Raw genomic sequence first — 115,343 nt, forward strand, 5'->3', positions numbered from 1 at the left:
ATAACTTTATCAGCGACTTAGTACGCAAAGGGAAATCACCAGAGCTTATTCGTAAGCTAGTAGGCCACGCTGACACCAGCATGATTACTAAAAACTACATGAGAACGGACGATCACGACATGGAAGCATTAACCGCGCTTGCAGCCGATAGCTGGGGCAATCATACAACAAGCCCGGCTAAGGCCGTGGGGGGCGAATGATGAATAACGAGCAGTTAAAGGAAAGCCTTTTACAGTTAAATTTAGAAGAAGCAATAAAAATGCTGACCCAGTATGGCGATAAACAGCCCCTAATCGATATTGGTAAAACCGATATGCTGCGAATAGCCAGCCACGACAAAGGCCATGAGCTTTTAATGAGGGCTTTAGATGGTCAAAGGCTAGGTAAAGAGGGGCGCGGAGCAGCCAAACAGCAGCCAACAGAAATAAAGCACCTAGAAATACTTTGCTATTTGTATTTTCTCAAAGGGCAAGGCGTACCTATTAAGGGAGAGTACAAAAACGGGAAAGAAACAGCTTTTCAGTTAGCCGCAGACAAGTTCCATAAGTCTGAAAGCCAAATCGGGGCTATATGGAAAAAGCGCAAAGAAACACTGAAACATATCGCGTTATTCAACCGCGAAAACAATTAGGGGTTACTAATTAGCTTAATTGATAACCCCACGAATAAGGTAGCCAAATTGAAAAACTAGCCATGTAACAACCAGCAACTAGAGGTTAAACATGGCTACTACCAACCCCACACCAGCAAGCGATTTATTGCGGCCTGAACAGGCCGCTAACTTTCTGAATATGCACCGGGTAACGCTTCACCGATTAAGTGAACGTGATCCAACATTCCCACGAAAAATAAAAGCCAGTGCGCGCCTTTGCTATTACCGCAAAAGCGAATTAGAAGCATGGCTAGCAAGTCGGGAGGTGTAACATGGAATTTACCGTTCCCGATAGCTACGACCTACGCCCAAGTCGCCGCAAGTGGCTTAAAGAAGCAATGAAGCTTAAGAACGCAAATTCAGCACTTTTGAGTTTTATTGTTTGTCGTTTAAGTGCTGGAAATTTGACGCTTAAAACAATCCTCAAACTTTGTTCAAAGCAGGGCTTTACACCTAGCGAAGCCCGACACGCTCTAGGGCGCTTAATGGAAGCTGGCTTGATCGAATACAGCCATATTGAGCCTGATATTTTCGTGAGCTTTAACGAAGCTGGCAAGAAGTTCGCGCAGGAGGTGGGTAATGAGTAACAGCACCGTAAAAGCCTTTCTAAAGCGAATCAATACTACTGATCACTTCTGCGACACCAAAGCAGCGCAAAGCACCCTAGATGCGCTTCTGAAGGCTCAACAGTCTTTCTACTGTCACAGCAACAGCGGCAACGCAAAAGCCGCACATGATGCTTGGAAGAACGTAGAAATGCTGGCGTATGAAGTGGAACAGCTTGTTCTCGGTGGCGTGATCGAATTGTACGAGGGGGACGAATAATGTACACACAAAAAAAAGCCCCGGCGGCAACCGAGGCTCAATGCAAAGAGGTAAACTTTGATAGTTCAAATATTAACCTATGTTCGGGCTTTGGGCAATTCCACAGCACCAATAATAAGCGCGAGCCAAAGCCCTACGTAGGGATCACACTTGCACAGGTGGCCGATATGCTCGCGACCCCACCAAGTACGGCTAAAGAGCATGGCCAATGGGCTATTTTCTCGAACCTTGCGAGCCGTGACGTTATCGAGCAGCGCAATAGTGGCGAGTTTTACGCGCTATGGGCTGACATTGACGATCCAGACGGTAAACCTTTCAAAGATATGTTTAGCCTTGCTTGTAAGGTGCTAGGCGTTGATTTGATGGGCTACACCAGCCGCAGTGCTACCGAGGATAAGCAGAAATGCCGCTTCATTGTTCCGCTGGCGCACCCGGTGAACGGTAACGACTTTGAGATCATGCAAAAGATACTCAATGACAAGTTAGAAGCCGCTGGAATAGCACCAGACCGCAAAACTGAAACCGCTAACCAGATTTGCTACCTACCGAACAAAGGCGAGTTTTACGACTTTATGGAAAACCCATTTAGCGGCCTGTTATCGGTTGATAGCTGGGGCGATGAGTTCCACGCAGAGCTAGAAGCCCTAGAAGCTGCAGAGCGCGAACGTAAGCAACGCTTAGAGCAAAGCAAGCGTAAGGCATACGAGCGTATGCAAAGCGGCGTAAAAAGCCCGATAGAAGCCTTTAATGCGGCCTATAGCGCCGTAGATTTACTACCCGGCTATGGTGGCAAGGTTAAAGGCAATCGAGCCGTATCGCCCTTGTCTGAAAGCGGCAACTACCAAATTCAGATACAGCCGGACGGTAAGCTATTAAGCCACCACGGTAGCGACATGGAAGCCGGAATAGGGAAGCTCACCCAAAGCAACAAAGCCCGGCTAATTGATGCTTGGGATTTATTCAAGTTCTTTGAGCATGGCAACGATGAAGCCGCAGCACTTAAAGCCGCTGGCGCTATGTTCAAGGACGAAAACGGCGTAAGTATTACCAAGCAAAACCAGCGCGACTACATGGCAAACCAGAGCGCAAGCCCAGAAGCTATTGCAGCGGTTAAGGCTATGTTTGATAAGGCCGAGGACGAACCAAGCGAACAGTTAGAACCACCTAGCCCAGCTGATGTTGATATAGACAATCCCCCGGGGCTTGCTGGCGATATATGCCGCTTAATGCAACTCGAAGCGCGGCGGCTACGCCCAGAGCTTTACCCCCTTGCGGCGCTTCACTTAATGGCGCTAATGGGGCGCAAGCGCAAAAGCGTTTACACAAGCAAGCTAAACCTAATAACGCTAGGCATAGCTGAAACTGCAGCCGGAAAGGAAACGGCGCAGAACGTTATTAAAAAGCTGGCTAACGATATGTACGCTTCACGCTATATTCACGGCAACGCTGGCAGCTTTAAGGATTTAATCGAAAACCTTATTGAGGGCGAAGGCACTAGCCTTTATATCGTTGACGAAATCCACAGCTTTCTAGACTCAATGAAAAGCCAAAAGGCGGCAACCTATGAAACCAAAATGGAAGCCGAAATATTGGTAATGAGCAGCACCGAGCTTTACACGTTCCGAGGTATGGAAAAGCGCCAAATACTCAAAACCAAAAGCAAGGACGTAAGCGAACTAGAAAACAAGCTAGATAAGCTGGGCGACAATGACAGCGAAGAAAAGCGCAAGCTAGAACGTGCGCTAGAAAAGACTAAGCTAGTTATTGAGTACCTGAAAAATGGCTGGCCTGATCCGTTTTTCTCAATCATGGGGCATAGCGTACCAGATCGGCTAGATAGCTTTGCAAGCCTTGAAAACATAGCCAGCGGCTTCATTGGTCGAACCATAATAAGACGTTGCCCAGAACGCCGCGAGAAGCTACGCAGAACGCAATTAAACAGCGCAGAAGTGGCTAGATTGCATGGCGCAATAATCTGGGGCTTTGAGCAAATGCAAGCCAGCCACGGCGTGGTAGACGTTACACCAGAAGCCGAAGCCTACTTAAATGCTTGCGTGGATTGGTACGACGACGACGACCAGCTAAACCATTCAATAGTAGGCGGCGTTTACGCCAGAGCGCCAGAGCAGCTATTTAAGGTGGCAAGCATACTAGGGCTGGACGGTGGCACGATCACGCTAGAACACGCCAAATACGCCCACGCTTTGGTAAAAAACTCGGTTGATGATGTTAAGTACCTTATTCTTAAGTCATACGCCGAACGTGCCGAAGCTGGCGAGGTCGAAATAATGGCAGCCGCTAAGCAAACCGTTCTACGCAACTGTAAAGGGCAAGGCCTAGCACCTAGCAAACTTAGGGAAAAGGTAAGCAAGCCCAAAAGCTGGCAGCAATTACAACAAGCGAACCAAAAGCGCGACTATTTCCAAGAGCTAATAGAACGCTTGTTACAATCCGGTGAGCTTGAGCTAATAGAAAACGGTCGGCGGCAGCGATACGTTTCAAGGGCGGTAGTTTAATCAAAGGGGGCGTAAAGCCCCTTTTTTTGTGTTTAACGTTCTACCGTTCCCCAACTTTCTACCAACTCGGGGGAACGTACAGCCCTTATCTAGCCTAGCTTTGGGGCTAACTTTCTACTTTCTACCAAAAACCTAAGACAAATAAAAAAGCACAAATAATTGGAAGAAAAAAATAGGAATTATCTATATTGGTAGAAAATAAGGCTTTACCCCTTTATTTATAAGGCTTTGACGTTCCCCCAAGACGGTAGAACGTGGTAGAAAATAAGCCCTAAAGCCTTATATGGCGCGGCCTTGACGTTCCCCCAACCAAGCTGGGCTAAAACAGAGCAGAACACCGAGCGAGTAAAGGGGGAAAATATCCAGCCTCAGAACCCGACTACCCCCTAAAAATGACCCAAAACACCCTGTAACTAGCGCCCCCTGTCTGTAAATGGCAGTTTGTAACGCTTTCAACCTATTGTATTTATTGTTTTTGTTGTTTCTGTTTGTAGTCGTGTAGCCAATATGTAGCCAATTAGCGCTAAAATATAAGGCATATACCAACCAAATAGGCGGCAATTATGAGCAAAGCAGACCTAAAAGAAGTAGCACTTCATTCATTCTTTGGCCTTGTCATTGGCGCGTCATTCGTTGCAATCACGACTGCAGCCGTTGTGGTGTTCAGCGCATGAGCAAGACCCGCACCCCACCAGAGAAGTTTACCGCTAACTGGCTGCAGTCATTGGACAAGCGCACCGCCGTTGCACAAGAGCTACAACAGCGCCATAAGTTGCTAACCGATGACTTAGGCGGCATCGACCAGTTGAGCTACCAGCAACGCGCATTAGTTGAACGTGCCTTGTGGCTTGAATATCACTTGCAACAGGAAGAACAAAAACTAGCCAGCGGCCAAGAGTTCGACAGCGGCAAGTGGACGCAATCATGCAACGCCTTGCAAGGTATTCTCACCAAGCTAGGGCTAAACCGAGTAGCCAAGACGATCCCAGCGCTGCAGACCTACGTTAAAGGCGGTGGCAAATGAATATCATCGAAGCCATGCACGATGAGAACTTATTTGCTCACCAGTTCAGCGGTGAAAGCTGGCGTGCTTGGCGCGTTCTGCTTAGCGCGTTCTATGGCTTGCCGATTGCTGATGATGACCTAGCACTATATCAAGAGCTAACCGGCCGCCAGAAGCCACCAGAAGCCCCTCACAACGAGTTATGGCTACCAGTTGGAAGAAGGGGCGGAAAATCGAATACAGCGGCTTTAATCGCCGTTTATGAAGCCTTTTTTAATGACTATTCAGACAAGCTGGCTGCAGGTGAAGTAGCCACGGTGATGGTAATTGCCGCCGACCGCAAGCAAGCGCGTTCAGTGATGCGTTACATTCGCGGCCTTGTGGACGGTAGCCCGATGTTAAAGCAAATGGTGCTGCGCGAAACAACAGAATCCATCGAGTTGGTAAACCGTTGCGTTATCGAGATCACAACCGCGAGCATGAGAGCAACGCGAGGTTATACGGCCAGTTGCATTATTGCCGATGAAATAGCGTTTTGGTTGACCGATGGGGCGAACCCTGACAAGGAAATCATCAACGCTTTGCGCCCCTCGCTGGCCACCTTGAACGGCAAGTTGATTGCGCTTAGCTCACCGTATGCGCGGCGCGGTGTACTTTGGGAAAATTACCGCCGTTACTTTGGCAAGGACAACCAGCGCGTGCTAGTTGCTCAAGCGCCCACGTTGACGATGAACCCCACGCTATCGCCTGAAATAGTTGCAGCGGCCTATGAGGAAGACGCGCAAGCAGCATCGGCAGAATACGGCGCACAGTTCCGTAGTGACGTTGAAAGCTATATCAGCCGCGAAGCCGTGGAAGCGGTAACAATCCCAGACCGCTACGAGTTAGCGCCAGCGAGTTCAAATCATTACTTTGCATTCGTTGATGCGGCTGGCGGCAGTGGCAAAGACGCTATGACGTGCGCGATTGCTCACCAAGATAAAGAAATCATCATAGTTGACGTGCTGCGCGTGATGAAACCGCCGTTCAGCCCTGAATATGTGGTTGAGCAGTTCTGCGACCTACTCAAGATGTACCGCATTAACTATGTAGTTGGCGACCGTTGGGGCGGTGACTTTGTGCGCGAACAGTTCACCAAGCGCGGCATTTACTACGAGTTAAGCGAAAAGAACAAATCAGAGATTTACGGCGAGATGTTGCCGCTTATCAATTCCAAGCGCGTGGAGTTGCCAGATCACAAACAGTTATTTGATGAGCTAGTCGGACTTGAGCGCAAGACTAGTTCAACAGGTAAAGACCGCATCGACCATGCACCGGGCATGCACGATGACGCAGTGAACGCCGTTGCTGGTGTTTGCGTGGTAGCCAGTCAATACAGACCCTACTGCGCCGCACCTAGAATCGGCTTTTAATTTTTAATGCAAAATGAGGTTATAACCATGAACAAACGCACCAGAGTAAAAAGCCCTGTATTCAGTGGCGACATTTTCGAGCGTAATTTAGGCGACTTTGCACAGCGTGACGAAATGCGCGACATAAAGCGCCAGATTGAACGCTTTGGCCAGTTGGTTGAGGGACTTGCTGAAATGCGCGAGAAGCCCGATCCATTTAAGACACAGGCACAAATTAACGTGGAGTATGGCAAGCGCTACGAAGAAGCACTTAGCGCGGCTAAACGAAGCGTTGAAAAGAGCATTGAACGGTTAGTTGACGCACAAGACAAAGCGCGGCGTAACATGATCGTAAAAACCAAACTCGATAGAGTCGTGCCAGACGCGCAAGAGATACGCGCACACTTGCGAGGTATGACGGACAAGCAGCGCCGCGAGTTTATTGCAAAGTCGATTGATCACGGCCGCTTTGAGGTTATTTCAGCCATCGTGAACACTAGCCTACCTGAATTGGCTGGCTTAACGCCTGAATTGGTCACACAGTATCAAATGGCATACGTTGAAAAGGTAGCGCCTGAATACTTGGAAGAAGAAAAAGCAATTCAGACCGCCGAGCAAATGCTAGGCATGGCTTTCGATAGTTTCCGCAAGCAAGCCGAAGAAATGCGCGATCCACACTTAGAGGTTGAAGCGATCAAAATGAAAGAGCAAGCAGACGCGGCAGACGCAGCCTTTAAGCAAGCGCTAAATGCTGATGCAAGAGCCGAGTAATGCACCGATAACGAGTGCAGACGTGCTACCAGAGATGAAGCTGGTACGCGCTGCGCTCGACCTTTTCATAAAAGACGCTATCGACTACCTGACAGCTTGTGAACGGCCACCAGCGAAGTTTAACGAGCTATTCCATGACCAGCAGCAAGCCTTTAACGACTTGTGCCGTTGTGGGCGGATCACGAAGCGCCTTGCTCACCTGAACGACCTAGACCCGCACTATATCAGTGAGCGCTTTCGTCGTTATGTTCGGCGGTACTATTCAGAACAACAGCCCGGCTAGTATGTAACGTAAAACGGCTACATATCGGCTACACGTTATAAAAAAATATTCTAAGAAATAAAAAAGGGGCTTGAACAATCGCTCAAACCCCTGATTTATATTGATTTTTTGGTCGGCGTGACTGGATTTGAACCAGCGACCCCTGACACCCCATGACAGTGCGCTACCAAGCTGCGCCACACGCCGACCGAGGGCGCTATATTACTGAATCTTGCCGATTTGGCAAGGGGTAATCGAATCAACTGCTGGTTTATTCGTCAACTGGGTTGATTTCTCGCTCTTGGCTAAAGCGTTTTAACTTCCGGATGCCATCAACCAACACGGGGGTTGCCGGAGTGACGCCAGGTAAGGGTGTCAAACTGGTAGTATCAAACGAGTGAATCACCGCATCAGCATGAATCACTGAGGTGATTTGCTGATCGTACACCACCAAATCATCCCCATAACTGGTCATGACGGGAAGTCGGCGGGGTTTGCTCGTCAAGTCCACTCCAATTGAATACGCTTTCGCATCATCCACACAGTTTAAGTAGCTGGCGAGTACGGTTGGCATGATATCGGTTAACAGTGCCAAGGGATGAGCTTGGAGCGGGATATATTCGCTATACAGCAGGTTCACTTGCATTGCTTGTTGGGCGTAACCTTGTTCACCTTTCGCCTGGTGGGGGGTTAAACCAACGACGAAAATTTGGTTACCACGTTCCAGTTGTTGCTGGATGAGCTGCTGGAGCTCGGGCGACCATTGGCCCGTAGTGATGATTTCAATGGTCGCGCTTGGATTGGGTCGTTGCTGAGTATCAAAGTCAGTTAACGCGGCGGGTGAACGCTCGGTGGGCAACTGTTGCGTGAGAATCACATCAATTTGGTAATCGCGTAATGCCTCGATGTAGACTGGCGGTAACTGGGCGTTAGCAATGGCCGGTAAATAGAGGTCAGGCAAGGCGTAGAGCAACTCAAACAAGGCACTCTCAAGGTTACGATGGCCGAGGATTGGTTGTTGATACGCTGTCAGCGTCGCGAATTCTTGTTGCACCGCACGCGCTGTTTGGTCGTCAAACTGTGCCAAGCCGACAATGAGGGTATTCGGCGCTTGTGGTACACGGGCGCACTGTAATTCCCGGGCTGGGTAGGTGAGGTGAATGTCGGTGCCATGGCGAATCAGATTCTCGGTGGCTTCTTGCCGTTGTTCTTCCAGCAAGCCATGTTTACTCATGAGAGTTTTCGCGGTGGTTGGATAGCTGAGAGGGAACATATCATCTTGTTTGGTAATGGGCGTATAGAACACTGCATCGGCCCAAATATGTAGGCTATGACTGCCTAAGAAGCAGGCAACAAACACCGCACTTAAACTGGGCCCCCAATACTTCGCTTGCAGCCGATCCAAGCGTTTCCAAGCAATATTGGCAAGCCCGAGCTCAAAAATCAGCAGGACGACAAAAACTAATAATAACCCGATAAGAATCACAAAACTGGCACCGGCAAAGACGGTTTCAGCATCCATGGCCAGCTGGGAAAGGGAATAGGTGTTGAGGTGATAACCATACTGGCGATAAAACAGCGCATCGGCAACTAATGCGATTAAGCCAAAGGATGCGACCAGGGTGCCGATACCGCGTAAGACACGGGTGTAGGGCAACACTAAACAAAACGGGAAAATAAGGATAATAAAGAACACAAAGGGCAAAAAGGCGAAGTGTCCCAGCCAATTGATGATGAGGTAAAGCACCCCTAATGCCGAGCCGGGGGCTTCGGTTGCTTCAATGTAGAGCGTACCGATGGCGAGGACCAGTAGGATGTTAAAGAAGGTGAACCAGTGGCCCCAACTGATTAAGCGCGCAATTTTATCGCGACGTTGTTTTAGCTGTTTCATGAAGGAGGCTTACCTTTTTCCTTATTTTCCAACGATTGTAGCAGGACTTTATCCGTTTGTTCAGTGATTTACTGTAACTCAATGAAGGCCTGCGATGCCATTGTATTTTTTTTTGCAGCGCATGGATTTCAACGCCAGCGTGGTAAACTATCGGATTCATCGTATCACAGCGAATCAAAGAGGACACCGAGTGACTATGCAAGCCGATGTGAAACATAGCATTATCCATCAGTTTTATACCAATGACGGGCAAATTGGGCTGCGGTTAGCGCCTGCTACCTTGGCCAATGATGAGGACGTTCATTTGCTCTTGTCAGAATTAACCGATGTCTATCACGCCAAACCCAGTAAAGGTTATGCGCGTTTCATAAACCCTGAGCACGATGATGTGGATACCGAGCAACTCAGTGAGTTTCCGCCGTTGTTACAGGCATGGCGGAAGGGAGAGGATGAGTTTGTGACGTTTTCGCAGCGCACCGCCCAAATTTTACATCAGCAGCTACAGCACTACGGCTTTTTGGAAAGTGGCTTTTTATTGATTGCTAGCTATTTAGAGCGCGGTCATGATCATTTGGTGGTGGCATTTCTTCCCAATAAAGAGGGTGTTGCCATTGCTCCCGATTTATCCGTGGACCGTTCTTCTCTGTTAGATATTAATCGGGTTTTCTTAGCCGCAACGATTAATTTATCGGAATGGCAAGAAGAGCCCGAATCCACCAGCTATATTTCATTCTTAAAAGGGCGAGTTGGGCGTAAGATTGCTGATTTCTTCCTCGACTTTTTAGGGTGCACCGAAGGCTACAACGTTAAAAAACAAACCCAGCAATTGGTTGAAACCGTTCAAAATTACGTGCAAGAGCATGACTTAGAGCCGGCGCAAGCTCAAGCGGTGCGGCAGTCCGTGTATGAAATCTGTGATACTTCATGGAAGAATGATGAGCCAGTACGGGTTGCCGATTTGTCTGAGCAGTTGGCTCAAGCGGTTACCACGGGGCAAAGTTTTGCCGACTATACCGCAAATTTAGCGCAACCATTGCCCGAGGAACTCCGTACAGATCGGAGCACCGTTCGTAAATTAGTGAAGTTTCAAGGGCAAGGCGGCGGCCTGAGCGTGGGCTTTGACCAGCAACTCCTCGGTGAGCGAGTGGAGTATCACCCGGCCACAGACACCTTGACGATTCGGGGCACGCCACCCAATTTGCGAGATCAATTGCGCCGCTATTTTGGGATTGATAGTTAGCTCTTTAAATACAAAAACGCCGACCTAAGTCGGCGTTTTACTACAAGTGTACGATGGTCGTACTATTTGTCATTTTGTACTGGGATAATGTTTGTCGCGTGGAGACCTTTAGGGCCTTCTTCTAGTTGAAACTCAACATTTTGTCCCGCTTTTAAGGTCCGATAACCTTCCATTTCAATGGTTGAGTAGTGTGCGAAGATATCTCCTTCGCGATCTTCTGCCTCGATAAAGCCAAAACCTTTCGAGTTGTTAAACCATTTCACTTTACCGGTAGCCATACTTCTACTTCCTTATTTGTTCTGCATAAACTATATCGTTATTGTTAGAATGATGAAAACGAATTTGCCGCGTGATTTGAGAGACTTGATACGGTAAATTGTTAACACCATGTTTTACTTTAGGTAACTTCTGCAGATAGTCAAGCTCTATTTGTGTGAATAGTGAACAGTCGTTGTTTTTCTGTAACTAAAATTGATGTAAAGCAGACAGAGTTAGAAGCCTTTTTATAATTTCAGACTATATTTTAAGGGTAGGTTGTTGATGACAATGCCAAGTAATCACCAACACGGGCAAGAACAACTGCTCGATAATAAACAAAAATTACAGCCACCACCGATGTACAAAGTGATCATCATGAATGATGACTACACGCCGATGGACTTTGTGATTGAGGTGTTGATGCGTTATTTTCTGATGGATCAAGAACGAGCAACGGATACGATGCTGACGGTCCATTTTAAAGGCAGTGCTGTTTGTGGTGTATACTCATATGAAGTAGCCGAAACCAAAGTTAGCCACGTTAATCATTATGCTCGCACCCATGAACACCCCTTATTGTGTATTATGGAGCGAGCCTAAAGGCGAACACCGAGCAAGCAACAAACTAAGTAGCAAAGGAGTCGCTCATGTTAAATAAAGCGCTAGAAATTACTTTGAATGATGCGTTTCGGCTTGCCCGCGACCATCATCATGAGTTGATGACGGTTGAACACTTATTACTTGCGCTACTCGATAACCCCGAAGCCGCTCAAGCTTTGCATGCCTGTGGTCTGAACTTCAACCAATTGAAACATGAACTATTAAGTTACTTAGAACGCAGCACGCCGACCTTTGAAGACGAAAGTACCGATGCCGATACCCAACCAACTTTAGGTTTTCAGCGGGTGCTCCAGCGGGCGGTATTTCATGTGCAATCGTCCGGGACTACTGAAGTCACGGGGGCAAATGTGTTGGTCGCGATTTTCGGTGAACAAGAATCCCAAGCGGTTTATCTGCTGAATAAGCACGACATTACTCGACTCGATGTGGTGCATTATCTCTCTCATGGAATGACGAAAATTGAGGATGAATCCCAACATGATGAGGCGATAGATGAGGATGTGTTGTCGACAGAACAACACAACGAGTCGCCCAATTACTTAAAACGGTTTTGTACTAATTTGAATGAACGTGCTCGAGCAGGGCGCATTGATCCCTTAATTGGGCGTGAAGCGGAAGTTGAACGTTGCATTCAAGTGTTATGTCGCCGCCGCAAGAACAATCCGCTATTAGTAGGAGAAGCCGGGGTCGGTAAAACAGCGATCGCCGAAGGCTTAGCCTATCGTATTGTCCGCAACGAAGTGCCCGAAGTAATGGCAGCGGCTGTGATTTATTCCCTCGATATGGGGGGGCTATTAGCGGGCACCAAATATCGGGGTGATTTCGAAAAGCGCTTTAAGCAACTATTGAAAGAACTGTGTGAGCAACCTGACGCGATATTATTCATTGATGAAATTCATACAATTATAGGCGCAGGCGCGGCCAGTGGAGGTGTGCTGGATGCTTCCAACTTGCTGAAACCTTTGCTTAGCAATGGGGAACTCAAATGCATTGGCTCCACAACCTATACAGAATATAAAAATATTTTTGAAAAAGATCGTGCCTTAGTGCGTCGGTTTCAAAATATCGATATCAGCGAGCCGTCCGTGGAAGATACGGCGCGGATTCTCATGGGCTTAAAGGAATATTACGAAGAGCATCACGGCATTCGTTATACGCAGCCAGCCCTTCGTGCTGCCGCAGAACTGTCAGCACGCTATATTAATGACCGCCACTTACCCGATAAAGCCATTGATGTGTTAGATGAAGCGGGCGCTAGCCAGCGGCTGTTGCCACCGTCGAAACGGAAGAAAACCATTGGCGTGCAAGACATCGAAGCGGTGATTGCAAAAATTGCTCGGATCCCAGAGCAGTCGGTGTCTCGCAGCGATCAGCATATACTGAAAAACCTCGATCGGAACTTGAAGTTGGTGGTGTTTGGTCAAGATCACGCCATTGATCAACTCACGGCGGCGATCCGTTTATCGCGTTCGGGCTTAGGCCATGAACATAAGCCGATTGGCTCGTTCTTATTTGCCGGCCCCACTGGTGTTGGGAAAACAGAGATCACCCAGCAATTGGCAAAGGCATTGGGCATTGAATTTATCCGCTTTGATATGTCCGAATACATGGAGCGCCATGCGGTCAGTCGATTAATCGGGGCGCCACCGGGGTATGTGGGTTACGAGCAAGGTGGTTTACTCACTGAAGCTGTCATCAAATCGCCTCATTGTGTGTTGCTATTGGACGAAATTGAGAAAGCCCACAGCGACATCTATAACATTTTGTTGCAGGTGATGGACCACGGCAGTTTAACGGATAACAACGGGCGCAAAGCAGATTTCCGCAATGTGATTGTGGTGATGACCACCAACGCAGGGGTGCAAGAAACCGTGCGCCAATCCATTGGTTTCCAGCAACAAGATCATGCACCAGATGCCATGGTTGAGATAAATCGCACGTTCTCACCGGAGTTCCGTAACCGTTTGGATGCTATTGTTTGGTTTAATCACTTAGAGAAACCAGTCATTGAACGGGTGGTGGACAAGTTTATTACTGAGTTACAAGCTCAGTTAGACAAGAAAAATGTGGTGATTGAGCTTAGCCCAGCTGCGTTACAATGGCTCGCGGAGAAAGGTTATGACCGGGCAATGGGCGCACGGCCGATGGCGCGAATCATTCAAGCGCATTTGAAAAAGCCGTTAGCCAATGAGATCCTGTTTGGTCGACTGATGCAGGGAGGTAGCGTAACAGTTGGGGTAACGAAAGGGGAGCTAAACTTGACGATTCATGAGCGCGAGGCGCGCGGCTCAATCAGCGATTGAGCCGCAAGAACGGCTTGAATTAACGAGCACGGAAGACGATACGACCTTTCGTTAAATCATAGGGAGTCAGTTGTACCGTAACGTTGTCGCCGGTCAAAATGCGAATGTAGTGCTTACGCATTTTGCCAGAGATATGCGCGATCACCACGTGACCGTTCTCCAACTCAACGCGAAACATTGTATTAGGTAAGGTTTCAAGAACCGTGCCTTGCATTTCAATACTGTCTTCTTTTGCCATTCAAGCCCTCGATAAGTTATCAATTTTAATAAAGTTCAATTTAAATTTGGGTCAACAGACCCACGCGTGTATCACGCAAAAATAAAAGTGGCAGAATTTTAGCCGCTTTTAGCCGTAAATGCCAATGATTCTGTGTGTTACTTTGGCAAGCTGTCCAGATAACGCTCTGCGTCGAGCGCCGCCATACAGCCGGTTCCTGCCGATGTGATTGCTTGACGATAGCTGTGATCCATCACGTCGCCGGCAGCAAAAACACCTGGTACACTGGTTGCCGTAGCGTTGCCATTCAGGCCAGATTGCACAATGATGTAGCCATCTTGCATGTCCAGTTGACCGGCAAAGAGGTCAGTATTTGGCTGGTGACCAATGGCAATAAAGCAACCCATGACATCGAGTTCACTCAGTTGCTCGTTTTGAGTGTCTTTCAAGCGCACGCCTGTCACACCGGCATCATCCCCAAGAACTTCGTCCAAGGTTTTGTTCAGATGCAGCACCATATTGCCGTTATTTACTTTATCCATGAGTCGGTCCACCAGAATTTTTTCTGCGCGGAAGCTGTCGCGGCGATGGATTAAATGCACTTCACTGGCAATGTTGGACAAGTATAAAGCTTCTTCAACAGCGGTATTGCCACCGCCGACTACGGCTACTTTTTGATTGCGATAAAAGAAGCCATCACAGGTTGCGCAGGCGGAAACGCCGCGGCCCATAAATGCCTGTTCGGAATCCAATCCTAAATACTTAGCCGACGCGCCAGTCGCGATGATAACCGCATCTGCAGTGTAGTGACCCGAATCACCGAACAATTTGAATGGACGGCTGGAAAAATCGACCTGATTAATGTGGTCAAAAATAATTTCCGTATTAAATTTTTCGGCGTGCTTTTGCATGCGCACCATTAAATCTGGACCAGTGAGTCCTTCTGGGTCACCGGGCCAGTTTTCAACATCCGTGGTGGTGGTCAACTGACCGCCTTGTTGCATGCCGGTAACCAATACTGGGTTTAAGTTTGCGCGTGCGGCGTATACTGCAGCTGTGTAGCCAGCAGGTCCAGAACCTAGAATTAATAAGCGGCAATGTTTAGCTTCGGCCATGAGTTAGTACTCCGTTGTTCTGATTTGGGTCACAGATAAGATGTATATGGGGACGATGCACAGAATTACAAGTGATTGAAACAAAAGACCCGCATCGGTTTCACGCGGCGGGTCTTGGGTTCTGGACATCGTCCTGATCGGTTAGCTGTTGATGGCGGCTAATGGATCCATGTACTCAAGCCCTAGTTGAGCACCTAATACATCGTGAATTGCTTTAAAGGTGATTTTACCACGATGCATGTTCAAACCATTGAGCAAGTGCGGGTCATTCGCCATTGCTTGCAAGCCTTGGTTCGCAATCGCTAAACCGAAGGGCAGGGTTGCGTTATTCAAGGCAATGGTTGAGGTGCGAGCAACGCCACCTGGCATGTTCGCAACACAGTAGTGAATCACATCATCAATGACAAACGTTGGCTCTTGATGAGTGGTTGGTTTTGAGGTTTCAAAACAACCGCCTTGGTCAATGGCAACGTCGACAATGACTGAACCTGGCTTCATGTTCTTAAGGTGCTCACGGGTTAATAATTTTGGTGCGGCTGCGCCTGGAATTAACACAGCACCCACAATTAAATCTGCTTCGCGTGAGTAAGTATCAACCGCATCCACGGTGGAGTAAATGGTTTTAACCCGACCACCGAAAATATCGTCCAACTGACGTAAACGAGGCAGTGAACGGTCAAGAATGGTGACATCGGCACCTAAGCCGACTGCCATTTTGGCTGCTTGCGTACCCACCACGCCACCACCAAGGATTAATACTTTCGCAGGGGCAACGCCAGGTACACCACCCAATAACACACCGCTGCCGCCATTGGCTTTCAATAAATGGTGTGCACCGGCTTGAATCGACATCCGCCCAGCAACTTCACTCATTGGAGCAAGCAATGGTAAGGCACCGTTACGGTCTGTGACGGTTTCATAAGCAATGGCCGTGACTCCAGCTTTCGCCAGCAATTCTGTTTGCACAGGGTCTGGAGCTAAGTGCAGGTAGGTATAGACAATTTGACCTTCGCGGAGCTGCTCACACTCGTGTGGCTGCGGCTCTTTGACCTTAATAATCATGTCTGCCTTAGCAAAAATTTCTTTGGGATCAGCGACGATAGTGGCCCCAGCTTGTTCGTAATCTTCGTTAGTAAAACCGATGGCTAAGCCGCCATTATGCTCAACCATCACTTGATGACCATGAGCAACATATTCACGCACGGCTGTTGGAGTTAGACCAATGCGGTATTCATGGTTTTTTATTTCTTTTGGTACACCAATTAACATGGATAGGATTCTCCAATAAATAAAGACGTGACTTCGTGGCCGCAATTATAGTTGATTTGAAAAATCTTTTTCGCACTTTTTTTACCCAGCCCAATAGTGTATAACAAGGTATTCACGCTATTTTATAGAGAAAAACAATGTTTACATCTGCGCCGGAAGATGAAATCACTATTGATCGCACCGACCGTAAAATTCTTCGGCTGCTGCAGGATCATGGCCGCATGAGTAATGTGAAGCTTGCCCAACATATTGGCTTGAGCCCAACTGCTTGTAACGAGCGTGTGCGGCGGCTGGAGCGAGAAGGAGTTATTACTGGATATCGGGCAACCATTGATGCGAGCAAATTAGGCAGTCAGCTAGTGGTATTTGTGGAAATTACCTTGTCGCGCACGTCCCCCGATGCCTTTGCTGAGTTTGGTGAAGCGGTGAAAGCCACGCCTGAAATTCTTGAGTGCCATTTGGTTGCCGGGGATTTTGATTTTTTGATCAAGGCACGAGTTCCCGATATGCCGGCCTATCGTAAATTATTAGGGGAAACGATTTTAACCATGCCTGGGGTGAACGAATCACGGACCTACGTGGTGATGGAAGCCGTGAAAGATGACGCTAAGATACTGATTAAAGGTTAAGAAAAGGTGAGATAAATAGCTGAATAAGCGCGGCATTCAAGCTACAATGAAGGCCATAACTCGAATCAAAATAGCAATGCACCACAGAATAGGTGGCAAATAAACATGAACAGTCGAACAATATGCTGGAGTCTGCAATGAGCGGCGTGCAACGAGTCCTGGAGGTCGGATTAATCCTATGCGGGGCATTTGCGATTTTCTTATTTTTGGCACTTGCTAGTTTTCATCCAGCCGACCCAAGCTGGTCACAAACAGGCTTTGAAGGCACCATTCAAAACGCAGCCGGAGCTATTGGAGCTTGGTTTGCGGATGCGTTGTTGTTCGCGTTCGGCTTTGTTGCTTATTTAATTCCGTTTGGGCTGGCAGGGCTCGGCTACGTTCTATTTCGTAAAACTCACAAGCTGCTCGAACTCGACTACTTGGCGGTGGGGCTGCGGCTCATTGGTTTGGTGCTAACCCTCATTGGCGCCTCAGCACTGGCCGCCCTGAACTTTAATGACATTTATTCATTCTCAGCGGGGGGCGTGGTCGGTGACGTCATTAGCTCTTCGTTGCTGCCGTATTTTAATCGCATTGGCACCACGTTATTGTTGCTCACCTTTTTATGTACGGGCTTGACACTGGTTACGGGGATTTCGTGGGTTTGGTTGGCCGAGAAAATTGGCGAATGGGCCATTGCTGGAACCTTATGGGTGATGAAAGGTACCCAATCATTGGTGGGCTACTTGCGTGACAAAGAGTGGGGCCGTTCAACCGCTGAAATGCCGCCAGCCAGTCCGAGCGAGCAAACAGCACCTGCAACTCAAATTCGTCAGGAGCCCGGCTTGGATATCGATTCGGACTTGTCCATGACGGCCACCGATGAACCGGTGTTCGTTGACTTGGATGAGCCGGTTGCAGTGGACGACGCGGAAGCAACAGATGACTACAGTCGCTTTAAGCCAAAAAAAGAAGCGGCGCAAACGCGTCAACCCACGCCAGCGCCAAGCGTTGAAAGTGAGGTTACGACGACAGAGTCGAAGCAGTTGGATCCATTGCCTTCCATTGCACTATTGGATCGTCCCAATAAAACGGGGAACCCATTAACCCCGGCAGAGTTGCAACAAATTAGTGAAACGGTCGAAGCTGTGTTGCAAGACTTTGGGGTTGAAGTGAAAGTTGCCAACGTGCAACCTGGGCCTGTCATTACACGTTTCGAGTTGGATTTGGCACCAGGGGTGAAGGTCTCCAAAATTTCAAACTTGGATAAAGATATTGCCCGTTCATTGAGTGCGATTTCGGTGCGGGTGGTGGAAGTGATTCCTGGCAAATCCTACGTTGGATTAGAGTTACCAAACAAAACCCGTGAAATGGTATTTTTCAGTGAAGTGGTTGCCTGCGAAGCGTTTCAGCAAAGCACGGCACCGTTGACCATGGTGCTTGGTAAAGATATTGCGGGTTTGCCGGTCATTGTCGATTTGGCGCGGATGCCGCACTTGCTCGTTGCAGGTACCACCGGGTCGGGTAAATCCGTTGGGGTGAACGTGATGATTTTGAGCTTGCTCTATAAAAGCTCACCGGAAGACGTTCGCCTCATTATGATTGACCCGAAAATGCTGGAGTTATCGGTGTATGAGGGCATTCCGCACTTGTTAACCGAAGTGGTCACGGATATGAAAGATGCCGCCAATGCGTTGCGTTGGTGTGTGGGTGAAATGGAGCGTCGGTACAAGCTGATGTCGGCGCTTGGCGTGCGGAACTTAAAAGGCTACAACCAAAAAATTCTCGACGCGCAAGAAAGTGGCGAACCATTACGTGACCCACTGTGGAAACCGAGTGACTCCATGGATGAGTTGCCACCGTATTTAGAAAAGCTGCCCAGCATCGTGGTGGTGATTGATGAATTTGCTGACATGATGATGATTGTTGGCAAAAAAGTAGAAGAGCTGATTGCCCGGATTGCCCAAAAAGCGCGGGCTGCCGGCATTCACTTGATCCTCGCAACGCAGCGGCCATCGGTGGATGTGATTACGGGGTTAATTAAAGCGAACATACCGACCCGAATCGCGTTCCAAGTGCAGTCAAAAATTGACTCACGTACTATTTTGGATCAGCCCGGAGCAGACCAGTTATTGGGGCAGGGCGACATGCTTTACTTGCCACCGGGCAGTGGCGTGCCAACCCGTGTGCATGGGGCCTTTGTGGATGACCATGAAGTGCATGCGGTGGTTGCGGACTGGAAAAAACGCGGCAAGCCGAATTACTTGGATGAAATTTTGAACGGTAGCTTGGACGAAGACAACTTGCTGCCGGGTGAACAGTTAGACTTCGGTGATGAAGAAAGCGATCCGCTGTACGATGAAGCCGTGGCCTTTGTCACCGAAACACGTCGAGTTTCGGTTTCCAGTGTCCAGCGTAAATTCAGAATTGGTTACAACCGCGCCGCACGAATTGTGGAACAAATGGAAGCAAGTGGTGTCGTTACTAGTGCAGGGAATAATGGTCAGCGTGAAGTACTTGCGCCGCGACCTCCAAGAGATTAATCAGCGGTAGGAACAGCTATGCAATTCCATCATTTAATCAAACACACAGGAATGGGCCTGACCTTGTTGGTCGGACTTACCATTGCGACACCAAGTGCTGCCAATAATCAGGCAGAACGGCAGGTGCTGCTGGAGCGGTTAAACCAGCTCACCACCTTTGAAGCTGACTTTGCGCAGCAGGTAACCGATGCGCAGGGTGATGTGGTGCAACAGCTCCACGGTCATTTAGCCTTGGCTCGTCCAAATTTATTGCACTGGCAAACGGATGCGCCGGATGAAATGTTGATGATCGCCGATGGGCAAAATCTGTGGTATTACAACCCCTTTGTTGAGCAAGTCACTATTTACCAGCAAGACAATGCGGTGGCGCAAAGCCCCTTGTTATTATTGCTAGACGGCGCCAACGAAGCATGGGCTCATTATCAGGTGAAAGTTGAGGGCAATAGCTTTGCCTTGCAACCCTTACCGAGCGCTCCTAGTGCCCAGAGTTTGCAGTTGGTGTTTGCTGAGAACGGTTCTGCAGCGGAGTTAACTCGGATTTTATTGGATGATGGACAAGGGCAATTGAGCACCATAACCTTGGAAAATGTGACACTGAATCAACCGCTCGACCCCCAGCTCTTCACCTTCAAGGTGCCGGAAGGAGTTGATGTGGATGACCAACGCTAACTTAGGGCTGGCACTGGAGCCGGATTTTCGGCCGTTAGCCGCGCGGATGCGACCGCGACAATTGCACGAATATATTGGGCAATCGCATTTATTAGCACCGGGCAAGCCGCTTTATGAAGCCATTGCGCGCGGTGTGTTGCACTCCATGATTTTATGGGGGCCGCCGGGCACCGGTAAAACCACGCTAGCGGAAATGGTTGCCCAAAGTGCGAATGCCCAGCTCGAGCGCATTAGTGCAGTCACCTCTGGGGTAAAAGAAATCCGTAGCGCGATAGAACGCGCCCAGCAACATGCACTCAGTCGGCAACAGCAAACCGTGTTATTTGTGGATGAAGTGCATCGCTTTAATAAAAGCCAACAAGATGCCTTTTTGCCCTACATTGAAGACGGCACCGTTATTTTTGTTGGGGCCACCACCGAAAACCCTGCGTTTGAACTCAATCATGCATTGTTATCTCGTACCCGCGCCTACCGTTTACAGCACCTCACTGAAGCCGAGCTTGAACAAGTGGTGGCTACTGCGCTTACCGACTCGGAGCGGGGATTAGGGCAGCGGCAATTAACCTTAGCCCCGGATGCGCTGAAGTTTTTAATTTATGCGGCAGCAGGTGATGCCCGCCGTGCCCTTAATTTTTTAGAGATTTGCGCCGATGCCGTGACTGGCAACACCATTGAGGTGCAGCTGGTACAAGAGGCGGTTGGTCAACGTCATGCGGGCTTTGATAAGCAAGGTGACTGGTATTACGAACTGTTATCCGCCTTGCATAAGTCAGTCCGTGGTTCATCACCGGACGGAGCGCTTTATTGGTATGCTCGTATTCTGCATGGTGGGGGCGACCCTTTGGTGGTGGCTCGGCGACTACTGGCCATTGCCTCTGAGGACATTGGCAATGCGGACCCTCGGGCCATTCAATTGGCGATGAACGCGTGGGATACGTTTACTCGGCTTGGCCCGGCAGAAGGGGAACGAGCCATTGCACAAGCGTTAATTTACTGTGCCATGGCACCGAAAAGTAATGCAGTTTATCAAGCCTTTAATCAAGCCAAGCAATTGGCTCAACAGTATCCAGACTTACCGGTGCCGAAACACCTAACCAATGCGCCCACGGCGCTTCATCGGGCCGAAGGTTACGGCGCAGATTATCGCTATGCTCATGATTATCCTCATGCATTTGTGGCCGGCGAGCGTTACTTACCCAGCGCGATCGCTAATGTAACCTTGTACCAGCCCAATAACCGCGGGTTAGAGAAACAATTGCTCGATAAATTGAATTGGATGAACGAGCAACATCGCGCAAGCCCTTGGCAGCGAGAAGATGATGAGTCGTAGTAACCCCATGAATTAATCGTGGGATGTGATTCCTTTTCTTGCTGTGAATCGTTAACATAACAGGCATTGTTTTACTGGCACTTTCGTTAAAGTCATCACTTTTGATTTGGGATAAATATGTTAGACGCTAAGTTATTTCGTAGTGAACTCCAAGAAACTGCGGCTCGGTTACAGCAAACTCGTGGTTTTATTCTCGATGTAGCAGCCTTAGAGGCGCTAGAAACACAACGAAAAGAGTTGCAGGTACGCACCGAGTCCTTGCAAGCAGAGCGTAACGCCCGATCAAAAGAAATCGGTCAAGCCAAAGCAAAAGGGCAAGATATTGCTCCGTTGTTGGCTGAAATGGATGATATTGGTGACCAACTAGAAGCCGCGAAACAATCCTTGAACCAAATTCAGGACGAGCTTCATCAAATTGTTGCTGGCGTACCGAATATTCCGGACGAGAGTGTTCCGTTCGGTGCCGATGAAGACGAAAACCTTGAGGTCAGTCGTTGGGGTGAACCGCGTCAGTTCGACTTTGAACCGAAAGACCATGTGGATGTCGCAGCGGCGATTCACAACGGCATGGACTTTGAAAGCGGGGCTAAACTCGCCGGCGCACGGTTTGTGGTGTTGCAAGGACAAGTGGCACGTTTGCATCGCGCGTTAGCGCAATTTATGCTGGATTTGCATAGTACCGAGCACGGTTATGAAGAAGCTTATGTGCCGTATTTGGTGAATCATGAAACCTTATTTGGTACGGGCCAATTGCCTAAATTTGGGGAAGATTTATTCCATGTGAAAGGGGCAACGGAACACCAAGTGCCCTTGTCACTGATCCCGACCGCAGAAGTCCCCTTGACGAACCTGTGGCGCGACGAAATTGCTGAAGAAGCGGTCTTGCCATTGCGCTACGTGGCTCACACACCGTGTTTTCGTAGTGAAGCCGGTTCTCATGGTCGGGATACGCGCGGCCTGATCCGGCAGCACCAGTTCGACAAAGTCGAGCTGGTGATGTTGGTGAAGCCGGAAGATTCGATGGCCGCCCTCGAAGAGCTCACTGGCCATGCTGAAAAAGTCCTACAACTGTTAGAGCTACCGTATCGCAAAGTTTTATTGTGCACCGGTGATATGGGCTTTTCGTCAGCAAAAACGTACGATTTAGAAGTGTGGGTGCCGACCCAGAATAAATACCGTGAAATCAGCTCATGTTCTAATATGTGGGATTTCCAGACGCGCCGGATGCAGGCTCGATTCCGCCGTAAAGGAGCGAAAAAGCCTGAACTCATGCACAGTTTAAATGGCTCTGGATTGGCAGTAGGCCGTACTTTGGTGGCGTTACTGGAAAACAATCAGCAGGCCGATGGTTCGGTCACTATTCCGAAAGTCTTGCAACCTTACATGGGTGGCTTAACCGCCATCGGCTTGAAGTAACAGGTTCTTAGATGCACTTTGCGGGCTTGGGCAAGCCCGCAATACGCGTTGCTTGTTTCGCTGGTCCTTTCGGAAATAACTGATACAAATAAAGGCTATTTCCTTTGTCGGCGCCCATACTCTGCGCCACTGCTTTCACCAGAACCCGCATGGCAGGGCTGGTATCATAAGTTTCGTAAAACTCCCGCACAAAATAAATCACTTCCCAATGGGCAGGGGTTAACTCAATCTGTTCCAGGCTTGCAATGTGCTCAGCTAATGCAGGGCTCCAATCCCCATAGTGAGCCAAATACTCGTGCTCATCGGTCGCAAAGCTTTGTCCATCTACGATAAACATGTGTGATCCCATACTTGGTAAGTGGTTGCTGTTAAAGTTAACTCCACCCAACGAGCAGCGCCGAGTTGAATCACCCCAGCAGGTAATGTTTGCAGGCCCAGCAAGGCAACTTCTTGTTGCAACGCATAAGCCGGAAAGGGGAGCTGCGCGAGTCGTTCAGGCTCCTCGCAAACCGCTAACAGTGCTTGTTCACTGAGAATCAGGGTTACTGATTGCTCAAGCCAGGGCATTAGCCATTGCGGCTCGGGCCACTGGCGTACGAATAGCACATGTTGGCTTGACGGTGTGGTGGTTGTCGAAGCAGTGTCAATCATAGGTTTAATAGACCAATACTTGATGAAACGCGGCGATGCGTTGGGCCCACTCTTGGGGCTCAATGATTTCGATTGGTAAGATGAAGTCCTCAGCGGTTAATTGCTGGTGGACCAGTTCATCCCGACGGACCCAAGGCTTAGGGCAATCGAATAGCTCCAACAGCCCATACCGCTTATGCAATGAACGCTGTTGTTGCTGTGCATCATAGCCGTAACAACAGTGCCGCAAACCCATCCCAGTCAAAATTAACTGTGGATTGAGATCATGACTGGCCAGGGCCAGCAGCAGGTCTTGGCCGAGCCAGGTGGAAACTGAGTCTTCTGTCTGGGTTTGAATAATCGCGATGGTCATAACAGCTCGATTAAAATTGAATCACTCGGTCCACCCGAGCGACTGCTTGCGAAAACTCTGTGAGTCCCCCCGCGGTAAATAGCGGTGGCAATTGCTCTGTATCCAATTGATAGTGAGTTTCAGCATAGGTTGGGCACACCACCAATGGAATTTGGTGTTGTTGAGCAAGGTGTTGCCATTGCTCGATTAACGTCGCCGCTTCCGGTGACTCAGGGGCTGCAGCGTGTAATACGGCTTCCCCATAAAAGAAAATCATTTCAATGCGATGGCCCGATACAAGCGCAGCCTGCGCGTAGTGATACGCTAACAGGCTGCGATAATGGGCGGGGGCGTCAGCAGCAGGTGCTGCATGCAGTGCTAAAACAAGGGTCGCCACCATGGTTCCTTATGAATTACTCGTCACCACCAAAGGCCATCAAAATGTTCAGTAAGCTGACAAAGATGTTGTAGATGGACACATACAAGGTGACTGTTGCCAGAATGTAGTTGCGCTCTCCACCGTTAATGATGGCACTGGTTTGCATTAAGATTGCGCCCGCAGAGAACAGCATAAACAAGGCAGATAAGGTTAAGTTTAGCGCCGGAATGTTGAGGAATAGGTTGGCAACAAAAGCAACCAGAACCACCACAAACAAGGCCATCATCATGCCACCTAAAAAGGACATATCTTTTTTAGTGGTGAGAACATAGGCAGAGAGGGCAAAGAAAATAAGCGCCGTTCCGCCTAAGGCAGTCATAATGATCTCGTTACCGGCAGGACCGATAGCGCTAATCATGCCTAAGATTGGGCCTAAGGTGTATCCCATAAAGCCGGTAAGAGCAAACACCGACAGTAGACCTGAGCTGCTGTTGGCCGTTTTATGAACTAAAAACAGTAAGCCGTAAAAACCCACTAAAGTTAGAATGAGCCCAGGGTGAGGCAAATTCATGCTCGCTGCTAAGAATGCGGTAAGAGCACTGAATGCCAGTGTCATGCCGAGCAGCATATAGGTATTACGTAATACTTTATTGGTTTGTAATACCGATTCAGCCTGGTGCGTTCTCGAAAGGTGAGTTTGGTGACTCATATAATTCTCCATTGTGTTCTATTGAACGTTTGGTTTTACTAATTGCTACCTTCAAGTGTACCTTATAAATAAGGGGGAAGGGTATTGTTTTCAAGTGATACAAGCTATTGATTGTACAAATTGTCTAAAATGCCAGCAAACAAACTCAAGATTGAAAATTTTGCTTTACAAGCGCGATTTAGCTCATTATCATTCGCTTCGTTGTTAAGGGGCACCCCTTAAGACCACGGAGAGATGGCAGAGTTCGGTTGAATGCACCTGACTTGAAATCAGGCGTGGGCGCAAGCTCACCGGGGGTTCGAATCCCTCTCTCTCCGCCACTTATTCCAAGAACCCGCTCCCATGAGCGGGTTTTTTCGTTTTGGTCTCGCCACAGTCAATGCTATCATCTGGTCATACCTGTTGTGCTTGGTAACAAGCAACCGAATCATTCTAATAAAAAAGGTGTGCCATGACTTTATTTAGTGACGTCCTCGCTTCGATCACGTCTTCCCCTGACCAAACCATTCAACTGCCCACTGGCTGGGGGCAGGGCCGCGCGTTATTTGGTGGAATTACTGCCGCCATTGCTTGGCAACATGCCCAGTATGGTGTCGCGCCAGAACAACACTTGCATAGTTTTACGGTCTCTTTTGTTGCCCCCGTGCAAGCTGGACCGGTTCAATTGCAACGGCGTGTGCTGCGTGAGGGGAGCAACGTGACCCAAATTAGCGTTGAGTTCATCCAAGCAGGAGCCGTCGTGTTAGCCGCTCTGGCTACTTATGGTAAGGCGCGGCCTTCAGCAGTGCAGGTACAGAATACGCCATCACCTCAAATTCCGCCGGTGGAACAAGCCCTCAAATTTCCTCCAATTGCAGCTTCGTTACTTCCCGAGTTTACGCAATTCTTTGATTATGCGATCACGGTGGGTGGATTACCGTTTAGTGGCGTGAAAAGTAACGAATTTGGCGGTTGGATGCGCTTTAAGCACGAACAGCACCCCATCACCATTGGTCTGTTGCTCGGTTTGGTGGATGCGTGGCCTCCGGCAGTACTCATGCATTTAACCACGCCTTGTCCGGCCAGCTCATTAACCTGGACCATTGAGTTCCCAGCGCCGTTACCAGAGACCGCGTCAAGTCATGACTGGTGGCAATATCGAGCCATAATCGACCATGCTGCTGATGGTTACGGACATACTCAAGCGCATATCTGGGATGCGAAAAATCGTTTGGTAGCAATAAGTCGACAAACCGTCACAGTGTTTGGCTAATTACCTCCTTACTTTGTAAGCATTATCGTAACTTAATGTATTTACTGAATTTCTTGTTGAATTAATTCGAGGGATGGGTCATACAATAGGCACTTAGTGAATGGTTCGCTAAGTGCTGTATACAAAATAGTGCAAGAAAAAGGAGTCGATATGACTGACTTTATCATTGCAGTACCGGGTGACATTTTGCGTGCCGGAATGGAAGCAACAGTGAGCTCGTTGAATGATAGCTACCAAATCGTAGCAAGTGTTGCCACGTTAAATCAGTTACGTGATGCAGTTAAACAACATCCCTTTGCAACCGTTGTATTACACAGTCGACTTGCAGGTGATGGAACAATTGACGGGTGGCGCAGGTTGAATCAGCGCTACAATGACCTCCAAGTCATCCTCTGGTGTGAAAGTTTCCAAGATGTTTTAGATTTTCAATATAACACCTCTCAAGTGGATGGCTTCTTAATGGCAAATGCCAGTTACAGTGAACTGGAACAAGCCTGCCGCAATATCAGCAAAGGGCGGATGTATGTCGCCTCAGGTGTGGCCGAGTATTTGGCAAAAAATCCGCGTTCTCAAACGTTTCGAGATCTATTAGGTGCGTTGAGTAAACGGGAGTTACAGGTTGCTCAAATGATTGGCCGCGGCGTTCGGGTTGCTGATATTGCCAAGCACCTAAACATTAGTAGTAAAACCGTCAATACCTTCAGGTATCGAATTTTTTACAAGCTTGGGATTAGTGGAGATGTCGCTTTGGCGCATCTTGCGATAAAATCAGGGCTGGTAGAACTCGAAACTGAATATAGGCATGGTCAATAAATCCCACTTTAATCCAAAACACTTTACAAAGCATTTGACTCATCAACCCGGCGTATACCGAATGTATGACGAGACAGGTGAGGTGATTTATGTGGGGAAGGCGAAGGACTTGAAACGGCGTGTCAGTAGTTATTTTCGTAAAAATATTGACACGCCGAAAACTCAAGCCTTAGTGAAACAAATTGCTGCTATGGATGTAACGGTGACCAATACGGAAGCCGAAGCCCTCATTCTTGAAAATAACTTCATCAAGAAATACCGTCCGCGATACAACGTGTTACTGCGAGACGATAAATCGTACCCCTATTTATTGATCAGTGATCATCCCCATCCAAGAATTGCCTTCCACCGCGGTGCTCGCCGCGAAAAAGGGGAGTATTTTGGGCCATTCCCGAACGGTGTCGCCGTGCGTGAAAGCTTACGGCTGCTGCAAAAGCTATTTCCGGTTCGCCAGTGTGAAGATTCGTATTATCGAGCCCGTAGTCGACCCTGTTTGCAGTATCAGCTAAAACGCTGTTTAGCGCCATGTGTTGAAGGGTTCTGCACACCAGCCGAATATCAAGAGCAAGTGGACTTAGCCAAAGCCTTCTTGCGAGGCAAAAACCAACAAGTGATTGATCAGTTGGTGGAGCGCATGGAGCAGGCCAGTCAAGCGTTGGATTTTGAACGGGCAGCCCGCTTCCGTGATCAAATTATTGCCATGCGCAAGGTGCAAGAACGGAATGCCGTGACCGGTAATCAACAAGAGCTGGATGTGATCGGATTTGCCCGCCAAGGTGGTGTTGCCGTGGTGCATATGCTGTTTATTCGAGACGGTGGCGTGCAGGGCAGTCGAAGTTATTATCCGAAAGTGCCGCACAATACCGACGATGGCGAAATCTTACAGGCGTTTATTTTCCAATATTACTTGAATGATCAGGTAGAGCGGCGATTGCCGCCGGAAATTATTTTACCGGAGCTCAATGATTTGAGCTTGTTCGATGCGGATCATGAACTCGCCGTGTTAGAACAAGCACTGGCGCAAAAAGTCCGCCTCACCAATCAAGTTCGAGGGGAACGCAAGCAATACCAAATATTGGCGCAAAAGAACGCATTGAACGCCTTAGAAGGGCGAATGAATCAAGAAAACATGATGTTGATGCGGTTTCAACACTTGGCCGAAGTGCTGGACCTTGATGCACCACCGCAGCGGCTCGAATGTTTCGATATTAGTCATACCATGGGGCAGGAGACTGTCGCTTCTTGTGTGGTGTTTGATCAGCAAGGGCCGAAAAAGTCCGATTATCGCCGATACAATATTAAAGGAATTACTCCTGGCGACGACTATGCCGCTATGGCCCAGGCATTACAGCGCCGCTTTGAGCCGCTGTTGGCACAAGACCCAACTCAGGTGGTGATGCCTGATATACTATTTATTGATGGTGGTAAGGGGCAATTAGCCCAAGCAGAAACCTTTTTCGCGCAGAGGGAAACAACCACCTCGCTGAAGGCACCGCTCTTAATTGGTGTGGCCAAAGGTGAATCACGCAAACCTGGCTTAGAAACCCTGATTTTAGCCGGGAACCATGCCACCTTGCCGTTGAGTGCCGATGCTCCGGCGTTGCATCTCATTCAACATATTCGAGATGAGTCGCATCGCTTTGCCATCACCGGGCATCGTCAGCGGCGCGCAAAAGTTAGACGAACGTCACGTTTGGAAGAAATTCCGGGCATTGGCGTGAAGCGGCGGCAAAAATTATTGCAAAATCTAGGTGGATTACAGGAAGTGAAACAGGCTAGTATTGAGCAACTTACTGCAGTACCAGGAATTAGTCGCGAGCTTGCTGAAAAAATTTACTACGCATTTCGTGACGAGTAGAGGACAGAGTACCTATGTGGAATATCCCCAACCTTTTAACGTGTTTCCGGATTTTATTAATTCCAGTTTTTTTATTAATTTATTATTTACCAGGGCCGGAAGCACATTTTTGGGCAGCTTTTGTGTTTGCAATCGCGGGGATCACCGACGCACTTGATGGTTGGGTGGCTCGTCGCTTTAATCAATTTACTAAATTTGGCGCCTTTCTTGACCCCGTCGCGGACAAAGTGATGGTGGCCGCATCATTGGTGGTGATTGTTGAACATTACGCTACCTGGTGGATTAGTATTCCTGCTTTAACCATTATTAGTCGTGAGCTGGTTATTTCAGCGTTACGTGAATGGATGGCACAAATTGGCCGCCAAGAACAAGTGAAGGTGTCGAACCTCGGAAAATATAAAACAATCGCTCAAATGGTGGCTATCGGGGGCTTAATTTGGGAAGCGAATACTTTTGTTATAGTGACTTCAACGGTTCTTCTGTATTTGGCATTCGTACTAACGGTTTGGTCCATGTGGGAATATTTGCGCGCGGCATGGGTAGATTTGAGTCAAGTTTAACCAATCTGGATTAAAAATAAGCAAACGAACGCTTTCTTGCAAAAAATCATTGACCTGAGCGAAATAGACAGTAGAATGCGCATGCACTGGATGCGGGAATAGCTCAGCTGGTAGAGCACAACCTTGCCAAGGTTGGGGTCGCGAGTTCGAATCTCGTTTCCCGCTCCAATCTTGAAGGCGGGTTGGCAGAATGGCTATGCAGCGGATTGCAAATCCGTGGATCTCGGTTCGACTCCGGGACCCGCCTCCACAAGATTGAAAAACCTCAGGCAATGCATTTCGATATGCCCGGGTGGTGAAATAGGTAGACACAAGGGATTTAAAATCCCTCGCTGGCAACAGCGTGCCGGTTCGAGTCCGGCCCCGGGCACCACTTCTTATACGAATAAAATCAACACGTTAACTAACCACAAGCACTCTAACCTTAAAAGAACGCTTACTTTTCATTAAGGTCGTCAATTTGCTTTTGGCGACGCACGCGGTAGACAGCAGCTCGCATGACCATCATGGCGCCAAGTGGGGCGGTTAGGAAAACAAATGCAGTGATTAATAGCTCATGAATCACGAGCCGCTGTGAGGTGCTAGTGAAGAGAATCATGGAAGCGAAGAGAATCGCTCCAGTACCTAAGGTAATGGTAATGGCAGGGCCATGGATGCGTTGAAAGAAATCACGCAGCCTGAGCAGGCCTAGGGTGCCGATCACAATGATGACACTGCCCAGCAAGAGAAAGAAGATAACTAGCGCTGCTGCCCAGTTTGGGATGTCGTTGGCCATGTTCATCATTCGATAATTTCTCCTCGCATTAAGAACTTTGCTAACCCCATGGTGGATACAAACCCGGTCAGGGCAATCAACAATGCCACCTCAAAATAGATGAGGCTGCCAAATAGCATGCCAAGCAATAAAATAAATATCATGATACACATCCACAGTGTGTCGAGTGCAAGTACGCGATCTTGCGCGGTAGGGCCTAGCAATAAGCGAATACCACAAAACACAATGGCCAGCATGGTGCTGAACAGTGCAATATAAAGCGAAATTTCTAATGCCAGTTTCATATCATGCCTTTACTCGAAGACTGCCATAATGGGTTTCTCATATTTGTTTTTAATGGTGTCAATCCACCAGTTTTCATCATGTAAATCAAATACGTGCAGCGATAATTCACGGCGGTCGCTGAAATATTCGACCCAAACTGTGCCTGGGGTGGAGTTAATTAAACAAGATAAAAGGGCGAGTCCTGCTGGGTTGTCCATATCCAACGGGATAATAATAAATTGTGAGTTCACATTTTTCGTTTTAGAAAACAGGATGATTTTACTCACGTTGAAGCTTGACCGCACAATTTCGACTAAAGCATAGCTTAACAAGCGAAACAGCGCGATAGGGCGCGTCACCGGTGAAAACTCAAGGCGCAAGGGGGCGGTTAGTAACGGAATCGCGATGGCCAGTAGCACGCCCAACAACACCTGTCCAAGCGCCAAGCTTTGGTTTAAGAGTAACCAAATGGCAAATAAGCACCCGGATAACCAGGGCGAAGGGAGCCACGATTTCAGCATGGTTCTCATTGAGATCCTCCTACGCTCGGTTGGTTTAAGACGCGCTCAATGTATTGTGTGGCATTGGTTGCCTCACCGCTGGTCCGCTCGAGTAAATCGAACATCGGGCCGGCAAAAATCACCAAGCCAACACAAATCATCAGCAGCACAATAATGGGAGCCACTTCAGTTAATTTTAAGCGGGGCGGTGCCTCCCGGTGGGATGCCCAGAAGCTGCGAATTCCAAATCGGACAAAGGTGATAATACTCCCCAAGCCCGCACTAATAATAAGGATCATAAAGAGCCAAGCGGTAGCGTTGAGGTGTTCCGTTTGTAACAGCTGATGCAGTATACCAAATTTAGCCACAAACCCTGACAAGGGCGGCAGACCGGCAATAATCAACGCACAGGCCATTCCTGAAAGGCCTAGAAATGCCATCGCAGCCGGGATCACATAACCGGACGAGACGTCGTGCTTTTCATCCACTTCAAAGGCTTCAAAAGTGATGGCAAGAACTTGGTTACGGGTTGGATAAATACGGCTAATCAACTCCGACAACAAAGCGAACGCTGCAACGGCTAGGGTGGAGCTGATTAAATAGAATAGAAGGCTGCTCAGCATGGCTGAATTGCCCATGCCGATGAGGGCTAACAAGGTGCCCGATGAAATAATCGCGCTGTAACTCGCAATGCGGTTGGATTCTTGGCTGGCAATCAAACCAATAATTCCGTATGCCATGGTCAGCAGTCCGCCAGTTAATAATAAGGGGGCACCAAACTCAGCCGACGCGCCTGCGTGTTCACCGAAGAACAGCAAATAAAGGCGTAATACCACATAGACGCCGATTTTAGTCAGCACCACAAGCAGGGCCGTGACTGGAGGGGCCGCTGCGGTATACGCGTTTGGTAGCCAGAAACTAAGTGGCCACATGGCGCTCTTGGTGAGAAACGCCACTGCTAAGACGGCCGCACCGGTATGAAACAAGGTGCGATTTCCCGCTTCCAGAAGGCTGGCCTGAGCAGCAATATCCGCCATATTCAAGCTGCCAACCCCCGCATATATCAATGCGATACCAATTAAAAAGAAGACTGAAGCGACTAGGTTAATGGTAATGTACTGAAGGCCCGCGCGCAGGCGAACGACGTTATATCCGTGCAGCAGTAGCCCGTAGGAAGCGGCCAACATCACTTCAAAAAATACGAATAAATTAAAAATATCGCCGGTTAGCAGTGCCCCGTGAATGCCCATAAGCAATAGTTGAAACAGGGTATGAAAGTGCACTCCGACTTGGGCCCAACGGCTATACGAAAAGATTAGCGCACCGGTCGCGATGACAGTGGTAAGAACCAACATAACCGCGCTGAGTCGATCGCCGACTAACACGATACCAAAGGGAGCTTCCCAGTTGGCGGCCAAATAGACCACTGCATTGAGCCCATCTTGCGGGTAGTCGGTGAGGTAGAGCAGAATCAAACTCACCGCTAGCAAACCCATGGTGCTAACCAAGTTGATGGCAAATTTTAATTGGTGATGACGCTCATTAATGAGGATCAACAGCGCGCCCACCACAAGCGGGATTAATATGGGTAAGGTAAGAATGTGACCGAACTCACTCATGGGTTACTTCTCGCTCTTTCCCATCAACATGGTCCGTTCCTGTTAATCCTCGAGAGCCAAGGAGTACAACAAGATAAAGTGCGGTGGTCGCGAAACCAATCACAATAGCTGTCAACACAAGTGCTTGAGGCAATGGATCAGTGAATAATTCAGTCGCCGCGGCCGCCTCTGAAAAGGTGAACGCCGGTTGATTGATAGCGAGCTTTCCAGTGATAAAAATAAATAAGTTGGTTGCATAGGACAGCAGCATCAAGCCAATAATAACTTGAAAACTACGCGGCCGTAGGACCAGCCAAATGCCGGAAGCAAATAAAATACCGATGGCAATTGCGAGAATAAATTCCATTATTGATCCTCTTGATAGGGGGGCGGAGGCGTCACCACACCGCTGGTCACAAAGCGGGTGCTCCGGAGTGCTTGGTGCGCCAATGCAGTAATGATGAGCATGGTGGTGCCCACGACTGCAACAAAAACCCCTAAATCAAACATAAAGGCACTCGGTAAATGAATCTCACCAATGCCAGGCAGGGTGACATGTGCCGTGTGAGAGGTGAGTAGCGGGTAGCCAACAAACCATGCTCCGATACCCGTTGCGGCTGCAATGAGTAAGCCCGCAGATACCCAGCGGTGAGGCTGTAAGCGTGATTTTAATTCCACCCAAGCAGTGCCTGATAACATGTATTGCATCATGAGGCCGACGGAGAAAATGAGCCCAGCGACAAAGCCTCCGCCAGGCAGGTTATGGCCCCGCATAAAGAAATAAACGGCGATTAAAAAGGTAATCGGTAGAATCGCACTAATATACACCGATGGGACCAGTAAATAGCCGTGTGAGACTTGGTCCGGGACTGTTTGGCGTGCCGCAGGATCGATCGGATCCAGTTGCTGCAATGGAGCTCCCACGCTTTCAGGCGCCGGGCGGAAACGCCGTAATAGGGCATACACAGTAATGGCGACCACGCCTAACACCGTGATTTCACCCAAGGTATCAAGGGCTCGGAAATCCACCAACAAGACGTTGACAACGTTGCTACCACCGCCTTCTGAGAGAGCGCGCTCTAAGAAGAAAGCACTGATTCGACTGGAGCTAGGGTTGAACATGACGACTAAACTGATAAGGGTCATGCCAAGCCCTGCAATGATGGCAATAATGAAGTCACGTGAACGTCGGGCAATTTTCCGCAAGGTGGGCTTCCCTTGCATTAAACGCGGCGGAAGCCAGCGTAGCCCAAGTAATAATAATAATGTCGTGACCGTTTCAACCATCAATTGGGTCAACGCTAAATCAGGCGCGGAGAACCATAAGAAGGTGAGGCAAACGACGATGCCTGTGCCGCCGGCTAATATTAATGATGCGAGCCGGTGATATTTTGCTAATGCCGCTGCGGCAATCGCACAAGCGCCGCCTACTAACCATAATAGCGCAAACGGAATTGTTAGTTCCGAGCTTGGCTGTGCAGCGTCAAGAGAGATGGGTGAGAAACCGATGACGGCAAAGGCTCCTAGCGCTGCTAACACTAAAATTAGGACTTGTCGTTGTACGCGTCGGGTTCCAAAAATACGTTCTAACCGCATCATGGCACCGGTCAGTGCCAACAATGCTTGTTCAAATAGCTGTTTACCGTTGGCCCACGTCGGTACGAGGGGCGTTCGGTCACGGGTGAATACACCCCGACGACGCATTTCTAAGTAGGTAAGAATACCACCCACCAGGGCAACGAAGCTCATCACTAATGGGATGTTGATGCCATGCCAAATGGCTAGGTTGTACTGGGGTAATTGATCTCCTAATACAGAGCCAGCCGCTGAAGATAGGAGCAAGCCAACACTTAGTTCAGGGAAGATTCCTACTACCAAACAACAGATCACTAAAAATTCGGCAGGGAACCGCATCCAGCGAGGCGGCTCTTGAGGGGTGATGCCAATGGTTGGATTAAAGGTGCCGAAGAATACTTTAATGAGGCGAAGGGAGTACACAACCCCAAAAATCCCCATTAAGACGGCTGCAACTGATAGCCAAATATTACGATCAGAGCCGACGGTGAGTGTTTCCGCAAAGAACATCTCTTTGGATAAAAATCCATTCAATAGAGGTACCCCGGCCATGGCGGCACCGGCAACAATAGCAAGGGTTGCGGTATAAGGCATGTAACGGCCAATACCACTGAGTTTGCGTAGATCTCGGGTGCCTGTTTCGTGGTCGATAATTCCTACGGCCATAAACAATGACGCTTTAAAGGTAGCGTGGTTGATGGTGTGGAAAATTGCAGCAACGACCGCCAACGGCGTGCCAATTCCAACTAAACAGGTAATTAAGCCTAAATGGCTAATGGTGGAATAGGCGAGTAAGCCTTTTAAGTCATGTTGAAACGCCGCAAAGTAGGCGCCAAGCAACATGGTAATGGCACCAGCGCCGGCAATGATCCACGTCCATTCTGGGGTACCCGCTAATACCGGCCACAACCGCATTAATAAGAAAATACCGGCCTTCACCATGGTCGCGGAATGCAAGTAGGCCGAGACGGGGGTGGGCGCGGCCATTGCATGCGGCAACCAAAAGTGGAATGGGAACTGGGCACTTTTGGTTAAGGCGCCCAAGGCTATCAGCAGAAAAATTGCAAGATACCAGTCGTGATTGACGACCAGTTCACGTGCTGCAAGCACTTTATCTAACTCATAACTACCGACTACTTGGCCCAAAAGAATGACGCCAGCAAGCAGACATAGCCCCCCTAATGCGGTGACGGTGAACGCCATGCGAGCGCCTCGACGAGCATCGGTTCGGTGGTGCCAATAACCAATCAATAAGAACGAGGTGAGGCTGGTGAGCTCCCAGAAAATAACAAGCTGAATCAGGTTCCCGGATAACACGACACCTAGCATGGCGCCCATAAAGGCTAATAAAAAAGAAAAGAACCGAGGAACCGGATCTTTGGGCGACATGTAGTAACGGGCGTATAAGATAACCAGTAAGCAAATGCCTTGAATCATCAAGGTAAACAGCCAGGCTAACCCGTCCATACGGAAACTTAGATTTAATCCGAATTGAGCAATCCATTCCAGCTGGAACGTGATGAGTTCGCCCTCTGCAATAACCGTATATTTTGATAAGGTAATGAGTAAGGACGTTAATGCAATGGCACCAGCAAACCATGCTTCTCGGTTGCGTGCGTGGGTGGGCATAAAGGCCGCTGCAATGGAGCCTAGAAAGGGGAGGACGATGAGAGTGAGTAGCAGCATAGTTTTCCTCGTTAATGCCCAGTATAACAACTTATGGCGACTTCATAACTTCACTAGCTCCTTTACCCGGTGGATAGGAACAGCACTATCTGCATCTAGCTTAGAGTATAAGTAGATGAAATAAAATTTTTTATTGTGTTATTCGTTTTAAAGATTATTTGACTGACTAGGGTTTTGTCAAACCAAAGTGGGCAAGCTGTCTATTTTTAAGGACAAGGCTTGTTTTGTGGACGAATCATCCTTATCTTTGTTTAATCTATCAAATTTAAAGTGGTACGTTTGTGGTTCGTTTCGGGTTCTTAGTCATCGCGTTATCGCTGCTGTGGTTTATGCCGCAGGGGCAGCCTAATGCTGTTGACGGTTACCAATTAGCATCACAAACAGTCAGTTGTTCCGTTGCCCCTGAATGGTTGAACTCTGACGAGCCAGATGATGCGGTTATCCTGCTGACGTCATTTGCCGCAACGACACTCCCAGAAACCAACTTCTCCCTTATCGTTAACAGCTTACGAACGCAAGAAGCTGTTTTTTATACCATTCGTGGACCGCCCTTGGTGTTTATTTAATTCAATTCTAAAAATTAAATAAACATTACATCGAGGTCGTTATGTCTGAATTTCATACGCTTCAGTGGAACCAAGTTTCTGCTGAGCAATGTTTATCTGTGGCAAAACCTAAGCCACCGTTATTGGATTGGCATCAAAGCGCTACCCATGTTATTGAACGGGTAGAAAGTTCCCAACTGCTAATGTTGCCCATGTCATTGGGCGTGGTTGAAGCGGAGAAAATTCTGAATCAATCAGAACGGCGCTATGCCATGGTGGTGGATGCTGAGCAGCAAATTGTTGGGGTGATTTTAACCCGAGAAATTCATGGCCGGCAGAGTCACGTTATTGCAAATCTTTTGCAAGTGTCCTGGCAAGAATTAACGGTGGGGTATTTAATGACTCCCATTCAACGGTTACCGGCCATTTCTTTACAGCAAACCATGACGGCTAAAATTGGCGATATTGCTGCCACGATTCAGGATGCGGGCAGTGATTTTTTACTCATTATGAACGAAACTGAGCTCTATGGTGTTGTGGTTTCGTTGAAAATTTTAGCCGTGACGGGTGAGTCGGTTCGTTTGTACCCAAAAGCAACCAGTTTTGCTGATGTTTTTAATGTGATTAAGCATTCAGAACGCTGAGAAATTTGGTAAACTATAGAGAGTGGTAAAAGGCCCTCGCCACCAGCGAGGGCTTTTTTTACAGGTGGTGGTTATAGGTATTAGCAGGTAGGAAAAAGCATGGCTATAACAGGCTGGATGGACAAGTTGTTAATGATCGCGCAGTGGTTGGCTGGTTTCTTTGTGTTAGCACTGATTTTTGGTGCTATCGCAGTCGTTGTCATGTACATCCAGGACAAGCGGCAAACCCAACATACAATTCGTCGAAACTTCCCGGTGATCGGACGGTTCCGCTATTTATTTGAACATTTAGGTGAGTTTTTTCGGCAATATTTCTATGCGATGGATCGTGAGGAGATGCCTTTTAACCGAGCTCAGCGGAGCTGGGTCTATCGAGCCTCCAAAAATGCGGATAAAAACGTGGCTTTTGGTTCGACACGCGACTTAACCAAAAACGGCACCATTATTTTTGCGAACTCAGCGTATCCACACCAAGAAGAAGATAAAACACATCCAGAACCACTCACGATTGGTGCGGACTGTCCGCACCCGTATTCACCATCCAGTTTTTTCCATATCTCTGGGATGAGTTACGGGGCTTTGTCTCCGGTTGCCGTACGAGCATTATCGAAAGGAGCTGGAATTGCGGGCTGTTGGCTTAACACTGGTGAGGGCGGCTTAAGCCCTTATCATTTGGAAGGCAACTGTGATCTCGTATTCCAAATTGGTACCGCCAAATATGGTGTGCGTACGCCATCGGGCCAGCTCAATGATTCGAAGTTGCGCGAATTAGCGGCGATGAATCAAGTAAAAATGTTTGAAATCAAACTGAGCCAAGGTGCTAAACCGGGCAAGGGTGGTATCTTGCCGGGTATTAAGGTGAACCAAGAGATTGCGAAAATTCGGGGAATCCCGGTTGGGAAAGATTCAATTTCACCGAACCGCCACCCGGAAATTTCAAATAATGAGGAGCTCCTCGATTTCATTGAGCGCGTGCGTACCGTCACCGGGAAACCTACCGGGTTTAAGTTTGTGATGGGTGATCCAAACTGGATTGATGAATTCGTTGCAGCGATTAAAAAGCGGGGCGATCAATCAGCACCCGATTTTATTACCCTAGATAGTGCTGACGGCGGTACGGGTTCATCACCAGAAGCGTTGATGGATTATGTCGGACTTAAGTTATCAGAAAGCTTGCCAAAGCTGGTGGATAGCTTAGCGGCAGCCGGCTTGAAAAATCGCGTGCGGGTGATTGCTTCTGGGAAAATGATCACCCCAGCTGACGTTGCTTGGGCACTCGCTATGGGAGCTGATTTTGTGGTGACCGCACGTGGATTTATGTTCTCGCTGGGTTGTATTCAGGCCATGCAGTGTCATAAAAACACCTGTCCAACGGGTATTACAACCAATAACAAGGATTTACAACGTGGCCTTGATCCGCGTGATAAAAGCCAACGCGTTGCGAACTACCACAAATATCTAGAATACGGCGTGAATATTATTGCGCACTCTTGCGGGGTATCCGACCCTCGTAAACTCAACCGCCGTCATGCGCGTATTGTCACCCATACAGGTGATAGCGTTAGCTTGGCGGAACGCTATCCACCAGCGCACTAGGTAATCGTGCCTGTAACCATTTGGTGAAGGCAACGTGTGCAACGGGTTGTTGTTGGTGGTGTTTCGTAGAAATCATCATGGCTTCTGGAAGTACCACCGCTAACTCCTCTTCGACTCGATAGTTCTGTAGTTGTGGGTGCGATAAAAATAAGCGATCAACCAACGTCACATCCGGTGTTCCTGCCAATACATCAATCGCGATATTGACCGGAGCAATAGGTCGCACTGTTAACGATCGGCTCCATGCACTGTGTTGTTTTTTGAAATGACTCCAGCAAGGTGACGCAAGGTCAAGCAACCAAGTGCGCTCGGCAAAAGGTTGCGTGGTGTTATCAGCGCTGACAGGAATATACTGGGGTGTATACAAGAGTGTTTGTTTGAGTGCAGAATCGCGTAGGCGCCCATAATGAACCGCAAGATCCAGCTGCCCATGTTGTAACGATGCACAAAGCTCCGCTTGCTCCGTCCGAGTGGGGAACAGAGGCACCCCATGCAGCAGCACTTGGATATGCGGATAAAGTGAGTCAAACTCATTTAAGCGAGCAGCTAACCACCAGCGGAGCATGCTTTCTGGTATCCCCACACGAAGGGTGGTCGCTTCTATATCGCCAATATCTCGGGTTCGTTCAATCGTTCGTTCCAGCTCTCGGAACAATCGCAATAAGTCAGGCGCGAGTGCGGCCCCTGCAGGAGTTAACGAATGAATCCGATTATCGCGATGAAAGAGGCGAGTTCCGAGTTGTTCCTCCAGGACCTGAATTTGACGGGTAATGTTGGATTGAGAGACACCAAGTTGCTGGGCTGCATGTTTAAAACTATCCGCATGAGCAGCCACAGAAAATACACGTAATGCATTGAGCGAAGGCATTTTATTGGCTTTCATCATCTTTACTCTTGGTTCATTGAAATTAACTTAAAGTAAATCAAAAAAGGTGTTATGGCAATTAATTGGAGTGAATTTTTAGCGGTCGCGAGTTTGCATTTGTTGGCAGTGGTGAGTCCGGGGCCAGATTTTGCCGTGACCACACGTTACAGCATGAGTTTTGGCCGTCGGGTGGGACGCTGGGTTGCACTAGGTATTGGTTGTGGCGTCCTCGTTCATGTCACCTATTCAGTATTAGGGGTGTCCTTATTGATTCACCGCTACGATACGTTGTACGGGGCGTTGTTATGGGTTGGGGCCGGCTATTTCTTGTGGCTGAGTTGGCAGGCGTTTCAGTCGCAACCTAAAACGGGAGCTCCGCCTCAGCATGATCGAACAACGCAGCTGGTGAGTTTTCGGAAAGCCTTTGGGGTGGGTTTTCTGACCAATGCGCTGAATGTGAAAGCCACGCTCTTTTTTCTTGCATTGTTTACCACCATTATTCACCCTCAGACTCTCACTAATGTGAAGATTGGCTATGGGGTATACATGGCCATTATTACCGTTATTTGGTTTACCTTGTTAGCCACTTTAATTACTTGGCAGCCATTTTATCGTCGGTTGTGGGTCTATAGCCACTGGGTTGACCGAGGCATGGGGCTGTTATTATTCGCGTTGGCAGCGAAGCTCATTATTGACGGGGTACTCGTGATTAACGATAGGGTATCCGTCGTGTCAATGGTATACTAACACGTAGTTTAATTGATAGATTTTAGAGACCATTATGCAGTTATTTGTAAACGATTTAACAGTCATTGATTTTTCCTATTTATGCCCCGAGCGTGGCATGGTTGGCGAAAGTTGGATTGTTGATATCGTCCTTGATGGCTCGCTGAATGAACAGTCCATGATTCTGGACTTTGGGCGGGTCAAAAAACAGATAAAGCGAATTATTGACGGTGCGGTAGACCATAAATTGGCAATTCCCGCTGAACATCCGTTTACCCAGGTGACTCGTCATGAGGATGGCAATAGCTATTGGGTTGACTTTATGCGCCCAGAGCAGCGTTCCATTCATCTATTTTGTCCCGCCGATGCTTTTGCGTTTATCGATGCTGACACAGTGACGATGGCGTCTGTGACAGAGTACCTGCGAGCGGTGATTAAGCGCGAGTTGCCCGAGAATGTGGAAGGCCTTGAGCTATTATTGCGAGCGGAAGAAATTCCAGGTGCTTTTTATCATTATACCCACGGTCTCAAAAAGCATGATGGCAATTGCCAGAGGATTGCGCATGGGCACCGTTCACGCCTGTATATTGCGGTTGATAATGAGCGTTCAGCAAGCCTTGAAGCCGAGTGGGCTGAAACCTGGCGAGATATCTATTTAGGCTCTGCAGAAGACGTGGTGCCGTTAGAACAGGTCAATCGCTCCGCAGCAGCGCGCGATGTGAGCGAACAAAGCCATGTTGCTTATAGTTATACCGCTGATCAAGGCTTATTCGAGTTGCTCGTTCCACGTTCTGAGAACTATATTATTCCAACGGACTCCACGGTTGAATGCATTGCTGCTTACCTTGCCACGACCATTAAGCAGCAACGGCCGCAATCAGCTATTCGAGTAACGGCCTTTGAGGGCGTTGGCAAAGGAGCGATTAGCGATGCTTAGAACAACGGTAATCAGCACCTTGTTAATCACCGCCAGCAGTGCGTTATTTGCTGCCCCGGCGGCATTGGGAACCGAGGTGAAGCTTTCGGGAGCATTAACTTCCGGTGGGTTGGTCCTAGCGGAATTTGACGATGCAGTACAAGTGCAACTGAATCAACAGGAGTTGTTGTTGACCGAACAACACAGAGCGGTGTTTGGTTTTGGTCGCGATCAACATGGCGAACAAGTGCTGACGTGGCGCGACAGCAACGGGAAAGAGCATCGCCACGAGTTCACGATTGCACCGCGAAAATACCAAATTGATCGGGTGGATGGGGTGCCCCAACAGACCGTCACGCCAAATCCAGCACAACAAGAACGTGCTCGCCGTGAGGCAGAGCAAGTGTGGTTGGCCCGAAATAATGCCGTAACGCAGCGGACAGAGTTTTTAGCCCCGATTATTATGCCGGCCAAAGGGCGAATTAGTGGCGTGTATGGCAGTCAGCGTATTTTTAATGGAACCCCGCGTAATCCTCATTATGGCCTTGATATAGCGGCCCCAACCGGAACACCTGTCATTGCTCCTTGGGCTGGGGAAGTGATTTTAGCCGAACCGGATTTGTTCTATTCTGGGGGAACGTTAATCATTGATCATGGCCACGGGGTGACCAGTACCTTTATTCATCTTAACAAGATTCATGTTGCCGTTGGTGACATGATTTCACAAGGGCAGTTAATTGCCGATATTGGGGCCACTGGCCGTGTCACAGGGCCCCATCTAGACTGGCGAATTAACTGGCGTCACTTGCGGTTAGATCCCGCGTTGGTGATGGAACATTTTTCGGCGGCAGCAACCAATCCTGTCCCGGCTGAAATGCGTTAATAGCTAATAGATAACTGGTTGGCTGTGCGGCTTGCCAAGTGAGCTTTAAGGTTAAGAGCTCATCCCGCCGAAAGGCATGCACAACGACCTCATCACCGGGTTGCGAGCGGTGTAAAATATCCTTAATACTGGCATCGTTTGCATGCAAATAATCAATCGCAATGATTCTATCATGAGCGCTGAGCCCAGCTTGATGGGCCGCTTCACCTTGAAACACCACTTGTAAATCGAGCCCCTGTGCAGTGGCTTGGTATTTTGCGCCTAATGCGACCGGTGCTGGTTGGGTGGCGGGGGTGCCGCCGTATTGATTGTCATCGCTACTCAACACCGGTGTCATCGTAACGCCAAACTCCGCCAATAGTTCCCGTAAAGGGAGGGGCGCGGTGGTATAAAGAGCTTGGTGTAGAAACTCACTCACATCAATGCCGTATTCACTTTGAATAAAGGTGGATACGGTATCATTGTCGGTACCAATTTGAGTTTTTCCATAGCACTGCCATAAATCATTCATAACACGCGCCAAGGTGACTTGCTGAGCTGATTTCTGCCGCAGCAGTAAGTCTAAGCACAGGGCGATTAACGCGCCTTGCGCATAGTAATTCACGATACTATTGGCGGCATTTTCATCCTGTTTATAAAACTTGGTCCAAGCATGAAAACTCGACTCTGTAATGGTCTGCTGTTGGCTGCCAACACCTCGTTTTACTCGAGCGAAGGTATCGCCGACTATACGTAGGTAGGTCGGGGCATCAATCAATCCTGCGCGATGTAATAAATAATCATCAAAATAGGAGGTCACGCCTTCATAAAACCACAGTTGCTCGGTGTATTGTTCACGATCGAGACGATAAGGAATAAAAGCTTTTGGCTTCAATGTCTTAATATTCCAGCTATGGAAATATTCGTGGCTGCAGAGGCTCAAAAAGGTGCGATATGCAGGGGTGATTTCGGACTGATTTTCACTGATAAGATCACGCCGACTGCAAACCAGTGCGGTGGAATTTCGGTGTTCCAATCCACCAAAACCTTGCCCCACTACCATGGTTAAAAACAGGTATTCAGTGAACGGGGCTGAGCCCCCAAATAACTGTATTTGCTGCTCACAAACGGCGGTCAAATCCTGACAAATACGTTGGGTATCGGCGTAATGGCGACCCGCTAATACCAAGGTGTGGGGGATGCCGTGTACCTTGAATTGCTGGATACTGAGATCACGCCCGAGTAATACCGGATAATCAATGAATTCATCATAATTACTGGCTTGGAACGTTCCCGAACTAAACGGTGCGCCGAGTTGACGTGGCATGCCTGTGGCAACTTGCCAATTATCGTAGGGAGCGATATGCAGCTGACAAGGTGATTCCGCTAAAGAGACCACCGCAAGACACAAGGCTGAGGGGTTAAAAAAGCCCCAGAACTGGTCGAGGTAAACACTGCGAACACTGAGATCAAAGGCATAAACATGATAGCTCACTTGCAGCGTACCCGTATGCTTGGGCAGAACTTCCCAGGTTTGTTTATCAATGGCCGTGATCGGCAGTTGTTGCTGATTTTGCGTCGCTTTCAACCCGTTCAAATTACGAGCAAAGTCACGGATCATGTAGCTGCCAGGTAACCAAGCCGGAAGGGTTAATTGCAGCGGTTTAGGGCCGACCTCATGCACTGGAATATCGATTGTCACAGCAAATAAATGTGCTTCAGCATCAAGTATTTGAACGTGGTACTGCACCATAACTCACCTCACTTTCATCAACCCTTCATAGCGTTGTGGTAGTTTACCATTAAATTGTCGGCATGTGGCGGCTAGGGTGCGATGAATAAGGTCTGATTCTACTTCATTTAGCGGTATAATGAATCAACGATGGTTGGCACAAACTGGAGCGTTATGCTGAGCAATTGGAAGCTGTTATTAGAGGACCGTAATCGCTTTTTCTGGGTCTTGCAAGTGGCCGGATGGAGTGGGTATGCGTTAGTCCACTATATTGGGTCACTGATGCATGAGATGCGTGACATCTATGCACTAATTTTGCTGCTGGGTGCTTATGCGGGCTTCTTACTAACGGTGCCGCTGCGCTATTTGTATCGCAAAATTTGGGACGTCAGCCCGTGGTTACTGATTCTGATTGTGTTAGCAGCCAGCTATCTCTCAGCCGCTTTATGGGCGGTGATTGATAACGCCACTTATTGGGAAATCTATAAGTTTGGTTTTACGCCCGATAGTAAATGGTTTTACTTCAAAAACACCATCGCCAAGTTTTATATCATGTTGAGCTGGAGTGGGTTGTATTTTGGCATTAAGTACTACCAAATGCTGCAGGATGAGAAGCAAAAAGCGCTCGTCGCAACTTCCATGGCGCATCAAGCGCAATTAAAAATGCTGCGCTATCAGCTTAATCCACACTTTTTATTCAATACGTTGAACGCCATTTCGACGTTAATTTTGGTGGAAGAAAACGAACTGGCAAACCGCATGATGTCGAAGCTCAGCCTGTTTTTGCGCTTTAGTTTAGATAATGAGCCCATCAAAAAAATTCCGTTGGAACGAGAAATCGATGCGTTGATGCTTTATCTCGACATTGAAAAGGTTCGATTTGACGACCGCCTCAAAGTAACGTTAGATATAGAAGAGGATGTAAAACAAGCGTTAGTTCCGAGTTTATTTCTTCAACCGTTGATTGAAAACTCAGTCAAATACGCCATAGCGAAGTTGGAAGAGGGCGGTGAAATTATCATTTCAGCGCAACGCAACGATGATGATTTGGTGATTGTCGTGGCTGACAACGGCCCCGGCAGTACTAAGCCGCTCGATAGCTTAAGCACACAAGGTGGCGTTGGTTTAGCCAACACCCGAGAACGTTTACAAGCCTTGTATGGGCGGAACTACTCATTTACATTAACCGCCAATACCCCGCGTGGGTTGCGTATCGAAATTCGAATTCCATTGGAGCAGGTAGAGCAGGCATGATAGAAAAAATTCGTACCCTTGTCGTTGATGATGAATCCTTAGCCCGTCGTGGACTGGTGGTGCGCCTGCAAGAATTTGACCAAATTGAATTGCTGCAAGAATGCCCCAGTGCGCGAGAAGCGCTGGAAGTGATCGGCAAAGAGCAGCCAGACCTTGTTTTCCTTGATATTCAAATGCCAGGAATGAATGGCTTTGAGCTGTTACGTGAAGTGCAAGCTCACGGTTATAAGATGCCGTTAGTGGTATTTGTTACGGCATATGACCAATATGCCATTAAAGCCTTTGAAGTTCGGGCCATTGATTACTTGTTGAAGCCCGTTGATCACGAACGCTTGGCGCAAAGTATTCAGCGGATTGAAAAGAGCATTGCAGCACGTGCACAAAAAGTTCAGCAAGACCGCATCGTTAACATGCTGGCCGAGGCGACGGGTGAAGATTGTGAAGCCATTCTGAAGCGCTTGGCCAGTGGTGAAGATGTGAGTGTTGCTCGTTATCCTGAACACATTGCGATTAAAGAAAGTGGCGAGATCACACGGGTTGCGATTCATTCCATCGAGTGGATTGATGCCGCCGGCGATTACATGTGTATTCATGCTGGCAGTGAAACCCATATTTTGCGCCGCACCATGAAAGAACTAGAAGAAGAACTGAATCCACAACGATTCCAGCGCATTCACCGCTCTGCCATTGTGAATATGGAGCATGTGGAGAAGTTATGCAGCCGCCAAAATGGCGAGTATCACTTGATTCTGCGTAATGGGAAAGAGCTCAAAGTGAGCCGAAGCTATAAAGATAGAATTAAAAAATTGATTTTAAATCAGTAGAACGAATAGGCGGCTTACCTTGAGTGAGCCGCCTTTATTTCACCGACCGTTAGGTTACTTCAATAATCTTGCAGGTATTGGTAGACCCCACCGTTTCCATGACATCACCATGGGTGAGAATAACCACATCACCTGGTGCCACGTGACCACGTAATTTGATTTCATTGATAGCATCTTGCACGAGCTCGTGCGGTTTGCTCTTGGTTGAATCAAACGCAATCGGGTAGACGCCACGATATAAAGCACAACGTGAACGGCTTTCATGGTGTCGCGAAAGCGAGAAAATGGGCAGGGCAGTGTTGATCCGTGACATCAATTTGGCCGTTGACCCTGATTCCGTGAGCGCAACAATGGCTTTTACTCCTGCTAAATGCGTTGCGGCAAACATCGCACTGATGGCGGTGGCTTCTTGAATGGAAGTAAAGGTTTCATCCATATCATGATTTTCAATGGTCACGCTGGGGTGCGTTTCAGCGCCTAAGCAGATTTCCGCCATGGCTTTGACCGTGGCGACTGGGTATTTCCCTGCGGCGGTTTCTGCGGATAACATCACTGCATCGGTGCCGTCTAACACTGCGTTGGCAACGTCCATGACCTCGGCACGAGTCGGCATGGGGTTATCAATCATGGATTCCATCATTTGAGTGGCGGTAATGACCACTTTATTGCACTGGCGAGCACGGCGAATAATTCGTTTTTGTTTCCCTACCAACTGCGCATCACCAATTTCAACGCCTAAATCACCGCGGGCAACCATGACCGCATCGGACGCACGAATAATATCGTCCAGAGCTTCATCGGTCGCGACGGCTTCAGCCCGTTCAATTTTGGCACAGATAGAACCACGGCCATTGGCCGCACGTAGTAAACGACGCGCTTCGTGAATATCCGCACTGCTACGAGGGAAACTAACGGCTAAATAATCGACGCCAATTTTAGCGGCAACATGAATATCGTGATGATCTTTTTCGGTCAGAGCAGCAGCTGATAACCCGCCTCCTAACCGGTTAATCCCTTTATTGTTTGAGAGTACCCCACCAATTAATACGGTCGTGGTAACTTGGCTATCGCTGACATCTTCTACTTTTAGGCGTAAGCGACCATCGTCTAGCAGTAAAATATCGCCTTCACGCACATCTTGGGGAAGTTCTTTATAATCGATTCCAACACGCTGGTGATTTCCCGCATTGGGATCGTAATTTGCGTCCAAGACAAAGACATCGCCAACATCCAATGTTACGGCACCACTTTCAAATTTGGCAATACGGATTTTGGGGCCTTGTAAATCCCCCAAAATCGCGACGTGAGTTCCCAGTCGTTCAGCTATTTCGCGGACGAGTTTCGCACGACGTTCATGATCGTCAGCGCTACCATGTGAAAAGTTGAGTCGGACGACATTAGCTCCGGCTTTAATAAGCGCTTCGAGTACCGCCGGGTCATCGGTCGCTGGCCCCAACGTGGTAACAATTTTTGTTCGCCGTAACATCACTTTACTCCTCTAGTTTTAAGCTAAATTATACCATGTATCATACTGAGTTACAGAGCATGTGGCGCTAGTCGTCGTATTTAAGTACAATATCGTCAGTTTTTTCATATAACCGTTAAATTCACGTAACAGAAAGGTAATCTCATGAGTGATCAGCAACAGGATCTGACCCTAGCGAGTTGGCAGGAGCGCCAAGAATATGCCGAGATGATGCAACCTCTCATTGGTCGGTTGTACCGCAATTACGGCGTTGAAGTTTTAGTTTATGGCCGTTCTCTGCTGAATGTCGATACCATTAACATCATTAAGGCGCACCGTCTTATTAGCCGCCATGAAGGGGTGAAGTTACGGTTACGTGAAAGCTTCCCTTTCATTGAAGCCCTGAGCAACATGAAGCTTGCTCCTGCGCGAGTTGATTTGGGTAAGTTAGCATTCAACTACCTGCATAAAGATGCCGGAAAAGGCGACAGCATTGAAACGTATTTAGCCCGTGAGTTGGCTGATATTGTTGATAAAGCAGACGAAATTCCAGTCCAAGATATCGTACTTTACGGTTTTGGTCGGATTGGCCGCTTACTTGCGCGTTTACTAATTGAGCGTAACGGCAGCAATAACAAGATGCGGTTACGAGCAATTGTGGTTCGTGGCGGCCGAGATGGCGATCTAGAGAAGCGTGCTAGCTTATTACGTCGTGATTCAATTCATGGTCCGTTTAACGGTTCAATTACAGTTGATCATGAAAATTCTGCGATTAAAGCGAATGGTACCAGCATTAAAGTGATCTACTCTGACGGTCCTGATCAGGTGGATTACACCCAGTACGGTATTCATAACGCCATTGTGATTGATAACACTGGTATTTGGAAAGACGAAGCAGGGCTTGGCTTGCACTTGAAAGCAAAAGGCGTCAAAAAGGTGCTATTAACCGCACCGTCAAAAGGCGACATCAAGAATATCGTTTACGGTGTGAACCATAAAGATATTCTGCCTGAAGATTTGATCGTCAGTGCTGCAAGCTGTACCACCAACGCCATTACCCCTGTGTTGAAAGTGATCAATGATGAGTTTGGTATCCGTAACGGGCACGTTGAAACAGTGCATTCCTATACCAACGACCAGAACTTGATTGATAACTATCACAAAGCAGAGCGTCGTGGACGTTCAGCCCCATTGAACATGGTCTTGACCTCAACCGGAGCTGCCAAAGCAGTAGCGAAAGCACTGCCTGAGTTGGCTGGGAAGTTGACAGGTAACGCGATTCGCGTGCCAACGCCAAACGTATCCATGGCCATTATGAACTTGAACTTAAATAAAGCGACCAACAAAGAAGAATTGAACGTATTCTTGTTGCATCAATCACTGCACTCTGAGTTGCAAGCACAAATCGACTATACCGCATCCACTGAAATCGTCTCGAGCGATTTGGTCGGCTCACGTTACGCAGGGGTCGTTGATTCGCAAGCGACCATTGTGGATGAAGACCGTGCGGTCCTTTATGTTTGGTACGATAACGAGTTCGGTTATAGCTGCCAAGTGATTCGTGTTGCGGAGCAAATGGCAGGTCAGCAACTGCTCAACTTCCCGAAATAATTAATCAGTATTTTAAAAGCGCCTAAAGCAGGCGCTTTTCTTTTTTAGGAGACATCATTTATGTATATCACGGCGCAATTTGATAGCGGTAACATCGAGGTTATTGCTGCCAATGAACCTCACGACATTCAGTTGGCCATTCGCAATGACAACGAATCTGAGTTCTTTCAATGGTTCCATTTCAAGCTATATGGTGAAGCGGGTGTGGAACACGTGATGACTATCACCAATGCCAGCAAAGCAGCGTATCCAGATGGTTGGAATGGCTACGAAGCAGTGGCATCTTATGACCGCGAAACTTGGTTCCGAGTACCGACCGAATACAATGGCACTGAGCTCATTATTCGTCACACGCCCGAACAAGAAAGTGTTTATTACGCTTACTTCACGCCTTATTCCTACGAACGCCACATGGATTTAATTCAGTGGGCGCAGCAATCATCGTTATGCCAACACATCTATCTTGGCCCGACCTTGGATGGTCGTGATATGAACCTATTGGTGATTGGTGAGCCGGATGAAAACAAAGCAAAAATTTGGGTCACTGCTCGCCAACATCCAGGTGAAACCATGGCAGAATGGTTCATTGAAGGTTTCTTATCGCGCTTGCTCGACGATGAAGATGGCGTGGCGCGCCACTTGCTTGAGCATTGCGTTTTTTATGTGGTGCCCAACATGAACCCGGACGGGAGTGTGCGTGGTCATTTACGGACCAACGCAGCAGGCGTTAACTTAAACCGCGAATGGGCAGCACCGACGTTAGAGAAAAGCCCAGAAGTCTATTATGTGTTGAACATGATGGCGGCCACGGGCGTTGATTTCTATTTGGATGTGCATGGCGATGAAGCTCTGCCATACAACTTTGTTGCCGGCAGTGAAGGGGTGCCTAGCTACAACGACAGCATTCACCAATTAGGGGAGCAGTTCAAACAACTGCTGATGTCGATGACGCCGGAATTCCAAGTCACCTATGGTTATGACGTTGACGAGCCAGGTACTGCCAATTTAACTGTGGCGAGTAACGCAGTAGGTGAGCGTTTCAACTGTTTAGCCTTTACTTTGGAAATGCCATTTAAGGACAATGCAAACCTACCTGATCTCGACTTTGGTTGGTCGGCACCACGGAGTCAGCAATTAGGAATGGACGTGCTAAGTGCACTTTATGGGGTTGCTAAAAACTTGCGCAGCTAAGCTGCGCAAGCTAGGTTATAACCCACAAAAATTAAATAATAAGAAGTATAAAATAACAACAAAACAACAAGGGGGTTACCTTGGACGCATTCAATAATTTTTTGTTGCTCCTTGATAGTTACCTAGGCTCGGCGGCATATTTTCCATTTGTGCTGTTGGGCGTAGGTGTTTTTTTCACTTTCTATTTGGGTTTTCCACAAATTCGTTACTTTAAGCATGCTCTTAAAGTCGTGAGTGGTAAATTTGATAAAAAGGGTACAGATGGTGATACCACGCACTTCCAAGCGTTAGCAACGGCGTTGTCTGGCACGGTAGGTACGGGGAATATTGGGGGCGTCGCATTGGCCATTTTCTTAGGTGGTCCGGCGGCGCTTTTTTGGATGTGGGTGACCGCATTCTTAGGGATGACCACCAAGTTTGTTGAGGTGACGTTATCTCATAAATATCGCGTAAAAACAGCTGACGGCACCATGGCAGGGGGCCCCATGTATTACATGGATCGTCGGTTGAACATGAAATGGCTGGCGGTGATTTTTGCGGTGGCAACAATTATCAGTTCCTTCGGAACTGGGAACATGCCGCAAATTAATAATATTGCCCAAAGTATGCAAGCCAGCTTCGGTTTCGAACCCATGCTGGTTGGTGGAATTCTTGCCATCATTTTGGCCTTAGTCATCATTGGTGGAATTACTCGAATTGCCGCCTTCACCTCACGCATTGTGCCGATCATGGCGATTATCTATATCATCGGCGCGCTGAGTGTCATTTTTTATAATGTCGACCAAATCATTCCTTCATTCGTTGCGGTGTTTGCCGATGCCTTTACCGGTTCCGCGGCTACTGGCGGCTTCTTAGGGGCAACCTTCGCGTATGCCTTTAACCGAGGAGTGAACCGAGGGCTATTTTCAAACGAAGCTGGGCAAGGTTCTGCCCCCATTGCCCATGCGGCAGCCAAAGCCGAAGAGCCGGTGTCTGAAGGAATTGTGTCGATCCTAGAGCCATTTATTGACACCATCATTATTTGTACGCTAACAGGTTTAGTGATTTTAGCGTCTGGGGCTTGGAATCAGAAATATGAAAACGTGTTCGCGCGCAGTGACATTGATATTATTTCCGGCCATTATTCCGACCAGAATGAGGCCGACCGCCAAACCCTTTATCATTATGTCAACGACACGCAAGACAACACCATCCTCAAATACGATGGCGTGATTGAAGTGCGTGATGGGCGTCCCATCAATGACGGGTTTACTATCCTTCATGCTCGTTCTGTGGCTGAGAATGTCCGTTTTATTGTGGCAGGGGAAGATCCTTACAACGGGGTGCTACGAGTTGAACAGGGGCAATTGAAAAAGCAAGATATTACGATTGTCGGAGAATCCTTATTACACTCTGCGGCATTGACAGTAAAAGCTTTTAGCATGGGCTTTTTGGGGCAAAAAGGGGAGTATATTGTGCCCATCAGTCTCATGCTGTTTGCGTTTTCAACGGCTATCGCATGGTCCTATTATGGGGATCGGGCGGTCGTTTATTTATTCGGCCAACGGGGAGTGATGCCGTATCGAATTTTGTATGTGGCAGGATTCTTCGTAGCTTCCTTCACGGATACCACCTTGGTGTGGACTCTATCGTATGTCGCAATCGTCCTGATGACCTTACCAAACCTATTTGGAATCATGTTGTTACGGCGAGAAATGAAAGATACGGTGAAAGCCTATTGGCAAGACTTTAATGCCGATAAAATCAAGAAAGATTAGAATTAAGGCTGAACCCTCGATGTGATAAACCCGCCATTGTTGCGGGTTTATCTTTATCGTCAGCGTGCATGAAGCTTGAATTTCAGCTTAATTTCTTTATATTGCGTCATTATAGTTGTGTTAAAAGAGGTCATCATGGCACTAATCCAATGCCCTGGATGTAATAAACGAATGTCTGACACAATGGCGGAATGCCCCCATTGTCATTTTAAAATCGCAGGGCTCGATGAAGAGGGTCGGCATGAAGAGATACGACGAATTGCGGCAGCTAAACGCGATAAATTGATGAGTCAATCAATGCTTGCGTTGTTAATTGCTATCGCTGCATTCACCTACTATTTTGTCCAGCAACCACTCCCGAAAAGCATGCCAGCAAACATTGCCTACGCATTGATGGTGATTGGTGTGGTCTGGTTTGTCGTGAATCGTATTCGTCTCATGTTGATTAAGCGAGATTTAAAACGATGAAATTTAATGAGTTGATTGATTCCATTACCCCTGAGGTGTTTGAGCGACTAGTACGTGCTGTCGAGTTGGGGAAATGGCCTGATGGGGTCAAACTCACCGAAGAACAACGCGCTAACAGCATTCAATTAGTCACTGCTTATCAAGCACGGCATTGTCCATCCGATGAAGTCTTTCGGGTTGGGGCAGATGGACAATTAGTGACACGTAGCAAGCGCGAGCTTAAAGCAGAGTTAAATCAAGAAGCAGCCATTGCTACTTTTCCTCTCAATAATCCCCATGAGGTTGATAAATAAACTTCTATGCATACCACTGATTATGATTTATTGATCGAACAGGCGCGCGCTATTACTGCGGGAGAGCCTGATCTGATTGCTAACTTAAGTAACCTATCAGCATTAGTCTATGAGGTTTTGGCAGATGTAAACTGGGTCGGATTCTATTTAACACGAGAGCCTGAAACATTGGTCTTGGGGCCGTTTCAAGGTAAAGTGGCCTGTTTGCGAATCCCATTTGGCCGAGGTGTTTGTGGAACTGCTGCGGTCACTCGCGAAACACAACGGGTGGTTGATGTCCATCAGTTTGAAGGCCACATTGCTTGTGATTCGGCGTCAAATTCAGAAGTGGTTGTTCCCCTAGTGGTGAATGACGAAGTGGTCGGGGTTTTTGATTTAGATAGCCCGAGCATTGGACGTTTTAGTGAAGCAGACGCAGAAGGCTTGAGCCGATTTGGTCGCTTTGTTGAACAGTTGAATTGGCGCTCTTTATAAAGCCGAGTGAGCTATGTATAGTGAATTTGACATTCAGACCTATTTGGTCAGTCAAAGTGATATGACCTTCTTCGAAGGTGAGGAAGAAGTGGCTGCCGATCAACTGAATGAAATGTTGCATTACATTGTTGACTACAGTGCAGCTGAGGATAGCCTTGAACAGCTTGAAGAAGTTGTTCGTCGCGTCTTGTTTGAGTGGATTGAAAATCCGGACTTACTTGAGCTAGACAGTGAAGAAATGCAGATTTTTATCCATGACCAATTAGCTGACGTACGTCAGCAGGAATTTAATGACGATGACGACTGATGTAGTAAAACTCAAAACCACGAAAGATATTATCACTTACCTCGCCAAGAAGTTTCCTCAGTGCTTTAGTGTGGAAGGGAATGCGAAACCCCTTAAAATTGGTATTTTTGAAGATCTCGCCAACCAATTAGCAGAGGATGAACACGTCAGTAAGACTCGAATTCGGACAGCGCTCCGTAACTACACCAACAGTTGGCGCTATCTGCATAGCGTCAAAGTAGGGACCCAGCGCGTTGATTTGGACGGCAATCCCTGTGGTGAAATCACGCAAGAACAACAACAGCATGCCGAGCAACAGTTAGCAGAATCGAAGGCCGCAGCGGCGGCCCGTGCCGCTGAACGTCGTCAGCAGCAAGGGGCCGACGAAGCGAAAGAGACGCGGCGTAAACGCTCGTCTGCTCGGACCAATGTTCCATCTCGCAAAAAACGTCCTGCGACCCCAGCAAAACAGACTCAAGAAAAGCGCGATAAACCTGCCACCGCACCGTTGACAGCAGTCTCAGCTCAACAATTGCAGGTGGGGCAACAAGTGAAAGTGAAAGCGGGCAAAGTTCCCGTGTCGGGCCTTGTGAAAGAAGTTGAACGGGATGAAGTTCATGTGCAACTTCAAAATGGCTTAACGGTCAAAGTGGGTATTGCCGCAGTATTTGTTGCGAAACAGGAGTAATCAATGATGACCATGCGTGTAAAACGGAAAGGGGGGTTAGCCCTAACGATAGCGCTATTGCTTTCAGTAAGTGCCTACGCGTTGCCCCCAGCACACTCGGTAGATGAATTACCGGCTCTTAAACCTGAACAGCAACATTCTGTTGCCAGTCACCGAGTCGCTCGTTTTTTCACTCGCGATCATTTTAAGCAAATGGAATTGGATAACGCCTTATCTGAAAAGATTCTAGCGCGTTATCTCGAAATGCTGGATTACAGCAAGATGTTTTTCCTAGCGGAAGACATTCAGCAAGCAGACGAATACAAACATTTGTTCGACGATATGATCTTAACCGGCAAACTGAATGGTGCTTATGCACTCTATCAGAAGTCGTTAGAACGTCGGTTTGAAATGTATTCGTATGCGTTAACCTTACTCGATGAAGAAAAACCTTTTGACTTTGCGGTGCCGGGTGACAAGTTCCACTATCAACGTAAAGATGCGGAGTGGGCGACCTCAAAAGAGGAATTGCATGAGTTATGGCGCCAGCGCGTGAAGTTTGACGCATTGAGTTTAAAATTAACGGAAAAAGAGTGGCCTGACATCGTTGAAACCTTGGGCAAACGATATAACAACGCACTCAAACGTCTTACCATGACCAATAGTGAAGATGTGTTCCAGACTGTGATGAATGCCTTTGCGCGCAGTGTTGAAGCTCATACCAGCTATTTATCCCCTAGTAATGCGGAGCGTTTCCAGCAGGACATGAACTTGTCGCTAGAAGGAATCGGGGCCGTTTTACAAGCCGATTACGACTACACCGTTATTCGTAGTTTAGTTCCTGGTGGGCCGGCTGATAAAAGCGGTCAATTAGCGGTTGACGATAAAGTCGTGGGAGTTGCGCAAGGCGACGATAGCGATGCTGAGTTTGTTGATGTCGTGGGCTGGCGTTTGGATGACGTGGTCGAACTCATTAAGGGCCCGAAAGGCTCCACCGTGCAACTGCAAGTGTTAAAAAGCAATCAGAGTGCGGGCAGTCCGCCCCAAGTTATTTCCATTGTTCGAGACAAAGTAAAATTAGAAGATCGTGCAGCAAAACTTGAAGTGATGTCCCCCGAAGAAGGGGCTCATACGGATCGCAAACTGGGTGTGATCGCTATCCCGAGCTTCTATAACGGGGTGACTCGAGACGTTGAAAAACTCTTGGCAGAAGCGCAACAGCAAGGGGTTGAAGGGGTTGTGATTGACCTGCGCAGCAATGGTGGCGGCTCACTACCGGAAGCCATCTCACTAACTGGGTTATTCATTAAGCAAGGCCCCGTGGTTCAAATTTTGGATAGTCGGAAACGCCGTGATGTTGGGAGTGATCAAGACGGTTACGTAGCATACGATGGCCCATTGTTTGTGATGGTTAATCGTTATAGTGCATCAGCGTCTGAGATTTTTGCAGCGGCCATGCAAGATTATGATCGTGCCATTATTGTGGGTGAAAACACCTATGGAAAAGGAACGGTTCAACATCATCGCTCGCTGCAAATGTATCCCTTTGATAATTACGACAATCCGTTAGGAAGCGTACAGTTTACAGTAGCCAAGTTCTATCGAATCAACGGCGGCAGCACTCAGATGGAAGGGGTGGTTCCTCATCTAAGTTTCCCTTCGGCCATCGATATGGAAGCTTTTGGAGAAAGCAGCCTTGAAAATGCGTTACCTTGGGATCAAATCCCGGCGTTAGATTACTCATCTTATAATGCGGTGGGTGCTGTTGATTGGACGGAATGGCAAGAACGGCTGAATCAGCAAATCCAAAGCAATTTAGAGTTTCAGTTTATTCTGGAAGACTTTGACCAGTACCTAGCGGAAAAAGATAATACGTGGGTCAGCTTAGTTTTAGCGGAACGAAAAGCGGAACAGGCAGAAGAGGAAGCTAAAAAGCTTGCCAGAGCCAATGCTCGATTAAAGCTGAAAGGCCTGGAGCCGGTAGAAAAAATTGAGGATATCCCTACGGATATCGAATTGGATGACCCGTATCTCAAAGAGTTGGTTCAGATTAGTTTTGCCCTGATTGATGCACAGCGAATTGCGATGAATCAGCGTTAATTAGCCCATGCACAAAAGAGTCGCAGTGAGCGGCTCTTTTAGTTTAAATAATAATTAGAACAATATAAGAACGGACAACACCTCATGCAAAACACTCCCTCCATTGCGAACCGTTGGTCGAGTCGCCTGCTATTTATCCTCGTGTCTACTGCAGCTGCCGTCGGGTTAGGGAATATTTGGAAGTTTCCTTATATAGCGGGTGAGAATGGTGGTGGGGCATTCGTGATTGTGTATTTAATCTGCATCGCCATCATTGGGATTCCCGTCATGATTGCTGAGGTGTTGATCGGACGGCGAGGACGGCATACTCCCGGCTATTCAACATTGAAACTAGCCAAAGAGTCAGGGCGCCATTCGGCCTGGCAAATTACCGGTTGGTTGGGGATGGCGACAGGTTTTTTGGTACTAAGCTTCTACACAGTCATCGCTGGATGGGCTTTGGCTTATATCTTTGAAGCTGCCCAGGGAGCATTCACCGGTGCTACGGTGGCCGAAATTAATCAATTATTTGAGCAATTGACGGGCTCAGTCGAACGGTTAACGTTTTGGCACGCACTCATTATGTTGGGCGTCGCAATTGTGGTCGGTAAGGGCTTGCGCGAGGGGTTAGAACGAACGGTTTCGTGGATGTTGCCCTTAATGGTGCTGCTACTTATCGTGCTCTCCATTTATGCTGGCTACATTGGTGATTTTGGTGCTGCTGTGGCATTTATGTTTGCCCCAGACTTTAGCAAACTGACCATTGACAGTGTGTTGGTTGCGCTCGGACATGCCTTCTTTTCGCTCGGATTAGCCTCGGGCGTCGTGATTATGTATGGTGCCTATTTATCCAAATCCACCTCAATTATCGGGACGTCAATTTGGGTGGCCATTGCGGATACTGTGGTGGCACTCCTTGCAGGAATGGCAATTTTTCCAATTGTTTTTGGCAGTCAACTGGAACCAGGAGCAGGTCCAGGACTCATCTTCCAAACCCTCCCCATTGCATTTAGCCATATGCCCGGCGGCGCATTTGTCGGGACCTTATTCTTTATCATGCTCGTGATAGCAGCCTTTACTTCTGCCATTGCAATGATTGAATCAAGTGTGGCGTTTTGTGAAGAATGTTTTGGCTTAACTCGTTGGCGCGCAACCTTCTTAGCTACGGGCACATTGTGGGCATTAGGCCAGCTTACTATTTACAGTTTCGGTGGTGCCAACTGGGCGCAATTGGGCTGGCAGATAGAAGGTAAAACTTTCGGCACTTTGTTTGACTTGATTGATTACGTGACCGGTTCGATTCTATTGCCTATTGGGGGCCTATTACTCGCCTTATTCGTCGGTTGGGTGATGAAAACACAGTATACGCAAGATGAACTGAATACCGCATCGGTTCGATTTAAGGTTTGGCATTTTATCGTGCGTTATATTGCACCGATAGCAATTATTCTGATTTTTTTACAACTGATCGGTATCATTCAGTTCTAATTTTTGGGTTTGAGAACAACTATGCAAAATAATTTCACGACTGAGCAACGAGCTCCTTCATTGTTACAGGCGGCTATTCCGCTCATCGCGCTGATCATGATGCTGGTTTTGTCGGTGTATCTTTATGGTGAAGATGCGTCCTATGGTCCGAACCAAATTGCGCTATGGCTTGCAGCAGGGGTCGCATTAGCTGTTGGTTTTTATAACAAATTCACGTGGGAGCAAATTGAGGAAGGTATCCGCGAAGGAATTTCCGTTGCTCTTGGCGCCATGCTCATTATTCTTGCAGTGGGCTCGCTCATTGGTACCTGGTTATTAGCAGGTACGGTTCCAAGTATGATTTACTATGGCTTGGAACTTCTTAATCCAGCGTGGTTTTACGCTGCTTCAGCATTAATTTGTGGCATTATTTCCTTATCCATCGGGAGTTCATGGACGACGGCTGCCACCATTGGGGTGGCGCTCATGGGGGTTGCAGTAGGGATGGACCTGTCGCCGGCTATTACCGCGGGTGCCGTCGTTTCTGGCGCATATTTCGGGGATAAAATGTCACCGCTGTCGGATACCACCAACTTAGCGCCAGCTGTTGCTGGCACTGACTTGTTTGCGCATATTCGCTACATGTTTTATACCGCCGGTCCTGCATTTATCATCACTCTTATTGTGTTTGTGTTGTTGGGCTTTAATGCAGAAGCCTCCGTCAGCTTGCTGGAGCTTGAGCGCATGCAATTAGAGCTTCGCAATACCTTCAACATTGGCTGGGAAATGTTAATCCCGCTGATTGTGTTGTTGTACTTGGCTGCATCAAAGCGTCCTGCCTTGCCGACCGTATTTTTTGGCGCCTTGTTGGGCGGCGTGTGGGCCGTAATTTTTCAACCTGATGTTATCGCTAAGCTTGCGGGGCAATCGTCGGCAGCGGATGCCGAAGCAACACTAAAAGTTGTCTGGAATGCGTTAACCGATGGGGTCGTCATTGAATCAGGTTCTGCGGAGCTCGATAAGTTGCTTAGTGGTGGCGGTATGTCCAGTATGCTCAATACCGTTTGGTTGATTCTAAGTGCCATGACATTTGGTGCCATTATGGAGAAATTAGGTCTCTTACAACGGCTAATTGAAGGGCTTTTAGGTTACATCAAAGGTGTTGGTGGATTAGTGACTGCAACCTTGTTTACCTGTTTTGGGGCGAACGTGTTAACCGCCGACCAATACATGGCCATTGTTTTACCGGGGCGGATGTTCCGTGAAGAATATGAACGACGAGGATTGGATCCCCGCTTACTGTCACGAACCTTAGAAGACAGCGCCACCTTAACGTCCGCCTTGATTCCTTGGAATACTTGTGGGGCGTTCATGATGGCAACCCTCGGTGTCAGCCCCTTGGTGTATTTACCATTTGCCATGTTTAACTGGTTAACACCGTTGATTGCAATGTTTTATGCGTACACTGGAATTCGTATTTTACGCTTACCCAATCACTCAACGAAAGAAGTCGCAGCATAAGTTCGAGGCGTCAGCATGGCAGTTCCTGAAACCAAATACCGGAGCGACTATCGCGCTCCGGAGTTCCTCATTGAAACCGTTGATTTAACCTTTATTCTGGATGACGTCGCTACCCGCGTTATCAATACCATGCAGGTCATTCCCCAGGGCGTCAATGCGCCATTGGTGCTTGATGGGCAAGGGTTAGAACTCATGCAGGTGAAGCTTGATGGCCGTGAGCTCAGTGCCAACGACTATGTCGTAACCGCTCATTCATTGATCATCGCTAAAGTGCCAGCAACCCCGTTTCAACTTCATCTTGAAACGCAAATTAATCCCTCTGCGAACAAAGCTTTGGAAGGCTTGTATCAATCAGGCGATGCATTTTGCAGTCAATGTGAGGCAGAAGGGTTCCGACGAATTACTTATTATTTAGATCGTCCCGATGTCTTGGCAGAATTTAAAACCACGTTGGTGGCCAATCAGCAACGTTATCCACACTTGCTCAGCAATGGAAATTGCATTGCACAAGGGGTGAATGAGGATGGCACCCATTGGGTGACGTGGCATGATCCTTTCCCGAAGCCAGCGTATCTCTTTGCTGTTGTCGCTGGTGATTTTGAATGCTTAGACGATCATTATGTGACTGCCAGTGGGCGTGTGGTTCAGTTGAAGTTTTTTGTCGAAAAAGGGCAGCGTGATCGAGCGCACTATGCCCTAGAGTCGCTGAAAAATGCCATGCGTTGGGATGAACAGCGGTTCGGCTTAGAGTATGACCTCGACATTTATATGGTGGTGGCAGTCGACTTCTTTAATATGGGAGCGATGGAAAATAAAGGCTTGAACGTGTTTAACTCGCGCTACGTGCTTGCCGATCAAACCACTGCCACCGATCAAGACTTTATGAATGTTGAAGCGGTTATCGGACACGAATACTTTCATAACTGGACGGGCAATCGCGTTACCTGCCGAGACTGGTTCCAATTGAGCCTGAAAGAAGGGCTGACGGTATTCCGCGAACAAGAGTTTAGCGCCGATATGGGATCCCGCGCGGTGCATCGGATTCAGGCTATCCAAACCATGCGAACCCAACAATTTAATGAGGATGCAAGCCCCATGGCGCATCCGATTCGCCCTGACAAAGTGATTGAAATGAATAACTTTTACACCGTCACGGTGTACGAGAAAGGGGCTGAAGTGGTGCGCATGTTGCACACATTATTAGGGGAGGAAAGGTTCCAACAAGGCCTGCGCTTATACTTTGAGCGGCATGATGGCCAAGCGGTTACCTGTGACGATTTTATTGCGGCGATGGCAACGGCCAATCAAGTCGATCTCACGCAATTTGAACGTTGGTACAGCCAAGCGGGTACCCCTCAAGTCACCATCGCATCGCATTATTCTGCGGCGACCCAACAATTACGAATTGATTTTTCACAGCAGACACCTGCAACCCCGGGGCAGCCCCATAAAGAGCCGCTCCATATTCCCGTGCTAATGAGCTTTTATACCCCCACTGGGGAGCCAATAGCAATTGTGCACCCGTTGCTGAAACTGCATGAGTCGGGCAGCTTATTATTTGAACTCACTGGCGCTGAGCAACAACTGGTGATTAATCATCTGCCGTGTCAACCGGTGGTTGCCGTATTAGAAAACTTCAGTGCACCGGTGCGGGTCCGAGAGCATTCATCGTTTGCGGATAAATTGGTGCTATTAGCTCATGCTCAGCAAGAAGTGACGCGTTGGGAGGCTGCTCAAAGTATTTATCAAACACTTATTCTGGATGCGGTGGCACAGCAGCAGCCGGTGGTGTTAGCCGAACCCGTCATTGTTGCATTCCAACAGGTTGCCCAAGCTGACATTGATCCGGCACTCAAAGCGCTCACCCTGACGCCACCCAGCTTGGCGGAGCTCACCGAACATTACGCCACAGAGATTCCTCTCGTTGCGTTGCAGCAAGCCCATGAGCAGCTAAAACAGCAGCTGGCGAATGGTTTAGCGCATATTTTTGCAGCGGTGTGGCAGCAACGCAAACAACAGCCTTATGCAGCAACTGCTGAAGCTATTGCGCTGCGTCGTTGGCAGCATACAGCCTTGGAATATTTAGCGCTGAGAACGCCTGAGGAATATAGCGGCGAAGTTGCCGACTATTACTATCAAGCGGATAACATGACCGCGCAGCATCATGCCTTGCAGCTGGCAGTGCATTTGGGGTTATCTTGTAAAGATGAGTTATTGCAGGCGTTTGAACGGCAGTGGCAACACGAGCCATTAGTCTTGGATAAGTGGTTTGCAATTCAAGCCAGCCAGCCGAAGGGGAATGTTGTTGCCGTAGTAAACCAGCTCCAGCAACACCCTGGATTTAATCGTGATAATCCTAATCGTCAATACGCTTTAATGGCCACCTTTGGGCGCAATCTACTGCAATTTCATCAGCCCGATGGTGCAGGGTATCGGTTGCTAAGTGACATGATTTGCTACCTCAACGATCATAACCCACAAGTGGCCGCGCGATTAATCACCCCACTGATGCAGTGGCGACGCTTTGATCAGCAGCGACAACAGCAGATGCAGAATGAGCTATTACGACTTCAACAGTTGCCTCAGCTTGCCCCAGACCTGATTGAGAAAATCAATCAAACTTTGGTCGCAACGGAGTAACGAGCAAAGGGACTCTTAGATAATTCGTGAGTCCCTTTAATGAAGTTTCGACACCGCAGGAACCCTGGTCTGAACACTCAATAATTGCTAATAATAAGCGTTGAATAAGCGGCCTAAATATCCGACAATAATAGTAATTATTTCGTAGGGTGATGGGGCATCGAGGCCACCATCATAACTTCGTTATATCTATCAGATAAGGACTCCATCATGAATGCGTTTGGCGAAGGCCAGATCCCCGTTGTACTGCAAAAGGTGGCTGAGATCATTCAGCAGCGAAACCCCGAACGAGCAGAATTGATTCAGGATTTTGCGTTAAGGTTGTTTCACAATGTCTCATCCGATGATTTGTCGCTGCGAATTGATAGCGATTTATATGGTGCAGTCATGGGCCTTTGGCATTCATTCAATGACTATCAACCTGGTGCCAAAGCACTTATTAAGGTGTACAACCCTGATGTCGAGCAACATGGTTGGAAGTCGGCTCATACCATTATCGAAATCATCCAATCAGACAGTCCCTTCATGGTTGATTCGATCCGGATGGCATTATCACGGTTAGGCATTACGTCTCACTTACTCCTGCACCTTCCAATTAGCCACAAACGTGACAGCAACAACCAAATCACTGAGCTGCTTAAAGCCGGTACCCGCCAGGCAGATAACGAAGTTGATACGGTGTTTTTGATTGAAGTCGACCGCCAAGCATCAGACGCTGCCATTAAAGCACTGAAAACTGAATTGGCCTCAGTGATGGCTGAAATCAGTTTAGCGGTAGGTGATTGGCAGGCCATGCGTGAGCGCATGGAAACCATTGCTGCAGAGCTTGGTAAGGTCAACTATCAAGGTCGCCCCCAAGAGCTTGAAGAAGCACAAAGGTTCCTCGCTTGGCTCGCAAAAGATAACTTTACTTTAATGGGGTACCGTCGCTATCACCTGGAAGCGATTGAAGGGGACCACATTATTTTGCAAGACCCTGAAAGCAGTTTAGGGTTGATGCGTCGAAGCATTAATAAAGAAGGGCGGTTGGTATCATCATTGCCTGAAGTCGCACAACAAATGACCTTTGATGATCATGTGTTATTGCTGACGAAAACCAACTCACGTTCGCGTGTCCACCGTCCTGCCTATTGCGATTACATCGGCATTAAACGGTTTGACAGCCAAGGCAATGTCATTGGTGAAGATCGCTTTATCGGCTTGTATTCAAGCAGCTTTTATAATGACAGCGTGCGCGAAATTCCATTGGTAGGAGACAAAGTAAACCGAGTGCTTGAAGCATCAGGGTTTGCGCCAGGTTCCCACGCCGCCAAAGCGTTAATGAACATTCTAGAAACCTATCCACGGGATGAAATTGCCCAAGCTTCCGAAGCTGATTTGCTGGAAGTTGGATTAGGTGTTTTACAAATGCGTGAACGGGACATTACCCGAGTATTTGTCCGCCGTGATATTTTCGGCCGCTTCGCATCGTGCATGGTCTACGTGCCGAAAGAACGGTACCACACGGTACTGCGGCAAAAAACGCAAGCAATTCTTAAACAAACGTTTGCCAGCAATAGCGACGTTGACTTCACCACTTATTTCTCGGAATCACCATTGGCGAGAACGCACTATACCGTTCGTTTAACCGCCACTGTACAGGATATTGACGTGAAAGAACTCGAATCAAACCTCATTGAAGCTGCGCGCAGCTGGGAAGATAATTTTGAACGTATTTTAAGCAGCACCTTTGGCGAAGCAAAAGCGAACGAATTAAATAAAAAATACGCGAATGCTTTCCCACGAGCTTACAAAGAAGAAGTGCTGCCTTCTGTTGCGATTGCCGATATTGAGCAACTTGAAGCGCTAGACGATGAGCACAAGTTGGGAATGTTGTTCTATCGCCCGCGGGAAGAAAACGAACAAAGCAAGAAGGTTCGTTTGAAATTATTCCATAAGGATGAACCGATTCACTTGTCAGATGTGCTGCCCATGTTGGAAAACTTTGGCCTGCGTATTGTTGGCGAGCGTCCATACCAAGTTAAAACCGCGGATGGCAATGTGTTCTGGATTCTCGAATTCTACATGTTGCACAATAACGAGGAACTGGATTTAGAAACCAGCCGCGAGTTGTTCCAAGATGGCTTTGCCAAGGTTTGGGACAAACACTATGAAGATGACGGTTTTAACCGTCTCGTGCTGGGGGCTGGTTTAACTGGGCGCCAAGTGATTATTTTGCGGATGTATGCCAAGTACATGCGCCAAACTGGCACCACATTTAGCCAAGCTTATATCGAGAGCACGTTCAGTAAGTATCCACTGCTCGCAAAATTGGTCGTGAAATTGTTCTATACCAAGTTTGATCCGAGTGAAAGCACGCGTGAGAAAAAGCTTGAAGCCATTGAAACACGCATTCATTCAGAACTTGAGAACGTTGCGAACCTTGATGATGACCGTATTATTCGCCGCTACGTGGAGCTAATTGGGGCAACCTTGCGCACCAACTTCTTCCAGCTTGATAGCCAAGGGAATGAAAAATCCTATATTTCGGTGAAGTTCTTGCCTGAACTTATTTCAGAAATGCCATTGCCATTACCGAAATACGAAATTTACGTGTATTCGCCGCGCGTGGAAGGCATCCACTTACGAGGCGGTAAGGTCGCCCGAGGCGGGTTGCGTTGGTCCGATCGTCGCGAAGATTTCCGGACCGAAGTGTTAGGCTTAGTAAAAGCTCAGCAAGTAAAAAATACCGTGATCGTTCCAGTGGGCGCGAAGGGTGGCTTTGTCTGTAAAAACCTACCGGAAGATCGTGAAGCCTTCTTTGAAGAAGGAAAAGAATGCTATCGCATGTTCATTCGTGCGTTGTTAGACATTACCGATAATATTGTTGACGGTGACATTGTTCCTCCTGCGAATGTGGTGCGTCACGATGATGACGATACCTACTTGGTGGTGGCAGCCGACAAAGGCACCGCAACCTTCTCTGACATAGCCAACGGCATTTCTGCCGAATACAACTTCTGGTTAGGCGACGCCTTTGCGTCGGGTGGCTCGGTTGGATACGACCACAAGAAAATGGGCATCACCGCACGCGGTGCATGGGAATCAGTTAAACGTCATTTCCGCGAAATTGGCATCGATTGTCAGACCACCGACTTCACTGCGGTAGGTATTGGTGACATGGGTGGCGACGTATTCGGGAACGGCATGCTGCGTTCAAAGCATACACGCTTGGTGGGTGCGTTCAACCACATGCATATTTTCGTTGACCCAAATCCAGATGCGGCCGCGACGTATGAAGAACGTAAGCGGTTATTCTACCTCCCACGTTCAACCTGGGATGATTTTGATAAATCATTGATTTCAAAGGGTGGCGGCGTGTTCTTGCGCAGCGCGAAAGCGATTGAATTGTCGCCTGAAATGAAAACCCTATTCAATACCCAAAAGAAATCCATGACGCCAACGGAAATGATCAAGGCGCTCTTGACGCTCGACGTGGATCTGGTGTGGAACGGCGGTATCGGAACTTACGTGAAATCATCGAAAGAAAGCGACAGCGATGTTGGTGATCGTGCCAACGATGCGGTTCGTGTGGATGGTAAAGATTTACGAGCGCGTATTGTCGGTGAGGGCGGAAACTTAGGCTTCACCCAATTGGGCCGTATCGAATATGCATTAACCGGTGGCCGAATTAACACCGACGCTATTGATAACGTTGGCGGTGTTAACTGTTCGGACAACGAAGTTAATATTAAGATTTTGCTCAATGGCTTGGTCGCTAATGGTGAATTAACCCGTGAGCAACGCGACAAATTACTGTACGACATGACCGACGAAGTGGCAGAAATTGTCTTACGAGACTGTTTCCGTCAGTCGCAATCAATTTCAGTGACGGCCATTCGTGGGGCAGAGCAAACGAAAGAGTTCCAACGTTTCATCCATCACCTTGAGCGTGAAGGCCAGTTGAACCGTGCTCTTGAGTTCTTACCTGATGACGATGTATTGGCAGAGCGTCAAGCGAATGGTAAAGGATTGACTCGTCCAGAATTAGCTGTGTTGACTGCCTATGGGAAAATGGTTCTGAAAGATCAGTTACTTGATGATGCGATCATGGCGGATCCTTTCCATGCCCGTTCCCTCATCAATGCGTTCCCGAAACCATTGCAAGAACACTATGCGGCAGCCATGGAAAACCATCCATTGCGCGCTCAGATTATTGCAACGCGGTTAGCGAACAATATTGTTAACGATATGGGGCCAAACTTTGTGTTCCGTAAAGCGGAGACCACGGGTGTTAGTGAAGCAGAAGTCGCCTCTGCGTATGTGATTGCACGTGAATGCTTCAACTTACGTGGTCTGATGGAACAAATCGAAGCAGGGAATAATCAATTCCCAGCCGAGGTACAGAACAATATGTTGTTCCAATTACGTCGTGTGGTGCGCCGTGCGACCCGTTGGTTCTTGCGCCACCGCACGCCAGGTTTAGTCACCATTCAAGACCACTTGGATTTCTACCGCGAAAGCTTTGATGAGTTACGTAAAAACGTGTTGAATTACGTGGTGGAAGAAGAGCGTCAAGAAATCCAAGCAGAGATCGATGAACTTGTGAGCCAAGGGGTTCCTGCTGACTTAGCTCACAACATTGGCATTCTCAGCACCTTATTCTCGGCGCTGGATATTGCGGACGTAAGCCATGAAACAGGTCTGAAAGTTGGGACCGTTGCGGAAGCATACTTTAATCTGGGTTCACGAGCAGCACTGCACTGGTTCCTTGAGCAAATCAATCAGCAGCCCGTTGATAACCATTGGCAAGCTCTGGCACGTGCAGCATTCCGCGAAGAGTTAGATTGGCAACAACGCTCATTAACCGCCATCATGCTGAAATCCGCCAGCGCAGAGCAGAATGCTACGGAAATCGTTGAGCAGTGGTTTACCACAAATAAAGTCTATATCGACCGTTGGTTAGATATGCTGTCGGACTTCAAAACCTCGAAAACCCATGAGTTTGCGAAGTTCTCTGTGGCCCTGCGTGAGTTGACGTTGCTGAACCACAACTGCACGTCGGTTGAGGCGTAAATGTACGGATTGTTACGCCAATGGCTGTTCCGCAAAGATGCGGAACAGTCCCATGAGTTCACACTCAAGTTATTGCGTCAATATGCAGGAACGCCTGTCGCCTTAGCGTGGCGGCAGCGGGTTCCTGCCAAACCCGTAACAGTGATGGGCATCGAATTTCCTAATCCAATTGGCTTAGCTGCGGGATTAGATAAAAACGGTGAGTGCATTCAAGCCTTTGGGCAAATGGGTTTTGGTTTTATTGAGATAGGGACAGTCACACCCGTGGCACAAGAGGGAAATCCCAAACCACGGCTGTTCCGGATTGTAGAAAAAGAAGCCATTATTAATCGCATGGGGTTTAATAATCTCGGTGTGGATTACCTTGTGGAGCAAGTCAAAGCGGCTAAGTTCCAAGGGGTACTGGGCATTAATATTGGGAAGAATAAACACACCCCTGATGCTGAAGCCATTCAGGATTATCAGTTTTGCATGCGTAAAGTTTATCCGCATGCGAACTATATTACGGTGAATATCTCCTCACCGAATACGCCAGGTTTGCGTGAGTTTCAGCATGGCAGTGTGCTGCACGATTTACTTCGCGCACTTAAAGAAGAGCAGCAAACCTTAGCTCAAGAACATGGCAACTACGTGCCGTTGGCGGTAAAAATTGCGCCGGATTTAACAGATGATGCAATTCGAGCCATTACCGACGCCCTTATCGAGCACAACATTGATGCCGTGATCGCAACCAACACCACGCTCAGTCGTGAGGCAGTATCTGGTTTGCCTCATGCCAATGAAGCAGGCGGTTTAAGCGGCGCGGTGTTATTTGAACAAAGTACCCATGTGGTACGCGTCATTGCCAAGCATGCCCAAGGGAAATTGCCGATCATCGCCGTTGGCGGGGTGGATAGTCCCGAGGCAGCACAGGCTAAATTAGCGGCCGGCGCCAGTTTAGTGCAACTGTATACTGGCTTTATTTATCATGGGCCACCGTTAATTCGACGCATCGTGGAAGCCTTGTAATTAAGGACAAATTCGGCTAGTTTAAAGCCCGTAAAACGTGAACGAACAACAGGGAAAGAACAGGGTGCACACAACATCGCAATGGCGTTGGCGCTATGACGCTGACAACGAACAACTCATGATTCAACTCAGTGAGGGAGTCGTTCATTGTGCACCTTATAAAGCCTCTCGTTTGATCCCACTGAAAGCGATGGATGAACCCTTTTCGCTGGATGATGCAACCACCTTTCAAACCTTGTTTGATGCCCTTGAAGCAAGTCAACGATTCAGCCCACAAGTTATCTTAGCTGCGGCATTGAACCATACGATTTATCAGCGTTTTGGGCGCCCCCAAATGCCACAAAGCTGGTATTTTCAAACCGCAGAAGAAAACCACCAAATTGCTGACAACACGACCTTAGAGATTGGTGAGTTAGTCCGCTTGAATTCAGGCTTGGCTGAAGCGATTTGCGCGGTCGTCAACTGCGAAGGCGAGTTTGTTGAATGTATGGTGTTGGCAGATTCGTTTCCTTTATCCGATATCAAACATTTGGCCCAGTATGAGGTGATTAAAGTGATGCTAAATCGCCTCCAGCCATTGCATGAACAACGCGACCTCAGCGCTGACTATTTGCGCCACGCATAGGAAATGATACCGTGTACCTTAGAACTCTCATGATGGGATGGTTAGCCATGTCCAGCTCTTTTGCCGTTGCCGAACCAGTGTTCATCCGGCTTTTAGCCACCAGTGACGTGCATGGTCATTTTACTGGGTACAACTATTTTACTCAGCAGCCGGAACAAAAAGGCTTAGTGCATACTGCCGTAGTGATCCACAACGAACGGCAGGGCGCTGATATCAGTGTGCTGATTGAAAACGGTGATTTAATTCAAGGCTCTCCTTTTACCGACGCCATGCTTGCTGCTGCTGCAGCAACCGAGCAAGAGTTGCCGTTGGCCCCTTTACTCAATGCGATTGCGTACGATGTGATTAACTTAGGGAACCATGAGTTTAATTACGGCCTCGATTATTTGGCAAAAGCCTACGCAGGGGTAAGCGCACCACTGATTTCAGCCAACCTGATCCCGCGCTCTGAATTTGCTCAGCAGCATTTAACTCACCAGCCTTATGTCATTTTAGAACGTGCTCTTCCTGCGCAGTATCAGCAGCAAGGGCGTTCCCATTTAAAGTTGGCTTTTATTGGCGTCGTGCCGCCCCAAATTATGCAATGGGATGGGCAGCATTTACGCGGTCACGTTGACGTGATCCCAATGGTCGATGCGGTTCAACAAAGCGTTCGTGAGGTCCAAAAGCAGGGGGCTGATTTGATTGTGCTGGTAGCACATGCAGGCATGCCGAAAGCAACCAGTGATGGCCATGACGATGAACAAGCCGTTTGGCAGTTAGCGCAAATTCCAGGCATTGACGCCATTGTATTCGGTCATCAGCATGAAACCTTTCCCGGAACCTCAGTGTATGATGAACTGACCGCCGTCGATTCCCAACAGGGCACCATTTTTGGCATTCCAGCGGTACAGCCAGGCCTTCATGGAGAACACTTGGGAGTGATTGAACTGAAGCTCAACTATGCCACCGATACACAGCAATGGCGGATTGTCACATCGGCCGCAAAAGTTGTGCCTATTACCGCGCAGCAGGACACTGCAGTGGCAGAATTGTTGCAACCGGCCCATGAGCAAACCGTGGCGTATATGGAACAGCCGATTGGTGCGACGCACGCAGAACTCAGCCATCAATGGTCGCGCTTGCAGCCGACCCTGGCAACTCAACTGATTCATGATGCCCAGTTATGGTATATCGACCGCTACGTTCGCGAACAACAGCCTGCCTGGGGCAAATTACCGCGGCTGAGTGCGGTGGCTCCTTTTCATGCCGCGAGCCAAGCCGATGATAGCTTTACCCATATTCCAGCGGGTGCACTCACCATGGGCGATATTGGTGATCTCTACCGTTATCCGAATACGTTGGATGTGGTGGTGATATCGGGCGCAACCTTGCAACAGTGGTTGGAAGGCGCCGCCGTAGGCGTACAGCAGGGACATTCTGCAGATCCTTGGAGTTGGGTGAATCCTGCGTATCCTGCCTATCAGTTTGATACCTTTAGTGGGCTTGATTACCTGATCGATCCAAGTCAGCCGAGTGGGGCACGCGTTACCACCAGTCCGGCACTGATTCCGTCCCAAGATTATGCCGTAATTACCAATAACTATCGTGCTCATGGCGGTGGTCAGTTGGGCGGCTTAAATGGTCAGCAAATTGTGTTTAGTAGCCCGGATCAAATCCAACATATTTTGTTGGCATATATTCAAAAACTAGGGACTCAAGGGTATCAAGAAGAATTAAGAAATAACTGGGAAATCAAGCAAGAAGAGACGAACTAGAGAATTGGTTGCGGGGGCAGGATTTGAACCTACGACCTTCGGGTTATGAGCCCGACGAGCTACCAGACTGCTCCACCCCGCGTCTGATGCTGTGCATGTTAAAGGGTCACAGAATGAAACGCAAGGGCAATGTAGTTCGTTCGCTTACTATTTATACGATTCTCGTTTGACTGCGTATTTATTCAGCAGTTCTGACAATACAGGCGCTCGCGACTCCGTTATAATAGCGCCATGTCTACTAACAAAGAAACCAGCATGAGCAATTCACCAAAGCAACATCGTCTATTCGCAACCTGCGCCAAAGGCTTAGAGCCGTTACTATTTGAAGAACTTCAGCAACTGGGAGCGGAAGACGTGCGCCAAACCATGGGAGGCTGCTGGTTCCAAGGCGATGTGCAGTTGGCATACCGCGTCTGTTTATGGACCCGTTTGGCCAACCGAGTCCTGCTCAGCTTAGGGGACACCTTCGTTAAACGCGTAGAAGATATTCCGCTGGCGGTAGCGCAGACTCCGTGGGAAGACGTGTTTACTGCTCAGCACACCTTTGTGGTGGACTTTAACGGGCGTAGTCAGGCTATCCGTCATACTCAATTTGGCGCACAACTAATTAAAGACGGGATTGTTGATCGCTTCCGCGATGCAGGGCTTCCGCGTCCCAATGTGGCCAAAGAAGGGGCTGATATTCGTATTCATGCCCATCTTCACAAAGACAAACTGACCTGGTACCTCGACTTTGCCGGAGATAGCCTCCATAAGCGCGGCTATCGCCAGCAGCAGGGCAGTGCCCCGTTAAAAGAAACCTTAGCTGCGGCGATTGCGATTCGCAGTGGCGTGTCAACGGCCACCGACTTAGTCTTTGACCCATTCTGTGGTTCGGGCACCTTATTGCTTGAAGCGGCCATGATCTGTTTGGATCGCGCACCGGGTTTAACCCGTACTGAGTGGGGCTTTCAACGTTGGTTAGGTCACCAAGAAACTGTATGGCAAACCTTGGTCAACGAGGCACAGCAACGGTTTACCGAAGCACAGTCGGAGCATCCGTTACGCTTGATCGGCCATGATCTTGATGCGCGTGTCTTGGCCATTGCGGAGCAAAACGCAATACGCCTTGGCATTCATGATCGCTGCCAGTGGGAGCGTCGCGATGCAGAAACAATGACTGCCCCCGCCTTAGAAGCGCCAGCGCAGCACCCGCACTTAATTTGTAACCCTCCTTATGGCGAGCGCCTGGGAGAAGAAGTTGAGACACTGCTTTTATATCGTCGATTTGGCAGTCAATTGCGGGAGCATTTTAGCGGTTGGCAGGTGAGTGTGTTAGCCGGCGATGACAGCCTATTGAAACGCTTAAAACTGCGTAGTGAACGAAAATATAAGCTGTTTAATGGCCCAATTGAGACCACTTTAGCCTTATTTGATTTAACGAAAGAGCAATTAGAGTTTACCAAAGAACAATCAACGGATATTGCGAATCGGCTCCGTAAGAACTATCACAAACTCGAAAAATGGTCAGCAAAAGAAGGGGTTAACGCATGGCGACTCTACGATGCGGACCTGCCGGATTACAATGCTGCGGTTGACGTTTATGATGATTGTCTGGTCATTCAAGAATATGCTGCTCCCAAAGACGTTCCACCAGCGGTTGCCAAGGAACGTTTATGGACGTTAGTGGATTCTTTAGCACAAGAACTCCCATTTGCTGCCGAAAATATGACCCTCAAAGTGAGACAGCGACAAACCGGGAAACAGCAGTATGAGAAACAAGCTCCTCGTGGTTTAACACGAATTGTGCACGAGTATGATGCGCTTTTTGAAGTGAATCTCAGCGACTATTTAGACACCGGATTATTCTTAGACCATCGTTGGGCACGCCGTGAGCTCGGTAAACTGAGCCAAAATAAAGCCGTACTAAACTTGTTTGCTTACACCTGTTCAGCCTCAGTACACGCAGCCTTAGGTGGCGCGCGAGAGGTGGTTTCCGTCGATTTATCAAAAACCTACCTTGCTTGGGGTCAGCGTAATTTTAAATTGAATCATTTGCATGGGCGGCAATATCAGTTTATTCAAGCGGATTGTCTCCAATGGTTAAAGGAACAACGGCCGCAACAACGGTTTGACGTGATCTTCCTTGATCCTCCCACGTTTTCTAACTCAAAACGAATGAGTGATGTGTTAGACACCGAACGGGATCATGTGATGCTGTTGAAACTTGCCGCGCGGTTGCTGAATGATAATGGTGTGATTCTATTTTCGACCAATAAGCGACGATTTAAATTGGACTATGAGCAATTAGCGGCATTCCAATTGGTCGCCGAGGACCTTACGGAACGTTCCATTCCAGTGGATTTTGCCCGTAATAAAGGCATTCATCATTTATTTAAGGTGCGTTTTAGTGGGTGAGTTCTATTTACTGACCAAACCTCATTGCCCCTTGTGTGATGTTGCGTTGGAACTGATTCAGCAGTGCCAGCCCGCAACCCCTATACAGTTGCACGTGGTAGATATTAGTCAGCAACCGGAATTAATTGACGAATATGGCTGGCTGATTCCGGTATTAATCCGCGCCCGTGATGACGCCGAATTGCGCTGGCCATTTTCAGAATCGTTAGAGGAATTTTTAAATTCATGAACCTTGTTCGTTTACAGCAAGCACAATTGGCTTTCGGCAATGCGCCCATTCTTGACCGCGCAGATATGGTCATTGAAGCAGGGGAGCGAGTTTGTATTGTCGGCCGCAATGGTGCGGGTAAATCGACCTTATTGAAAGTCATTGCCGGTGAAGTTTTATTAGATGACGGTGAAATACAAGTCATTGGTGAGGCGGTAGTGGCCCGACTCCCACAAGATCCACCCGCGCAGTCGAAACAATCCGTCTATGATTATGTTGCGGAAGGGTTGGCCCATGTCGGTGAGCTCCTGCAGCGTTATCACCAAGTCGTATTGCAGCTCAATGGCGCAGCTGATCAAACGCCACTCTTGCAGCAGATGGCAGAGCTGCAGGTAGCCATTGAGGCAGCGGATGGTTGGCAGGTTCAATCGCGCATTGAAACCATTTTAACTCAGCTGGAATTGCCCGAAGATGCGCCGTTGGATTCCTTATCGGGGGGCTGGCTGCGGCGCGTCGCCTTAGCTCGTGCGCTGGTGACAGCACCTGATTTGCTGCTGCTTGATGAGCCCACCAACCACTTAGACGTGGACATGGTAACCTGGCTTGAAAACCTGATTAAAGAATTTCAAGGGGCTGTGCTGTTTATCAGTCACGACCGGGCGTTTATTCGTCATCTTGCAACCCGCATTGTGGACTTGGATAGAGGGAAGCTGACCAGCTTTCCCGGCGATTACGAGCAGTATTTACAAGCAAAACAAGAGTTATTAGAGGTTGAAGCCACCCATAATGCAGAGTTTGATAAAAAATTAGCCCAAGAAGAAGCTTGGATCCGCCAAGGAATCAAGGCCCGTCGGACTCGAAATGAAGGGCGTGTCCGAGCGTTAGAAGCGTTACGCCGTGAACGTCAAGCCCGCCGTGAACAACAAGGGTCGGTTAAAATGGCGGTGCAGGAAGCGCAACGCTCTGGCAAGCTGGTGTTTGAAGGGCATCAACTCAACTTAAACTTTGCCGATAAACCTATTCTTAAAGATTTCAGTTTAACACTGCAACGGGGCGATAAAATTGCCTTGGTGGGCCCGAATGGGTGCGGTAAAAGTACCCTGATCCGAGTTATTTTAGGTGAGCAGACGGTGGATTCAGGAGAAATTAAGCTGGGCACAAATCTGGCCGTGGCTTATTTTGATCAACATCGTGCTCAGCTAGATCCGGAATTATCGGTGGCGGAAAATATCGGTGATGGCCGCCAAGATGTTGAATATAATGGCCGCACCCGCCATATTCTAAGCTATTTGCAAGACTTCTTGTTTACGCCCAAACAGGCACGGACCCCGGTGAAGGCGTTATCCGGCGGGGAGCGCAACCGGGCGCTGTTAGCGCGGCTGTTCTTACAACCCAGCAACTTTCTGATTCTGGACGAACCCACCAACGATTTAGATATTGAAACCTTGGAACTGCTCGAGCAAATTATTGCAGAATACCAAGGCACCGTTATTTTGGTGAGTCACGATCGGGAATTCGTTGATAACACGGCCACCAGCGCCTTGTTATTTGAAGGCGAGGGGGTGATTACAGAAATTGTCGGCGGGTTTACCGAAATTAACCATTATCTTGCACAACAGCAGGGAACTAAAGAGACGAACGTTCGGTCAGAAAGGCGGGAAAGTAAACCTCGGGCTTCTGCTGAGCGTAAGAAAAAGCTATCCTACAAATTACAACGGGAACTCGAGCAGTTACCCGAACGCATAGCGATGCTTGAAGAACAACAGAAGGCACTCGAACAACAAACGCTTGCGCCGGACTTTTATCGCCAGCCGCATACAGAAACGGCACCGATACTAGAACGGTTAGCAGAGTTAGAAAATGAACTTATGACGGCGCTTGAGCGTTGGGATGAGTTAGAAAATCTGCAACAAGAGAGTAGTTAAATCATTTATGAAACATTTTAAAACTCCGTTAATAGTGGCAGCAATCGCGGCTTCATTCAGTGGCGTTGCAGCAGCACAAAACTTTACGATTGTGCCGATTGAAACCCCAGCAAGCGTGCAACACGCCTATGGCGTTGCGCTGAACGATCAAGGGTTGGCTGCTTTACACATGCGGTTACCATACGCCGCCGAAATTGATTTTGACCATATCAGCTCATTTATGTTGAGCAATCTTGGGCTGCCTGAAGATTTCGATCCGGAAACCGATGAACTCACTTATCGGCAATATATTTCGTTGGTCATGCGCCTTGAAGACCGAGTGAACAGTGTCTTAAATACCCAGCGTTTGGCATTTAACTTTGCCGGTGATTATGACGGTCAAACGGTTCGCTTACCGGCCTTGTTAAACCCACAGGGCGACGGAGCTTCGAGTAATGATAACTCCGCCGATCACCAATTTTTAGGGTTAAACCAAAATAATGTGCGAGTCGGTATTGCGAGCGCGCCTTACACGCGGTTTGACCATACCTACCAGCCTCCCACACCCGAAGAAGGTGAAACCCCAGATCCAGTGACCATTAGCTATGCCAAACGGGACTTTACCAGTCGCGGAATTTGGTATGACGGCCAGGAACTAAAGCTGGTTGAGCCGCTGGCACAGGATATCTTGGGCGGGGAGTCGGCCATTTTTGATATTAACGAACATCATGTGGCGGTCGGTTTCCAAAGTGTTGCATTAACCCCTCGCTCAGCTGAAATCTGGGAAAAAGACTGCGAGAAGCTAGCGGATGACCCCAGCTCAACCATTACGCCTTATACCTGCATGTGGAATATTTGGCATGCTGAGCAACGGGCAAATGTGACCAATTTGCCTTCGTATATGGGCACGCCAGTGGCCAGTAATGGTTCGATTTATGACGTAGAAGCTACGGTTTGGCAGCTTGATGTGAACGGAAATGTCATTAGCGAAACTCGCTACGCACCGTTAATGGAGCGACTCGAAGACGATCCACAACATTTTTCAACCTATGCATTTGCGGTAAATAATAATGGGATTGCCGTCGGCCAAAGCTGGACCTATCACGATTCTGGTGAAGAAGACGAAGAACCAACACCTGCTTCGCGGATTCGGTTACCGGTGGTTTTCATTGATGGTGAAACTCGTGCCATGACCACGCACCCTGATTATTTATGGGGCAGTGCAGCCGATATTAATGATGACAATATTGCTGTTGGTTACGTGTTGCGCATGGTGCAGGGGCAACGTCGCGCCATTCCATTCCAATACGATGTTGATACCGAGACCTTTAGTGAATTGCCAGCCTTTTTTAAGGGCTCATCCACCTATCCAAAAGCCGTTAATAATCAAGGTATTGTGGTTGGAACAGCAGAAATCGATTACAGCCTAGATACCATTCGCCGCCAAGCTGGATTCTATTTAGATTTAAATAATCTAGAACAAGGCTTAATCAACCTGAACGATGTGGTGGGCTGTGAAACAACGCACTTTATTGTCTCCGCTGATGCCATTAACGAGCAAAACCAAATTTTGGTGACCTCGGTGATTGAACAGCGCACTGAAGACAGTGACGGTCTCATTGTTGGTGAGCAAGTTGCGCAAACCCTCTTATTAAATCCGTTCAATGGCGATTTTGAAGGCTGTGATGATAATGGCGGCGGTAGCGGCGGTGGTGGCTCAGTTGCTCCAATAGAGCGGCAGGGTGCCAGTATGCATTGGCCTACACTCTTAGGGATGTTCTTGTTAGGTGGGCTTATAACCATTCGACGTAAGATTCGCTCGTAGCTGGCAAAAATATTCTAAGATTGTGACAGTTCAATTAACGGCGCTATATCATTGACTTAAGCGGTCAATGGAATCAGCGCCGTTTTTTTGCATTGAACTCCGGCGGAAAGTTGTTATCTATTACTAAAGAGCAAGGATGAATTTCATTCTTCCGTTGATGCTCTGTCATTGTTAGATGAATACATCACAACTGGACGAGGAAGTGTATTATGAAGCGACAAAAACGCGATCGCCTAGAACGGGCCCATTCACAGGGGTATAAAGCTGGAATTGCTGGTCGTTCTAAAGAGCTATGTCCTTATCAGGCACACGACGTGCGTTCTCAATGGTTAGGTGGTTGGCGCGATGCGATGGAAGCGCGCGGAGAAGGGTTGTTCCGCTAAATCTTTATCAACAATAGAAATAAAAAAAGCCCGCCACACTGAGCGGGCTTTTAGGTATTTAAGGCTTTAGAAACTAGACGTATCAGTAAATAAGCCAACCTTTAAATCTTTTGCGGTATAAATCGTTTTCCCATCTACTTCAACACGACCGTCCGCAATTCCCATGAATAAAGAGCGTTTTAAAACACGCTTCATATCAATGAAGTAGCTGACTTTTTTAGCGGTTGGTAGAATTTGTCCAGTGAATTTCACTTCACCAACACCTAACGCACGGCCACGACCTGGGCCGCCCGCACAGGCTAAGAAAAAGCCTGTTAACTGCCACATGGCATCTAATCCGAGACAACCTGGCATGACGGGATCACCAATAAAGTGACAATCGAAGAACCACAAATCAGGGGTGATATCCAATTCAGCGTGGATAAATCCTTTGCCGTAAGCGCCACCATCTTCGGTGATTTCGACAATACGATCCATCATTAGCATATTAGGGGCGGGCAGTTGGCTGTTGCCAGGACCAAACATTTCGCCACGGCCACAGGCAAGTAATTCCTCACGAGTAAAGCTAGATTGTTTCATAATAACCTTGTTGTTAATTGCGTTTCACACATCTAACGCCTACCAAGCAGACGGAGATAGGCGCTAGATTAGCGAACACGTGTACGCTTAACAAGTCCGACAAGTTATTCTATTCAAACCAGCGACGCCACCATGGAACTTCTCGTTCTCCCTGCTGAAGCTCATTGAGTCGTTGCTCAATGCGTTCATATAATTGTTTTTGCTGAACTTGTGTCAGTAGCTCTAATGCTTCACTCACATCATTAATGGCATAAATATGGAATTCTTCGTCTGCGACAGCGGCAATCACATCATCATTTAAATTGAGCTGGCTCAAATTTGCTTGAGGAATAATTACCCCTTGGCTGCCGTTAAGGCCACGAGTTCGACAGAGTTCAAAATAGCCTTCAATCTTTTCGTTCACGGCGCCAATGGCTTGCACACGGCCAAATTGATCCACCGCACCGGTAATGGCAATCCCTTGTTGAATCGGCGCTTCGGCCAGTGCCGACAGTAAACAGCATAACTCCGCGAGGGATGCGCTATCGCCATCCACTTCATGATACGACTGCTCAAACACAATGGTGGCAGACAGCGCCATGGCTTCGTTTCGAGCGAATACATTGGCAATGTAAGCGCTTAAAATCATCACCCCTTTGGTGTGAATATTGCCGCTTAACTCGGACTTGCGATCAATATCGATAATATCGCCATCACCATAATGCACGGTGGCGGTAATACGGGTCGGCTCACCAAACTCATGGCCACCGGCCGTCACGACGGTAAGACCGTTGATTTGGCCAACGACAGCTTCCTCGGTTTGAATATAAACTTGGCCTTCTAAAATACTCCGCCGGCTAAGCTCTGCAATGTAACCGTTGCGCTGTTCTCGTTGCTGAATGGCTTGTTGAATATATCGCCCCTGAAGTGTTTGCGCTTGTTCAGCCCGCGCTAGGGCACAGGCTTCCCGCAACAATTGCATGATGGCAATGGTATCGAGGGATAATTCGGTGTGAAAATCGGTAATGCGCGTGACAAATTTCAGCAAGGCTGGGTACGCATCATCGGCCAGCGGCAAAATAGCGGCTTGTTCTTCCACATACTTTAAATAATCAAAGTAGGGGGTGAGGGGCTCTTTTTGCAGCGAATAGTGGGATGAAAAGTCCGCCAAAAATGGAAATAAATTATCAAAGTCACGATCATGTTCACGTAACTGTGCGTAAATATCACGCTCGCCGAGTAAGAAAATTTTGATCTGAACAGGAATGGCTTCCGGCTGATAGTAGGTTGCTATTTTGGCATCACCGGGCTGCGGCCAATGAAACTGGCTGGTCCGCAAAATATATTTTAATTTGCGCCATAAACCTGGCTGCAACAAGAGTTCTTCGGCATCGATGGCCAAAATGCCGCCATTTGCCTTCAAGATAGCGCCGGCTTCAATTAAGTGCAGCCCTGATGAAATGGTTCCTTCCACACTCTGCAAGCGAATGCTGCCAAACAGGCTGGCTTCGGTGACCCGATCACACAAAATAAAGGGCTCATCGCCATTGTGACTGACAATAATGTTGGCTAATTCATTGCCGGGTAACTCTTCAAAGGTATGATCAATCACTAAGTCTAAATAGTGCGCCACACGTTCAGTTGCGAAGGTTTCGACCATATGATCGCGCAACGGACCACGCACATTAATGTCAGTTTGGAAAAACGTGAGCAATTGCACCACAAAACTTTGGGCGCTCCCGGCCGGCAAATTGACCCATAAGGGCTCGAATGCGGAGTCGGGGTTCGCCACATACACCCAATCATACTTTTGCGCATGAACCCAATGGTGGCGCGCTTCGACTTCTTTAATGACGTCGTAAATGCGCATTCCGGCCGGGGTGACGACATAGCTGTGGGCATATCGTCCGCCAATATTTAAGGCTTGTTGTAATGCGGATAACGCTCGTTGTTGACCAACGAGCGCATTGGATGACACTGATTGTGGCCGCTGCGCGGCCCATTCTTGAATTGCTGGTTGTAATGCTGCTGCAGCAACGCGCATAGTAAGCTCTCCCATAATTGCGCCGATTCTACCACTGTCAGACGCAATTGGCATGAACTCAATGCTCAGTTTGTGCTTTAAAATCAACCGCGATGGGAGTTAATTGGTAACCTTGCTGTTGCAGTAACTGAATCAAGCCATCTTGACCACCTAAATGGCCAGCACCAACAGCAATAAAGGAGCTATGTTGAGGCAAGATTTCTTGCAGTTGCTCAACCCAGCGGTGGTTACGTTCAATTAATACGGCTTCTTCAAATTGTGGCGTTCCTTCAGATTCCGCGAGGATATGCCGATGCAGGGCTTCACTGTTATCACTTAAATACAGTTCTTCCAATGCCTTCAATTCGACCTTGGTTTGCTCTGGGTTGAGTGCGACTTCCAGTAAACTGGTGACTTGTTCCGCCAGCGGTAAGCTATCAAACACCTGCAGTTGTTGCAGTGCTGTTTCTAAACCAACCACGGTTTTTTGCGCCATTTTGGCCCGCGTAATAAAGGCCTCATCCATCAACAGCATGCTGTCTGGACAATCCATGTAATGTTGCATAAACAAGGCATTCAGCAGGAAAGGGCGGATTTCTTTCATCGCAGGGTATGGTGCCTGTAATACCTGTTCAACACGCTCAGACAGCTGGGTTTGCTGTTCTTCCGTTAAATGCTCGTCTAAATAATTCGTCGGCTGTTGTCTGATATTGGCTTGAATTTCACGAATCTGCTGAATATCCGTGAGATCAATTTCAACCACCAATTGCTGCGAATCAATAAAAGCTTGTTGTACGTTCGCTGGAATTTCCACCTCAGGACCACACAACATGTGCATCGTCCCGAACAAATACGAAGTCGGATACTCCGCATGTTCCAATTTAAAAAATACGTGCCCAACGCTGCTAAACGGTATGAAAAACATCAGCAGACTGACTAAATAACGCATCGTCATTTCCTCTCGTTAATTCTTCCTGAATCGATTTCTAACGACAGAATACCAAACCACACCAGAAAAGCGCGCAGATTCCGTGGCAAATCCCACAACATACAATTGCGCATAATGTATATTATGTTAAATTAGATAATATTATTGAGTTAGTCGCTATGTGATTACTTACACTTTTATCTGCAAGATTGCCTTCAACACCCTGCAGAAACTTCGAAAAAAAAGCGCCACACGAATCGCACGTGTGGCGCTTTGCATTTATCAGTTGCTCAAATATCAAAGCTGGTCGGCAGCTTCCATTTCCTCTTCCAAGCGCTTGGCTTCGTCAGCTCTTGGCTTGGTGAAGCGCGCAATAGCAAGATAAAGAACTGGCGTCAGGTATAAGGTAAATAACACGGCAAAGAGTAATCCACCAAACACCACCCAACCAATTGCGTTTCTTGATTCAGCGCCCGCTCCCATAGAAAGAATCAGTGGCAACGCACCCAGTAAGGTCGATACTAGCGTCATCATAATCGGTCGCAACCGAATTTCCGACGCCTTTTCAACCGCATCACGAAGTGCTAAACCTCGGTCACGTAGCTGGTCCGCAAACTCCACCAATAGAATCGAGTTCTTGGCTATCAGTCCAATCAACATCACCAGCCCAATCTGCGAATAAATGTTGATGGATGTTCCCGAAATATAGAGCGCAAAAAATGCCGCGGCAATACCAAATGGAACAGTGGCCATCACCACAATCGCTGAGTTCACACTTTCAAATTGTGCAGCCAATACCAGGAAGACAATAATCAGCGCTAGCACATAGGTGACTGTCACTTCACGTGACGCTTCCTCAAAGGCTTCAGCTTCACCGAGCAATAGCAAACCAATTCCCGGCGGTAATTCTTCCGCAGCAAATTGCCGCATTTTTACCACCACTTCTTCCAATGGCATGGAGGTGGGCATTTGAAAATCAATTTGAATCGCACGACGTTGTGCTCGTCGGGTTAACTCAGCAGGAACGCCCTCCTCGGTCATTGCCGTTAAGCTGGATAGCGGCACAAGTCCAGAACTGGTTCCGACATATAAGTTCATAATATCTGTCGGATCACGAATCAAATCCCGCTGCGCTTGAAGCATAATGGGTACCGCTTGGTCACCGATATTTAAATCAACCACGTCCAAGCCATTAATGGCAGCACGCAAGGTGGTTGAAATATCATTTAAGGGAACCCCTAATTCTTCCGCTCGTTTGCGATCAATATGAACACGCAATTGAGGTTGCGTCGGCTGATAGCCAATGCGCGGGAACCCGACATCGGGTATTTCAGCCTGTAACCGCGCTGAATACTTTTGAGCAGCACGGAATATTTCATCGTAATTTTCACCCGTCAAAGCCAACGATAAACCGCCACTTTGCCCACGTAGGTTCAAACTATTTGAGCCAAATGCACGCCCAGGAGCCCCCGGGATTAAGCTTAAGGGGCCATTAATTTCATTGATAATTTCCTGTTGGCTTTTGCTCCGCTGATCCCAATCAACAAGTCGGATCGTAATGAAGACAAGGTTTGGGTCCCATTGCCCTACCATGGTGTTAATGGAGTCGATGGAGCCATCATGAATATAAGGTTCAAGAATCGCTTCCATTTGCCGGGCTTGGCGATCCATAAACTCAATGCCCACACCATCCGGACCGCGGGCGAAAATATTGATGGTTCCTCTGTCTTCTGTAGGCATGAGCTCATTATCAACTTGGAAATACAGGTACGTTGAATAAGCGGCAATGCCCACACTAAATAACACCACCCAGACGCCTTTATCCAAGGCGAGTTTTAACGTGCGGACATAATAATCGCGAAGCTTCACCCCGACTCGTTGCAACCAATTGGTGCGTTTATTCTCTTGCAATGGCAAGCGCGCTGTTAATGCCGGCACCAGCGATAACGCGACAAAGGATGAAATAACAACTGCTGAGGCTAAGACCACCCCAAATTCACGGAATAAGCGCCCTGCTGTTGACGGCAAGAACGCAATCGGCACAAAAACTGCCGCTAACACAGCGGTGGTTGCGATGACCGCAAAAAATACTTCTCGGGTTCCCACCACGGCTGAAGCACGCGCCCCAAGGCCAAGCCCGCGCCGACGTTGGATATTTTCTGACACCACAATGGCGTCATCGACAATTAGGCCGGTCGCCAACACTAATGCCAGCAACGTGAGAATATTAATCGAAAAGCCAAACAGCCAAATGACTGCTAGCGACCCAATTAATGAAACTGGAATAGCAACGGAAGGTACAATGGTGGCTCGCCAAGAGCCAATAAATACCCAGAGCGTGCCTACAACCATTAAAATAGTAAGGGCTAAAGAAACAAAGACTTCTTCAACGGAGCTACGGATAAACTTGGCGTCATCAGAAGTAATCACAATATCCAACTCAGGGTATTGCAATTTCAAGCGCTCAACCAACGCGATGGTATTATCAGAAATTTCAATAGTGTTCGAACGGGCTTGGCGGATCACCCCTAAGCCAATGACGGACTTACCATCGAGCCGTGTAATGCCACTGGCGTCTGCTGGTGAGAAAAATACAGTGGCCACATCGCCGATCCGAGTCGTGCCACGCACCACAATATTCTCAACATCATCAACGGTGACAGAACTGGCATCGGCTCGAACAATGAGCTGTTGCTCCTGCGATTTCAAACTTCCAGCGGGCACATCAAACGGCGCCTGACGTAATACGTTAGCGACTTCAGACACCGTAATTTGATAACTTGCCAATCGGAGTGGGTCAAGAATAACCCGCATCACCCGTGGGCGTTCGCCATTGAGACGAACATCCGCAACCCCCGGAATACTTAAAAATTGCGGGGATAAATCGGTCCGCACTCGTTCTGTTAAGGTTTCCAAATCGAGTGTGCTGCTAGAAATGGCCAAAGAAATAACCGCTTGTGCGTTATTGTCGGCTTTGATAATTGCAACGTTTTCAACATCGTCGGGAAGTCGCCGTTGCACTTGGCTTACCGCTTCACGCATTTCATTCGCAGCGTTATCTAGGTCAATGCCTGGTCGGAACTCGACCATGACTCGCGAGCTGCCCTCTTCACTTGACGCTCGAATTTGTTTCACGCCACTAACGCGTGCTGCTGCGCCTTCCAAAATACTTGTCACTTCCGTATCAATGGTTTCAGGCGCAGCCCCTGGATATGAAGCGGTGACAGTAACGAAGGGACGATCCACATCCGGTAGCTCCCGTACTTCCACCCCCTTGATTGCAGCGTAACCGGCAATAATAATGAGTAAGTTTAAAACAATGATCAAAATTGGCCGACGAATCGCCAATGATGGAAGATCATTTAAATGCGGTGACAGTTTCATTAAGGTGTCTCCGAACCAATATCACGAATCAGCTGACCATCTCGCAAGCTTTGAATCCCTTCAGTAATAAGCGTATCCCCAAGTTGAATTGGACCTTCCACTAAAATGCGACCAGCGAGCCGTTGCTGAATGTTGATATTAACGCGCTGAGCTTTGCCTTCTTTCGCTAACCATATATAGGCTCCGTTGGAACTCCACATTAGGGCAGACTCCGGCACAACCACATAATTATCACCATAATAGGTAAGCCCCACGCGGAAACTCATGCCTGGACGATACATATCTTGGCTATTATCAATTGCTGCGCGTACTCGGATGGTTCTATTTTCCATATTGATTCGCGAGTCGACTTCAATAATTTCAGCAGGAATACGTTGCGTTCGAGCCGTCCAAGGCGTGACATGAAGCTCCCCGCCTTTCATAAGCAACTCAATCGCCGCTTCTGGAGCATTAAAATCAATGTACAATTGTTCCCGTTGATCGATGGTTGTAATCAAGGTTTGCGTCGTAATCCGATCCCCCGGCTCAACGTCAGTGATCCCAACGACACCATCAAACGGAGCGCGGACTTGGCGATCCTCATAAGCAACTTCAGCTTCACGCACCGCAACTTTCATGAGATCACGGGCGGTTATGGCGGCATCCAACTCACTTTGAGCAATTGCCCCTTGCTGCCGACTGGTCGTTAGCCGTTTGACGGTACGCTCTGCATCTTCAAGTTGAATACGGGCGCGTTGTAGATTTACTTGTTGCTGCCGATCATCTAACCGCACCAACACATCACCTTGCTTCACCTGCTGCCCAGGCTTAAAGTTCACTTCTAACACTAAGTCACTCACCGCTGGATACAAGGCCACAGAACGTTGAGCCTCCGCATATCCAACAGCTTCAACCTGACGTTGAATGCGTTCAAAACCGACCGATTGGGTGATGACGACTGCAGCGCGGTCAGCCCCTCCCCATTGTTGTGCAGTTGCGTTGGTAAACCCAACACTACAAATAAATATCCCTATGACTCCAACCCGATTTAACCACTGCATGCATGATCCCTATTACGGAAGAATGGACGAAAAAAATTTAAAATTAAGTGACTATATTGTCGCAAACTCGATCAAAAAAGGTCGATCATCTTCGATGAACGACCTTCATTTTACGCCAACCCGTTGAATCGAGGCATTTTAGGGCTTTTTCTTAATGATTTCGGTTAACCCTGCGACCGCACTTCCAATATCTGCAAGTTGAGCAGGTAAAATAAGTGTGTTCGCCTCTTTGGCTAAATTACCGAACTCTTTAACATATTGTTCCGCCACACGAAGACTAACGGCATCTTGACCACCCGGTAGTTGAATGGCTTCAGCAATTTGCCGTAATCCCGCGGCGGTAGCCGCTGCAATGAGCTCAATTTCTTGAGCGCGCCCTTCTGCTTCGTTGATCTGTTTCTGTTTTTCAGCTTCGGACAAATTAATGACTTCTTGTTTGTGCCCTTCCGACACGTTAATCATTGCTTGTCGTTCACCTTCTGATTTGGCGATTGCCGCGCGACGCTCGCGCTCAGCACGCATTTGCTGCTCTAACGCGTCTTTAATGCTCATCGGCAGTTCAATGTCCGAAATTTCATAACGGAGCACTTTAATCCCCCAAGGTGCAGCCGCTTCATCCAACGCCTGCACCACGACCTCATTAATCCGTGCGCGTTCTTCGAACGTTTTATCCAAATCTGTTTGTCCAATTACCGACCGCATCGTGGTTTGCGCCAACTGTGATGCCGCGTAACGATAATCATTGATGCCATAACTTGCTTTTTGTGCATCCACCACTTGGATATAGAGCACCCCATTAATCCCAACTTGAATATTATCGCGGGTGACACAGGCTTGCCGTTCCACATCGATGACTTCTTCTTTTAACGTATGCTGGTAGGCAACTTTATCGACAAATGGGATCAGAAAATGGAACCCTGAATCGAGCGTGCGATTGTATTTACCAAGTCGTTCAATCACATAATTTGAGCGTTGCGGTACAATGCGCGCTGATTTTAAAATGACAATGACAACAGCGACCGCAAATCCAATCGCTAACACTGTTTCGATGCTGATACTGTTCATAGCTAATCCTTGGTTGACGTGATCTGACGTTCTTTACGAACCGTCAGTTGGATGCCTTCATTGGCAATAACCCAAGCGGTATCACCCTCTTGCAAATCGTCCTCTGAGAAAGCGTCCCATTGCACCCCATTAAGTACCACTCGACCGGCACCATGTTGGAAGGTTTTCACCACTTTCACTCGCGCTCCAATATCGCGCTGAAAATTGGGCTTGGAGGGGTCGTTGTCTGCCGTATAACCTTTAAAAAGCGCTTTTAACTTACCGCGAGCCAGCACTAACAATACAGCACTAGAGATTCCGAAAACCGCAAACTGAGTTGATATTTCGTTAATTATCTCCCAATGTAGCAACAGCCCGGTGATAATGGCTCCAACGCCAATAAACACGGCCACGACGCTGGTTAATAACAGCTCTGAAATAAGCAGCAGAATACCGATAACAATCCAAATTAGCGCAACCGACATGGGAGCTCCCAAATAAAATAGTCATCGTCAAGCATATCACTCATGCCGCAACACCACCTCGATTAAGTTGTTTCAATTAGTTTCAGTCACGAACTCAAACTGATACTGCCCGCGCGTACCTGCTGTTGGATTCACCCAAGGAATCGTTGCTCGCCAGCGCATCTGTGGATCACTGCACGCGCCCAGCCAAAGCTCCGCCTGCCACTGAGTCTCGGAAACCGGTTCCACCACCAAGGGAATGGTACCCATGTACATCGATACCCCTTCGATAACACCACGTTGTAGCTCAATGTCGGGCGCAACAGTGAAGATAACGGTCATCGGTTGCTCCACCTTGGGTTGATCCGGATCAAAAATGTGGCGGATTTTTCCCGGTGAACTATTCTCGTAGGGAAGCGGCGCGGGTTTACATGATGTCAACAAAATTCCGCTCAACAGCGCATAAATAAAGACCCTAGGCTTCATATGGTTAATTTTTCCACCTTAAAATTGACTCGAGTAAATCGTTTAAAAAACCAACGATAGGCTTGAAAGCGTTTATTTTCCTGTTTTCAACCTGTTTTTCTTGGTTCAAAACTCGTAAAATAGGGACGTTTGTCAAACTACCGATAAGGGAACGGACAGGCAACCTATAATTTGTCACGTTACTCTGTCATTAACTTTCAGAGCATCAACGCGGAAATCAAAAATGAGCCAAACGAATCCACTACAAATAGAATACAACCTGAAAGTCGTCCGGCAATTTGCCATTGCGACTGTTATTTGGGGAATTATTGGCATGGCAGTTGGGGTTCTTATCGCCGCACAACTGGTCTGGCCAGAATTAAACTTTGAGACGCCATGGCTAACCTACTCTCGGTTACGTCCATTGCATACCAACGCGGTAATTTTTGCGTTTGGTACCTCAGCTCTTATGGGAACATCGTTTTACGTGGTCCAAAAAACCTGTAAAACCGCCCTGTTCTCTAACAAGCTTGCAAGCTTTGTGTTTTGGGGATGGCAAGCCGTTATTCTTGCGGCCGTTATTACCCTGCCACTCGGCATAACAAGCTCAAAAGAATACGCTGAACTGGAGTGGCCAATCGACATTCTGATTGCGCTGGTTTGGGTCGCGTATATCATTGTTTTCTTTGGTACGTTAGTGAAGCGCACCACCTCCCACATTTACGTGGCGAACTGGTTCTACGGCGGCTTTATTGTCACCATTGCCGTCTTGCATATTGTGAATAGCATGGCAGTACCAGTTTCCTTTACCAAGTCATACAGCCTCTATGCAGGTGCTACTGACGCCATGGTACAGTGGTGGTACGGTCACAACGCGGTAGGTTTCCTACTCACCGCCGGTTTCTTAGGTATGATGTACTACTTTGTTCCTAAACAAGCCGAGCGTCCGGTTTACTCCTATCGGTTATCAGTTGTTCACTTCTGGGCACTGATTTCTCTTTACATCTGGGCGGGGCCGCACCACCTTCACTACACTGCTCTGCCAGACTGGACACAGTCATTAGGCATGGTGATGTCAATCATTCTATTCGTCCCTTCATGGGGTGGAATGATCAACGGTATCATGACCTTGTCAGGCGCGTGGCATAAGCTAAGAACCGACCCAATCCTCCGTTTCTTGATTGTTTCTCTGTCGTTCTACGGCATGTCGACCTTTGAAGGTCCAATGATGTCAATCAAGTCGGTGAACGCCCTTTCGCACTACACGGACTGGACCGTTGGTCACGTTCACTCTGGTGCTTTAGGTTGGGTTGCTATGATCACCATCGGTGCAATGTATTACTTGATTCCACGCTTGTGGAGCCAAACACAAATGCATAATGTCCGCTGGATCAACATTCACTTCTGGTTGCACACAATTGGTGTTGTTCTATACATCGTTGCGCTGTGGATTTCAGGGGTTATGCAAGGTCTGATGTGGCGCGCAGTTAACGCAACAGACGGAACCTTAACCTATAGTTTCATCGAGAGTGTGTCCGAATCGTACCCGTTCTGGATTATCCGGGTTATCGGTGGCGTGTTTATTGTTGCAGGTATGATCTTGATGGCGGTGAACGTCTATCGGACTATCCGTGCCGGTAAACCAACCGTTGAGTATGTGAATGCGCCAGTGGCAGAAAATAACCCTGCCCCAGCCACAGCAACTCAGTCTGCTTAAGGAGTCGATGTAATGAGCAAGAAGCACATTAAGCATTCATTTGTTGAAAAACGTGTGGGTTGGTTAGCGGTATTTATGACGTTGGCCATCTCCATTGGTGGTCTCGTGGAAATCACCCCATTGTTATTCCAGAAGCAGACCAACGAGCCAGTGATTGGTTTACAACCCTACACTGCACTCGAAATGGAAGGGCGTGATATCTATATCCGTGAAGGCTGTAACAACTGTCACAGCCAAATGATTCGTCCATTCCGTTCTGAAACTGAGCGTTATGGCCACTACTCATTAGCGGGTGAGCACGTTTGGGAGCGTCCTTTCTTATGGGGCTCAAAGCGTACGGGTCCTGACTTGGCGCGCGTGGGTGGACGGTACAGTGACGAATGGCACTACGTTCACTTAATGAACCCTCGTGATGTCGTTGATAACTCAAACATGCCAGCGTTTCCATGGCTTGCAGAAAATGTCTTAGATGGGAAGTTGACCGCTAAGAAATTAGAGCTATTCCGTTCGTTTGGGGTGCCTTACACCGATGAAGATATCGCTGGTGCCCAAGCTGCAGTCGCAGGTAAAACCGAAATGGAAGCTTTAATTGCCTATCTGCAAGTTCTTGGAACTGGTTTAACGCAGGCTGAGTAAGATGGATTACATCACTTGGCGTAGTTTTTACACCGTATTAGTTTTCGTACTGTTCATCGGTGTGGTCTGGTGGGCGTACAGCAAAGGTCAGAAAAAGAACTTTGATGACGCCGCCAACTCCATTTTTGACGACGAGCAACCATCGTCAAAAACCAACGACAGTACTAAACAGGAGTCGAAGAATAATGAGTAGCTTCTGGAGTGCATGGATTATTGTCCTAACCTTAGCCTTCTTGGTGTTCATCATTTGGTTGTTACGTTGGAACATGACCAACTACACCGGCATCAAAGAAGGTGAATTAATGGACCACGAATACGATGGTATCGTGGAAATTAACAACCCAATGCCAAAATGGTGGACCATCTTATTCTGGATCACTATTGTGTGGGGGTTCATTTACCTGGCGTTGTATCCAGGTTTAGGAAACTTCAAAGGCCTCTTAGGCTGGAGCAGTTCCAACCAACAGGTTCGCTCACTTGAGGAGTCACGCTTAGCAACCGAACAAGCTCATGAAGCTGGTTTAATTGTTGAGTATGATCGTCAAATTGAGCAAGCAGATGAGAAGTTCGGCCCTATCTTTGCCGCGTTATCAGAGCGCTCGATTGAAGACTTAGCTTCAGATCAAACGGCGAAGGAAATCGGACAACGTCTGTTTATTCAGAACTGTGCGCAGTGCCACGGCTCAAACGCGATGGGTGGTAAAGGCTTCCCTAACCTCACGGATAGTGATTGGTTATACGGTGGCAGTGCAGAGCAAATCAAGCACTCCATCATGGAAGGTCGAGTTGGCTTAATGCCGCCGCAAAGCCAGTTTAATGATCAGGAGGTCGCTGAACTTGCGCATTACGTGATGAGCTTGAGTGGTCGTAAAGTTGACCCTGAACTTGCTAAAGCAGGTGAAAGTAACTTTATCGTCTGTGCTGCATGTCACGGAATGGATGGTAAAGGGAACTACGCACTGGGCGCCCCTAACTTAACCGATAACATCTGGTTATATGGTGGGTCACAAGAAGCCATTGAAGAAACTATTCGCAATGGCCGTAATGGTGTGATGCCAGCCTGGAAAGATATCCTCGGAGAGGATAAAATTCATGTCATTAGTTCGTACGTCTACGGGCTATCGCAGGAATAATCTAAAAAAACCCCGCTCCTGCGGGGTTTTTCTTTTTATACGAATCAAATAGAGGTTTCTAACCCATGGATAAGCCTTGGTATAAGCAGTTTTGGCCGTGGTTTCTAATGCTCATTCCCTTCTCTGTTGTCATTGCAATGGCAGTGACCTTAACCGTGGCCAGTCGCTACGGCGATAATCCAATGGTCGTGGACGATTATTATAAAAAAGGTCGTGGAATTAATGCCCAGGTCGAAAAAGTGCAAGCCGCGCAAGCCTTGAACATTGAGTTTGCCTTTAAACAAGTTGACCAACACTTTGAATTGTCATTTACCAATGGGACACCATCACAATTTACGGCGTTAACCGTGCAGTTCTATCACAGCACCTTAGGTGATAGAGATTTCAGTCTGGTATTGACCGCCGACGCGCAAGGCGTTTATCGCGGTGAATTGCCTGCTGAAGAACAAGGAAAATGGACCTTAACGATTACGCCCTTTGATAATAGTTGGCGTGTCAGCCAGCAAATTCAATTGCCGGCTTATCGTATCTTAACCATTAAACCGCTTACCTACGGCGTGTAGTCACTCATGAGTGCTCCTTTGCCTGCAGTCCCGGCGAACGTCTGTTACCATTGTCTCCAGCCGTTACCCGAGGATGGTGGTTATACCGTTGTTTTAGCTGAACAAGAGGTCCCAGTCTGTTGCTATGGCTGCCAAGCCGTTGCAGAAACCATTGCGCAGCAAAACCTCTTGCACTTCTATCGTTACCGCGACACCAGCAACCCATTGCAAGTGCCCTTGCTGCCTGAAGAATTACAACAACTCACCGCTTACGACGATGAACAGCTGCAACAACAGTTTACCCGTCATGATGAACATGGGCTGCGGAGCATTAATTTATCCGTGGAAGGAATGACCTGTTCTGCGTGTGCCTGGCTGATCGAACAGCATTTGGGACGCGTAGCCGGAGTACGCAAGGTGCAGGTGAATGCAACGACCGAGCGCGTATATATTCAGTGGCAACCGGAGCAGGCCAAACTGAGTGAATTACTACATGCGATGGCAGAACTTGGCTATCGCGCACTGCCCTTTCAGGCGGCCAATCAAGAACAAGAATTTAAACGTCGTCGTCGCTATTTCGTAAAGCGTTTGGGAGTCGCCGGCATTGGTATGATGCAGGTTATGATGATCGCGGTCGGCCTTTATTTTGGCGTGGTCAGTGATCTTACTCCTGATTTACAACAATTTATGTGGTGGGTCAGTTTTTTAATGACGACCCCAGTGCTGTTTTATAGCGCACAACCTTTTTTCGCTAGCGCCATCCGTAGCTTACAAGCTGGCCGTCCGAACATGGATGTGCCCGTTACTTTTGCCCTCATTTCAACCTATGGCGCCAGTGCTTACGCAACCATCATGAACCGTGGTGAGGTTTATTTCGAATCCGTCACCATGTTTACGTTTTTCTTATTGGTTGGGCGTTACTTTGAGCTCCTTGCGCGGCAAAAAGCCGTTGCCGCCGCCTCCAACTCAATCAAGCTACTCCCAGCAGTTGCCCAGCGTGTATTACCGTCGGGTGAACTGGAGTCGGTCTCGGTGAGCCAATTGCAGCTTGGCGATATCGTGCAGGTGTTACCCGGCACCACGGTACCTGCCGATGGTGCCTTACTCAGTGATACCGCCCATGTGAATGAAAGTATTCTGACCGGTGAAAGTCGCCTGATTCAAAAACGACAACAAGAGACAGTATTGGCTGGCAGCGTAAACCAACAACAACCGATTCGGTTGCGGGTCACAGCCACCCAGCAAGAAACGGTCTTGGCGAGTATTATCGAGCTGCAAGATTTGGCCCTGTCACGGAAGCCGAAACTGGCCTTAATGGCAGAAACCATGGCCGATAAATTTGTTTCGCGAATTCTTATGTTGTCGGGGTTAACCTTCCTTATTTGGACCTTTATCGAGCCCAATGAGGCATTTTGGGTTGCGCTTTCTGTATTAGTCGCCACCTGCCCCTGTGCGTTATCGCTAGCGGCGCCAACCGCCGTCACGGGAGCCATCCATAAACTGAATAAATCCGGCATTTTGCTCCGTAACGCGGACATGCTGCAAGTCCTTCCGGACATTAAAACCATATTTGTGGACAAAACCGGCACCTTAACCACCGGTGAATTTAAGTTACAGCAACTCCATTGCTATGCCCATGAGCACATCGATGAGCAAGCTGTGCGAGCCGTGGTGCAGGCCATTGAAAGCTATTCCGAGCATCCCCTCGCTGCGGCCCTCACGCAGCTCACGAAAAAATCAGTAAACGTCACTGAAGTGCAGACTGTCATCGGTTATGGCTTACAAGCGGTTTGGACACCACCGGGGACTGCAGACGCTGAACCTATCCGCGTGGGGAGTTTACGTTTTGTGCGCGAATGGCACCCCCAGTTTCAGCCACAGCTCACCGCGGCCCAAGTCTTCGTGGCAACGCCAGAAACGGTGTTAGCAGAATTGCACGTGGGCGATCGGATTCGCCCGGATACCCCAGCAACCATTGCTGCGTTACAAGCACAAGGCATTGAAGTCATTATGCTCACGGGTGATCGCCAAGATCTCGCCGAGCAAGTGGCACAGGAATTAGCGATTCAGCAAGTGTATGGGGATTTACTCCCCGCGGACAAACTAGCCAAAGTCACCGCCGCCCAAGAACAGGGGCCGGTCGCTATGATTGGCGATGGCTTAAATGATGGCCCTGTGCTGGCCCAAGCCGATGTATCCATTACCTTTGGCCATGCCGCAGACCTTGCCCGAACCGCGGCTGATGTGATTTTGTTACGCAATGAATTCAGTGCCCTCACCCACTGCCGTGATATCACCCTAACCGCCCAGCAAATTCTCAAACAGAACATTCGTTGGGCACTGATCTATAATGTTGGTATTATTCCAGTGGCAATGGCAGGCTTTGTGACCCCTTATATTGCCGCAATCGGGATGTCGTTAAGCTCCCTGATTGTCCTGTTGAATTCATTGAGGCTGTATCGCTAATGGAAAGTTTATATGTGTTAATTCCGATCGCGTTGCTCTTTGTAGCCATCGCGATTGGGGTATTTTTCTTTGCGGTAAAAAGTGATCAGTTTGAAGATCTTGAACGTCAAGGCATGAACATCTTACTTGACGATCAACCTCAGCCGCCGTCAACGCCGCCCAAGGCTACTCCGACCAAAGAGTCGAACACTGATCATGATGCATGATTGGCTTCCTGCATTATTCATGGGGTTAGCCGGCGCAGGTCATTGCCTAATGATGTGCGGTGGCATTGCTGCAGCAGTCACCGGCACCACCCGTCCTTGGCAGGTGGTGGTCTATAACTTAGGACGAATTACCTCCTATGCCATTGCCGGCGCTATCATTGCCGCTACCTTAGGTGGCCTCGCCAACGTAGCGCCTCATGGGCTGATCGTATTACGCATTTTAGCTGCCTTCGTGCTGGTCGCTTTTGGTCTTTACTTAGGCCAATGGTGGTTTGGTCTACGTCATCTGGAGCGATTAGGGCTTCCTTGGTGGCGCAAATTACAACCTTGGGCAGCGCGCTTGCGACAAGGCCAAGTCACCACCCCCGGCTTGTTCTTAGCAGGCATGCTATGGGGCTGGTTGCCCTGCGGTTTAGTTTATAGCGCCCTTAGTTGGGCCGCCCTTTCTGGCTCCGCAACGTCCGGCGCATTCTATATGTTGTTATTTGGGCTCGGCACCTTCCCCGCAATGGTGGGCTTTGGCTGGTTCAGTCGCAGCGTGCAACAATTGCTCCAAGCTCATGGCTTTCGCCAACTCATGGGCGGACTCATGATCCTATACGGGTTATGGACTCTGATCATCGCACTCAAGCAGTTACAGGTGCTATAAGTCACATAGCTGTTTCGCTAAATTTTAGCTAGACTTTAAGTGATTCAAGGGAACAGTGCGAGGTGACAAATGACCCAATTAACTCGAATTCTAGCCGTCCTGGACGCTGACCGGCAGCAGCAAAAAGCGCTTGAACGCGCACTGCAATTAGCACGGATCAGCCATGCTCATGTCACATTTATGGTGTCGATTTACGATTTTTCGTACGAAATGACCACCATGCTGGCCGCTGACGAACGCAACAGCATGCGCGATAGCTTAATTAATGATCGGCGTATTTGGATTGAGGACGTGTTAGAAGGCCATAACATGCGTGATATCCAATACGATATTGTGGTTCGTTGGCATAATCGCCCGTTTGAATCCATTATCGAAACTGCTATTAGCGGTGAGTATGATCTCATTATTAAAGCCACCCATGAACGCGAAGGGTTAGCGGCGTTATTATTTACCCCCACGGATTGGCATTTATTACGTAAAGCGCCCTGCTACGTGCTGCTTGTTAAAGAAAGTCATTGGCCAGAGCATGGTCAGATTTTGGCCGGCATTCATACCACAGGCGAACACGAACACCATCGCTCGTTAAACCATCGAGTGACAGAAGCAGCGTTTTTATTAGCGCGGTACATGAATACCACTCCCCATTTGGTGAACGCATTCCCCGGCGCTCCGGTCACTATTGCAGCAGAAATACCAGAATTTGATACCACTAACTATCGGGGCAGTATTGCCGAAAGCCATCAACAAGCCCTGCAAGAGCATGCGCAGCATTATCAAATTCCTTCCTCGCAGCTTCATGTTCTTGAAGGGTTGCCTGAACAAGTGATTCCACGTTTAGCCGAGGATCTCAACGCGGGGATGGTGGTGTTAGGTACCATTGGTCGCACTGGCTTTTCCGCGGCGCTATTAGGCAATACCGCAGAACATGTGTTAGACGCAATAAATTGTGACGTGTTAGCAGTAAAACCTGAGGGATTTGTGTCGCCAATTAAGGTATAATCGCCGCCATTTTTTGGTCAACAGCTGTGACAACAGAGGGTTCATGAGTATCGAAATCAGCGCGACACAAGCCAAAAAGCAACAGTACAACTTTAACAAGTTGCAGAAACGTATTCGTCGTTCGGTCGGAGAAGCCATCCAGCATTATCAAATGATTGAGGATGGCGATAAAGTGATGGTGTGTTTATCAGGCGGGAAAGACAGTTATACCCTGCTTGATGTGTTGCGTTACTTCCAGCGCATCGCGCCGATTCGCTTTGAACTGGTGGCGGTCAACTTAGATCAGAAGCAACCGGGGTTTCCCGAGCATATCTTACCCGAGTATTTGACAGCTGAAGGGGTCGACTTCCGTATTATCGAGGAAGACACCTATAGTATTGTGAAAGAAAAAGTCCCAGCAGGCAAAACCACCTGCTCCTTGTGTTCACGGTTGCGGCGTGGGATTTTATATCGGGTCGCCAGCGAACTGGGCGCCACTAAAATTGCTCTAGGCCATCACCGTGATGACTTGCTTGAAACCTTAATGCTGAACATGTTCTACGGGGGCAAGATGAAATCTATGCCGCCCAAACTAGTCAGTGATAATGGCAAGCATGTGGTCATTCGCCCGCTCGTTTACTGTCGCGAAAAAGACATCGCAAAATATTCAGAACACATGCAATTTCCGATTATTCCCTGCAACTTATGTGGGTCACAGGAAAACCTTCAACGTCAGACCATCAAAGCCATGTTGCAACAATGGGATCGACAATTCCCGGGCCGTATTGAAAGCATGTTTAGCGCACTGCGCGACGTGGTGCCTTCTCATTTGGCCGATCCAGAATTGTTTGATTTCAAAACTATTCAAGCAACCGGCGAAAGCAATCCCGATGGCGACCAAGCGTTTGATCACAGCACGCCTACTGAGTTCTTAAATTATCGGGATGAAGACGATGAGGATGAAGCCGATGGCAATGCCACCGGCAAGCATGGGGTTATTCGGGTGCTGAATCTGAGTTAGGTGGCTGTAACATATCCACAATGATGGGGCGATTCACACGGATCATTAAATTTAATTCATTCATGTAATCTTCGCCCCGTTCTGAATAGCTTAATAATCCAGGCGTCAGATCGAGTGCCCGTAACTCTTTGTTTGAGGCTCGTTGGGCTTCACGTAATCGACGCAACTCAAAATAAGCCGGATGGGTATTGATATTGCGCAAATAGCTCCGCACCGAAGCATTTACCGAAGCAAACTTGCGCACTTCGTGCGTCATCCCTTCCACTCGCGCATCAGGAACCAAGCCACAGCCCTTCGAAAAACACCATTGCCCGAAAAAGTTAAGGCCTTCACGGGCAAAACGTGACGTCCCCCACCCGGATTCATTCGCCGCCTGCACTAATACCAAGGTAACCGGCACCACATCAATGCGGCGTAGTAATACGGTAAAGGTACCCGCCATATTGTTGCGATCCAAGTCAACCTGATAGCGTTGTGCAATGGTTTGGAATTGTTTTCTTTGTTTCGGAGTCAGCGACTCACCTTTCTGGATTTTATCCTGAATGAACAACACATAACGCCGTTCCAATTCAATAATGGAGTTTTCCACCTGCACCAATGGCGCTAAAAAACGAAAGAACGCTTCTTTTTTCTCACGAACGTCGGTATAAATCGAGAAATCGGGAACGTCTGTCACCAGCGGCACCTGAGGCACCTCCCAGGATACCTGCGCCGTGGTATCGGTTAACTCCAACTCCGGTTGATGAACCCGAGTCGGTAACCAAACCGCGAGCCCTACTAACAGTAGGGCCAATAGCCAGACTAACCAACGCATTAACGAACACCCTCAGTTTGCAATGCCGGATGTTCTGCGATGGTGCTTCCCACCAGCGCGTGGTAAATAACGGCAATTAGGTTCGCCATCATCGGCAACGTGAAAATCAGCCCCAACCCTAGTGGAATCACACTGATCAGAATAATAATGAACATGAGGATCATCAGCATTAATACCGGAAACATGGCTTTGTTCACGATAATGAATGAGCCAAATACTGCCTGCTTAACACCCAATCGGCGATCAAGAATCAACGGAATCGCTAAAATAAGGCTCAGTTGGATATATCCCCCAAAGCCCACCAACAACGCCATGGCCAAGGTGGTGTTAAGGAAGAACAACCACGACAACAGTACGCCGCTTACCAGTATCATCACCATTTTAACGAGCAGTAATAACACCAGTGATTTCCATTGTGCCAACCCAGCACGTAACAGCGCCATGTTTGGTTTATGATTCGCTACGTTTGCCAGGGCCACCATGATAAATAACGCGGTAAAGGGAGCCATGATGAGCTCATTCAATAGCGTCACTGTGATCATCGAGCCGATCATGTTGCTTTCCATGATCAGTGCCGCTTGCTGCTCAGGTGTCAGATCAGTCGAGTAAGTTGGTATAAAAACAGCATATATTTCCTGCAGCACGAAACTCAACGCAACTACACCAATAAATAGACCGATCATCCACAACAAAATTCGTGGGGTAATATCCCATGCATGTTTTAGCAGCGGCCCCACGTTAATTTTGATGTCCCCTTTCAATGCTCGGGAAAAGTCCCCGGCTGGCAGTTCCTGTACCTTCTGATTCAAATTATTCGACACAATCGCGTCTCCTTTAATAATAGTTATCTGCGGGATTATAAATCACAGTGGGCAAGACTACCAATGCGATTCACCCGATGATATGCGATACTAGTAAGCTTAACTCACTGATTCATTGGAGCTATCGTGATGTCACAACGTCCCTTTCGTCATTCCTTTCAAGGTCGTCGGTCACAATCACGCCCGCGCCCTGCCCAGCCACGACTGATTGCCTTGAATAAACCCTTTGGGGTATTAAGCCAATTCACCGGCTCGGCCGATGAGCGAACCCTGAAAGAATGGATTCAGGAACCGAATTTTTATCCAGCCGGTCGACTCGATAAGGATAGTGAAGGGTTATTGCTATTAACCAATGACGGTGTGTTACAGCATCGTATCAGTCATCCCAGCCAACAGATGGAGAAAACCTATTGGGCACAGGTGGAAGGCACCCCCTCCAGCGCCGCTCTCGAAGCCCTACGCCAAGGCGTTGAACTCAAGGATGGCATGACTCTGCCGGCCACCGTGCAGGTGATTGAAGAACCCCTTGGGTTATGGACACGCGTCCCTCCAGTTCGAGAACGAAAAACCGTGCCTGACAGCTGGCTGCAATTAACCATTACCGAAGGTCGTAATCGTCAAGTGCGTCGCATGACGGCGGCCGTGGGCTTACCGACTCTTCGACTCATTCGCGCAAGCATTGGTCCATGGAAGTTGGAGGACTTACAGCCAGGTGAGTGGCGCGAGCTCTCCCCCTTGTGGTAAAATTAGCCGCTATGTTCCTCGTCTTTCGTTAAGTGAAGTAAATGACTCAACAACAACACAACCCCGCATCAAAAAAAGTCATTGTCGGCATGTCCGGCGGTGTGGATTCGTCCGTTTCAGCCTACCTGTTGCTGCAGCAAGGGTATCAGGTTGAAGGGTTGTTTATGAAAAATTGGGAAGAAGACGACTCCGATGAATACTGTGCTGCTGCCAGTGACTTAGCAGATGCCGAGGCAGTCTGTGAAAAGCTTGGTATTCCACTGCATACGGTGAATTTTGCCGCCGAGTATTGGGACAACGTGTTCGAGTATTTCCTGGCAGAATATCGGGCTGGGCGTACCCCAAACCCTGATATTATGTGCAATAAAGAAATTAAATTTAAAGCCTTTCTTGAGTTTGCAGCCGTTGCGTTAGGGGCCGATTATATTGCCACCGGACACTATGTGCGCCGTCGCGAACAGCAGGGGCAATTTCAGCTGTTGCGTGGTGTTGATAGCAATAAAGACCAAAGCTATTTTCTCTACACTCTCGCTCATTCTCACGTGGCGCAAACCTTGTTCCCGGTGGGTGAGCTCGAAAAGCCCGAAGTTCGTAAAATTGCGGAACAGCAAGGTTTTGTCACCGCAGATAAAAAGGACTCCACGGGCATTTGCTTTATTGGTGAGCGCAAATTCAAAGATTTCTTACAGCGGTACTTGCCGGCTCAACCGGGTCCGATTCACTCTGTGGATGGGGTTGAACTCGGCCGTCATGAAGGCTTGATGTACCACACTCTAGGGCAACGTAAAGGCTTGCATATTGGCGGTTTAGCGGACGCTGGCGATGAACCATGGTATGTGGTTGATAAAGATGTTGCGAACAATATTCTGATTGTTGCCCAAGGCAAACATCATCCCCGCTTGTATTCGAATGGATTGATTGCGGGGCAATTGCATTGGGTGAATCGTCAAGCCATCACTGAGCCTTTCCAGTGCACCGTTAAAACCCGTTACCGTCAGGAAGACATTCCCTGTACGGTCACCCCACTAGCGGATGGCCGCGTACAGGTTGAGTTTGAGCAACCCGTAGCTGCGGTAACCCCAGGGCAATCAGCGGTCTTTTATCAAGCCGAGGAGTGCTTAGGCGGTGGCATCATCGAACAGCGCCTTACCGACCAGGAAGTGTTGTTATGAGCGCCCGCCCGTTAGCGGACGTTTGGCAAGAGCGCATGATCGCTCTTGGCGCCACCGTGCAAGCCGCCGCGGTGGTGAAGCAAGTGGCGCGGTTAGGTTTGGTGCGTGAACCAGCCACCAGTAACGTATTATTGGCTAGCGTGCTTGAGCTGAATCCAGCCAGTGTGGATGCCATGTACCCGAACCGCGAAGAGTTGCGATTCGGCTTAGAAAATCTTTTATTGCAAGTTGGCCCATCGAAAAATAAAGATATGGAAGTCACCCGCTATGTGGTTGGGATCCTCGCGTTAGAGCGCCGACTTAGTCGTTCTGCATCTCAGATGCAGCAACTCGGCCAGCGTTTGCAACAACTGCATCGGCAGAAATATCAATTTAACTTTGCCGATGACACCATCGTTGCCACCATGGCCGGTATCTATAGTGATCTTATTTCACCCTTAGCCAAACCCCTTAAAATTAACGGCCACCCAGCAATTCTGCAGCAACCGAGTCAACAGAATTTAATCCGCGCCCTGCTCTTAAGTGGGGTTCGTAATGCCGTGTTATGGCGTCAACTGGGCGGTCGCCGCCGCCATTTTATTTGGTACCAAAGTCGTATCGTGCGTACCGTTCAACAACTATTAAAAGAATTACCTCTGCCTTCGGAGCCTTTATCATGATGAATCTTTCTGCCTTAACCGCCCTTTCTCCTGTCGATGGACGTTATGGGAGCAAAGCAGCCGCATTACGCCCCATGTTTAGTGAATACGGCCTTATTCGGAATCGGGTGATTGTTGAGATTCGTTGGTTGCAGCTGTTAGCACAAGTTCCTGAAATCAAGGAAGTCCCTCCGTTATCAGAGGCTGCGGTGCAATTCCTTGACGCGATCATTGATAATTTTTCAGAGCAAGACGCACAGCGGGTTAAAACCATTGAGCAAACCACCAACCATGATGTGAAAGCCGTCGAGTACTTTCTCAAAGAACGGGTTGCCGACCATGCTGAACTGCACCAAGTGAGTGAGTTTATTCACTTTGCCTGTACCTCAGAAGATATCAACAACCTGTCCCACGCGCTGATGCTTCGTGATGCATTGGATAACGTCATGGTGCCTACCATGCGCGAACTGAGTGACGCGATTAAAGCCTTAGCTAAGAGTCACAAAACGGTGCCGATGATGGCGCGGACGCACGGGCAGCCGGCGACACCGACCACGCTAGGGAAAGAAATGGCGAACGTTTATGTGCGCCTGCAACGCCAGCTGGAGCAACTGCAAGCGATTCCTTTATTAGGCAAAATCAATGGCGCGGTCGGCAACTACAACGCGCATTTAGCCGCATACCCTGAAGTCGACTGGCATCAACTTGCACAACAGTTTGTCACCTCACTCGGGTTAACCTGGAATGCTTATACCACCCAGATTGAACCCCATGATTACATTGCTGAATTGTTTGACGCCGTCGCGCGCTTCAATACCATCGTGATTGATTTTAACCGTGACGTATGGGGTTATATTGCGCTCAACCACTTTAAACAACGGACGGTGGCCGGCGAAGTGGGCTCTTCCACCATGCCACATAAAGTGAACCCAATTGATTTCGAAAACTCTGAGGGCAACTTAGGATTGGCCAACGCGATCATGGCCCACCTTGCACAAAAGCTTCCCATCAGCCGCTGGCAGCGTGATTTAACCGACTCCACCGTGCTACGGAACTTAGGCGTTGGCTTTGCTTATGCACTCATTGCCTATCAAGCCACCTTAAAAGGAATTAGCAAGCTGGAAGTGAACGAAGAAAACCTGTTGCAGGAACTGGATAGCAATTGGGAACTGTTGGCCGAGCCAGTACAAACCGTAATGCGGCGTTACGGCATTGAACAGCCGTACGAAAAGCTGAAAGAATTAACCCGCGGTAAGCGCGTGGACCAAGCGGCAATGGCTGACTTCATTCAAGGGTTAGAGCTCCCTGCCGAAGCCAAAGAACGCCTATTAGCACTCACTCCGGCTGCTTATATTGGCCGTGCGATTGCCTTTGTGGATGAGCTAGACGCATGAGTTTAACCCTGAACCTTGATCAGAAAGAATTTCTCGAACAAGCGTGGCAACAACAGCCACGCTTAATTCGTGGTGCTTTCCCGCAGTTTACCGATTTAATTGAACCAGAAATTTTGGCCGGACTCGCCTTGGAACAGGAAGTCGATTCACGGGTAATCATTCAACGAGCAGATGGCTGGGATGTTCATCACGGTCCGTTTGAGTCCTATGAAGAATTCGGTGAAAGCGGCTGGACCTTATTGGTGCAATCGGTGAATGAATGGCTGCCCGAAGTCCAACAATTGCTCGCCCCTTTCCGCTTTCTACCCGATTGGCGACTCGATGATGTGATGATCAGTTTCGCCACCGAAGATGGCGGGGTCGGTCCTCACTTGGATCAGTATGATGTGTTTATCATTCAAGGGTTGGGCCGTCGCCATTGGCAAGTGGGTGCTCGTCTTCCCCAAGCCGAAGAGCATTGCCCGCACCCTGATTTGAAACAGCTGGTCGAACCTTTTGAGGCCATCATTGATGCCGTGCTCGAGCCGGGTGATATGCTTTATATCCCTGCTGGCTGTCCTCATAACGGGGTTGCGCTCGAGCCAAGCTTAAACTATTCGGTCGGCTTCCGCGCCCCGAATATGGCCGAGCTTGGAGCCGCCGTGGCAGATATGCTCAGCCATACAGAATCAACGCCACTGCCCCGCTTTCGTGATGCCCGACAAAACGATTACGGCCCAGCGTATCAGGTCAGCACCTCCCAGTTAACTCAATTGCGTTCATTTTTACTGGAAACCTGGCAGGCCCATGAATTGGACCACGCCTTGCTGCTGGTCTTGTCGCAGAGCAAGCGGCCGTTACCGACCTTGCTGGACCCGATTCATCCTGAAGAATTACAGCACTACCTCGAACACGAGCCAGAGCTCTTGCTGGCGCGCGTGCCAGGGGCCCGTATCTTGCTGAATCCGGCGCAAACTCGATTGTACGCGAACGCTGAAGATTGGCCGCTGAATGAAGAGTTACTTGCGGTGGCACAGTGGTTCGGGGAAATGTGGGAGCCCACGCCATTGCATGCGCAAGCTTCCCTGTTGCAATCGAACGCAGCCCAGCAACTTTGCTGTGATTTAATTAATTGTGGGGTATTAGAAGTGTATCAACAGCACGATTAAGCGTGCTGTTGTTCCCATAATTCCTCCTGCTCAGCAAGCTCATATAGGCCTTCTGCCCGACCAATCAAATACTGGGCTTGCTGGCGAAGTTGTGCTGTTCCCTGTTCTGCTTGCAAGATAGTTTCAGCTTTCATTTGCCAGCGCAGCGCAAAATAACGCACCGCTTCGCGGGCATCTTTAGCGGCACTCTCTTCGACCATATCCATCGGGACATCGCCATTAATAACCCAGACTGGGCCTTTTTTACCTTGCGTGGTAAATTTCCACACCGCCATATACGGAATCAAGTATCGGCTTTCCCGCATAATGATTTTATCGGTAATAAAACCTAGCTGTGCTAAATACTTGTTGGCCAGTTCAAAATGTTCCCGCACCCAGGCTGATGCTTGTTCTTCTGTAAGTTCCGTTGATTGTTCTGTCATGATGACTTCTCGCTAATGACGTCTGTTAGTTTTGTTTTATAGTACTGCTTTCAAAAGCAAACGCAATGCTTTTACAGGCTGTAAACCTAGCTTGCAACAGTTAACGTAAACGTTAACAGTTTATTTGGTTGAATCACTAGCGAAAAACACGCTGAAATGATAATGTTCGCGCAATTTTTAGGATGAACGAGGAATACCTGAATGTCTTTATTCGAACACAACGAGTTCGACCAGCACGAACAAATCGTGTTTTGTCACGACAAAGAAACTGGTTTAAAAGCAATTATCGCCATCCATGATACGACGCTTGGCCCATCCTTGGGCGGTACGCGCATGTGGAATTACAGCTCCTCTGCTGAGGCATTGACTGACGTGCTTCGCTTATCAAAAGGCATGACCTACAAAAGCGCCCTTGCCGGGCTGCCATTAGGCGGTGGTAAAGCGGTGATCATCGGGGACGCAAAAACCATGAAAACCCCTGAGTTACTCCGTGCCTACGGCCGTTTTGTGAACTCACTCAGTGGCCGTTATATTACCGCGGAAGACGTCAACATCCGCACCACGGACATCGCCCACATTGCTGAAGAAACCAGCTATGTTGCTGGGACTGCTGAAAAAGCAGGTGACCCTTCTCCGCATACGGCCCTGGGAACCTATTTAGGTTTGAAAGCAGCTGCCAAGCACAAATTTGGCAGTGATAATCTGAATGGGTTGAAAATTGCAATTCAAGGGTTAGGCTCGGTTGGTTATGATTTCGCCAAACACTGCCACGCAGAAGGCGCACAGTTATTTGTGACTGACATCAATGAAGAAGCGTGCCAACGTGCAGCGACTGAATTGAACGCCACAGTAGTAGGCTTGGATGAAATTTACGGACTGGACGTGGATGTGTATTCACCTTGTGCCTTAGGTGCTACCATCAATGATGACACCATTGCCCAACTCAAAGCCAAGGTGATTGCAGGCAGTGCCAACAACCAGTTAGCCACCCCTGCCCACGACAAAATTGTCATGGATAAAGGCATTTTATACACCCCGGATTATGTCATTAACGCGGGCGGTGTTATCCATGTGTGTAGTGAAGCGACCAACATGAGCTTAGCGGAAACCGAGCAACGTGTTCGTAGTATCTACGACACCTTGGATCAAATTTTCACCCGTTCTGCAGCAGAGCAACGCCCTACCGGTGAAATTGCTGACGAATTGGCTCGTGAAATTATTGCGAAGGCAAAAACTGCACGTTAATTACGTGCGGTTCTCTGCTAACCATTGCAGCGGGTGTAATGCCCGCTGTTCTGAACTGAGTCGCGCCACTTGCGAGCGACAAGAAAATCCCGTCACCAACGAAATTGCTTCCCGCTCAACCTTATTTTTCCAACTCATGGCATACAGCTGACGACTTTGGGTTTGATGCTCCTGTTCATGCCCATAGGTGCCGGCCATGCCACAACACCCTGTTTGCTCTAATTGCACTGGGATTTTCCAATAAGCAAAGATGTCTTGCCAGGTTTGTGCCGCTGCGGGCCGTTGTGTTTGCTCGGTACAATGAGTGAATAATTGCAACGGTTGCGCTGGGATCCTTAACGCCATACGGGCTGCCCGCTCGGGGAGTACCTTGACTAACCATTCCTGACTCAATTGGACTTGGTAGTCCAAGGGGCCATCCACATAGTCACGATATTCATCCTGCAGACAGAAGGTCGTTGATGCATCCAACCCAACCAGCGGCAATCCAAGCTGTGCGAGCTGATTTAGCTCTTGAGCCACACGCGTTGCGGTGGCTTTAAACTCGCCTAGAAATCCTTTTACATGCAAGCCTTTGCCGTTGCCAAGATAACGCAACAATACCGGCTCATACCCCAAGCGCTTGGCGACGATCCCAAAAGCTTCCACCACCTCTGCATCATAAAAACTGGTAAAAGGATCTTGCACAATCACGACCATCGACTGCCGTTGTTCTGGTGTCAGTTGCTGCAATTGCTCCACCGACAGGTGGGGCCATTGGTGTCGTTGCCAACGTTGATGAACGGCCGGAACCGACAATCGAGGCGCATCGTGATAACCAATCCCCCGACTGATGAACCACTGGCTCACTGGGTTATGACTGAGTCCGTTACTCAAGCGCGGCAGTTTTGCCAAATACGGAGCTAACCATTCTATGTGCTTGACCAGGTAATCTTTTACAGGACGCCGATAGCGTTGATGGTACCACGCTAAAAATCGGGAACGAAACCGCGGCACATCCACTTTTACCGGACATTGACTGGCACAGGCTTTACAGGCCAAGCAGGTATCCATGGCGGCTTTCACTTCATGGTTAAAATCATCGCTGACGGCGTTCGGCGACTGTTGTAACCAGCGTTGAGCAGATTGTTTCGGTAAAGTCTCAACGGGCACTCCGTGTACTTGGCTTAATCGTAGCCATTCTCGCAACAATGTCGCACGCCCTTTCGGCGATTGACGCCGATCGCCGCTGACTTTGTAGGACGGACACATGGCTGAATCCCGTTCATAGTTAAAACACAGGCCGTTGCCGTTACAATCCATGGCTGATTGATAGCTGGTGCGAACATGAAGCGGAATCTGCCGATCAAAATAGCCACGCTTGATGGCATCCACCGACACCAGTTGCACTTGGCTTTGCCACGGTGTACAAATTTTTCCAGGGTTCAACCGGTTATCAGGATCAAACACGGCTTTAATTTTTTGCAGTTCGGCATACAGTTGCTCACCAAAAAACTGCGGGGCATATTCAGACCGGTAGCCTTTGCCATGTTCTCCCCACATGAGTCCGCCATATTTGGCCGTGAGTGCTGCCACTTGGTCGCTGATAATTCGCAGTAAGCGCTCATCATCGGGCTCCGTCATATCCAACGCTGGGCGGACATGGAGTACGCCCGCATCCACATGCCCAAACATGCCATAATGCAAGCCATGCTCATCCAATAGCGCTCGAAACTCGGCAATAAAGGCGGCCAAATGTTCGGGCGGAACCGCCGTATCTTCGGCAAATGCGATGGGTTTGCGCCGTCCTTTCGTCGCTCCTAATAAGCCGACTGATTTCTTGCGCATGGCATAAATGGTGCTAATGCTCGCTGCATCGGAGCATATTTGATAACCAATGACCCCACTCTGTGGATCTGCGTTTATAACATGATCAAGAGTGTCACACAGTCTGTCCACTTTCTGCTCAAGCTCTTGGGAGTCCAGCGCCGTAAACTCGACCATATTAATGCCCTTCATCGGGCGCTCAGGCACGTCTTGTAACTGTTCCGCGACCTGATGCCAAATAATATCTTGGCGGGCTAACTCCAACACATGGCTATCAATGGTTTCCACCGAGGTCGCCTGCGCTTTTACCAAGGCTGGCGCGTGCCGTAAGGCGGCAAAAAAGTCATCGTACTTCACGTTGACTAATACCTTATGGGCGGGAATTTTGGTTAGATTTAATTTTGCTTCACAAACAAAGGCTAAGGTTCCTTCCGAGCCCGCCAGCAAACGAGATAAATCGATGGTATCGGCATCGGGATCATAGCAATGCTTTAAATCGTAGCCGGTTAAGAATCGATTGAGTGGTGGGAATTTCGCTACAATGGCCTCTCGACAGCCCACACAGGTCGCCAACACTTGCCGATAGATGGCTGCAGTCAGGCTCTCTCCTTGTGCCAAGCGTTCAGCTTCACGGCGCGGGATTGGTCGGGCGTGCAACAGCTCACCGTTATAAAGCACCGCCGTCAGCTCCAGTAAATGATCACTGGTTTTACCATACACTAACGACCCTTGCCCGGATGCGTCCGTATTGATCATGCCACCAATTGTGGCTCGATTACTGGTCGATAAATCAGGCGAGAAAAACAAACCATGGGGGCGTACCGCGTCATTTAACGCATCTTTCACCACGCCAGCTTGGCAATGCACCCATTGCTCCCCTGCGTTTACCGCTATGATTTGTTGGAAATGACGGCTCAGATCGATGACCACGCCTTGGGTCAAAGATTGGCCATTGGTGCCCGTACCGCCGCCTCGAGGGCTAAAGGTTACGCTGCGGTAGTCACCCGATTGCGCAAGTCGTAAGGCTTGTTGCAAGGCCGCTACGGTTCTTGGATAAAGCACCGCCTGCGGCATTTGTTGATAGACGCTGTTATCGGTGGCAGCCACCAAACGACCGCTGTAGGAATCATCAATTTCCCCATCAAACTGCTGCTGACTAAGGGAATGCAGGTAGCGCTTGGTGACTGAGTCTAGGTTGAATTCACGACGCTCATGGGCTGAAAAAACAGGTAATTCAAAATTTTTTAGCGACATAAAGCGTCGTGTCCTCATTCCTTAATGATATTGTTTTGCTAAATACAACCAAGTTTCCACAACGGTATCTGGGTTCAGCGACACCGAATCAATGCCTTCATCGACCAGCCAAGCTGCAAAATCAGCATGATCGGACGGACCTTGACCACAAATACCGACATATTTGCCACGCTTCTTCGCCGCTTGAATGGCCATCGATAACATGGCTTTCACTGCGTCGTTGCGCTCGTCAAATAAATGGGCAATAACTCCAGAATCTCGGTCTAAACCTAAGGTTAATTGCGTTAAGTCATTGGAACCAATTGAAAACCCGTCAAAGATATCAAGGAATTGATCAGCCAATAATGCGTTCGATGGCAGTTCACACATCATAATGACGCGTAAGCCATTTTCACCTTGCACCAGCCCGCGCTCAGCCAGCAATTCGATGACTTTGCGCCCTTCTTCTAAGGTGCGAACGAACGGAATCATGACTTCGACGTTGGTCAGCCCCATTTCATCACGAACACGCTTAATCGCTTCACATTCCATGGCAAAACATTCACGGAAATCTTCAGAAACATAACGTGCTGCGCCACGGAAACCTAACATTGGGTTTTCTTCGTAAGGCTCGTACTGACGTCCGCCCACTAAGTTTGCGTACTCGTTGGATTTAAAGTCTGACATCCGCACAATCACTCGTTCAGGAGCAAATGCGGCTGCTAAGGTGGCAATCCCTTCGGTTAACTTGGCGACATAGAACTCACGTGGGTTAGCATAACCCGCCATTAACGTGCGGATTTGTTGCTGCAATTCCGCGGGTTGCTCGTCAAAATTCAAGAGTGCTTTTGGATGCACCCCAATCATGCGGTTGATGACGAACTCGATGCGCGCCAAACCGACCCCAGCGTGGGGCAACTGCGCAAAGTCAAACGCGCGGTCTGGGTTACCGACGTTCATCATAATCTTTAATGGCAATTCTGGCATGGTGTCGACATCCGAGGTAGTAATTTCGTACTCCAGTTCCCCTTCGTAGATGTACCCTGTATCTCCTTCCGCACACGACACTGTGATGGTGCTGCCAGCGGTAATTTTATCCGTGGCATCCCCACAACCCACCACCGCTGGAATTCCTAATTCACGGGCAATAATGGCCGCGTGACAGGTACGCCCACCACGGTTGGTGACAATGGCTGATGCCCGTTTCATGATCGGTTCCCAATCCGGATCCGTCATGTCGGTCACCAACACATCGCCCGGTTGCACCTGATCCATTTCGCTAATGCTACTGAGCACGCGGGCCACACCGGTACCAATTTTCTGACCAATGGCGCGTCCTTCAACCACCACTTGGCTTTTGTCTTTTAACGCATAACGTTCTAGAGCTTGGCCAGTCCGATTCGATTGCACCGTTTCAGGGCGTGCTTGAACAATGTATAGCTTGCCATCGATTCCGTCTTTCGCCCATTCAATATCCATTGGACGACCGTAATGCTGCTCAATAATAACCGCTTGACGCGCTAAGGCTTCCACTTCTTCATCAGTCAGTGAGAACTGCTGCGTCAATTCAGCGGGGGTATCAACAATCAACGTCTGCTTGCCATGCTCAGTTACATCTGAGTAGATCATTTGGATCTTCTTGCTCCCCAAATTACGGCGCAGAACGGCAGGACGATTTGCCGCTAAGGTTGGCTTGTGCACATAAAACTCATCAGGGTTTACGGCCCCCTGCACCACCATTTCACCGAGACCGTACGACGAGGTGATAAACACCACCTGATCAAAACCCGATTCAGTGTCGATCGAGAACATGACGCCTGAAGCGGCAATGTCGCTGCGCACCATCCGTTGAATACCGGCTGACAATGCCACGCCACGATGGTCATAGCCTTGGTGAACGCGATACGAAATGGCACGATCATTAAACAAGGAAGCAAACACATGCTTAATAGCTTCCATGATGGCATCAATGCCACGGACGTTTAAGAAGGTTTCTTGCTGGCCGGCAAAAGATGCGTCAGGCATGTCTTCGGCCGTCGCGGAACTACGCACCGCAAAACTCACCTCGTGGTTACCGCCACTCAGCTTTGCATAGGCATCGTGAATGGCTTGCTCAAGTTGCGGCTGGAATGGGGTTTCAATCACCCATTGGCGAATCTGCTGGCCGGCTTGCGTCAACGCTTGGATATTGTTGGTATCCAAGGTATCCAAAATACTGTGAATGCGCTCGTTTAGGCCACTTTGCTCTAAAAATTCATTAAATGCTTCTGCCGTGGTGGCAAAGCCGTTAGGAACTTCAACTCCAGCGCCAGCCAAATGGCTAATCATTTCACCTAATGAGGCGTTTTTACCGCCTACTCGGCCGACGTCATTCATCCCTAATTGATCATACCAAAGTATGTAGTCGTGTCTGTTATTTTGCACGTTGTTTTCCTCGTGGAGTTTTAGCTTCATACAGTCGAATCACCTCGACTGCCCGAAATTGATATTATTTTACACCGAGCGCACTCACAAGTTAACATCTTATCTACTTTTAATAACAAGGATATGTACTTCAATGCGTACAATTTTCTATATTTCGGACGGGACTGCGTTAACGGCCGAAGCATTTGGTAAAGCCATGCTGTCAATGTTCCCAGTACAAGTGGTGCATAAAACACTGGCTTTTATTGATACCCCAGAGAAAGCTAAAGAGGCCGTGAATAAAATTAATCAGGCCTACGACGCGTCCGGTGAACGCCCCATTATTTTTCATACCTTTGTGAGCATTGACATCAAACGAATCATCATGTCATCGCGAGGTGCTTGCTATGACTTCCTCGACTACTTTATCGCTCCTATTAGTCAAGAGTTAGGCATTCCAGCCCAACCCAAAACCCATCGCACCCATGGAATTCAAGAAAGTATGGTGGATCGGGAAAAGTACGACTTTCGAATTGAAGCGGTGAACTACACCTTGGACAACGATGATGGCAGTAATATCTCCGATTACGACGAAGCCGACATTATTTTGCTCGGCGTTTCCCGTACCGGGAAAACTCCCACCAGCCTTTATTTGGCCTTGCAATATGGTATCAAAGCGGCGAATTACCCATTAACTGAAGATGATGACATTGAACATTTGCAGTTACCTAAGGTGCTCCGCCCTCATGTGCGCAAAATTTATGGATTAACTTTGGAACCGCAGCGGTTGCATGAAATTCGTAGTAAACGGCGTGAAGGCAGTCGGTATGCTTCCTTAGCCCAGTGTCGGTTTGAAGTGCAGCAAGTGGAAAATATGTATCGCCGAGAAGGCATCCCTTTCCTCGACTCAACTCACTTTTCGGTGGAAGAAATTGCGGCTAAAATTTTGGCAGAAACCAATTTGGAACGGCATCGGTTTTAACCGATGCCGCTGTCCAAAACTATTCAGGCTTAGCGCTTGATTCGGTTGAATGAACGTTGGTGCTTTCAAAAATCTTATCTGCAGAGGCAGCCACGAATCCGGTATATAACTCATTCGGACGAATTTCGTAGCGCTTCGCAAACTCGTAAAAACAACCTGGAATCACTTTTTCAACATCACTAAACCGTACCGTCACCTGGTCGGCCATGGTCGATGATTGCTCTAAATAAACTGCGGCTGAGCCTTTAATTTCGCCACCCGCGCTATTTAAACGGAACCCGGCTTGCTTCAAGGTTTCGTTGACGGCTTCTAACGACTCGAAATCAGGCAATTCATTCACATTCACGGTGAAATGGTTGGCACGGAAACCAAAGGCAGCCAACCAAGCGGCGTATTCACTTTCCGCCAATAGCTTTTCGTAATCCGTGCTGCTTAATTGCCAATGCACGCCCGAGTACATAAAATCAGGCCGCTCCACTGCTGCCGGGTCAATCTGACTCACACATGAGCGCACAATTTGCTGTAATTCTGGAGAGAATTCTTCTACCAGCAATTCTGAAATAAAAATCTTCGGCAAGTTTGGATCAGTGTGCTCATAGTGTTTCGCAACCAACTTTTTGGCCTCGAATACATAATTTCCGCAAGCTTGATAGCCCATCGCCTCAAAATGTTGGGCTAAGGTCGCAAGACGGACAGGCGCAATGTTATAGGTACGAAACGCCACATGATCATTAATGATCGGACGCCCTTTCCCTAACACTTGATGCACTTTCGCTGCGGATGGTGCTAATTGAATGTAATCATTCCATAATTCTTCAAAAAACTGCTCAACACTCTGTGACATATACAACGACAACCTCAACAATGTCTTAAAGGGGATGGGTTAACCTCGTCCTTGCCGAGCTTCCTTGAGTGAATCGGCAACCAGGAATGCCAATTCTAACACTTGATCCGCGTTCAAGCGAGGGTCACATTGGGTGCGGTAACGTTGGGTAAGATCATGCTCACTAATCTGATAAGCCCCCCCCGTACACTCCGTCACATCTTCTCCAGTCATTTCCAAATGAACCCCACCTGGATAAGTTCCTTCGGCTTGGTGAACGGCAAAAAACTGACATAACTCTCGATGAATATCGTCGAAATTACGGGTTTTTAAGCCATTTTCAGCTTTCACGGTATTGCCGTGCATCGGGTCGCTGGACCAGACCACCTGACGACCTTCCGCTTTCACTCGACGAACTAAAGTTGGTAATTTATCTGCTAAGGTATTAGCCCCCATACGCGTAATCAGCGTAATCCGCCCTGCTTCATTATCTGGGTTGAGCACATCGAGCAACTGAATCAGCTCATCTGCAGGGATGTTTGGCCCAATTTTAATTCCCAACGGGTTGTGAATGCCGCGCATGAATTCAACATGGGCGTGATCCAATTGCCGTGTCCGTTCACCGATCCACACCATGTGCGCGGAACAATCATAGGGCAACCCCGTTAGCGTATCGATGCGTGTTAAGGCTTCTTCATAGGGCAATAGCAGCGCCTCATGGGAGGTAAACAACTGGGTTTCTGAAATGGTCGCGTTGCTCTGCCCATTAATGCCCAGCACTTCCATAAACTTCAATGCCGACTGAATTTGTTCCGCCACCTGCAAATATTTTTCTTTGAGCGGGTTGGCTTGCACAAAGCTCATGTTCCATTTATGCACCTTATGCAGATCAGCCAAACCACCTTGGGCAAAAGCACGCAGTAAATTCAACGTAGCTGCCGAGTGATGATAGGCTTGAATCATACGCTCAGGATCGGGCTCACGAGCCGCGGCAGTGAACTCAGCGCCGTTAATAATATCGCCCCGATAACTGGGCAAGCGCACCCCATCAATGATTTCTGTCTCACTGGAGCGTGGCTTCGCATACTGCCCCGCCATGCGCGCGACTTTGGTCACCGGACATGACCCAGCAAAGGTTAAGACCACCGCCATCTGTAAAATGACTTTAAAGGTGTCGCGAATTTTGGGGGCGGTGAAATCCGTAAAGGTTTCAGCACAATCGCCCCCTTGCAACAAGAACCCGTGGCCTTGACTCACCCGCCCCAGTTGCGAACGTAACGCGCGGGTTTCTTCCGCAAACACCAAGGGTGGGAACGACTTTAATTGCCGTTCCACCTGCTGTAATTGGGCTTCAGAAGAATACTGAGGTTGCTGCTGGATAGGTTTCTCCCGCCAGCTGCGGGTACTCCAATTGATCATGAGGGTCCTTACTTACTAATTCATTTACAGATTTTCGAGTGCACGAATACGTTTGCTTAACGGCGGGTGACTCATAAATAACTCACTGATGCTGCGCTTGCTTTGAATTCCGAACGCCATCATGGAGCCATCCAGGGTGGATTCATCTGCATTCTGCAAACGCTTTAACGCGGCAATCATTTTCTGTTTACCGACTAATTTAGCGGAGCCTGCATCGGCTCGGAACTCACGTTGCCGTGAGAACCACATCACTATCATACTAGCTAAAATACCAAACACCATTTCTAACACAATCACAATGGCGAAGTAAGCCATGCCACCCAACCCTTGCCCGTTTTGTGAATTGCTGCGGGTGGCGTTATCAATCACGGTGGCAATCACGCGCGCAAAGAAAATCACGAAGGTATTCACCACGCCCTGAATCAGGGTCAAAGTCACCATATCGCCGTTGGCAATATGACTCACCTCGTGAGCTAGCACGGCTTCCACTTCATCTTGCGTCATATTCCGCATCAAGCCGGTGCTGACTGCAACCAATGAGTTATTTTTGCTCGCTCCGGTGGCAAACGCATTGGGTTCCGGGGACTGATAAATCGCCACTTCAGGCATCGGAATACCTGCTTGTTGTGCTTGTCGTGCAACGGTATTCAATAACCATTGCTCGGTTTGGTTGCGAGGCTGATGGATCACCTCTGCCCCAACGGTTCGCTTTGCTAACCACTTTGACATCAGCAATGAAATAAACGCGCCACCAAACCCAAATAAGGCAGCAAAAATAAACAGCCCTTGGTACTGTCCAGGTTCTACTCCGAACGCCGGCATGAGAATATTCATGACCACACTAAGGACCAGCAAAATTGCTAAGTTCGTTGCTAAAAACAGCACAATTCGCAACATCTAATAAAACCTCTTGTTAACTAGGGAAGACACCTTGATTTATAAGGGTGTTAGCCGTTAATTACAAGACATCATCCTGTTTTTTTCAGGTTAATTTGATACGCTTGCGCGATACCACGTCCTTTTCGAATTCACTAAGGAGTTCTCATCATGACATCCCCGACTTTGCTGCTTATGAGTAGCTCACGTGCCGGCGATAGCGATTATTTAGCCCCCTGTTTAGAACCAATACGGACAATCTGCCAGGAGCGGACCATTCTTTTTATTCCTTATGCCGGCGTAGGAATGACCGCCGCTGACTATACGGCTCGTGTGCAAGCTGCATTGGCACCCGCTGGTCTAACCGTGATGGGAATTGAAGAAGCAACAGATCCAGTCGCAGCCGTGCAAACGGCAGAAGCTATTTTAGTCGGCGGTGGTAATACCTTCCGCTTGCTCGAACAGTTGTATCACCACCAGTTGCTTGAGCCGATTCGCCAAGCGGTTGCTGCCGGCACGCCCTATCTAGGCTGGAGCGCCGGTGCGAATATTGCAGGGTTAAGCATTCGTACCACCAATGACATGCCCATTGTCGAGCCGCCATCGTTTACTGCGCTGGGGTTAGTCCCGTTTCAGCTCAATCCCCACTATACGGATTTCAAACCCGCTGGGTTCCATGGTGAAACGCGCGATCAACGCTTGCAAGAGTTTATGGTCGTGGCCCCCCAGACGCCTATTTTCGCGATTCCCGAAGGCACTTTCTTGCAGGTATCTGGCCAACAAATGCATTATCAAGGTAACGCGCCCGCCTATCTCTTCCTTAAGGGTGAGAAGCAGGTGGTAGCGCCGCAGCAGGATTGTTCCCAGTGGCTAACCGCTGCGCCAGTGGCAGCAACAGCCGAGTAAGTGTTTCAGGTTCGGGCGAAAAAGGAATTTTCGCCCAGCACGGCGCCGGAATCATCCGCGCTAATGTATCATAATTTTCTGCACAGCAGACCATCGGCTCTGGAGTTAATTGATTGCCGACCCAACCGACAAGCGTTAATCCGCGCCGCTGGATATCCGCCACGGTTAACAACGCATGATTGATGCAGCCTAATTGCATGCCAATCACTAAGATCACCTCTGCATTCAGTGCTGTTGCCACATCAGCCATGGTCTCTTCCATGGATAAGGGCACTAACCAGCCGCCGGCTCCCTCAATCACTAATAATTCCTCGGTGTCGATACTCGCGTGAATGTGCGCCGCTATC

Annotated in this window: 105 protein-coding genes and 6 tRNA genes (2 of these 111 running past the window's edge); 73 read left to right on the forward strand and 38 right to left on the reverse strand. The window is 48.4% G+C overall.

Going from position 1 to position 115,343, the window contains the following annotated elements:
• From BLP64_RS00480 to BLP64_RS00525, 10 genes are all read left to right on the forward strand, one after another.
• A protein-coding gene (locus tag BLP64_RS00480) for a tyrosine-type recombinase/integrase (RefSeq protein ID WP_092590635.1) crosses the window boundary here: on the forward strand, window positions 1-200 show its 3' portion. Its footprint begins 1,204 nt before the window's first position; 200 of the gene's 1,404 nt are visible here — the last part of the coding sequence; its start codon lies off the left edge, out of view; the stop codon is at window positions 198-200.
• A complete protein-coding gene (locus BLP64_RS00485) occupies window positions 197-631 on the forward strand; it encodes a hypothetical protein (protein WP_092590637.1) in 435 nt (144 codons plus the stop codon). Before BLP64_RS00480 ends, BLP64_RS00485 begins: the two co-directional genes overlap by 4 nt.
• A gap of 91 nt (window positions 632-722) precedes the next feature.
• A complete protein-coding gene (locus BLP64_RS00490; protein WP_092590639.1) occupies window positions 723-923 on the forward strand; it encodes a helix-turn-helix transcriptional regulator in 201 nt (66 codons plus the stop codon).
• 1 nt (window position 924) lies between these two features.
• Window positions 925-1,239, forward strand: a complete 315-nt coding sequence (locus tag BLP64_RS00495; RefSeq protein WP_092590641.1) for a helix-turn-helix domain-containing protein — start codon at window positions 925-927, stop codon at window positions 1,237-1,239.
• Entirely contained in the window at window positions 1,232-1,477 is a 246-nt protein-coding gene (locus BLP64_RS00500; protein ID WP_092590643.1) for a hypothetical protein, read from the forward strand. The genes BLP64_RS00495 and BLP64_RS00500 overlap by 8 nt, the downstream gene beginning before the upstream one ends.
• A complete protein-coding gene (locus BLP64_RS00505; protein WP_092590645.1) occupies window positions 1,477-3,993 on the forward strand; it encodes a hypothetical protein in 2,517 nt (838 codons plus the stop codon). The genes BLP64_RS00500 and BLP64_RS00505 overlap by 1 nt, the downstream gene beginning before the upstream one ends.
• A gap of 670 nt (window positions 3,994-4,663) precedes the next feature.
• Complete coding sequence (locus BLP64_RS00510) at window positions 4,664-5,017, forward strand: hypothetical protein (RefSeq protein ID WP_092590647.1); 354 nt, start codon at window positions 4,664-4,666, stop codon at window positions 5,015-5,017.
• Window positions 5,014-6,408, forward strand: a complete 1,395-nt coding sequence (locus tag BLP64_RS00515) for a hypothetical protein (RefSeq protein ID WP_092590649.1) — start codon at window positions 5,014-5,016, stop codon at window positions 6,406-6,408. Before BLP64_RS00510 ends, BLP64_RS00515 begins: the two co-directional genes overlap by 4 nt.
• A gap of 27 nt (window positions 6,409-6,435) precedes the next feature.
• Window positions 6,436-7,158 carry a hypothetical protein gene (locus BLP64_RS00520; protein WP_092590651.1) on the forward strand — a complete coding sequence of 241 codons (723 nt, stop codon included), beginning with the start codon at window positions 6,436-6,438 and terminating at the stop codon, window positions 7,156-7,158.
• The gene (locus BLP64_RS00525; protein WP_092590653.1) at window positions 7,136-7,441 is read left to right on the forward strand and encodes a hypothetical protein; all 306 of its coding nucleotides are present in this window, start codon (window positions 7,136-7,138) and stop codon (window positions 7,439-7,441) included. The genes BLP64_RS00520 and BLP64_RS00525 overlap by 23 nt, the downstream gene beginning before the upstream one ends.
• Window positions 7,442-7,550: 109 nt before the next feature.
• On the opposite strand, the gene BLP64_RS00530 is transcribed toward BLP64_RS00525, so the two are convergent.
• Window positions 7,551-7,627: transfer RNA gene (locus BLP64_RS00530), tRNA-Pro, on the reverse strand.
• Window positions 7,628-7,691: 64 nt separating this feature from the next.
• Entirely contained in the window at window positions 7,692-9,311 is a 1,620-nt protein-coding gene (locus BLP64_RS00535) for a DUF3413 domain-containing protein (RefSeq protein ID WP_092590655.1), read from the reverse strand.
• 94 nt (window positions 9,312-9,405) lie between these two features.
• Here BLP64_RS00535 and yejK point away from each other — a divergent pair, with 94 nt between their 5' ends.
• Complete coding sequence (yejK, locus tag BLP64_RS00540) at window positions 9,406-10,551, forward strand: nucleoid-associated protein YejK (protein WP_233340065.1); 1,146 nt, start codon at window positions 9,406-9,408, stop codon at window positions 10,549-10,551.
• Window positions 10,552-10,613: 62 nt separating this feature from the next.
• Here the strand turns inward: yejK and cspD are convergent, their stop codons facing one another.
• A complete protein-coding gene (gene cspD, locus BLP64_RS00545) occupies window positions 10,614-10,829 on the reverse strand; it encodes a cold shock domain-containing protein CspD (protein ID WP_092590657.1) in 216 nt (71 codons plus the stop codon).
• 262 nt (window positions 10,830-11,091) lie between these two features.
• On the opposite strand from cspD, the gene clpS reads away from it, so the two are divergent.
• Window positions 11,092-11,409, forward strand: a complete 318-nt coding sequence (gene clpS / locus BLP64_RS00550; protein WP_407681253.1) for an ATP-dependent Clp protease adapter ClpS — start codon at window positions 11,092-11,094, stop codon at window positions 11,407-11,409.
• Window positions 11,410-11,456: 47 nt separating this feature from the next.
• The gene (gene clpA / locus BLP64_RS00555; RefSeq protein WP_092590659.1) at window positions 11,457-13,733 is read left to right on the forward strand and encodes an ATP-dependent Clp protease ATP-binding subunit ClpA; all 2,277 of its coding nucleotides are present in this window, start codon (window positions 11,457-11,459) and stop codon (window positions 13,731-13,733) included.
• Window positions 13,734-13,752: 19 nt separating this feature from the next.
• Here the strand turns inward: clpA and infA are convergent, their stop codons facing one another.
• The 3 genes from infA to ald all read right to left on the reverse strand — a co-directional run bounded on the left by infA (window position 13,753) and on the right by ald (window position 16,334).
• A complete protein-coding gene (gene infA, locus BLP64_RS00560; protein ID WP_092590661.1) occupies window positions 13,753-13,971 on the reverse strand; it encodes a translation initiation factor IF-1 in 219 nt (72 codons plus the stop codon).
• A gap of 137 nt (window positions 13,972-14,108) precedes the next feature.
• The gene (gene trxB, locus BLP64_RS00565) at window positions 14,109-15,065 is read right to left on the reverse strand and encodes a thioredoxin-disulfide reductase (RefSeq protein ID WP_092590663.1); all 957 of its coding nucleotides are present in this window, start codon (window positions 15,063-15,065) and stop codon (window positions 14,109-14,111) included.
• Between the two features lie 141 nt (window positions 15,066-15,206).
• Window positions 15,207-16,334 carry an alanine dehydrogenase gene (gene ald, locus BLP64_RS00570; protein WP_092590665.1) on the reverse strand — a complete coding sequence of 376 codons (1,128 nt, stop codon included), beginning with the start codon at window positions 16,332-16,334 and terminating at the stop codon, window positions 15,207-15,209.
• A gap of 137 nt (window positions 16,335-16,471) precedes the next feature.
• Here ald and BLP64_RS00575 point away from each other — a divergent pair, with 137 nt between their 5' ends.
• The 5 genes from BLP64_RS00575 to serS all read left to right on the forward strand — a co-directional run bounded on the left by BLP64_RS00575 (window position 16,472) and on the right by serS (window position 22,900).
• Window positions 16,472-16,963, forward strand: a complete 492-nt coding sequence (locus tag BLP64_RS00575) for an Lrp/AsnC ligand binding domain-containing protein (RefSeq protein ID WP_092590667.1) — start codon at window positions 16,472-16,474, stop codon at window positions 16,961-16,963.
• A gap of 137 nt (window positions 16,964-17,100) precedes the next feature.
• Window positions 17,101-19,485: a DNA translocase FtsK gene (locus BLP64_RS00580; protein ID WP_092590669.1), complete on the forward strand. Its 2,385-nt coding sequence runs from the start codon at window positions 17,101-17,103 to the stop codon at window positions 19,483-19,485.
• An 18-nt stretch (window positions 19,486-19,503) separates the two neighbouring features.
• Entirely contained in the window at window positions 19,504-20,154 is a 651-nt protein-coding gene (gene lolA / locus BLP64_RS00585; RefSeq protein ID WP_092590671.1) for an outer membrane lipoprotein periplasmic chaperone LolA, read from the forward strand.
• Window positions 20,141-21,484, forward strand: a complete 1,344-nt coding sequence (locus tag BLP64_RS00590; protein WP_092590673.1) for a replication-associated recombination protein A — start codon at window positions 20,141-20,143, stop codon at window positions 21,482-21,484. The genes lolA and BLP64_RS00590 overlap by 14 nt, the downstream gene beginning before the upstream one ends.
• 117 nt (window positions 21,485-21,601) lie before the next feature.
• Window positions 21,602-22,900 carry a serine--tRNA ligase gene (gene serS / locus BLP64_RS00595; protein WP_092590675.1) on the forward strand — a complete coding sequence of 433 codons (1,299 nt, stop codon included), beginning with the start codon at window positions 21,602-21,604 and terminating at the stop codon, window positions 22,898-22,900.
• Between the two features lie 7 nt (window positions 22,901-22,907).
• Here serS and BLP64_RS00600 read toward each other — a convergent pair whose 3' ends face one another.
• The 5 genes from BLP64_RS00600 to BLP64_RS00620 are packed head-to-tail and all read right to left on the reverse strand — an operon-like array spanning window position 22,908 to window position 24,970.
• On the reverse strand, window positions 22,908-23,237 hold the full coding sequence (locus BLP64_RS00600) for a TusE/DsrC/DsvC family sulfur relay protein (protein WP_092590677.1): 330 nt from the start codon (window positions 23,235-23,237) through the stop codon (window positions 22,908-22,910).
• The gene (locus BLP64_RS00605; RefSeq protein ID WP_092590679.1) at window positions 23,225-23,551 is read right to left on the reverse strand and encodes a hypothetical protein; all 327 of its coding nucleotides are present in this window, start codon (window positions 23,549-23,551) and stop codon (window positions 23,225-23,227) included. The genes BLP64_RS00600 and BLP64_RS00605 overlap by 13 nt, the downstream gene beginning before the upstream one ends.
• A gap of 4 nt (window positions 23,552-23,555) precedes the next feature.
• Window positions 23,556-23,903 (reverse strand): hypothetical protein, encoded by a 348-nt coding sequence (locus BLP64_RS00610; RefSeq protein WP_092590681.1) that lies wholly within the window; start codon window positions 23,901-23,903, stop codon window positions 23,556-23,558.
• A 10-nt stretch (window positions 23,904-23,913) separates the two neighbouring features.
• Window positions 23,914-24,279, reverse strand: a complete 366-nt coding sequence (locus BLP64_RS00615) for a DsrE family protein (RefSeq protein ID WP_176754870.1) — start codon at window positions 24,277-24,279, stop codon at window positions 23,914-23,916.
• Window positions 24,280-24,295: 16 nt separating this feature from the next.
• Complete coding sequence (locus BLP64_RS00620) at window positions 24,296-24,970, reverse strand: Bax inhibitor-1/YccA family protein (protein WP_092590685.1); 675 nt, start codon at window positions 24,968-24,970, stop codon at window positions 24,296-24,298.
• A gap of 228 nt (window positions 24,971-25,198) precedes the next feature.
• Between BLP64_RS00620 and BLP64_RS00625 the strand changes: the two genes are divergently transcribed.
• The 8 genes from BLP64_RS00625 (at window position 25,199) to BLP64_RS00660 (ending at window position 29,826) form a co-directional block, all read left to right on the forward strand.
• A tRNA-Ser gene (locus tag BLP64_RS00625) sits at window positions 25,199-25,290 on the forward strand.
• Between the two features lie 131 nt (window positions 25,291-25,421).
• Complete coding sequence (locus BLP64_RS00630) at window positions 25,422-26,222, forward strand: acyl-CoA thioesterase (RefSeq protein ID WP_092590687.1); 801 nt, start codon at window positions 25,422-25,424, stop codon at window positions 26,220-26,222.
• A 150-nt stretch (window positions 26,223-26,372) separates the two neighbouring features.
• Window positions 26,373-27,035, forward strand: a complete 663-nt coding sequence (locus BLP64_RS00635) for a LuxR C-terminal-related transcriptional regulator (RefSeq protein WP_092590689.1) — start codon at window positions 26,373-26,375, stop codon at window positions 27,033-27,035.
• Window positions 27,025-28,893, forward strand: coding sequence for an excinuclease ABC subunit UvrC (uvrC, locus tag BLP64_RS00640; RefSeq protein WP_092590692.1), 1,869 nt, complete (start codon window positions 27,025-27,027; stop codon window positions 28,891-28,893). Before BLP64_RS00635 ends, uvrC begins: the two co-directional genes overlap by 11 nt.
• Window positions 28,894-28,907: 14 nt before the next feature.
• Complete coding sequence (gene pgsA, locus BLP64_RS00645) at window positions 28,908-29,453, forward strand: CDP-diacylglycerol--glycerol-3-phosphate 3-phosphatidyltransferase (RefSeq protein WP_092590694.1); 546 nt, start codon at window positions 28,908-28,910, stop codon at window positions 29,451-29,453.
• A gap of 92 nt (window positions 29,454-29,545) precedes the next feature.
• A tRNA-Gly gene (locus tag BLP64_RS00650) sits at window positions 29,546-29,621 on the forward strand.
• Between the two features lie 8 nt (window positions 29,622-29,629).
• Window positions 29,630-29,703 (forward strand) — tRNA-Cys (locus BLP64_RS00655).
• A gap of 36 nt (window positions 29,704-29,739) precedes the next feature.
• Window positions 29,740-29,826: transfer RNA gene (locus BLP64_RS00660), tRNA-Leu, on the forward strand.
• Window positions 29,827-29,889: 63 nt separating this feature from the next.
• Here BLP64_RS00660 and mnhG read toward each other — a convergent pair.
• Genes mnhG through BLP64_RS00690 form a run of 6 tightly spaced genes read right to left on the reverse strand, consistent with a single transcriptional unit; the run spans window position 29,890 to window position 35,851 of the window.
• Window positions 29,890-30,237 carry a monovalent cation/H(+) antiporter subunit G gene (gene mnhG / locus BLP64_RS00665; protein WP_199286026.1) on the reverse strand — a complete coding sequence of 116 codons (348 nt, stop codon included), beginning with the start codon at window positions 30,235-30,237 and terminating at the stop codon, window positions 29,890-29,892.
• A complete protein-coding gene (locus tag BLP64_RS00670; protein ID WP_092590696.1) occupies window positions 30,234-30,512 on the reverse strand; it encodes a K+/H+ antiporter subunit F in 279 nt (92 codons plus the stop codon). The genes mnhG and BLP64_RS00670 overlap by 4 nt, the downstream gene beginning before the upstream one ends.
• A 9-nt stretch (window positions 30,513-30,521) precedes the next feature.
• The gene (locus BLP64_RS00675) at window positions 30,522-31,022 is read right to left on the reverse strand and encodes a Na+/H+ antiporter subunit E (protein WP_233340066.1); all 501 of its coding nucleotides are present in this window, start codon (window positions 31,020-31,022) and stop codon (window positions 30,522-30,524) included.
• Window positions 31,019-32,611 carry a monovalent cation/H+ antiporter subunit D gene (locus tag BLP64_RS00680; RefSeq protein WP_092590698.1) on the reverse strand — a complete coding sequence of 531 codons (1,593 nt, stop codon included), beginning with the start codon at window positions 32,609-32,611 and terminating at the stop codon, window positions 31,019-31,021. The genes BLP64_RS00675 and BLP64_RS00680 overlap by 4 nt, the downstream gene beginning before the upstream one ends.
• The gene (locus tag BLP64_RS00685; protein WP_092590701.1) at window positions 32,604-32,957 is read right to left on the reverse strand and encodes a Na+/H+ antiporter subunit C; all 354 of its coding nucleotides are present in this window, start codon (window positions 32,955-32,957) and stop codon (window positions 32,604-32,606) included. The genes BLP64_RS00680 and BLP64_RS00685 overlap by 8 nt, the downstream gene beginning before the upstream one ends.
• Entirely contained in the window at window positions 32,957-35,851 is a 2,895-nt protein-coding gene (locus tag BLP64_RS00690; protein WP_092590703.1) for a monovalent cation/H+ antiporter subunit A, read from the reverse strand. The genes BLP64_RS00685 and BLP64_RS00690 overlap by 1 nt, the downstream gene beginning before the upstream one ends.
• A 281-nt stretch (window positions 35,852-36,132) precedes the next feature.
• Here BLP64_RS00690 and BLP64_RS00695 point away from each other — a divergent pair, with 281 nt between their 5' ends.
• The 3 genes from BLP64_RS00695 (at window position 36,133) to BLP64_RS00705 (ending at window position 38,636) form a co-directional block, all read left to right on the forward strand.
• Window positions 36,133-36,417 (forward strand): hypothetical protein, encoded by a 285-nt coding sequence (locus BLP64_RS00695; RefSeq protein ID WP_092590705.1) that lies wholly within the window; start codon window positions 36,133-36,135, stop codon window positions 36,415-36,417.
• Between the two features lie 41 nt (window positions 36,418-36,458).
• On the forward strand, window positions 36,459-37,040 hold the full coding sequence (locus BLP64_RS00700) for a CBS domain-containing protein (RefSeq protein WP_092590708.1): 582 nt from the start codon (window positions 36,459-36,461) through the stop codon (window positions 37,038-37,040).
• 99 nt (window positions 37,041-37,139) lie between these two features.
• Window positions 37,140-38,636, forward strand: coding sequence for an FMN-binding glutamate synthase family protein (locus BLP64_RS00705; protein ID WP_092590710.1), 1,497 nt, complete (start codon window positions 37,140-37,142; stop codon window positions 38,634-38,636).
• Here the strand turns inward: BLP64_RS00705 and BLP64_RS00710 are convergent.
• A complete protein-coding gene (locus BLP64_RS00710) occupies window positions 38,602-39,522 on the reverse strand; it encodes a LysR family transcriptional regulator (RefSeq protein ID WP_092590712.1) in 921 nt (306 codons plus the stop codon). The genes BLP64_RS00705 and BLP64_RS00710 overlap by 35 nt on opposite strands.
• 51 nt (window positions 39,523-39,573) lie before the next feature.
• Between BLP64_RS00710 and BLP64_RS00715 the strand changes: the two genes are divergently transcribed.
• From BLP64_RS00715 to BLP64_RS00725, 3 genes are read left to right on the forward strand one after another with little or no spacing between them, the layout of a single operon-like run.
• Window positions 39,574-40,248, forward strand: a complete 675-nt coding sequence (locus BLP64_RS00715) for a LysE family translocator (RefSeq protein ID WP_092590714.1) — start codon at window positions 39,574-39,576, stop codon at window positions 40,246-40,248.
• 34 nt (window positions 40,249-40,282) lie between these two features.
• Window positions 40,283-41,164, forward strand: coding sequence for a 6-carboxytetrahydropterin synthase (locus BLP64_RS00720; RefSeq protein WP_092590716.1), 882 nt, complete (start codon window positions 40,283-40,285; stop codon window positions 41,162-41,164).
• Entirely contained in the window at window positions 41,157-42,026 is an 870-nt protein-coding gene (locus BLP64_RS00725; RefSeq protein WP_092590718.1) for a M23 family metallopeptidase, read from the forward strand. The genes BLP64_RS00720 and BLP64_RS00725 overlap by 8 nt, the downstream gene beginning before the upstream one ends.
• Here the strand turns inward: BLP64_RS00725 and BLP64_RS00730 are convergent.
• Complete coding sequence (locus BLP64_RS00730; RefSeq protein ID WP_092590720.1) at window positions 41,935-43,758, reverse strand: M61 family metallopeptidase; 1,824 nt, start codon at window positions 43,756-43,758, stop codon at window positions 41,935-41,937. The genes BLP64_RS00725 and BLP64_RS00730 overlap by 92 nt on opposite strands.
• A 153-nt stretch (window positions 43,759-43,911) precedes the next feature.
• On the opposite strand from BLP64_RS00730, the gene BLP64_RS00735 reads away from it, so the two are divergent.
• Window positions 43,912-44,991 (forward strand): sensor histidine kinase, encoded by a 1,080-nt coding sequence (locus BLP64_RS00735; RefSeq protein WP_092591116.1) that lies wholly within the window; start codon window positions 43,912-43,914, stop codon window positions 44,989-44,991.
• Entirely contained in the window at window positions 44,988-45,815 is an 828-nt protein-coding gene (locus tag BLP64_RS00740; RefSeq protein ID WP_092590722.1) for a LytR/AlgR family response regulator transcription factor, read from the forward strand. The genes BLP64_RS00735 and BLP64_RS00740 overlap by 4 nt, the downstream gene beginning before the upstream one ends.
• 49 nt (window positions 45,816-45,864) lie before the next feature.
• Here BLP64_RS00740 and pyk read toward each other — a convergent pair whose 3' ends face one another.
• Complete coding sequence (gene pyk, locus BLP64_RS00745; RefSeq protein WP_092590724.1) at window positions 45,865-47,301, reverse strand: pyruvate kinase; 1,437 nt, start codon at window positions 47,299-47,301, stop codon at window positions 45,865-45,867.
• 144 nt (window positions 47,302-47,445) lie between these two features.
• On the opposite strand from pyk, the gene BLP64_RS00750 reads away from it, so the two are divergent.
• From BLP64_RS00750 to BLP64_RS00825, 16 genes are all read left to right on the forward strand, one after another.
• On the forward strand, window positions 47,446-48,891 hold the full coding sequence (locus BLP64_RS00750) for a glyceraldehyde-3-phosphate dehydrogenase (RefSeq protein WP_092590726.1): 1,446 nt from the start codon (window positions 47,446-47,448) through the stop codon (window positions 48,889-48,891).
• A 60-nt stretch (window positions 48,892-48,951) separates the two neighbouring features.
• Entirely contained in the window at window positions 48,952-50,082 is a 1,131-nt protein-coding gene (locus tag BLP64_RS00755; protein WP_092590727.1) for a M14 family metallopeptidase, read from the forward strand.
• 80 nt (window positions 50,083-50,162) lie between these two features.
• Window positions 50,163-51,839, forward strand: a complete 1,677-nt coding sequence (locus tag BLP64_RS00760; RefSeq protein WP_092590729.1) for an alanine/glycine:cation symporter family protein — start codon at window positions 50,163-50,165, stop codon at window positions 51,837-51,839.
• 171 nt (window positions 51,840-52,010) lie between these two features.
• The gene (locus BLP64_RS00765) at window positions 52,011-52,307 is read left to right on the forward strand and encodes a hypothetical protein (protein ID WP_233340067.1); all 297 of its coding nucleotides are present in this window, start codon (window positions 52,011-52,013) and stop codon (window positions 52,305-52,307) included.
• Window positions 52,304-52,600, forward strand: coding sequence for a YeaC family protein (locus BLP64_RS00770; protein WP_092590733.1), 297 nt, complete (start codon window positions 52,304-52,306; stop codon window positions 52,598-52,600). The genes BLP64_RS00765 and BLP64_RS00770 overlap by 4 nt, the downstream gene beginning before the upstream one ends.
• A 6-nt stretch (window positions 52,601-52,606) precedes the next feature.
• Window positions 52,607-53,074, forward strand: coding sequence for a GAF domain-containing protein (locus tag BLP64_RS00775; protein ID WP_092590735.1), 468 nt, complete (start codon window positions 52,607-52,609; stop codon window positions 53,072-53,074).
• 13 nt (window positions 53,075-53,087) lie between these two features.
• The gene (locus BLP64_RS00780) at window positions 53,088-53,381 is read left to right on the forward strand and encodes a hypothetical protein (protein WP_092590738.1); all 294 of its coding nucleotides are present in this window, start codon (window positions 53,088-53,090) and stop codon (window positions 53,379-53,381) included.
• Window positions 53,371-54,048 carry an RNA chaperone ProQ gene (gene proQ / locus BLP64_RS00785; RefSeq protein ID WP_092590740.1) on the forward strand — a complete coding sequence of 226 codons (678 nt, stop codon included), beginning with the start codon at window positions 53,371-53,373 and terminating at the stop codon, window positions 54,046-54,048. Before BLP64_RS00780 ends, proQ begins: the two co-directional genes overlap by 11 nt.
• Window positions 54,049-54,051: 3 nt before the next feature.
• Window positions 54,052-56,127 (forward strand): carboxy terminal-processing peptidase, encoded by a 2,076-nt coding sequence (gene prc, locus BLP64_RS00790; RefSeq protein WP_407681254.1) that lies wholly within the window; start codon window positions 54,052-54,054, stop codon window positions 56,125-56,127.
• An 84-nt stretch (window positions 56,128-56,211) separates the two neighbouring features.
• A complete protein-coding gene (locus tag BLP64_RS00795; protein ID WP_092590742.1) occupies window positions 56,212-57,594 on the forward strand; it encodes a sodium-dependent transporter in 1,383 nt (460 codons plus the stop codon).
• A 21-nt stretch (window positions 57,595-57,615) separates the two neighbouring features.
• A complete protein-coding gene (gene nhaC / locus BLP64_RS00800) occupies window positions 57,616-59,094 on the forward strand; it encodes a Na+/H+ antiporter NhaC (RefSeq protein ID WP_092590744.1) in 1,479 nt (492 codons plus the stop codon).
• Between the two features lie 15 nt (window positions 59,095-59,109).
• Window positions 59,110-61,734: an aminopeptidase N gene (gene pepN / locus BLP64_RS00805; protein ID WP_092590746.1), complete on the forward strand. Its 2,625-nt coding sequence runs from the start codon at window positions 59,110-59,112 to the stop codon at window positions 61,732-61,734.
• Window positions 61,735-61,944: 210 nt separating this feature from the next.
• Entirely contained in the window at window positions 61,945-66,789 is a 4,845-nt protein-coding gene (locus BLP64_RS00810; RefSeq protein WP_092590748.1) for an NAD-glutamate dehydrogenase, read from the forward strand.
• A complete protein-coding gene (pyrD, locus tag BLP64_RS00815; protein ID WP_092590751.1) occupies window positions 66,790-67,797 on the forward strand; it encodes a quinone-dependent dihydroorotate dehydrogenase in 1,008 nt (335 codons plus the stop codon).
• Window positions 67,798-67,861: 64 nt separating this feature from the next.
• A complete protein-coding gene (locus BLP64_RS00820) occupies window positions 67,862-68,422 on the forward strand; it encodes a cell division protein ZapC domain-containing protein (RefSeq protein ID WP_092590753.1) in 561 nt (186 codons plus the stop codon).
• Window positions 68,423-68,433: 11 nt separating this feature from the next.
• Window positions 68,434-70,179, forward strand: coding sequence for a 5'-nucleotidase C-terminal domain-containing protein (locus BLP64_RS00825; protein ID WP_143001054.1), 1,746 nt, complete (start codon window positions 68,434-68,436; stop codon window positions 70,177-70,179).
• Between the two features lie 5 nt (window positions 70,180-70,184).
• On the opposite strand, the gene BLP64_RS00830 is transcribed toward BLP64_RS00825, so the two are convergent.
• Window positions 70,185-70,261: transfer RNA gene (locus BLP64_RS00830), tRNA-Met, on the reverse strand.
• A gap of 173 nt (window positions 70,262-70,434) precedes the next feature.
• On the opposite strand from BLP64_RS00830, the gene rlmKL reads away from it, so the two are divergent.
• The 5 genes from rlmKL (at window position 70,435) to rmf (ending at window position 76,896) form a co-directional block, all read left to right on the forward strand.
• Window positions 70,435-72,576, forward strand: coding sequence for a bifunctional 23S rRNA (guanine(2069)-N(7))-methyltransferase RlmK/23S rRNA (guanine(2445)-N(2))-methyltransferase RlmL (gene rlmKL, locus BLP64_RS00835; RefSeq protein ID WP_092590757.1), 2,142 nt, complete (start codon window positions 70,435-70,437; stop codon window positions 72,574-72,576).
• A complete protein-coding gene (locus BLP64_RS00840; protein ID WP_092590759.1) occupies window positions 72,569-72,805 on the forward strand; it encodes a glutaredoxin family protein in 237 nt (78 codons plus the stop codon). The genes rlmKL and BLP64_RS00840 overlap by 8 nt, the downstream gene beginning before the upstream one ends.
• Window positions 72,802-74,709, forward strand: coding sequence for an ATP-binding cassette ATPase Uup (uup, locus tag BLP64_RS00845; protein ID WP_092590761.1), 1,908 nt, complete (start codon window positions 72,802-72,804; stop codon window positions 74,707-74,709). The genes BLP64_RS00840 and uup overlap by 4 nt, the downstream gene beginning before the upstream one ends.
• Window positions 74,710-74,716: 7 nt before the next feature.
• Window positions 74,717-76,513, forward strand: a complete 1,797-nt coding sequence (locus tag BLP64_RS00850; RefSeq protein ID WP_092590763.1) for a DUF3466 family protein — start codon at window positions 74,717-74,719, stop codon at window positions 76,511-76,513.
• 209 nt (window positions 76,514-76,722) lie between these two features.
• Window positions 76,723-76,896 carry a ribosome modulation factor gene (gene rmf / locus BLP64_RS00855; RefSeq protein ID WP_092590766.1) on the forward strand — a complete coding sequence of 58 codons (174 nt, stop codon included), beginning with the start codon at window positions 76,723-76,725 and terminating at the stop codon, window positions 76,894-76,896.
• Window positions 76,897-76,962: 66 nt separating this feature from the next.
• Here rmf and fabA read toward each other — a convergent pair whose 3' ends face one another.
• The 8 genes from fabA to BLP64_RS10720 form a co-directional block, all read right to left on the reverse strand.
• The gene (fabA, locus tag BLP64_RS00860; protein ID WP_092590768.1) at window positions 76,963-77,475 is read right to left on the reverse strand and encodes a 3-hydroxyacyl-[acyl-carrier-protein] dehydratase FabA; all 513 of its coding nucleotides are present in this window, start codon (window positions 77,473-77,475) and stop codon (window positions 76,963-76,965) included.
• 109 nt (window positions 77,476-77,584) lie between these two features.
• Window positions 77,585-79,552 carry an AAA family ATPase gene (locus BLP64_RS00865; RefSeq protein WP_233340068.1) on the reverse strand — a complete coding sequence of 656 codons (1,968 nt, stop codon included), beginning with the start codon at window positions 79,550-79,552 and terminating at the stop codon, window positions 77,585-77,587.
• Window positions 79,553-79,556: 4 nt separating this feature from the next.
• Window positions 79,557-80,426, reverse strand: coding sequence for a TraB/GumN family protein (locus BLP64_RS00870; protein ID WP_176754871.1), 870 nt, complete (start codon window positions 80,424-80,426; stop codon window positions 79,557-79,559).
• A gap of 276 nt (window positions 80,427-80,702) precedes the next feature.
• Window positions 80,703-83,789 carry an efflux RND transporter permease subunit gene (locus BLP64_RS00875; RefSeq protein ID WP_092590774.1) on the reverse strand — a complete coding sequence of 1,029 codons (3,087 nt, stop codon included), beginning with the start codon at window positions 83,787-83,789 and terminating at the stop codon, window positions 80,703-80,705.
• Window positions 83,789-84,829, reverse strand: a complete 1,041-nt coding sequence (locus BLP64_RS00880; RefSeq protein ID WP_092590776.1) for an efflux RND transporter periplasmic adaptor subunit — start codon at window positions 84,827-84,829, stop codon at window positions 83,789-83,791. The genes BLP64_RS00875 and BLP64_RS00880 overlap by 1 nt, the downstream gene beginning before the upstream one ends.
• Before the next feature lie 138 nt (window positions 84,830-84,967).
• The gene (locus BLP64_RS00885; protein WP_092590778.1) at window positions 84,968-85,894 is read right to left on the reverse strand and encodes an SPFH domain-containing protein; all 927 of its coding nucleotides are present in this window, start codon (window positions 85,892-85,894) and stop codon (window positions 84,968-84,970) included.
• Window positions 85,895-85,896: 2 nt separating this feature from the next.
• Window positions 85,897-86,358: an NfeD family protein gene (locus BLP64_RS00890; RefSeq protein WP_092590780.1), complete on the reverse strand. Its 462-nt coding sequence runs from the start codon at window positions 86,356-86,358 to the stop codon at window positions 85,897-85,899.
• A 72-nt stretch (window positions 86,359-86,430) separates the two neighbouring features.
• Entirely contained in the window at window positions 86,431-86,823 is a 393-nt protein-coding gene (locus BLP64_RS10720; protein ID WP_143001055.1) for a hypothetical protein, read from the reverse strand.
• A gap of 223 nt (window positions 86,824-87,046) precedes the next feature.
• Between BLP64_RS10720 and ccoN the strand changes: the two genes are divergently transcribed.
• The 10 genes from ccoN to ttcA all read left to right on the forward strand — a co-directional run bounded on the left by ccoN (window position 87,047) and on the right by ttcA (window position 96,150).
• Window positions 87,047-88,519, forward strand: coding sequence for a cytochrome-c oxidase, cbb3-type subunit I (gene ccoN / locus BLP64_RS00900; RefSeq protein WP_092590784.1), 1,473 nt, complete (start codon window positions 87,047-87,049; stop codon window positions 88,517-88,519).
• Between the two features lie 12 nt (window positions 88,520-88,531).
• Window positions 88,532-89,155: a cytochrome-c oxidase, cbb3-type subunit II gene (gene ccoO / locus BLP64_RS00905; protein ID WP_092590786.1), complete on the forward strand. Its 624-nt coding sequence runs from the start codon at window positions 88,532-88,534 to the stop codon at window positions 89,153-89,155.
• Window position 89,156: 1 nt separating this feature from the next.
• Entirely contained in the window at window positions 89,157-89,348 is a 192-nt protein-coding gene (locus BLP64_RS00910; protein ID WP_092590788.1) for a cbb3-type cytochrome oxidase subunit 3, read from the forward strand.
• Window positions 89,341-90,288, forward strand: coding sequence for a cytochrome-c oxidase, cbb3-type subunit III (ccoP, locus tag BLP64_RS00915; RefSeq protein ID WP_092590790.1), 948 nt, complete (start codon window positions 89,341-89,343; stop codon window positions 90,286-90,288). Before BLP64_RS00910 ends, ccoP begins: the two co-directional genes overlap by 8 nt.
• A gap of 65 nt (window positions 90,289-90,353) precedes the next feature.
• Window positions 90,354-90,851, forward strand: a complete 498-nt coding sequence (locus BLP64_RS00920; RefSeq protein WP_092590792.1) for a FixH family protein — start codon at window positions 90,354-90,356, stop codon at window positions 90,849-90,851.
• A 6-nt stretch (window positions 90,852-90,857) separates the two neighbouring features.
• Complete coding sequence (locus BLP64_RS00925) at window positions 90,858-93,296, forward strand: heavy metal translocating P-type ATPase (RefSeq protein WP_092590794.1); 2,439 nt, start codon at window positions 90,858-90,860, stop codon at window positions 93,294-93,296.
• Window positions 93,296-93,502, forward strand: a complete 207-nt coding sequence (gene ccoS, locus BLP64_RS00930) for a cbb3-type cytochrome oxidase assembly protein CcoS (RefSeq protein ID WP_092590796.1) — start codon at window positions 93,296-93,298, stop codon at window positions 93,500-93,502. The genes BLP64_RS00925 and ccoS overlap by 1 nt, the downstream gene beginning before the upstream one ends.
• A complete protein-coding gene (locus tag BLP64_RS00935; RefSeq protein ID WP_233340069.1) occupies window positions 93,492-94,151 on the forward strand; it encodes a sulfite exporter TauE/SafE family protein in 660 nt (219 codons plus the stop codon). Before ccoS ends, BLP64_RS00935 begins: the two co-directional genes overlap by 11 nt.
• Before the next feature lie 69 nt (window positions 94,152-94,220).
• Complete coding sequence (gene uspE, locus BLP64_RS00940; RefSeq protein ID WP_092590798.1) at window positions 94,221-95,150, forward strand: universal stress protein UspE; 930 nt, start codon at window positions 94,221-94,223, stop codon at window positions 95,148-95,150.
• A 43-nt stretch (window positions 95,151-95,193) separates the two neighbouring features.
• Window positions 95,194-96,150, forward strand: coding sequence for a tRNA 2-thiocytidine(32) synthetase TtcA (ttcA, locus tag BLP64_RS00945; RefSeq protein ID WP_092590800.1), 957 nt, complete (start codon window positions 95,194-95,196; stop codon window positions 96,148-96,150).
• Here the strand turns inward: ttcA and BLP64_RS00950 are convergent.
• Together BLP64_RS00950 and BLP64_RS00955 are read right to left on the reverse strand one after the other, a co-directional pair.
• Entirely contained in the window at window positions 96,125-96,964 is an 840-nt protein-coding gene (locus tag BLP64_RS00950) for a glucosaminidase domain-containing protein (RefSeq protein WP_092590802.1), read from the reverse strand. The genes ttcA and BLP64_RS00950 overlap by 26 nt on opposite strands.
• Entirely contained in the window at window positions 96,964-97,785 is an 822-nt protein-coding gene (locus BLP64_RS00955) for a hypothetical protein (protein WP_092590804.1), read from the reverse strand. The genes BLP64_RS00950 and BLP64_RS00955 overlap by 1 nt, the downstream gene beginning before the upstream one ends.
• Before the next feature lie 129 nt (window positions 97,786-97,914).
• On the opposite strand from BLP64_RS00955, the gene BLP64_RS00960 reads away from it, so the two are divergent.
• Genes BLP64_RS00960 through BLP64_RS00980 form a run of 5 tightly spaced genes read left to right on the forward strand, consistent with a single transcriptional unit; the run spans window position 97,915 to window position 102,881 of the window.
• The gene (locus BLP64_RS00960; RefSeq protein WP_092590806.1) at window positions 97,915-98,529 is read left to right on the forward strand and encodes a pseudouridine synthase; all 615 of its coding nucleotides are present in this window, start codon (window positions 97,915-97,917) and stop codon (window positions 98,527-98,529) included.
• A gap of 41 nt (window positions 98,530-98,570) precedes the next feature.
• Window positions 98,571-99,701, forward strand: coding sequence for a tRNA 2-thiouridine(34) synthase MnmA (gene mnmA / locus BLP64_RS00965; RefSeq protein ID WP_092590808.1), 1,131 nt, complete (start codon window positions 98,571-98,573; stop codon window positions 99,699-99,701).
• Window positions 99,698-100,360, forward strand: coding sequence for a high frequency lysogenization protein HflD (gene hflD, locus BLP64_RS00970; protein ID WP_092590810.1), 663 nt, complete (start codon window positions 99,698-99,700; stop codon window positions 100,358-100,360). Before mnmA ends, hflD begins: the two co-directional genes overlap by 4 nt.
• Window positions 100,360-101,733 carry an adenylosuccinate lyase gene (gene purB / locus BLP64_RS00975; RefSeq protein ID WP_092591121.1) on the forward strand — a complete coding sequence of 458 codons (1,374 nt, stop codon included), beginning with the start codon at window positions 100,360-100,362 and terminating at the stop codon, window positions 101,731-101,733. Before hflD ends, purB begins: the two co-directional genes overlap by 1 nt.
• Window positions 101,730-102,881: a cupin domain-containing protein gene (locus BLP64_RS00980; RefSeq protein WP_092590812.1), complete on the forward strand. Its 1,152-nt coding sequence runs from the start codon at window positions 101,730-101,732 to the stop codon at window positions 102,879-102,881. Before purB ends, BLP64_RS00980 begins: the two co-directional genes overlap by 4 nt.
• Here the strand turns inward: BLP64_RS00980 and BLP64_RS00985 are convergent.
• Window positions 102,878-103,303 carry a DUF4826 family protein gene (locus tag BLP64_RS00985; protein WP_092590814.1) on the reverse strand — a complete coding sequence of 142 codons (426 nt, stop codon included), beginning with the start codon at window positions 103,301-103,303 and terminating at the stop codon, window positions 102,878-102,880. The two genes, BLP64_RS00980 and BLP64_RS00985, sit on opposite strands and share 4 nt — an antisense overlap.
• Window positions 103,304-103,504: 201 nt before the next feature.
• On the opposite strand from BLP64_RS00985, the gene BLP64_RS00990 reads away from it, so the two are divergent.
• Window positions 103,505-104,548, forward strand: a complete 1,044-nt coding sequence (locus BLP64_RS00990) for a Glu/Leu/Phe/Val dehydrogenase dimerization domain-containing protein (RefSeq protein WP_092590816.1) — start codon at window positions 103,505-103,507, stop codon at window positions 104,546-104,548.
• On the opposite strand, the gene ydiJ is transcribed toward BLP64_RS00990, so the two are convergent.
• Window positions 104,549-107,608, reverse strand: a complete 3,060-nt coding sequence (ydiJ, locus tag BLP64_RS00995; protein WP_092590819.1) for a D-2-hydroxyglutarate dehydrogenase YdiJ — start codon at window positions 107,606-107,608, stop codon at window positions 104,549-104,551.
• A gap of 21 nt (window positions 107,609-107,629) precedes the next feature.
• Window positions 107,630-110,041, reverse strand: a complete 2,412-nt coding sequence (ppsA, locus tag BLP64_RS01000; RefSeq protein ID WP_092590821.1) for a phosphoenolpyruvate synthase — start codon at window positions 110,039-110,041, stop codon at window positions 107,630-107,632.
• A gap of 103 nt (window positions 110,042-110,144) precedes the next feature.
• Here ppsA and ppsR point away from each other — a divergent pair, with 103 nt between their 5' ends.
• On the forward strand, window positions 110,145-110,972 hold the full coding sequence (gene ppsR, locus BLP64_RS01005) for a posphoenolpyruvate synthetase regulatory kinase/phosphorylase PpsR (RefSeq protein WP_092590823.1): 828 nt from the start codon (window positions 110,145-110,147) through the stop codon (window positions 110,970-110,972).
• A 19-nt stretch (window positions 110,973-110,991) separates the two neighbouring features.
• Here ppsR and BLP64_RS01010 read toward each other — a convergent pair whose 3' ends face one another.
• From BLP64_RS01010 to htpX, 3 genes are read right to left on the reverse strand one after another with little or no spacing between them, the layout of a single operon-like run.
• A complete protein-coding gene (locus BLP64_RS01010) occupies window positions 110,992-111,816 on the reverse strand; it encodes a DUF1338 domain-containing protein (protein ID WP_092590825.1) in 825 nt (274 codons plus the stop codon).
• Between the two features lie 39 nt (window positions 111,817-111,855).
• Window positions 111,856-113,214 (reverse strand): class II 3-deoxy-7-phosphoheptulonate synthase, encoded by a 1,359-nt coding sequence (locus BLP64_RS01015; protein ID WP_092590827.1) that lies wholly within the window; start codon window positions 113,212-113,214, stop codon window positions 111,856-111,858.
• 24 nt (window positions 113,215-113,238) lie between these two features.
• Window positions 113,239-114,111 carry a protease HtpX gene (gene htpX, locus BLP64_RS01020; protein WP_092590830.1) on the reverse strand — a complete coding sequence of 291 codons (873 nt, stop codon included), beginning with the start codon at window positions 114,109-114,111 and terminating at the stop codon, window positions 113,239-113,241.
• A gap of 150 nt (window positions 114,112-114,261) precedes the next feature.
• Between htpX and pepE the strand changes: the two genes are divergently transcribed.
• Window positions 114,262-114,996: a dipeptidase PepE gene (pepE, locus tag BLP64_RS01025; RefSeq protein WP_092590832.1), complete on the forward strand. Its 735-nt coding sequence runs from the start codon at window positions 114,262-114,264 to the stop codon at window positions 114,994-114,996.
• Here the strand turns inward: pepE and bioD are convergent.
• Window positions 114,911-115,343: the 3' portion of a dethiobiotin synthase gene (gene bioD, locus BLP64_RS01030; protein ID WP_092590834.1), read on the reverse strand. 332 nt of this gene lie beyond the right edge of the window; only the last 433 of its 765 coding nucleotides appear in the window; its start codon lies off the right edge, out of view — the gene reads right to left on this strand; the stop codon is at window positions 114,911-114,913. The two genes, pepE and bioD, sit on opposite strands and share 86 nt — an antisense overlap.

This window comes from Pseudidiomarina indica (genome assembly GCF_900104245.1).
GTDB lineage: Bacteria > Pseudomonadota > Gammaproteobacteria > Enterobacterales > Alteromonadaceae > Pseudidiomarina > Pseudidiomarina indica.

Coding starts and splice junctions, on each gene's coding strand:
- lolA (WP_092590671.1), top strand. CDS start 19,504: ATGCAATTCCATCATTTAATCAAACACACAGGAATGGGCCTGACCTTG.
- clpA (WP_092590659.1), top strand. CDS start 11,457: ATGTTAAATAAAGCGCTAGAAATTACTTTGAATGATGCGTTTCGGCTT.
- BLP64_RS00525 (WP_092590653.1), top strand. CDS start 7,136: ATGCTGATGCAAGAGCCGAGTAATGCACCGATAACGAGTGCAGACGTG.
- BLP64_RS00865 (WP_233340068.1), bottom strand. CDS start 79,552: ATGCCAATTGCGTCTGACAGTGGTAGAATCGGCGCAATTATGGGAGAG.
- BLP64_RS00885 (WP_092590778.1), bottom strand. CDS start 85,894: ATGAACAGTATCAGCATCGAAACAGTGTTAGCGATTGGATTTGCGGTC.
- BLP64_RS00980 (WP_092590812.1), top strand. CDS start 101,730: ATGAGTTTAACCCTGAACCTTGATCAGAAAGAATTTCTCGAACAAGCG.
- BLP64_RS00910 (WP_092590788.1), top strand. CDS start 89,157: ATGGATTACATCACTTGGCGTAGTTTTTACACCGTATTAGTTTTCGTA.
- fabA (WP_092590768.1), bottom strand. CDS start 77,475: ATGAAACAATCTAGCTTTACTCGTGAGGAATTACTTGCCTGTGGCCGT.
- trxB (WP_092590663.1), bottom strand. CDS start 15,065: ATGGCCGAAGCTAAACATTGCCGCTTATTAATTCTAGGTTCTGGACCT.
- BLP64_RS00605 (WP_092590679.1), bottom strand. CDS start 23,551: ATGATTGACACTGCTTCGACAACCACCACACCGTCAAGCCAACATGTG.
- BLP64_RS00685 (WP_092590701.1), bottom strand. CDS start 32,957: ATGGAATTTATTCTCGCAATTGCCATCGGTATTTTATTTGCTTCCGGC.
- pgsA (WP_092590694.1), top strand. CDS start 28,908: ATGTGGAATATCCCCAACCTTTTAACGTGTTTCCGGATTTTATTAATT.
- pyk (WP_092590724.1), bottom strand. CDS start 47,301: ATGTTACGGCGAACAAAAATTGTTACCACGTTGGGGCCAGCGACCGAT.
- BLP64_RS00500 (WP_092590643.1), top strand. CDS start 1,232: ATGAGTAACAGCACCGTAAAAGCCTTTCTAAAGCGAATCAATACTACT.
- uspE (WP_092590798.1), top strand. CDS start 94,221: ATGACCCAATTAACTCGAATTCTAGCCGTCCTGGACGCTGACCGGCAG.
- BLP64_RS00630 (WP_092590687.1), top strand. CDS start 25,422: ATGACTTTATTTAGTGACGTCCTCGCTTCGATCACGTCTTCCCCTGAC.
- BLP64_RS00775 (WP_092590735.1), top strand. CDS start 52,607: ATGCATACCACTGATTATGATTTATTGATCGAACAGGCGCGCGCTATT.
- BLP64_RS00675 (WP_233340066.1), bottom strand. CDS start 31,022: ATGAGAACCATGCTGAAATCGTGGCTCCCTTCGCCCTGGTTATCCGGG.
- BLP64_RS00795 (WP_092590742.1), top strand. CDS start 56,212: ATGCAAAACACTCCCTCCATTGCGAACCGTTGGTCGAGTCGCCTGCTA.
- prc (WP_407681254.1), top strand. CDS start 54,052: ATGATGACCATGCGTGTAAAACGGAAAGGGGGGTTAGCCCTAACGATA.
- ccoN (WP_092590784.1), top strand. CDS start 87,047: ATGAGCCAAACGAATCCACTACAAATAGAATACAACCTGAAAGTCGTC.
- BLP64_RS00510 (WP_092590647.1), top strand. CDS start 4,664: ATGAGCAAGACCCGCACCCCACCAGAGAAGTTTACCGCTAACTGGCTG.
- BLP64_RS00575 (WP_092590667.1), top strand. CDS start 16,472: ATGTTTACATCTGCGCCGGAAGATGAAATCACTATTGATCGCACCGAC.
- BLP64_RS00935 (WP_233340069.1), top strand. CDS start 93,492: ATGATGCATGATTGGCTTCCTGCATTATTCATGGGGTTAGCCGGCGCA.
- uup (WP_092590761.1), top strand. CDS start 72,802: ATGAACCTTGTTCGTTTACAGCAAGCACAATTGGCTTTCGGCAATGCG.
- mnmA (WP_092590808.1), top strand. CDS start 98,571: ATGACTCAACAACAACACAACCCCGCATCAAAAAAAGTCATTGTCGGC.
- BLP64_RS00870 (WP_176754871.1), bottom strand. CDS start 80,426: ATGCGTTATTTAGTCAGTCTGCTGATGTTTTTCATACCGTTTAGCAGC.
- hflD (WP_092590810.1), top strand. CDS start 99,698: ATGAGCGCCCGCCCGTTAGCGGACGTTTGGCAAGAGCGCATGATCGCT.
- BLP64_RS00985 (WP_092590814.1), bottom strand. CDS start 103,303: ATGACAGAACAATCAACGGAACTTACAGAAGAACAAGCATCAGCCTGG.
- BLP64_RS00730 (WP_092590720.1), bottom strand. CDS start 43,758: ATGGTGCAGTACCACGTTCAAATACTTGATGCTGAAGCACATTTATTT.
- BLP64_RS00620 (WP_092590685.1), bottom strand. CDS start 24,970: ATGAGTCACCAAACTCACCTTTCGAGAACGCACCAGGCTGAATCGGTA.
- BLP64_RS00520 (WP_092590651.1), top strand. CDS start 6,436: ATGAACAAACGCACCAGAGTAAAAAGCCCTGTATTCAGTGGCGACATT.
- BLP64_RS00780 (WP_092590738.1), top strand. CDS start 53,088: ATGTATAGTGAATTTGACATTCAGACCTATTTGGTCAGTCAAAGTGAT.
- clpS (WP_407681253.1), top strand. CDS start 11,092: ATGACAATGCCAAGTAATCACCAACACGGGCAAGAACAACTGCTCGAT.
- BLP64_RS00580 (WP_092590669.1), top strand. CDS start 17,101: ATGAGCGGCGTGCAACGAGTCCTGGAGGTCGGATTAATCCTATGCGGG.
- ydiJ (WP_092590819.1), bottom strand. CDS start 107,608: ATGTCGCTAAAAAATTTTGAATTACCTGTTTTTTCAGCCCATGAGCGT.
- BLP64_RS00880 (WP_092590776.1), bottom strand. CDS start 84,829: ATGCAGTGGTTAAATCGGGTTGGAGTCATAGGGATATTTATTTGTAGT.
- BLP64_RS00690 (WP_092590703.1), bottom strand. CDS start 35,851: ATGCTGCTACTCACTCTCATCGTCCTCCCCTTTCTAGGCTCCATTGCA.
- serS (WP_092590675.1), top strand. CDS start 21,602: ATGTTAGACGCTAAGTTATTTCGTAGTGAACTCCAAGAAACTGCGGCT.
- ccoO (WP_092590786.1), top strand. CDS start 88,532: ATGAGCAAGAAGCACATTAAGCATTCATTTGTTGAAAAACGTGTGGGT.
- BLP64_RS00610 (WP_092590681.1), bottom strand. CDS start 23,903: ATGACCATCGCGATTATTCAAACCCAGACAGAAGACTCAGTTTCCACC.
- rmf (WP_092590766.1), top strand. CDS start 76,723: ATGAAGCGACAAAAACGCGATCGCCTAGAACGGGCCCATTCACAGGGG.
- BLP64_RS00485 (WP_092590637.1), top strand. CDS start 197: ATGATGAATAACGAGCAGTTAAAGGAAAGCCTTTTACAGTTAAATTTA.
- BLP64_RS10720 (WP_143001055.1), bottom strand. CDS start 86,823: ATGAAGCCTAGGGTCTTTATTTATGCGCTGTTGAGCGGAATTTTGTTG.
- BLP64_RS00670 (WP_092590696.1), bottom strand. CDS start 30,512: ATGAAACTGGCATTAGAAATTTCGCTTTATATTGCACTGTTCAGCACC.
- BLP64_RS00505 (WP_092590645.1), top strand. CDS start 1,477: ATGTACACACAAAAAAAAGCCCCGGCGGCAACCGAGGCTCAATGCAAA.
- BLP64_RS00490 (WP_092590639.1), top strand. CDS start 723: ATGGCTACTACCAACCCCACACCAGCAAGCGATTTATTGCGGCCTGAA.
- BLP64_RS00920 (WP_092590792.1), top strand. CDS start 90,354: ATGGATAAGCCTTGGTATAAGCAGTTTTGGCCGTGGTTTCTAATGCTC.
- ppsR (WP_092590823.1), top strand. CDS start 110,145: ATGCGTACAATTTTCTATATTTCGGACGGGACTGCGTTAACGGCCGAA.
- BLP64_RS00735 (WP_092591116.1), top strand. CDS start 43,912: ATGCTGAGCAATTGGAAGCTGTTATTAGAGGACCGTAATCGCTTTTTC.
- BLP64_RS00890 (WP_092590780.1), bottom strand. CDS start 86,358: ATGTCGGTTGCGCTAATTTGGATTGTTATCGGTATTCTGCTGCTTATT.
- BLP64_RS00700 (WP_092590708.1), top strand. CDS start 36,459: ATGTCTGAATTTCATACGCTTCAGTGGAACCAAGTTTCTGCTGAGCAA.
- infA (WP_092590661.1), bottom strand. CDS start 13,971: ATGGCAAAAGAAGACAGTATTGAAATGCAAGGCACGGTTCTTGAAACC.
- BLP64_RS01015 (WP_092590827.1), bottom strand. CDS start 113,214: ATGATCAATTGGAGTACCCGCAGCTGGCGGGAGAAACCTATCCAGCAG.
- proQ (WP_092590740.1), top strand. CDS start 53,371: ATGACGACTGATGTAGTAAAACTCAAAACCACGAAAGATATTATCACT.
- mnhG (WP_199286026.1), bottom strand. CDS start 30,237: ATGATGAACATGGCCAACGACATCCCAAACTGGGCAGCAGCGCTAGTT.
- BLP64_RS00740 (WP_092590722.1), top strand. CDS start 44,988: ATGATAGAAAAAATTCGTACCCTTGTCGTTGATGATGAATCCTTAGCC.
- ald (WP_092590665.1), bottom strand. CDS start 16,334: ATGTTAATTGGTGTACCAAAAGAAATAAAAAACCATGAATACCGCATT.
- BLP64_RS00770 (WP_092590733.1), top strand. CDS start 52,304: ATGAAATTTAATGAGTTGATTGATTCCATTACCCCTGAGGTGTTTGAG.
- BLP64_RS00680 (WP_092590698.1), bottom strand. CDS start 32,611: ATGAGTGAGTTCGGTCACATTCTTACCTTACCCATATTAATCCCGCTT.
- BLP64_RS00875 (WP_092590774.1), bottom strand. CDS start 83,789: ATGAAACTGTCACCGCATTTAAATGATCTTCCATCATTGGCGATTCGT.
- BLP64_RS00590 (WP_092590673.1), top strand. CDS start 20,141: ATGACCAACGCTAACTTAGGGCTGGCACTGGAGCCGGATTTTCGGCCG.
- BLP64_RS00600 (WP_092590677.1), bottom strand. CDS start 23,237: ATGTTTATCGTAGATGGACAAAGCTTTGCGACCGATGAGCACGAGTAT.
- uvrC (WP_092590692.1), top strand. CDS start 27,025: ATGGTCAATAAATCCCACTTTAATCCAAAACACTTTACAAAGCATTTG.
- yejK (WP_233340065.1), top strand. CDS start 9,406: ATGCCATTGTATTTTTTTTTGCAGCGCATGGATTTCAACGCCAGCGTG.
- BLP64_RS01010 (WP_092590825.1), bottom strand. CDS start 111,816: ATGTCACAGAGTGTTGAGCAGTTTTTTGAAGAATTATGGAATGATTAC.
- pyrD (WP_092590751.1), top strand. CDS start 66,790: ATGTACGGATTGTTACGCCAATGGCTGTTCCGCAAAGATGCGGAACAG.
- htpX (WP_092590830.1), bottom strand. CDS start 114,111: ATGTTGCGAATTGTGCTGTTTTTAGCAACGAACTTAGCAATTTTGCTG.
- BLP64_RS00925 (WP_092590794.1), top strand. CDS start 90,858: ATGAGTGCTCCTTTGCCTGCAGTCCCGGCGAACGTCTGTTACCATTGT.
- BLP64_RS00950 (WP_092590802.1), bottom strand. CDS start 96,964: ATGCGTTGGTTAGTCTGGCTATTGGCCCTACTGTTAGTAGGGCTCGCG.
- BLP64_RS00810 (WP_092590748.1), top strand. CDS start 61,945: ATGAATGCGTTTGGCGAAGGCCAGATCCCCGTTGTACTGCAAAAGGTG.
- BLP64_RS00765 (WP_233340067.1), top strand. CDS start 52,011: ATGTCTGACACAATGGCGGAATGCCCCCATTGTCATTTTAAAATCGCA.
- BLP64_RS00755 (WP_092590727.1), top strand. CDS start 48,952: ATGTATATCACGGCGCAATTTGATAGCGGTAACATCGAGGTTATTGCT.
- pepE (WP_092590832.1), top strand. CDS start 114,262: ATGACATCCCCGACTTTGCTGCTTATGAGTAGCTCACGTGCCGGCGAT.
- BLP64_RS00850 (WP_092590763.1), top strand. CDS start 74,717: ATGAAACATTTTAAAACTCCGTTAATAGTGGCAGCAATCGCGGCTTCA.
- BLP64_RS00715 (WP_092590714.1), top strand. CDS start 39,574: ATGGCAATTAATTGGAGTGAATTTTTAGCGGTCGCGAGTTTGCATTTG.
- BLP64_RS00725 (WP_092590718.1), top strand. CDS start 41,157: ATGCTTAGAACAACGGTAATCAGCACCTTGTTAATCACCGCCAGCAGT.
- purB (WP_092591121.1), top strand. CDS start 100,360: ATGAATCTTTCTGCCTTAACCGCCCTTTCTCCTGTCGATGGACGTTAT.
- cspD (WP_092590657.1), bottom strand. CDS start 10,829: ATGGCTACCGGTAAAGTGAAATGGTTTAACAACTCGAAAGGTTTTGGC.
- ccoP (WP_092590790.1), top strand. CDS start 89,341: ATGAGTAGCTTCTGGAGTGCATGGATTATTGTCCTAACCTTAGCCTTC.
- BLP64_RS00495 (WP_092590641.1), top strand. CDS start 925: ATGGAATTTACCGTTCCCGATAGCTACGACCTACGCCCAAGTCGCCGC.
- BLP64_RS00720 (WP_092590716.1), top strand. CDS start 40,283: ATGCAGTTATTTGTAAACGATTTAACAGTCATTGATTTTTCCTATTTA.
- ttcA (WP_092590800.1), top strand. CDS start 95,194: ATGAGTATCGAAATCAGCGCGACACAAGCCAAAAAGCAACAGTACAAC.
- ppsA (WP_092590821.1), bottom strand. CDS start 110,041: ATGAAGCTAAAACTCCACGAGGAAAACAACGTGCAAAATAACAGACAC.
- BLP64_RS00515 (WP_092590649.1), top strand. CDS start 5,014: ATGAATATCATCGAAGCCATGCACGATGAGAACTTATTTGCTCACCAG.
- BLP64_RS00535 (WP_092590655.1), bottom strand. CDS start 9,311: ATGAAACAGCTAAAACAACGTCGCGATAAAATTGCGCGCTTAATCAGT.
- ccoS (WP_092590796.1), top strand. CDS start 93,296: ATGGAAAGTTTATATGTGTTAATTCCGATCGCGTTGCTCTTTGTAGCC.
- BLP64_RS00750 (WP_092590726.1), top strand. CDS start 47,446: ATGAGTGATCAGCAACAGGATCTGACCCTAGCGAGTTGGCAGGAGCGC.
- BLP64_RS00705 (WP_092590710.1), top strand. CDS start 37,140: ATGGCTATAACAGGCTGGATGGACAAGTTGTTAATGATCGCGCAGTGG.
- BLP64_RS00710 (WP_092590712.1), bottom strand. CDS start 39,522: ATGATGAAAGCCAATAAAATGCCTTCGCTCAATGCATTACGTGTATTT.
- BLP64_RS00990 (WP_092590816.1), top strand. CDS start 103,505: ATGTCTTTATTCGAACACAACGAGTTCGACCAGCACGAACAAATCGTG.
- nhaC (WP_092590744.1), top strand. CDS start 57,616: ATGCAAAATAATTTCACGACTGAGCAACGAGCTCCTTCATTGTTACAG.
- pepN (WP_092590746.1), top strand. CDS start 59,110: ATGGCAGTTCCTGAAACCAAATACCGGAGCGACTATCGCGCTCCGGAG.
- rlmKL (WP_092590757.1), top strand. CDS start 70,435: ATGAGCAATTCACCAAAGCAACATCGTCTATTCGCAACCTGCGCCAAA.
- BLP64_RS00960 (WP_092590806.1), top strand. CDS start 97,915: ATGTCACAACGTCCCTTTCGTCATTCCTTTCAAGGTCGTCGGTCACAA.
- BLP64_RS00635 (WP_092590689.1), top strand. CDS start 26,373: ATGACTGACTTTATCATTGCAGTACCGGGTGACATTTTGCGTGCCGGA.